This is a genomic window from Betaproteobacteria bacterium, assembly GCA_016713305.1.
Taxonomy (GTDB): domain Bacteria; phylum Pseudomonadota; class Gammaproteobacteria; order Burkholderiales.
This window is the reverse complement of sequence record JADJPK010000015.1, coordinates 1-88,337: the sequence shown is the minus strand read 5'-3', so window position 1 is coordinate 88,337 and position 88,337 is coordinate 1. Positions and strand designations below refer to the sequence as shown.

Annotated in this window: 81 protein-coding genes and 7 pseudogenes; 41 read left to right on the top strand and 47 right to left on the bottom strand. The window is 64.2% G+C overall.

Features of this window, described 5'->3' with window-relative positions; all coding sequences use genetic code 11:
• From IPK20_18320 to IPK20_18310, 3 genes are all read right to left on the bottom strand, one after another.
• A partial coding sequence (locus IPK20_18320; GenBank protein ID MBK8018483.1) for a CoA transferase occupies positions 1–469 on the bottom strand: 469 nt, incomplete at its 3' end.
• A gap of 16 nt (positions 470–485) precedes the next feature.
• The gene (locus tag IPK20_18315) at positions 486–824 is read right to left on the bottom strand and encodes a CoA transferase (GenBank protein MBK8018482.1); all 339 of its coding nucleotides are present in this window, start codon (positions 822–824) and stop codon (positions 486–488) included.
• Positions 821–1,105 (bottom strand): CoA transferase, encoded by a 285-nt coding sequence (locus IPK20_18310; GenBank protein ID MBK8018481.1) that lies wholly within the window; start codon positions 1,103–1,105, stop codon positions 821–823. Before IPK20_18310 ends, IPK20_18315 begins: the two co-directional genes overlap by 4 nt.
• A gap of 564 nt (positions 1,106–1,669) precedes the next feature.
• Between IPK20_18310 and IPK20_18305 the strand changes: the two are divergent.
• The 3 pseudogenes from IPK20_18305 to IPK20_18295 all read left to right on the top strand — a co-directional run bounded on the left by IPK20_18305 (position 1,670) and on the right by IPK20_18295 (position 3,880).
• Positions 1,670–2,206 (top strand): annotated as a pseudogene (locus IPK20_18305) (hypothetical protein).
• A gap of 21 nt (positions 2,207–2,227) precedes the next feature.
• Positions 2,228–2,971 (top strand): annotated as a pseudogene (locus IPK20_18300) (hypothetical protein).
• Between the two features lie 9 nt (positions 2,972–2,980).
• A pseudogene (locus tag IPK20_18295) lies at positions 2,981–3,880 on the top strand (PEP-CTERM sorting domain-containing protein).
• A gap of 29 nt (positions 3,881–3,909) precedes the next feature.
• Here IPK20_18295 and IPK20_18290 read toward each other — a convergent pair.
• Both IPK20_18290 and IPK20_18285 read right to left on the bottom strand, forming a co-directional pair.
• Positions 3,910–4,677 (bottom strand): annotated as a pseudogene (locus IPK20_18290) (enoyl-CoA hydratase).
• A gap of 25 nt (positions 4,678–4,702) precedes the next feature.
• Positions 4,703–6,331 carry a hypothetical protein gene (locus IPK20_18285; GenBank protein ID MBK8018480.1) on the bottom strand — a complete coding sequence of 543 codons (1,629 nt, stop codon included), beginning with the start codon at positions 6,329–6,331 and terminating at the stop codon, positions 4,703–4,705.
• A gap of 334 nt (positions 6,332–6,665) precedes the next feature.
• On the opposite strand from IPK20_18285, the gene IPK20_18280 reads away from it, so the two are divergent.
• Entirely contained in the window at positions 6,666–7,043 is a 378-nt protein-coding gene (locus IPK20_18280) for a hypothetical protein (GenBank protein MBK8018479.1), read from the top strand.
• Between the two features lie 73 nt (positions 7,044–7,116).
• Here the strand turns inward: IPK20_18280 and IPK20_18275 are convergent, their stop codons facing one another.
• Positions 7,117–8,361 (bottom strand): tetratricopeptide repeat protein, encoded by a 1,245-nt coding sequence (locus IPK20_18275; GenBank protein ID MBK8018478.1) that lies wholly within the window; start codon positions 8,359–8,361, stop codon positions 7,117–7,119.
• A 120-nt stretch (positions 8,362–8,481) separates the two neighbouring features.
• On the bottom strand, positions 8,482–9,540 hold the full coding sequence (locus IPK20_18270; GenBank protein MBK8018477.1) for a methyltransferase domain-containing protein: 1,059 nt from the start codon (positions 9,538–9,540) through the stop codon (positions 8,482–8,484).
• Positions 9,541–9,709: 169 nt separating this feature from the next.
• Between IPK20_18270 and IPK20_18265 the strand changes: the two genes are divergently transcribed.
• The 3 genes from IPK20_18265 (at position 9,710) to IPK20_18255 (ending at position 13,355) form a co-directional block, all read left to right on the top strand.
• The gene (locus tag IPK20_18265; protein MBK8018476.1) at positions 9,710–10,747 is read left to right on the top strand and encodes an AraC family transcriptional regulator; all 1,038 of its coding nucleotides are present in this window, start codon (positions 9,710–9,712) and stop codon (positions 10,745–10,747) included.
• 126 nt (positions 10,748–10,873) lie between these two features.
• On the top strand, positions 10,874–11,638 hold the full coding sequence (locus IPK20_18260) for an SDR family oxidoreductase (protein ID MBK8018475.1): 765 nt from the start codon (positions 10,874–10,876) through the stop codon (positions 11,636–11,638).
• Between the two features lie 319 nt (positions 11,639–11,957).
• The gene (locus IPK20_18255; protein MBK8018474.1) at positions 11,958–13,355 is read left to right on the top strand and encodes an esterase-like activity of phytase family protein; all 1,398 of its coding nucleotides are present in this window, start codon (positions 11,958–11,960) and stop codon (positions 13,353–13,355) included.
• An 81-nt stretch (positions 13,356–13,436) separates the two neighbouring features.
• Here the strand turns inward: IPK20_18255 and IPK20_18250 are convergent, their stop codons facing one another.
• The 3 genes from IPK20_18250 to IPK20_18240 form a co-directional block, all read right to left on the bottom strand.
• A complete protein-coding gene (locus tag IPK20_18250) occupies positions 13,437–13,820 on the bottom strand; it encodes a 1-pyrroline-5-carboxylate dehydrogenase (protein MBK8018473.1) in 384 nt (127 codons plus the stop codon).
• A gap of 172 nt (positions 13,821–13,992) precedes the next feature.
• Positions 13,993–14,811, bottom strand: coding sequence for an alpha/beta hydrolase (locus IPK20_18245; protein ID MBK8018472.1), 819 nt, complete (start codon positions 14,809–14,811; stop codon positions 13,993–13,995).
• 17 nt (positions 14,812–14,828) lie between these two features.
• Entirely contained in the window at positions 14,829–16,085 is a 1,257-nt protein-coding gene (locus IPK20_18240) for an MFS transporter (protein ID MBK8018471.1), read from the bottom strand.
• A 324-nt stretch (positions 16,086–16,409) separates the two neighbouring features.
• Between IPK20_18240 and IPK20_18235 the strand changes: the two genes are divergently transcribed.
• The gene (locus IPK20_18235) at positions 16,410–17,486 is read left to right on the top strand and encodes a hypothetical protein (protein ID MBK8018470.1); all 1,077 of its coding nucleotides are present in this window, start codon (positions 16,410–16,412) and stop codon (positions 17,484–17,486) included.
• A gap of 132 nt (positions 17,487–17,618) precedes the next feature.
• Here IPK20_18235 and IPK20_18230 read toward each other — a convergent pair whose 3' ends face one another.
• Positions 17,619–18,035 (bottom strand): YchJ family protein, encoded by a 417-nt coding sequence (locus IPK20_18230; GenBank protein ID MBK8018469.1) that lies wholly within the window; start codon positions 18,033–18,035, stop codon positions 17,619–17,621.
• 144 nt (positions 18,036–18,179) lie between these two features.
• On the opposite strand from IPK20_18230, the gene arfB reads away from it, so the two are divergent.
• Entirely contained in the window at positions 18,180–18,578 is a 399-nt protein-coding gene (gene arfB / locus IPK20_18225) for an aminoacyl-tRNA hydrolase (protein ID MBK8018468.1), read from the top strand.
• Between the two features lie 290 nt (positions 18,579–18,868).
• Here arfB and IPK20_18220 read toward each other — a convergent pair whose 3' ends face one another.
• Both IPK20_18220 and IPK20_18215 read right to left on the bottom strand, forming a co-directional pair.
• A complete protein-coding gene (locus tag IPK20_18220; GenBank protein MBK8018467.1) occupies positions 18,869–19,828 on the bottom strand; it encodes an IS481 family transposase in 960 nt (319 codons plus the stop codon).
• 887 nt (positions 19,829–20,715) lie between these two features.
• Positions 20,716–22,266 carry a hypothetical protein gene (locus IPK20_18215; protein ID MBK8018466.1) on the bottom strand — a complete coding sequence of 517 codons (1,551 nt, stop codon included), beginning with the start codon at positions 22,264–22,266 and terminating at the stop codon, positions 20,716–20,718.
• A 943-nt stretch (positions 22,267–23,209) separates the two neighbouring features.
• Here IPK20_18215 and IPK20_18210 point away from each other — a divergent pair.
• The gene (locus tag IPK20_18210) at positions 23,210–23,581 is read left to right on the top strand and encodes a hypothetical protein (protein MBK8018465.1); all 372 of its coding nucleotides are present in this window, start codon (positions 23,210–23,212) and stop codon (positions 23,579–23,581) included.
• A 10-nt stretch (positions 23,582–23,591) separates the two neighbouring features.
• On the opposite strand, the gene IPK20_18205 is transcribed toward IPK20_18210, so the two are convergent.
• Positions 23,592–23,984, bottom strand: a complete 393-nt coding sequence (locus IPK20_18205; protein MBK8018464.1) for a hypothetical protein — start codon at positions 23,982–23,984, stop codon at positions 23,592–23,594.
• 807 nt (positions 23,985–24,791) lie between these two features.
• Between IPK20_18205 and IPK20_18200 the strand changes: the two genes are divergently transcribed.
• Complete coding sequence (locus IPK20_18200; GenBank protein MBK8018463.1) at positions 24,792–25,250, top strand: SRPBCC family protein; 459 nt, start codon at positions 24,792–24,794, stop codon at positions 25,248–25,250.
• A gap of 240 nt (positions 25,251–25,490) precedes the next feature.
• Positions 25,491–26,282, top strand: coding sequence for a PEP-CTERM sorting domain-containing protein (locus IPK20_18195; protein ID MBK8018462.1), 792 nt, complete (start codon positions 25,491–25,493; stop codon positions 26,280–26,282).
• 180 nt (positions 26,283–26,462) lie between these two features.
• Here IPK20_18195 and IPK20_18190 read toward each other — a convergent pair whose 3' ends face one another.
• Together IPK20_18190 and IPK20_18185 are read right to left on the bottom strand one after the other, a co-directional pair.
• Positions 26,463–26,969 carry a hypothetical protein gene (locus tag IPK20_18190; GenBank protein ID MBK8018461.1) on the bottom strand — a complete coding sequence of 169 codons (507 nt, stop codon included), beginning with the start codon at positions 26,967–26,969 and terminating at the stop codon, positions 26,463–26,465.
• Positions 26,970–27,063: 94 nt separating this feature from the next.
• Positions 27,064–30,099: a hypothetical protein gene (locus IPK20_18185; protein MBK8018460.1), complete on the bottom strand. Its 3,036-nt coding sequence runs from the start codon at positions 30,097–30,099 to the stop codon at positions 27,064–27,066.
• A gap of 192 nt (positions 30,100–30,291) precedes the next feature.
• Between IPK20_18185 and ilvD the strand changes: the two genes are divergently transcribed.
• Both ilvD and IPK20_18175 read left to right on the top strand, forming a co-directional pair.
• Complete coding sequence (gene ilvD / locus IPK20_18180; protein ID MBK8018459.1) at positions 30,292–31,998, top strand: dihydroxy-acid dehydratase; 1,707 nt, start codon at positions 30,292–30,294, stop codon at positions 31,996–31,998.
• 229 nt (positions 31,999–32,227) lie between these two features.
• Positions 32,228–32,812, top strand: a complete 585-nt coding sequence (locus IPK20_18175) for a PEP-CTERM sorting domain-containing protein (GenBank protein MBK8018458.1) — start codon at positions 32,228–32,230, stop codon at positions 32,810–32,812.
• 43 nt (positions 32,813–32,855) lie between these two features.
• On the opposite strand, the gene IPK20_18170 is transcribed toward IPK20_18175, so the two are convergent.
• Positions 32,856–33,596 carry an EF-hand domain-containing protein gene (locus tag IPK20_18170; protein ID MBK8018457.1) on the bottom strand — a complete coding sequence of 247 codons (741 nt, stop codon included), beginning with the start codon at positions 33,594–33,596 and terminating at the stop codon, positions 32,856–32,858.
• Positions 33,597–34,426: 830 nt separating this feature from the next.
• Here IPK20_18170 and IPK20_18165 point away from each other — a divergent pair.
• Positions 34,427–35,035: a 2OG-Fe(II) oxygenase gene (locus IPK20_18165; GenBank protein ID MBK8018456.1), complete on the top strand. Its 609-nt coding sequence runs from the start codon at positions 34,427–34,429 to the stop codon at positions 35,033–35,035.
• A gap of 169 nt (positions 35,036–35,204) precedes the next feature.
• Here the strand turns inward: IPK20_18165 and IPK20_18160 are convergent, their stop codons facing one another.
• On the bottom strand, positions 35,205–36,146 hold the full coding sequence (locus IPK20_18160) for an AraC family transcriptional regulator (protein MBK8018455.1): 942 nt from the start codon (positions 36,144–36,146) through the stop codon (positions 35,205–35,207).
• A 103-nt stretch (positions 36,147–36,249) separates the two neighbouring features.
• On the opposite strand from IPK20_18160, the gene IPK20_18155 reads away from it, so the two are divergent.
• Positions 36,250–37,734, top strand: a complete 1,485-nt coding sequence (locus IPK20_18155) for a cytochrome P450 (protein ID MBK8018454.1) — start codon at positions 36,250–36,252, stop codon at positions 37,732–37,734.
• Here the strand turns inward: IPK20_18155 and IPK20_18150 are convergent.
• Positions 37,722–38,966: a ScyD/ScyE family protein gene (locus IPK20_18150; GenBank protein ID MBK8018453.1), complete on the bottom strand. Its 1,245-nt coding sequence runs from the start codon at positions 38,964–38,966 to the stop codon at positions 37,722–37,724. The genes IPK20_18155 and IPK20_18150 overlap by 13 nt on opposite strands.
• A 360-nt stretch (positions 38,967–39,326) precedes the next feature.
• On the opposite strand from IPK20_18150, the gene IPK20_18145 reads away from it, so the two are divergent.
• From IPK20_18145 to IPK20_18120, 6 genes are all read left to right on the top strand, one after another.
• Positions 39,327–40,118 (top strand): hypothetical protein, encoded by a 792-nt coding sequence (locus tag IPK20_18145; GenBank protein MBK8018452.1) that lies wholly within the window; start codon positions 39,327–39,329, stop codon positions 40,116–40,118.
• A 303-nt stretch (positions 40,119–40,421) separates the two neighbouring features.
• Positions 40,422–41,090, top strand: coding sequence for a PEP-CTERM sorting domain-containing protein (locus tag IPK20_18140; GenBank protein ID MBK8018451.1), 669 nt, complete (start codon positions 40,422–40,424; stop codon positions 41,088–41,090).
• A 56-nt stretch (positions 41,091–41,146) separates the two neighbouring features.
• The gene (locus tag IPK20_18135; protein ID MBK8018450.1) at positions 41,147–42,742 is read left to right on the top strand and encodes a gamma-glutamyltransferase; all 1,596 of its coding nucleotides are present in this window, start codon (positions 41,147–41,149) and stop codon (positions 42,740–42,742) included.
• Positions 42,743–42,974: 232 nt separating this feature from the next.
• Positions 42,975–44,114, top strand: coding sequence for an FIST C-terminal domain-containing protein (locus IPK20_18130; GenBank protein ID MBK8018449.1), 1,140 nt, complete (start codon positions 42,975–42,977; stop codon positions 44,112–44,114).
• Between the two features lie 10 nt (positions 44,115–44,124).
• Entirely contained in the window at positions 44,125–45,594 is a 1,470-nt protein-coding gene (locus tag IPK20_18125; protein MBK8018448.1) for a response regulator, read from the top strand.
• Positions 45,595–45,861: 267 nt separating this feature from the next.
• Positions 45,862–46,554: a hypothetical protein gene (locus IPK20_18120; GenBank protein MBK8018447.1), complete on the top strand. Its 693-nt coding sequence runs from the start codon at positions 45,862–45,864 to the stop codon at positions 46,552–46,554.
• Between the two features lie 120 nt (positions 46,555–46,674).
• On the opposite strand, the gene IPK20_18115 is transcribed toward IPK20_18120, so the two are convergent.
• Both IPK20_18115 and IPK20_18110 read right to left on the bottom strand, forming a co-directional pair.
• Complete coding sequence (locus IPK20_18115) at positions 46,675–47,091, bottom strand: tail fiber protein (protein ID MBK8018446.1); 417 nt, start codon at positions 47,089–47,091, stop codon at positions 46,675–46,677.
• A 585-nt stretch (positions 47,092–47,676) separates the two neighbouring features.
• Positions 47,677–47,856: pseudogene (locus tag IPK20_18110) on the bottom strand (tail fiber protein).
• 635 nt (positions 47,857–48,491) lie between these two features.
• Between IPK20_18110 and IPK20_18105 the strand changes: the two are divergent.
• Together IPK20_18105 and IPK20_18100 are read left to right on the top strand one after the other, a co-directional pair.
• Positions 48,492–48,656 carry a hypothetical protein gene (locus IPK20_18105; protein ID MBK8018445.1) on the top strand — a complete coding sequence of 55 codons (165 nt, stop codon included), beginning with the start codon at positions 48,492–48,494 and terminating at the stop codon, positions 48,654–48,656.
• Between the two features lie 70 nt (positions 48,657–48,726).
• On the top strand, positions 48,727–49,158 hold the full coding sequence (locus IPK20_18100; protein MBK8018444.1) for a PEP-CTERM sorting domain-containing protein: 432 nt from the start codon (positions 48,727–48,729) through the stop codon (positions 49,156–49,158).
• Between the two features lie 129 nt (positions 49,159–49,287).
• Here the strand turns inward: IPK20_18100 and IPK20_18095 are convergent, their stop codons facing one another.
• The 5 genes from IPK20_18095 to IPK20_18075 form a co-directional block, all read right to left on the bottom strand.
• Positions 49,288–49,656, bottom strand: coding sequence for a hypothetical protein (locus IPK20_18095; GenBank protein MBK8018443.1), 369 nt, complete (start codon positions 49,654–49,656; stop codon positions 49,288–49,290).
• Complete coding sequence (locus IPK20_18090; protein ID MBK8018442.1) at positions 49,647–49,979, bottom strand: hypothetical protein; 333 nt, start codon at positions 49,977–49,979, stop codon at positions 49,647–49,649. Before IPK20_18090 ends, IPK20_18095 begins: the two co-directional genes overlap by 10 nt.
• 187 nt (positions 49,980–50,166) lie before the next feature.
• Positions 50,167–51,033: a hypothetical protein gene (locus IPK20_18085; protein ID MBK8018441.1), complete on the bottom strand. Its 867-nt coding sequence runs from the start codon at positions 51,031–51,033 to the stop codon at positions 50,167–50,169.
• 716 nt (positions 51,034–51,749) lie between these two features.
• Complete coding sequence (locus tag IPK20_18080) at positions 51,750–52,583, bottom strand: class I SAM-dependent methyltransferase (GenBank protein ID MBK8018440.1); 834 nt, start codon at positions 52,581–52,583, stop codon at positions 51,750–51,752.
• Positions 52,584–52,858: 275 nt separating this feature from the next.
• Complete coding sequence (locus IPK20_18075; protein MBK8018439.1) at positions 52,859–53,353, bottom strand: DUF4124 domain-containing protein; 495 nt, start codon at positions 53,351–53,353, stop codon at positions 52,859–52,861.
• 498 nt (positions 53,354–53,851) lie between these two features.
• Here IPK20_18075 and IPK20_18070 point away from each other — a divergent pair, with 498 nt between their 5' ends.
• On the top strand, positions 53,852–55,462 hold the full coding sequence (locus IPK20_18070) for a methyl-accepting chemotaxis protein (GenBank protein MBK8018438.1): 1,611 nt from the start codon (positions 53,852–53,854) through the stop codon (positions 55,460–55,462).
• Positions 55,463–55,949: 487 nt separating this feature from the next.
• On the opposite strand, the gene IPK20_18065 is transcribed toward IPK20_18070, so the two are convergent.
• The 8 genes from IPK20_18065 to IPK20_18030 form a co-directional block, all read right to left on the bottom strand.
• Positions 55,950–56,183: a hypothetical protein gene (locus IPK20_18065; protein MBK8018437.1), complete on the bottom strand. Its 234-nt coding sequence runs from the start codon at positions 56,181–56,183 to the stop codon at positions 55,950–55,952.
• Positions 56,135–56,848 carry an SPFH domain-containing protein gene (locus tag IPK20_18060; protein MBK8018436.1) on the bottom strand — a complete coding sequence of 238 codons (714 nt, stop codon included), beginning with the start codon at positions 56,846–56,848 and terminating at the stop codon, positions 56,135–56,137. Before IPK20_18060 ends, IPK20_18065 begins: the two co-directional genes overlap by 49 nt.
• Positions 56,849–57,105: 257 nt before the next feature.
• On the bottom strand, positions 57,106–57,498 hold the full coding sequence (locus tag IPK20_18055; protein MBK8018435.1) for a hypothetical protein: 393 nt from the start codon (positions 57,496–57,498) through the stop codon (positions 57,106–57,108).
• Complete coding sequence (locus IPK20_18050; GenBank protein MBK8018434.1) at positions 57,411–57,974, bottom strand: PEP-CTERM sorting domain-containing protein; 564 nt, start codon at positions 57,972–57,974, stop codon at positions 57,411–57,413. Before IPK20_18050 ends, IPK20_18055 begins: the two co-directional genes overlap by 88 nt.
• Positions 57,959–58,588: a hypothetical protein gene (locus tag IPK20_18045; protein MBK8018433.1), complete on the bottom strand. Its 630-nt coding sequence runs from the start codon at positions 58,586–58,588 to the stop codon at positions 57,959–57,961. The genes IPK20_18050 and IPK20_18045 overlap by 16 nt, the downstream gene beginning before the upstream one ends.
• A 200-nt stretch (positions 58,589–58,788) precedes the next feature.
• Complete coding sequence (locus IPK20_18040) at positions 58,789–59,361, bottom strand: YfbM family protein (GenBank protein ID MBK8018432.1); 573 nt, start codon at positions 59,359–59,361, stop codon at positions 58,789–58,791.
• Positions 59,362–59,424: 63 nt separating this feature from the next.
• The gene (locus IPK20_18035) at positions 59,425–59,862 is read right to left on the bottom strand and encodes a hypothetical protein (protein MBK8018431.1); all 438 of its coding nucleotides are present in this window, start codon (positions 59,860–59,862) and stop codon (positions 59,425–59,427) included.
• Between the two features lie 407 nt (positions 59,863–60,269).
• Positions 60,270–60,614 (bottom strand): helix-turn-helix transcriptional regulator, encoded by a 345-nt coding sequence (locus IPK20_18030; GenBank protein MBK8018430.1) that lies wholly within the window; start codon positions 60,612–60,614, stop codon positions 60,270–60,272.
• Positions 60,615–60,736: 122 nt separating this feature from the next.
• On the opposite strand from IPK20_18030, the gene IPK20_18025 reads away from it, so the two are divergent.
• Complete coding sequence (locus tag IPK20_18025) at positions 60,737–61,138, top strand: MAPEG family protein (protein MBK8018429.1); 402 nt, start codon at positions 60,737–60,739, stop codon at positions 61,136–61,138.
• A gap of 344 nt (positions 61,139–61,482) precedes the next feature.
• Here IPK20_18025 and IPK20_18020 read toward each other — a convergent pair whose 3' ends face one another.
• The 4 genes from IPK20_18020 to IPK20_18005 form a co-directional block, all read right to left on the bottom strand.
• The gene (locus IPK20_18020; protein ID MBK8018428.1) at positions 61,483–61,701 is read right to left on the bottom strand and encodes a glycine zipper 2TM domain-containing protein; all 219 of its coding nucleotides are present in this window, start codon (positions 61,699–61,701) and stop codon (positions 61,483–61,485) included.
• A gap of 46 nt (positions 61,702–61,747) precedes the next feature.
• Positions 61,748–62,362, bottom strand: a complete 615-nt coding sequence (locus IPK20_18015; GenBank protein ID MBK8018427.1) for a hypothetical protein — start codon at positions 62,360–62,362, stop codon at positions 61,748–61,750.
• A 477-nt stretch (positions 62,363–62,839) separates the two neighbouring features.
• Positions 62,840–63,490 (bottom strand): response regulator transcription factor, encoded by a 651-nt coding sequence (locus IPK20_18010; GenBank protein ID MBK8018426.1) that lies wholly within the window; start codon positions 63,488–63,490, stop codon positions 62,840–62,842.
• 1 nt (position 63,491) lies between these two features.
• A complete protein-coding gene (locus tag IPK20_18005) occupies positions 63,492–65,033 on the bottom strand; it encodes a hypothetical protein (protein MBK8018425.1) in 1,542 nt (513 codons plus the stop codon).
• A 151-nt stretch (positions 65,034–65,184) separates the two neighbouring features.
• On the opposite strand from IPK20_18005, the gene IPK20_18000 reads away from it, so the two are divergent.
• The 13 genes from IPK20_18000 to IPK20_17940 all read left to right on the top strand — a co-directional run bounded on the left by IPK20_18000 (position 65,185) and on the right by IPK20_17940 (position 77,918).
• On the top strand, positions 65,185–66,078 hold the full coding sequence (locus IPK20_18000) for a hypothetical protein (GenBank protein ID MBK8018424.1): 894 nt from the start codon (positions 65,185–65,187) through the stop codon (positions 66,076–66,078).
• A 63-nt stretch (positions 66,079–66,141) separates the two neighbouring features.
• Positions 66,142–67,257 carry a hypothetical protein gene (locus tag IPK20_17995; GenBank protein MBK8018423.1) on the top strand — a complete coding sequence of 372 codons (1,116 nt, stop codon included), beginning with the start codon at positions 66,142–66,144 and terminating at the stop codon, positions 67,255–67,257.
• A 99-nt stretch (positions 67,258–67,356) separates the two neighbouring features.
• Positions 67,357–68,157 carry a glutathione S-transferase family protein gene (locus tag IPK20_17990; protein MBK8018422.1) on the top strand — a complete coding sequence of 267 codons (801 nt, stop codon included), beginning with the start codon at positions 67,357–67,359 and terminating at the stop codon, positions 68,155–68,157.
• Between the two features lie 679 nt (positions 68,158–68,836).
• The gene (locus IPK20_17985) at positions 68,837–69,307 is read left to right on the top strand and encodes a hypothetical protein (GenBank protein MBK8018421.1); all 471 of its coding nucleotides are present in this window, start codon (positions 68,837–68,839) and stop codon (positions 69,305–69,307) included.
• A gap of 79 nt (positions 69,308–69,386) precedes the next feature.
• Entirely contained in the window at positions 69,387–69,677 is a 291-nt protein-coding gene (locus tag IPK20_17980; protein ID MBK8018420.1) for a hypothetical protein, read from the top strand.
• Positions 69,678–69,774: 97 nt separating this feature from the next.
• Positions 69,775–70,563 carry a hypothetical protein gene (locus IPK20_17975; protein ID MBK8018419.1) on the top strand — a complete coding sequence of 263 codons (789 nt, stop codon included), beginning with the start codon at positions 69,775–69,777 and terminating at the stop codon, positions 70,561–70,563.
• Positions 70,547–71,080: a PEP-CTERM sorting domain-containing protein gene (locus tag IPK20_17970; GenBank protein ID MBK8018418.1), complete on the top strand. Its 534-nt coding sequence runs from the start codon at positions 70,547–70,549 to the stop codon at positions 71,078–71,080. Before IPK20_17975 ends, IPK20_17970 begins: the two co-directional genes overlap by 17 nt.
• 605 nt (positions 71,081–71,685) lie before the next feature.
• Positions 71,686–72,363 carry a DUF642 domain-containing protein gene (locus tag IPK20_17965; GenBank protein MBK8018417.1) on the top strand — a complete coding sequence of 226 codons (678 nt, stop codon included), beginning with the start codon at positions 71,686–71,688 and terminating at the stop codon, positions 72,361–72,363.
• A 72-nt stretch (positions 72,364–72,435) separates the two neighbouring features.
• Complete coding sequence (locus IPK20_17960) at positions 72,436–72,525, top strand: PEP-CTERM sorting domain-containing protein (GenBank protein MBK8018416.1); 90 nt, start codon at positions 72,436–72,438, stop codon at positions 72,523–72,525.
• 443 nt (positions 72,526–72,968) lie between these two features.
• Positions 72,969–74,036: a PEP-CTERM sorting domain-containing protein gene (locus IPK20_17955; GenBank protein MBK8018415.1), complete on the top strand. Its 1,068-nt coding sequence runs from the start codon at positions 72,969–72,971 to the stop codon at positions 74,034–74,036.
• Between the two features lie 356 nt (positions 74,037–74,392).
• The gene (locus IPK20_17950) at positions 74,393–75,277 is read left to right on the top strand and encodes a hypothetical protein (GenBank protein MBK8018414.1); all 885 of its coding nucleotides are present in this window, start codon (positions 74,393–74,395) and stop codon (positions 75,275–75,277) included.
• On the top strand, positions 75,274–75,555 hold the full coding sequence (locus IPK20_17945) for a hypothetical protein (protein MBK8018413.1): 282 nt from the start codon (positions 75,274–75,276) through the stop codon (positions 75,553–75,555). Before IPK20_17950 ends, IPK20_17945 begins: the two co-directional genes overlap by 4 nt.
• Positions 75,556–76,028: 473 nt before the next feature.
• A complete protein-coding gene (locus tag IPK20_17940) occupies positions 76,029–77,918 on the top strand; it encodes a sodium transporter (protein ID MBK8018412.1) in 1,890 nt (629 codons plus the stop codon).
• 81 nt (positions 77,919–77,999) lie between these two features.
• Here the strand turns inward: IPK20_17940 and IPK20_17935 are convergent, their stop codons facing one another.
• Positions 78,000–78,947 (bottom strand): sigma-70 family RNA polymerase sigma factor, encoded by a 948-nt coding sequence (locus IPK20_17935; protein MBK8018411.1) that lies wholly within the window; start codon positions 78,945–78,947, stop codon positions 78,000–78,002.
• A gap of 680 nt (positions 78,948–79,627) precedes the next feature.
• Here IPK20_17935 and IPK20_17930 point away from each other — a divergent pair.
• Positions 79,628–80,257, top strand: a complete 630-nt coding sequence (locus IPK20_17930; protein MBK8018410.1) for a hypothetical protein — start codon at positions 79,628–79,630, stop codon at positions 80,255–80,257.
• 457 nt (positions 80,258–80,714) lie between these two features.
• Here IPK20_17930 and IPK20_17925 read toward each other — a convergent pair.
• From IPK20_17925 to IPK20_17895, 7 genes and pseudogenes are all read right to left on the bottom strand, one after another.
• A pseudogene (locus IPK20_17925) lies at positions 80,715–81,568 on the bottom strand (transposase).
• Between the two features lie 806 nt (positions 81,569–82,374).
• A complete protein-coding gene (locus IPK20_17920; GenBank protein ID MBK8018409.1) occupies positions 82,375–82,875 on the bottom strand; it encodes a transposase in 501 nt (166 codons plus the stop codon).
• A gap of 19 nt (positions 82,876–82,894) precedes the next feature.
• Complete coding sequence (locus IPK20_17915) at positions 82,895–83,482, bottom strand: transposase (GenBank protein MBK8018408.1); 588 nt, start codon at positions 83,480–83,482, stop codon at positions 82,895–82,897.
• 189 nt (positions 83,483–83,671) lie between these two features.
• Entirely contained in the window at positions 83,672–84,205 is a 534-nt protein-coding gene (locus tag IPK20_17910; protein MBK8018407.1) for a hypothetical protein, read from the bottom strand.
• Between the two features lie 70 nt (positions 84,206–84,275).
• On the bottom strand, positions 84,276–84,608 hold the full coding sequence (locus IPK20_17905) for a hypothetical protein (protein MBK8018406.1): 333 nt from the start codon (positions 84,606–84,608) through the stop codon (positions 84,276–84,278).
• 357 nt (positions 84,609–84,965) lie between these two features.
• Positions 84,966–85,985 carry a cyclase family protein gene (locus IPK20_17900; protein MBK8018405.1) on the bottom strand — a complete coding sequence of 340 codons (1,020 nt, stop codon included), beginning with the start codon at positions 85,983–85,985 and terminating at the stop codon, positions 84,966–84,968.
• Between the two features lie 66 nt (positions 85,986–86,051).
• A pseudogene (locus tag IPK20_17895) lies at positions 86,052–87,224 on the bottom strand (TRAP transporter large permease).
• Between IPK20_17895 and IPK20_17890 the strand changes: the two are divergent.
• The gene (locus IPK20_17890; protein ID MBK8018404.1) at positions 87,160–87,549 is read left to right on the top strand and encodes a hypothetical protein; all 390 of its coding nucleotides are present in this window, start codon (positions 87,160–87,162) and stop codon (positions 87,547–87,549) included. The pseudogene IPK20_17895 and the gene IPK20_17890 sit on opposite strands and share 65 nt — an antisense overlap.
• 358 nt (positions 87,550–87,907) lie before the next feature.
• On the opposite strand, the gene IPK20_17885 is transcribed toward IPK20_17890, so the two are convergent.
• Positions 87,908–88,126, bottom strand: a complete 219-nt coding sequence (locus IPK20_17885; GenBank protein MBK8018403.1) for a hypothetical protein — start codon at positions 88,124–88,126, stop codon at positions 87,908–87,910.
• Positions 88,127–88,337: the final 211 nt, after the last annotated feature.

The window sequence follows — 88,337 nt, the reverse complement described above, 5'->3', positions numbered from 1 at the left end:
ACGGGCTGGCCATCGAGGTGAAATGGCGTGGCCGTGACCTTGACCTTGCGTGCACCGGATGATCCACCTCCGGAAACGCATGGCGCTGCGCAAGGAGATGCGGGTGGTTCACCACCTCTTCGGGCGACAGCATGGGCACGGCGGGAATGCGCGCACCGGTGAGCGCGCCTACGGCGGATTCGGCGCTGTCGAAGCCCTCGAGCCACGTCCGGATCTCCGCCATGAGTGCCGGCCAGTGCGCACGCCGAGCGGCAGCCGTGGCGAAGCGTTCGTCCGTCTCCAGATCGGCTCGCTCCATCGCGGCGGTGAGCCTGGACCACAGATGGGGAGCGCCGACTGTCTGCATGGCAATGTTCCTGTCCGGGAACTCGTGGACGATCATGCCGCGGCGCGGCACGCGTTCCACCGGACCACCGTTCAACAGGGCGCCGTAGGTGATGTCGTCCGCCGCGATCAGGCATTCGAGCATCGACACATCGATGAACTCACCCTTCGCCCGTGCGGGCCGCGCGGAACAGGGCGGCGCAGATCGCCCGAACGCATGCGCGCCGGCGAGCACCATCCGCGGCCTGCAGGTACGACACCCGCGGATGCGGATCGCCGCAGCGGTCGAGGTCCATCATTCCGGAAATGGCGTTGATGAGATGCGCGTAGGCCTGCATGGAACGCAGCGGGCCGGTCTGCCCGAATCCGGAGATCGAACAATAGATGAGCGATGGCTTGATCGCGTGCAGCGCCGCCGCGTCGATACCGTATCGCGCCATCACGCCCGGCGAGAAGTTCTCCACCACGACATCCGAACGCTGCACCAGATCGAGAATCACGGCGCGCGAGTCGGGACGAGCGAGGTCGAAGCGCGATGCTGCGCTGCCCGCGTTGGCCGAACGTAGTGGTGCTCTGACCCGTCCGTCCGTCCGGGATCCAAAGTTGCAGGACGGTGTGGCGGATCTCGTCCCCCTTCGCCGGGCCGCTCGATCTTGATGACGTCCGCGCCCAGATCGGCCAGCAACCGCGTGCAATAGGGACCGGACAGCACGCGCGTGAAGTCGAGAACGGTGACGCCCTCGAGCGGGCAGTCGTGGCGGGATGTGGAGGAGGGAGTCATGGAAGCGTCCGGTTCGGTAAGCCGCGATTAGACCGCATCCGTGAACGGATGCCAGCACCGGAGAATGAAGTTCTACCTCGGCGGATACTGCACTGCGTCAGTCATCAGCCGGACCCATGGGGCGGCAGCGCGTCTGCGACCTGTAGAACTCGTGACGACGATGGCGTTGTTGCACTGCCCTCGACCTCCGGCATCACGGCCGCGTCCAGTGTCGTTCCTTGACAACGCGCCGTTCCGGTTCTAGCGTTTCCCGTATCGCGCAGCCAGGTCACCGCACACTTTCGCCGCGGCCTTCTTCCCAAAATTCCAGGGGTCGACGGTGCAGAGGAGACGTGACCATGCGATCGCATTCTGCGATGGCGCGAGTCGTCCTGCTTGCGCTTTTCCCTCCACTGTCTTTCTGCCGACGCGGTAACGGTCCTGAGCGGCGACGCTGCCTTGCAGGACGGCAATCTGTTCATCGCCGGCTCGACGGCCGGTTCGGCGACCGTGACCGCCCCGGGGCCGGACAGCTTCGTCCATATCGCCATCGGCGGCGATCCGGCGCGCACCGGGGTCGGATCGATGACGGTGTCGGGCGCCGGAGCCGTCGTGGACGTGGCCAACATCGTGCAAGTGGGGGCCCAATCGTCGGGGTCGCTGACCGTCGGTGCGGGCGCCAAGGTGCACTCCCGCGGTGGCGAGAGTCCTTTCTGCACCGGATGCAACTCCACCGAGATCGCCAACGGCGGTGGCTCCAGCGGCGTGCTCACGGTGACAGGAGCGGGTTCGGAGTTCACGGCGGGCGACGAACTGGGCAATGCCGTCTTCTTCGTTGCAAACGGGGGCGTCTCGCCCGGGTTCGGCACGGCCGGGACCGCGACGTTCGGACACTTAAAGATCCTCGATGGCGCCACCGCGACCACCACCGGGACGGTCATCGCGGCCTCGCGGATGGCGGGCGACGACTCGTACACCGGGCAGTCGCAATCCACGGGAATCGTCGATGTCATCGGCACGGGGTCGCGCTGGACCGTGCAGCAGCCCGCGCGGGGGTTGGTGGCGTTCGTGGATGTGGGGGGGCGTGGCACCGGCACGGTCAACGTCAAGGAAGGGGGGCGTTTCGATGCGACCTTTCTGCACATGGGCGTCGACGCGGGGAGTCAGGGCAGCCTGGTCGTGGACGGGGCCGGTTCCTTCGTTTCGCTGGCGGGAGGCAATGCCGTGGATGGTGGCGCCGGGTTCATCGTCGGCTGGCGGGCGGGCTCGACCGGTTCGGTGGAGGTGACAGGAGGCGGTCACGTCCGGATCGACGCGCGGGGCGACGGAGCACCGGGAGGCTTCGTGCTGGGCGGGCTGCACACCGCGGCGGGAGGCAACGGAACCATGCTGGTATCCGGATCGGGGTCGCTCGTGGAGATCATGGGCAATGCACCGACGGTGTCGCCCGCCGGCTTCACCGTGGGATTGACGGGGCAGGGACAACTGTCGGTGTTGGGGGGGACGAATCGAGGTGACCGATTCGAGCCCCAAGGCGTTCGGCGCGTTCTCGATCGGCGGCAACGGAGCCCAGGCTCAGGCAGGCATTCCGGCGGGTCACGGAACGATGCTCGTCTCGGGGCCGGATCCGAGGTTGCGATTCTTTCCGCGCACGGCAATTTCGTGGTCGGGCACACACAAGGAAGCACCGGTCTGGTGACGGTGGAGGCCGGGGGACGCATTTCCGCGCCCAGTGGCTTCATCGGACGCGACGCGGGCAGCGTGGGGACCCTTAGCCTTCAGGGCGAGGGCAGCGCCCTGGCTCTGGGCGGCGACGCGTTCGGGTATGGCGCCTTCCTCGTGGTTGGATACGCCGGCACCGGAACGTTGATCGTGCAGGACAAGGCGCTGCTGGACATGAAGCCCACGGCCGACGTGCTCTACGGAGGCATGGCCATCGGCGGTTCAGATACACAGGACGCCGCCGAGCAGGGCGGGACCGGCGTGGTGACGGTGACAACCGGCGGGAAGATCGTTCTGGCGGGCGACAGTTCGACTCACATCATGGTAGGCCTGCACCCGGGAGGGCACGGGACGCTCAACGTGACGCAGGGAGGACGGGTGGACATCGCGCCTCCTCTGGATCCCGCTTCGCCCCAGGATATCAGCGGCCTGTACGTGGCGCCGGTCGCCGGCGCCACGGGCACGATGGTGGTGGACGGCGAGAACAGTGTGGCCGATGCCGGCATCTTCCTGGGCATCGGCATGGGACAGGACAAGACGGGGGCGGGGGGATCGGGGGTGGTATCTGTCCGCAACGGCGGCCGCGTGGTGGCGGATCTCCTGCGGATCGGCGAGGCCGGCATCCTGAGCGGCGACGGGATCATCGAAGCGGCCGTGGAATCGAACGGCGTGATCACTCCGGGGAACTCGCCCGGCGTGATGACCATCGTCGGATCGCTCGTTTCCACGGGGACCATCGTGATCGAGGTCGCGGGTCTCGGAGCGGGCGAACACGATGTTCTGGATGTCAGCGGTGATGTCGATCTGAACGGCGCGACGGTCCGGTTCGTCTTCCTGGAAGGATTTAGGCCACACGCAGGCGACCGTTTCGACTTTCTTGCGGCGCCGAACGCGGTCGCGCCGCTGTCCGGCACCTCTTTCACCTATCAGGGCGTGGGAGCCGGGTTCGAGTTCCAGGTCGATGCCGCTTCCGGAGAATTCACGGCACTCAACGACGCCGTGCCGGTACCGGAACCGTCCACCTGGGCGCTGCTGGGGGCAGGCGTCGCGGGTCTGGCGTGGCGTGTCCGGAAGGCGAAGGGGTCTGCGCCGCCCGAGGCTGATCAGAACTTCGAGAAGTCCGCCGGCCGCTTCTCCGAGGAAGGCGGAGAACGCTTCCTTCGCTTCGGGGACAGGAGGCGCTGGCGGAACTCCCGGCTTTCGTCGCTCATGCGCTCGGCGACGGCGGCAGACCACTTGCGTTTCATGAAGGCCTTCGTGAGACGCACCGACTCGGGCGGGAGGGCGGCCAGCGCTTTCGCGGCGTCCATGGCGTATTCCAGCAGGTCCGCTTCCGGGCACGATCTCGGTCACGATGCCCGCCGCGAGCGCCTTCTCGGCGTTGAACGGCTTCGCCAGCAACAGCAACTCGGCCGCGCGATGGTAACCCGCGGTGAGCGGCAGCAGCAGGCTGGATGCGGCCTCGGGCACGACGCCCAGCGACGTGAACGGAAGCTGGAACCGGGTGGACGCCGTGGCATAGACGAGATCGCAGTGGAGAAGCATGGTGGTGCCGATCCCCACGGCGGGACCTCCGACTGCGGCCACGATCGGTTTGGGGTGAGTCGAGATCGCCTGGAGGAACTGCCACACCGACGACGAATCGTCGTGCGGAGGGTTCGGAGGAAGTCGCTCAGATCGTTGCCCGCGGAGAAACATGTCGAAGTGCCGTGAACGAGCACGGCGCGCACCGCGGGGTCCTTCTCGACGGCGCGAAGGGCATCGGCCAGTGCCTGGTACATCTCGGCAGTGAGCGCGTTCTTCTTGTCCGTGCGGGCCATCTCGATGCGGCAGATGCGGTTCGCGGTTTCGGTGCGGATGAGGTCGGTCATGGCGTGGTCCTGTGGGTGAGACGATTCAGACTTTGTAGGGGGCGGGCATGAGGAACTCCCAGGGAGAGACCTCGGCGGTCCGGTCGACCGTGACCTCGATGAGCGAGGGCGTGCCGCGGCCCAGCGATCTTTCCAGTGCGGTGCGCAGGCCCGCGGGTGTCGATACTCTTTCACCTGGCACACCATAGCTCTCCGCGAGCTTCACGAAGTCGGGGTTGGTCAATTCCGAGGCGATCAGCCGGCCGTCGAACAGCCGCTTCTGGTCGCGCCACACATTGCCGTACGCAGCGTTGTTGAAGAGCACGATGGCGACGTCGAGGTGGTAGGTGGCGGCTGTCGCGAGATCCTGCAGTCCGAACTGGAAGCCGCCGTCGCCTGTGATCGAAACCACGGCCTTGTCCGGATGAGCGGCCTTCACCCCAAGCGCCGTCGGAAAACCGAAGCCCAGGGTGCCTTGCGGTCCGCACGTGACGAACGTGCGCGGCTCGTAGACGGGAAAGCCGTAATAGGAGGCAAAGCCGGCCTGGCAGATCTCCTCGACGAAGAAGCCGTCGCGAGGCAGCACGTCGCGAATGGCGGCGAGGTATTCGATGTGCGGCTGGATCTTCTGCGTGTCACGGGTGACGGCGGCCTTGAGGTCGACGAACTCGTCTGTGCGAGAGGGCCGCGAAACGCCTGCGCGGCGTAGTGCGGCGGCGACTTGTCCGGCGCCGTCCGCGGCGTCGCCGAGGATCGTCACGTCAGGGGAAAGCCGGGCCGTCTGGGTCGGATCGATGTCGATAAGGATGGTCTTGCGCGGCGTTGCCGCCTTCGGCCAGCGGAACCACGCGAGCTCCATGCGGGACCCGATCCCGATGACCACGTCGGTCTGCTCCCAGCGGCGATACCCGGCCGCGCAGTTGAGCATCAACGGATGCTCGTCGCTCACGACACCCTTGCCGCCGCGGAAGGACACCATCGGCGCCTGAAGAACCTCGGCGAGTTCCTTCACGGCGTTTCCGGCGTGCAGTGCGCCACCGCCCACCATGATCATCGGATGGGCGGCTCCGGCGAGCAATTCGCACGCGCGAGCGATGGCGTCGGGGTCGATCTCCGGCGGTTCGCACGAGTACGGCAGGACTGCTTCGACGGGGGCCTCGACTCCGAACATGTTCCACGGCATCTCCAGCGACGCCGGACGCGGCCGGCCCGTGCGCATCTGCCGGAAGGCTTCGGCCACGAGCGCCGGTGCTTCGGTGGGGTGCTCGATGCGGGCTGCCCACTTCGTGAGCAGCTTCATCGTGGCGAGCTGGTCGGGCAGTTCGTGCAGGTGCATCTTCCCCGAGCCGATGAATTCGCTGGGGACCTGGCCGGTGACACAGAGAATGGGCGTGCTGGCCCCGTAGGCGGAGCAGAGCGCGGCACCCGCATTCAGCACTCCGGGGCCAGGAACCACCGAGTAGACGCCCACCTTGCCCGTGGACTTGGCGTAGCCGAACGCCATGTAGGCCGTGGTCTGCTCGTGCCGCGGGCAGATGAGCCGCAGCCGTTCGCCGGCCCGCTGGATGGCATCGAAGAGATGGTAGGTCTGCACGCCGGGCAGGCCGAAGATCGTGTCGGTGCCGTGCGCGATCAGGGACTGCACGATGGCGTCGCCGCCGTTCATTCGGTTCATCGATCCTGGTCCTCGCTGCCTTTGAAAATGAGGAAAGGTGCCATGCGCTGTCCCGGCAGCCTGAGATGGCGAACGCCACGGCGCGCTTCACCATGGTGGCGCCATCGTAGCGCAGCGCCGAGCGTTCCATGAGCCGGAAAGCGCGGCACGCCTGTTCCGCTGGTGCGGCTGCGAACGGTGGAGCGGATCCCGACAGCCCGGGACAGAGTCCCGCGCCCGGAGCATGACGGCACAAAGGCGCAATCCACGGGCGAGACCCGATGCATTCCGGCCTGGCCCGCCGCGGCGGCTGGGGGTGTGTCTCAAGTAGACTGCGGCTTTTCACGGAGGTCCCATGAAACGTCTCCTTGCCCTGTCGTTGCTGCTGCTGGCCGGTCCCGCCAGCGCGGGATGGACTCCCGTCACGGAGGACGGCGCATCCACCACCTACGGCGATCCGGCGACGGTCGAGCGCAAGGGCGACACGGCGACCATGTGGACGCTCGTCGACTTCCGGGCGCCCCGCCGCCTCGTGGAAATGGCCTACCGCTCGCAAAAGCAGCAGATGGAGTTTCGCTGCAACGCAGACGAGTCGCGGGTCCTGCACGCGGCCCTTCTCGTCGATGCCATGGGAAGCGGAAAGGTCGCCTACGAAGACGATTCCCCCCAGGACTGGACCCGCATCGGCGCAGACAGCGCGATCGCCCAGCTCAAGGCGCTGGCCTGCCGCTGAGGCCGGGCCGGCAGGCAAAAGGCAAGACCTGACCCCAAAAAAACGTAATTCGGGGTCAGGTCTTGCCTTTTGCCTAGGCTGCCACTTTCATCGCCGGCCGCCGCAGGTGGTCCAGGGACTGCATCAGCGTGAGGTAGACGACATCCCGCTGCGCGTGGCTTCCGCCGATGCGCTGGACGCAGAACGGAAGCCGGCCGAGCAGATCGACGGCCTCGCGGTGGTCGCCGCGACCGTGCGCCATGATGCCGCGGCACGCTGCGAGGCCGACGAGACGGGTGGTCTCGCCATGGCGGGTCGGCAGTTCTCTGCGCCGGACAAGTTCCTTTTCCAGAGTCCGGGCCCGTGCTTCGTCGCGAGCGCCGACGAAGGCGAGCATGGCGTGAATGTCGTTGAAGCTGCAGAAGCCGTCTTCGATGTGGGGAGCCCAGGCAGCCGCCAGTTCCGTCCAGCGTCCGCCAATGTCGGCGCCTTCGAGTTCCAGGCGCCAGAGCAGCGCCGAGGCATCGATGAGATCCGCCACCTCCAGCGACCGACGCGCGCGGATGGATGCGTCGTAAATCGAAAGCGCCGTGAGGCGGTCGCCCAGTGCCAGGTGAAACAGTGCGAGGTGCCACCAGCAATGCGTCGCCGCAACGGTGCCGCGGGACCAGGAGTCGACGCTCTCCCGCAACGTGCCGATCCCTTCGCCGTGCCGGCCTGTCATCTCGTGTACGTGTGCCAGTGCGTGGCGAGCCCGGGCGTCGTCCGGATCCCGTGCCAGCGCGGACCGGGCCATGCGCTCCGCTGCCCGGTAGTCGCCGCTCTCGACGAGGCTGAATGCGTACATGGCGAGGACCGCGGAGTATCCCGGCGTGCTGTCGGACCAGGCCGGGAGCACCGAGGCCACCCGGTCGGCCATTCGTGCCTCGTCCCCCGTTGCGTAGTCGAATGCATGCCCGACCTGCAAGGCGAGCACGTCACGCGGAAACTCGTCCAGCAGTGCGTCGAGCCGCACCTTGGCGCCCTCGTAGTCGTCTTCCACTGCCGCCCGAATGGCTTCCGCGTGCAATCGCTCCCGGCGGTTCATCTCCAGGCCCACGAGTGCCGACCGTGCTGTTCGTGCCCGAGCCACCACCGTGGGATCCCGGCTTGTGAGGAAGCGGTAGGCGTCCAGTACGTGGGCCATCGCGAATCTGGGTGCGAGCGCAATGGCGCGCTCCAGTGGCACGTCGGCGCCACAGCGCCACCTCTGGAAGGCCGACAAGGCAGTCTCGTACGCCTCCAGTGCGGCCGCGGTGGCGCCCGTGACCTCGTCGTTCCGGTAATCCTTGAGTTTCATTCTTCTCTCCTCAGGTCCGCTGCTGGGGTGGCGAACCTCTTCAAGCCGGTGCGCGCGTGTCCCGGGTCGACTGCCCCTCCGCCCCGGCGGCGGGGAGCGATCGCACCCCCCTTCGCTCAATCAGGGACGCGCCTCGTAGATCAGATTGAACGGCGTCTGCGCCGTGCGCCGGAAACGGGAGAAGCCCGCCCCCTTGACGACCTTGCGCATGCGCGCCTCACCCGCCTGGGCACCCAGGGCAAGGCCGACTTCCTGGGACAGGGAGCAGGGGGTGCAGATCAGGGTCGAACCGGCGTAGTAGGCGCGGCCCACCGGATTCAGGTTCTCCTCCACCCGGTCACCGGCGTAGGGCTCGACGATCATCCACACGCCGTCCGGCGCCAGACTGGACAAGACGTGGCGGGACGCACCCGCCGGATCACCCATGTCGTGCAGCGCGTCGAAGATGGTGACGAAGTCGTAACCCTTGCCCGGGAAGTTCTTCGCGCTCGCCACCTCGAACCGGCAGTGTTCCGCCACGCCTGCCTCGCGCGCACGCTCGTTCGCTGCGGCGACCGACTCCGGGTGATAGTCGAAGCCGACGAAACGGGAGGCAGGAAACGCCTGCGCCATCAGGATCGTCGATGCACCGTGGCCGCACCCGATGTCGGCCACGCTTGCTCCTCGTCGAAGCGTGCCCTCGACGCCCTCCAGTGAGGGAATCCACGACTGCACGAGATTGCCGATGTAGGAGGTCCTGAAGAACCGTTCGATGCCGTGGAAGAGCGCGTGATCGTGTTCGTGCCAGCCGATCCCGTCTCCCGTGCGGAACGCCTCGGTCAAGCGATCGACGATGCGGCCGGCCGCCAGCGCGGTCTGGAATGCGCCCACGATGAACGCCGGTCCGCCCTCGTGTGCGAACATGAGCGCCTGTTCGGGCGTCAGTTCGTACAGCCCCGAATCCGCGATGTAGCGCACGTAGCCCGACGCCGCCTGGGCATTGAGCCATTCCCGCACGTAGCGCTCGTGCGTCCCTGTACGCGTTGCCAGTGCAGCGGATGTCATGGGGCCGCCTTCGGCAAGGCAGCGATACAATCCCAGCCGGTCTCCGATCAGGACCAGCGGTGCGAGCGACACGGCGCCGGAGTCCACCACGGCCCGGCCCAGCAGTTCATTGAGCTTGTCTTCGTCGATGTTCAGGTTCATGGCCTCACCTCTCTCGTTTCTGGAGAGGCCATTGTCGGCACCGGCGCCGCAGAAGAATTTGCCTGGACACCGGGATTCTTGCCCGGACTGCCGGAATGCAATCCGCATTTGATCCGGCGTCCGGATTCCTTGACCGATCGACCACCGTCCGAAGAGGAATTCCGTGGACGCACTCTCCGAACTCCTCCGCGTCGTCAAGCTTTCCGGCGCGCTGTTCTTCGACGCCCAGTGCGCTGCACCGTGGTGCGTCCGCTCGCCACCCTCGAACCGCTTCCGCCGCTACGTCGCCACCGAGTCGAGCCACGTGATCGAGTTTCATCTGATCGCGGACGGCCGCGGCTATATCCGGGTGGGTCAGGAGACTACGCCGCTCGCTGCCGGCGACATCGTGATGATTCCCCACGGTGACGAGCACTTCATGGGGAACGGTCTCGCCGACGAGCCCATCGACGGCGAAGAGGGGATGGAGGAATTCCTGAACGGCCCTCTGAAGCTGTCGCGCCTTGGCGGTGGCGGCGAGCAGACCCGCCTCATCTGCGGCTATCTTGCCTGCGAGGAGCGCCTGATCCGGCCTGTGCTGGCCGGACTTCCCCGGGTCGTGCGGGTGAACGTGCGGGACGATGCCTATGGCCAGCTCCTGGAGAACATGATCGGCCAGGCCGTGCTGCAACTCACGACTGCCGCGCCGGGAAGCGGCGTGATCGTTGCACGGCTGGCAGAAGTGCTCTTCGCCGAGGTGCTTCGGCGTTACGTTCTCCGTCTGCCCGCCGGCCGGACGGGCTGGCTTGCCGGCGCGGCTGATCCGGCCGTGGGCAAGGTGCTCGCCGCGATGCATCAGCAGCCGGCCCGGAACTGGTCGCTGGACGATCTCGCGGCCGAGGCGGGACTTTCGCGCTCTGCGCTGACGGACCGGTTCGCCCGGTGCATCGGCCAGGGCCCCATGGCCTACCTGACGGAGTGGCGGCTGGAGCTGGCGGCGGAAGCGTTGCGGACGACCAGCCGCAGCGTGCTGCAGGTAGCCGGCGACGTCGGCTACGAATCCGAAGCCGCGTTCAACCGCGCGTTCAAGCGCCGCTTCTCGGAACCGCCGGCGCGGTACCGCAAGCTGCATCGTTCTCCTGCCGAACGCATTGCGCGTCCGATCGGCTCGTGTCTGGCCGACGAGAGCTCGAGCCTTTCCGCATTCGTTGCAGGGAACTGACACGACCGATCTGCCGGCACCTCCGGCCGGAGTGCCAAGGACGAATTGGAGCGCAAGAACCGGAGCGTCTCCGGCTCGGTCTGCTCCTACGCTTTGCCCATGAACACTTCACACGGAGGAACACTCATGGGCATTCTGGAAGGAAAGGTCGCAATCATCACCGGTGCGAGTTCGGGAATCGGCAAGGCGGCCGCGATGCTGTTCGCGCGCGAAGGAGCGGGCATCGTGCTGGTAGCGCGGCGACGGCCCGAACTGGACGCGGTCGCATCGCTGATTTCGCAGGAAGGCGGGCGGGCCGTTGCGGTGGCTGGAGACGTCCAGGAAGAGGCCGTGGCACGCCGTGCTGCCGCGGCGGCGGTCTCGGAGTTCGGCGGTCTCGACATCGCCTTCAACAATGCGGGCACGCTCGGAGAACTCGGTCCGACGACGGACGTGTCGCCGCAGGGCTGGCGCGATACGCTGGAGATCAACCTCACCTCCGCGTTTCTCTGGGCGAAGCACCAGCTGCCCCGGATGCTGGAGCGCGGCGCCGGTTCGATCATCTTCACATCCACATTCGTGGGCCACACAGTGGGATTCCCCGGCGCCGCCGCCTATGCTGCGAGCAAGGCGGGACTCATCGGCCTGACGCAGGCCCTCGCGACGGAGTTCGGGCCGCAGGCCATCCGGGTCAATGCGCTTCTTCCGGGCGGAACCGACACGCCCATGGCGGCACAGATGAACGGAACGCCGGAGGCCATGGCTCAGGTGGCGCAACTGCACGCGCTGAAGCGGATCGCCGAGCCGGACGAGATCGCGAGAGCGGCGCTCTTTCTGGCCTCCGACGCGTCATCCTTCGTGACGGGCACGGCGATGCTGGTGGACGGAGGCGTGTCCGTCAACCGGACCTGACGATGCTCCCTCGCGGCCATGGCCGCGAGGTCTCCCCCGGCCGCTGTGGACGCCCTCGCGATGAGTGGCCGGCCACCTGCATGGCTCGTCGCTCCTTCTCCGTCTCCCGTCGATGCACCATGGTCCGTTGGGCCCATCCGAACGCGTCCTGAGCGGTTGGGCCTGTCATGTCGGATGGGTAACGTCCGCGCAGGGGTTCCGGGGTCGATCGATGAAGGAATCGAACGCCGATCGGCGTCAGATTGCGTTCTCCTGCGCGCGCGAGTCCAGGCCTTCCGGAGTCCCCGCTCATTCCAACCATCATGCAAGAGGGAAGACCATGAACCGCCAGATTCTCATCGGTGCGACGCTTGTGGCCGCCGCCTGGGCGCCCGTCGTGCCGGCGCAGTCGTTCCAGCTCACGGGCTGGGCAGAAATCGAACACACGTTCCGTCAGCCGGGTCCCGTTTCGGGGCAATTCACCTCGGGACCGGTCAATGGCGTGACGCCGCCCTATGCCGGCCAGCCGATTCCCGGCTTCTCCGGCATGATCCCGTCGGTCAACGCAGGCAACTTCTACGGCTTGCCGGACAACGGCTTCGGCGCGCAGGGCAATAGCGCCGATTTCGTCCTGGGCTTCTACGAAGTCACGCCCCACTTCAAGACCGTGGGCGACGGCACGACCAGCCGCGGCTCCGTCACCGTCAACAGCTTCACGCCGTTCAGCGATCCGAACGGCCTACTGCTCGCCGGCAACTACATCGCCAACGGGCCGGTCTACAACCGTACCAACTACTATCCCACCGGCGCACAGATTGCCGTCGACCCGTCCATCAAGAATGGCAAGTGGCTGACCGGCGCCGACTTCGACGTCGAGTCCTTCTCACGGATGAACGACGGTTCGATCTGGGTGGGTGAGGAGTTCGGACCCTACCTTCTGCACTTCAATGCCCAGGGCCAGCTGCTGAGCGCCCCGATCGCACATCCGGTCCTGCGCGCGCCGCAGAACCCGGCCGGCGGGACGAATCTGCCTTCCTCGCGCGGTTTCGAATCCATGACCCGCAATGGCGACGGCTCGAAGCTGTACCTGACCACCGAAGCATCCATCAACTCGCAGACGGACAAGCGAATGCTCGAGATCTACGAGTTCGACACGACGACCGAGCAGTACACCGGCACCAGCTTTGCGTATGCGAAAGACAGCTCGGACACCATCACCGGCGCCGTCAACAACGCGTCGAACATCTTCGTCACGGGCGACATGACCCACGTGGCGGACGACCGCTATCTGATCATCGAGCGTGACGACTTCCAGGGTCCCGTGGGCAGCGCCAGCTATCCCTACCAGAAGAAGATCTATCTCATCGATCTCAGCGAGACCGACGAGAACGGGGTGCTCGAGAAGAAGCTGCTCGTGGATCTGCTGGACGTGCCCGATCCCAAGGACATCGGCGGCCCCCTCGTCGGTCTTCCCGCGGACAAGTTCAACTTCCCGCTCCAGTCGGTGGAGTCCATCACGCTGATCGACGAACATACGATCCTCGTGGGCCTGGACAACAACTACCCCGGCGGAAACGGTCGGGTGCTGGGTACTCCGGACGGCACGGAGATGATCACCATCCGCTTCGACCAGTCGTTGCACACCATGCCAGTACCGGAGCCGGAGACCTACGCGCTCATGCTGGCCGGTCTTGGCATTCTGGCTGGCGTCGCAAGGAAGCGCAGTCGGCAGGGGTAGGCCTGCACCGACTCGAATCGGGAGCCCCGGGGGAAACTCCGGGGGCTTTGTCCTCGAGCCGGGTCACTGGGCGGGCCGGGCTCAGGCGGTGCCGGCGCGCTGACGTACCTCCGTGTCCGACAGCTCGCCGCCCACCCAAACGATCGCTTTCCGGGCTCCCGTGTCCATGGCCAATTCGACGAATGTCCTTTCCTCGATTTCCGACAGGCCACCCTCCGTGCGTTCCATGGGATGCATGACCATCACGGGCTGCGGAACGAAGAGTCTGCCAGCGCAGACTTGCCTGAGGGCCTCCTTCAGCGCGGCTTCGGCGATGCCTAGCTCACCTACCAGCAGGCGGCGCGTGGTGAATGGATTGACAGGCCGGACCGTCACCGGTTGCGGGTTCAAATCCAGCCCCTTCACCACGATCCGGTTCTCGTAGATCCTGACATAGACCGTGGTGGAGAAGAGCCTTTGCAGCATTGGTGATTCCTCTCGTGGGACCGTGAGGCGGTGCGCTCAAGCGTCGAGCCGCGGTCTCTCTGTCGCTGTCTTGACTGCTGCTCCACCCTGAGGGCGATGCGTGGGCCGGGGAAGTTCCCTGCCGTGCTGCGCACCGATGTTTCGCAGACGCGCTGGCGAGTTTTCCGGCATGTCAGCTGGGCGCATCCCCGGTCACCGAATCGAGAAAAGCCCGCAAGGCCGCGGAGCACACCCGCGCATGCGAGAACGGCAGACCGTGCTTTGCGTGGGCGAACACCTGAAGGCGGGAATCCGTCAGGGCTGCGTGCATCTCGGCCATCACACCGACCGGGATGAACGGGCTGCCGTCGCCGTGCATGAGCAGGACGGGACACCGGATTTCTGGCAGACGCGCTCTGAGATTGGTGTCGCGCAGGACCTGCAACGCATCCAGGATGGAATTCCTGTTCCAGGAGGCCTGTTGGCGGGCATACCAGTCCCGCCTCGCACCGTCGATCGCGTCCGGATGGAACCTGTCTGCCATCATGCCTTCCGACCATGCCTCGACCCCCCCTTCGTCCATCTGCCTTGCCCATTCCTGAACGCGGCGGATGGGTGACCCGACATCCGCGCCATTGCTGATGGTGAGGCTGGCCACTCTCGAGGCATGCTCGAGCGCCACATGCAGTGCGATGGTGCCTCCCATCGACTCGCCGACGACATGAAAGCGCTGCGTGTCCGTTGCGTCTGCGACCGTCAGAAGATCGTCCGCGAGAACGGACAGAGACCAGTCGAAGCCCGGCCCCGGAATCGTGGAACGTCCGGACCCTCGCATGTCGAAGCGAACGACGCGATAGCGGTCGACGAGCGCAGGCAGCCACTCCGACCAGATGCCGGGGTGTGCCCCGATGCCGTGCTGGAACAACACTGTCTCGGGCGAGGAGTACCACGGGGCGACGGCGTCGAAGACTTCGTAGTGAATCCGACCGGTGGGTGTGGAGACGAAGGCCATGGGTGTCGGAGATCCCTTCAGGTGCGGCCTGTCTCGACGCCGATGGCATCCAGCGATCTGCCGCGTGTCTCGGGCAGCATGATCAGACTCAGCATCATGAGCGCATAGGCGCCGAATGCGTACAAGCCCATGGCCGTTCCGAGCGGCATGCGCTCGGCGAGAAACCCGACGAGCGCGGGAAACACCGCTCCCACGGCGCGGCCCGCGTTGTAGCAGAAGCCCTGGCAGGTCGCGCGCACTTCCGTCGGATACAGCTCCGAAAGGAAGGGTCCCATGGGCGAGAACATCATCAGCGCGAAGAATCCAAGCGGAAAGCCGAGCAGGAACACCGTGCTGTTGTCGATGGGCGCGAACATGTAGACGAGAATCAGCACGATCGACCCGCACGCCGAAATGAGGAACGTCCGCTTGCGTCCCACGGCATCGGAGAGCAGGGCGCCGGCGATGAAGCCGCAGAACGCGCCGAGGATGTGCACCAGGAGATAGGCGCCGGTGCCGGTCGTCGTGAGCTGCTTGGCGACCTTGAGGTAGGTGGGCATCCAGGTGATGAGGCAATACACGCCGCCCTGGGCACCCGTGATCATCAGCGTGGCCTTGATCGTGGTGGGCAGGTACTGGGGCCGGAAGGCAACGAACAGGTGCGATAGGCCGACGGGCGCCCGGTTGGCGCGATGCGCGTGGAAGAGTTCCGGCTCCTCCACGTTACGTCGCACCCACACGACCAGCAGCGCTGGGGCGAGCCCGATCCAGAAGAGCATCCTCCAGGCGAGGGTCTCCGGCAGCAGAGCGAAGAGCGCGGTGTAGAGCAGGGCCGCGCCCCCCCATCCGATCGCATATCCGCTCTGGACGAACCCGACTGCGCGTCCGCGGTACTTGTCGCGGATCACTTCGCCCATCAGCACTGCGCCTGCCGCCCACTCGCCGCCGAAACCCAGGCCCTGCAGCGCACGAAAGAGGAAGAGCTGGCCGAAGTCCTGCGCGAATCCGCAAAGAAAGGTGAAGAAGGCGAACCAGAGGATCGTCCACTGCAGGACGCGGACGCGGCCGTAGCGATCGCTCAGCATGCCCGCCACCCAGCCGCCCGCCGCGGACATCAGCAGCGTAACGGTGCCCAGCGTGCCGGCCTGCCCCTTGGAGATGCCCCATACGGTCAGCAGCGTGGGGATGACGAAGCTGTAGACCTGCATGTCGAAGGCGTCGAGCGCCCAGCCGCCGAAGCATCCGGACATCGTCTTGCGCTCACGCGACGTGAGGTCCCGCATCCAGCCGAACATGAAGGCTCCTTGATCCGATGGGTCGTTCGAACGAGTGCGCCAGGTCGATCGGACGACTCGACCGTGTGAACCGCGGGTCGCCTTCGCCGGCGCCGCTACGCTGGAGGCGCAGGCACCGCCGGAGTATGCAGAGGCCGGAAACAGAATCTATGCGCAGCGCAGCATGCGTGCTCGCGGTGAGGCCGGGAGTGCAGGGTTTTGCCGTGAGAACCGTTGCAGGTGCCGGAAGACAGGCGTATACGTACACCGACGCTCAAGCCCCCGGGATTCCAGGGCATCACGGGCAGGCGGCGATTGCGCAGGTGTGACATGGAGGGCAGACCCATGTGGCCGTCGAAGTCCGTCGTCAATGCTTGCTGGATCCTTCTGTGCGGTACTCTCCTCGGTGGCTGTGCGACAGCTCCCATCGAGCCCGACGGCGCGCCCGGTCCCCTGACCATGTCGCTGCAGGAAAGCCCCCCTACGGTCACGATCCATCCCACACGTGTCACCGTGAAGAATGGTGCGGGGCAGGTTCTTCTGGACGGTGCCCCCGACAGCAACAACGCGATTGCTTCGAACAAGCTCGGCGGCAGATTCGACGGCACGCTCGAGGTCGCCACACAGTACGACAACGGCACCACGAAGACCCAGACGCTGACGCACGATCCTGCCAGGCAGGTATCGCTGGCCTGGGACGAGAGCCGGAAGCAGTACGTGGTCAAGCAGACCACTCCGCCCAGACCGTCCGACCGGTTCGCCGGCCAGCCGGGCTGGGCCATCCAGGTCTTCGCAGACTACAAATTCACGCCCTACGACGACACGACAATCAGCTCCAGCGGGTCTGCCGTCAGAGGCAGGCCAGACCTGAGCGACAGCATGCCGAGTTTCGGCTTCGGTCTCAGGCGCTACTTCGATGTGCTGCCGTCCGGAATCCAGCCGTTCGCCTATGCAGGCTTCTCCGAGTACTTCGGCAACGGCGGCAGGAAGGCCGATGTCATCTACCACTTCGGTGCAACGCCCGACACGGGGGGCGAGATCGAGGAACAGCGTTCCTTGCTGTTCGGCGCCGGGGGACAATACCTGCTCGCGAACAACGTCACGGCCCAACTCATGCTGGGTTTGCACGCAACCCGCCTGCGAATGTCCGTCTTCAGCGACGAGCGGTCGGGAGGCGGGCCCGAAAACGTGTTCAGCCAGAACCGCTGGATGTTTCGGCCCACCATCGGCGGAGGTCTCATGTTCCCGCTGATGTACATGACCGGCGGTTCACCCCTGATGGGATTCTTCCAGTACCACGCGATGATGATGGGCGACGTGTCCGGGAGCGTGGTCTCACCCTTCACGTCGAATACCTACAGCCTGCGCGCCGATGGTGGCATTCAACACAAGCTGATCTTCGGGGTCGAGCGGCGCTTCTAGAATCGAAAAACCAGTCGAAAAACCAGGGTCAGGTCTTGCCTTTTGCCTCAACCTCGTCATTCTTGAAAGAGAACGCCGATTGAGGGGGGAGGCAAAAGGCAAGATCCCGATCTTGCGATCTTGTGTTGGCTGTCAATCGGTGGGGTCGAGGTCGCCGTCGACGTAGTACCACCGCCCCTTTTCCCGCACGAAACGGCTGGTTTCGTGCAGGCGGTGCGCGCGCCCGGCGGACTTGCTACGCGCGACGAACTCCACCTCGGCCGTGTCTTCTCCCGTCACGGTATGCCGCTTCACCTGCAGGCCGAGCCAATGCAATCCGGCTTCGAACGTCAGTGCATGCGCCGGACGGGTGCTGGGATGCCAGCTGTCCAGGAGATAATCCGAAAGCTGCAGTGCAAAGGCCGAGTAGCGACTGCGCATGAGGGCTTCTGCGGTCGGAGCCTGCAGGTGCCGCGGACCCCGGTGCCAGTGTCCGCAGCAGTCCCCATAGAGAAGACCGCTTCCGCAGGGGCAACTGCCTTCGGCGGAGGAAGTAGGTCCTGCTTTCATGAACGGCTCCGGATCATCGCCCGGCAAGAGTGCCGCCAAGTCGGAGACGTTTGCAAGCGCCCGGAGCGTGACGGGCGGCGGAGAGTCCCCTATAGTCCGGTCCCGGCGCGCCGCGCCGTGCCTCGAAACGCCGATTCAGAAGCCATGCGCTGGTCCATTCCCGAAGACGAAATCGAGTTCACCGCCGCGCGTTCCCAGGGACCTGGCGGACAGAACGTGAACAAGGTATCGACCGCAATCCAACTGCGATTCGATGTGCGGTCTTCGTCCTTGCCCGAGCGAATCAAGGAACGCCTGCTCGCGCTGTCGGATCAGCGGATCACCAAGGACGGCGTGATCGTCATCAAGGCGCAGACCGAACGCAGCCAGGAACGCAATCGCGCCAATGCCCTGGAGCGCCTGCAGGCAATGGTCGAAAATGCAGCCCATGGCCCGGCGGTGCGACATGCAACCAAGCCCACGCGGGGTTCGCAAGTCAGACGATTGCAGGCGAAGTCGGTTCGTGCGCAGGTCAAGGCAAACCGGGCGAAGGTGGTGGAGTAAGAGCCGTACGCTCGGTCCGGACTGTATCTGCATGTGCGAACCAAGGTGGGCCTTGGACGCAAGCTTCATTGTTCCTTCGCGCCAGTGCTTCTCTGGCGATGGCTCTGCCCGTCCGGATCCGGCGGTCCGTGATCTCCCCTGGTATCGCTTGACGGTAATGTCGCCGGATGGGATTTGCATCCAGATACTGTCGAGGAATCTGACGCGGGATTCGCATTTCCTTGCTTCGCAGGGATGCCTCCGCATCTCTTGATTGTGCCCATACTCCCGACGGATCGTACGATTGCGGCCTAGGTGTGACCAGTCAAGACGTTGTTTGTGGGTTGGGTGAGGATAGGGAATCTGGACATGGGGGTCGCTCCGTTGATACCGGCGTGTGGCCGGTGCCAGTTGTAGTGGTGCTGCCAGCTGCTCAGTGCATCGGTGCGCTGTGCGGAGTTCTGGTAAGTCCAGGCGTAGGCCCACTCGCGTAAGGCCGACTGGATGAAACGTTCGGCCTTGCCGTTGGTCTGGGGGCGATAGGCTCGCGTGAACTTGTGCCGGATGCCCAATCGCTGGCAGGCCTGGGCAAAGGCCTCGGAACGGAAGGCTGACCCGTTGTCGGTCAGCAGGCGCTTGATGGGCACTCCCAGACACGCGTAGTGGGCCACCGCCTCGTCCAGGAATCGCACTGCGCTGGCGATTTTCTCGTCCTCGTGCATGGCGGTGAAGGCGACCCGGGCGTGGTCATCGATGGCCACAAACAACACCTCCCACCCCGCCCCATCGACCGAATCGCGCTGATTGCCCGTGACCCGATGGCCGGGGCGCAAGATGCGCCCGAGCTTCTTGGTGTCGATATGGAGCAACTCGCCAGGGGCCGAGTGCTCGTAGCGCTGCACGGGCTCGATGGGCTCCAGTTGCTCCAGCCGGGACAGACCGGCACGCGCCAGCACCCGGGCCACCGTGGACTCCGACACCCCGACGCTGCGGGCGATACGGCTTTGCACCAGACGGCGCCGGCGCAACTCGATGATCAGCAGCGCCTTGGCAGCATCGATGGCTCTCGGGCTGCGCCGAGGGCGCGAGGAGGCGTCGGCCAACCCCGCCTCGCCTGCCGCCAGATAGCGCCCGAACCACTTGCGCGCTGTCGGTGCAGTGACCCCATGGAGCGCGGCTGCCTCGGGGGCGGTCAATCCAGGGTCGATCATCTGTCGAACCATTTCGAGTCGACGCACGTAGGTCAATCGGGCACGCTTATGGGTGTTCATTCGGCTGAGCTCCTGGAAGGCCGGGTGTTTGGCGACTTCCAGTCTCCCAGACTTAGTCCGAATGAACACCAGATACAACGTATTGAGCCTTCACAACTAGGCGCATCGAACTGCGTTGCGGCGCGATCGATGTCGAAAACACATCGCCGTGCCGAAACTTTTCAGAGGTGAATGGACGGGTTCCTCGTGCGGAGGAGCTTCGCGAGCCGACGTTCGAGCATTCGCGACGTGAGAACCGGTGGCGCCTTGTTCGCAACCCGGTTCAGCCTGCAGTCCAGCGACCGGATGCACGTTCTCCGGGCCAATGGTCCGTCCATTGCATGGTGATCCGGCGCATTCGACTATGCGCTGGCGTCGTATCTGCCGAGCACGCTCACCAACACGACCACATTTGGGGGGGACGTATTCGCGGTCTGGTCACTGAGTGCCCCCGTGCCGGAACCGGTGCAGAGAGCGCTGCTGCTGGGCGGTCTCGTTGTGTTGGCTTGTGGTCTCAAGCGCCGGCGCTCGAATCGCTCGAATGCAAGATAGCGTTCGGCTCGATTCAATCGAAGAGGCCGGGATCGCCCGGCCCTTTGATTTTTTGTGGCGTGGGCGATGAGAACGTGGGATGGCCCGCCAGGGTTAGACCATGAGCGCCACCCTGGGTGCGGGCTCCTGGGCGACTGCGGGTCGCCGGGGTCCGTATCCGATCGCCAACGCAGGCGACGGGTCGATGCCGCTCGAGCCGGCTTGGAAGCGTAGGGGCCGCTGAGGTGCACTTCGATGGAGTTGGAGCCGAGGAGTTCTTCAACTCTGGTTCGGCAGTCAATGCGGAAGCGATCACGGACCGCAGTTCATGGGAAACGACGTTTCGTCAGCGATATCCCCGAGGATGGAAGACGTCCCTACGCTGGATGACGATCCGTGCCCAATATCGGGATCTTCTCTGAGAGGTGTCGCCTCGCTTTCGCGATCGAGGTTGCTTTGGCGGAGGCACAGATCATCTGCACGAAGCACTGCAAAGCAATGGGTGAAAGCCACGAACTCTCGTGCGGGGCGATGATTTCCCGAAGAAGTCCTCTTGCCAACGGTAGTGGCCGCAACATGCTCTTGCCCGCGCGCAGCGCGCAGTAGCCAAGAAGCTGCAAATGGAATCGGCGCCAATAGGACCTTGCATCCTGGCCCTCATCGTAGTGTTCATACTCGATGTGAGACCAGCGAGGATAAGCGGCCGAGATCGTCTCCGTATGGAACGTATGGTCGATGACGTGTTCTGCCGGAAGGGCGAGGAGGAATGGCACAAGATCGTCATCGAGGAATGGTGCGACAGGTTGGGCGATTCCCTCGAACATCGAGAAGGTATAGAGGGCGATCTCGCGGCGTGTCCGGTTCCAGAAATAGAAGGATGTGAGGGGGTTGTGGCAGTCAGCATGGGACGCCAGTTCTCGTATGATCCTCTCCCGCGCCACGCCGACGCCTACCCTGTGCCGGAGGTCCTCTTTGATCAGGTGGGTGATCATCGATTCGGATTTGTTCCATCGCTCCAGCAGATCCGTGGCCACGCCGACAAGATCGCCGTTCGTGTACTTTTTCAGGGTTTTCTCCACCAGAAAGAGACCGGCCGACAGGACGTCTCCGCCGATGCCGTCCCAGACTTCCGTTGCGCTGCCTCGGATGGCATTCACCAGAGGAAGTGCCCAAGTGTGCTCATCCGAACAGTAGCTGGTGAGAATGTTCTTCGCGATGTCATTCTGAAGCCGCCAGCGCGGTTGAGCGATCTCGACGTGTCGCAGTCCCAATGCCGCACACACGCATAGGGCGACCTCCAGATCGGAGTTGTTCTTCGGCGGAAAATGCTTCGCAGTGATGCAGTAGTCGGGCGCTGTCCCCTGCGCGCACAACTCCAGAACGACATGGCGAGAGTCCCGGCCACCCGAGAGCGGAACCACCTTGGTTCTGGAAGACTGGCGATTGCGAACGGCCGCTCGAAACAGCTTTGCGTATTCGCGCATCGCCTCTTCGCGTGTGACGTCGAGTCGAGCGGGTTTCGGGCGTTCTCCCGGCAGGGCCACGCCAGTGTCAGGCGTCCACCGCAGCCGACCCGCCCCGGAAAGGGCTTTGACTTCCTTGAAAGGCGTGTCGGAGTCGAGGAAAAAGCCCAGTCGCGTGAATACCGCAATTGCGGTCTCGTCGATCGTCGCGGAACCGAGCATCGCCAGAATTTCGTCGATACGCGTGGAGACCAGAATGCTCTTGCTTTGCTCGGCGTAGAAAACTGGCGCGAAGCCCCAGGGAACGCTCTCGATCTCGAGGGCTTTTCCATCCCAGGACCAACGCAGGTAATAGTGGAATGCCGCGTCTCCCTCCTGCGTGCCCGGCGGGCGCGAATCGTAGGAGACGGCACCGGATGCCAGGACAGTCGAATCCTTACCCGCGTCAAGTCTTAGCCACGTCACTTGCGTTCCCCCCCCGGAATACGCGTGCTGCGCGCTTGTCATGCGTCACCCGTTCAGAGCGCCGAAGGCGAGTTCGCGCGAGAGGGGGCGGCACATAGATGTGGGGTGCCTGCTCCCGTGCCCTGCCGGGTGAAAATATCTAGTTGTTCGTGAAGAACGGGCACGGTGCATTCGATTCGTGCCAACCGAAGGTTCTTCCGCCTGAAGTATGTCAGAGAGCGGGTTTGGTTGAATGTGAGAAATTCACGTCCCGCCGTACGAACCAGTGCTTCAGGCCCACTTCATTCGATTGCCGGGGCGCGTTGACCGGCCTGCCAATGATTGGTCGGGATGCACTGCGTGTTCGGCGAACTGCATTTTCGGTGGACTGCATGGCGGCACGACGAGATCGTGGCGTCCCGATCGCTGAGTCCGTCAATTCGTGCGGTGCAGCAGCCAGCGATGATGCCTCGCCTTGCCGTGAAGGGAGTTGCGCTGCAACCCAGGATCACCGCGCGAAGATTCCACTGATTCCGCGACACAAGAGCCGGTGGATGTTCTTGTCCCGCCGTGGAACGGTCGCTATGCCGCATGCGTTCCGTGCCACTGGCGAATCGCAGGAATGTCGTCTCTCCGATCCGGATCCAGGTCAGCGAACCTTCCCGGAGATATGCGGATCGCCGCGAGGAACGCGGAGATCTGTCCGTTTCAGCTGCCTCTTCGTTGGCGTCCAAGTATCCGGGATCTCAATTGCTTGGATGGAACGCCAGCGTGATGTTTTGCTCCCGTGGCGCTAGGATAAGCGGCGTCGTTCCCACGTCGAGGCGAGACTTTGCATCCGATCTGTTCTTGGCTCCCCTTCATTCTCCTCGTTCCGACCGCAGCGCTGGCGCAGTCACTGAAGGATTTCGTCCCCCTCAAGGAAACGCACTGTTCTGTGACCTCTCCGCCGGAAGCAGCCGGAGTGTCGGTCACCCCCGGCGGATTTCTCATGGTGTTTCCGCGCAATGCCGCGCTGCGCAAGGACTACACAGGCTGCAAGATTCTGTGGGTGGTGGACGGGGAACGTCCCTTGCGCATGGCGACTCTCCACTTCGAGAGGGGTGCGCTCCGGACTGCGGTCGCTCACGACATGCGCAGCCCCGCCGCTGCCCTCGACGCGGTGTGCTCGTTTCCTGCAGGAAAATCGCTGATGCCGAAGTCAGGCAGGAAGATCTCCGATGCGGGCTGCACCGGATTCACGGGAGAGGAACTCTACGGTCTGTTCACTCCCACCTGGCCGCGCGTGTGCATGAAGGCGCCCGAAGATCCAAGCTGCGCCAAGGACCCGGAGTAGTGGTGGTTCGTCAGCGTGTCTTCGGGATGCCCGCGAAGAGCCACCGGCCATCCGCCGCGGTGCGGAACTCGAACACCGTGCCTTCGCAGTCCAATCGTCCAACGCCTTCTCCGGCGCGGACGGGGACTCCACGGGCAAGGCAGGACTGCAGCGCTGGCATGCGCAACGCGGCCCACAACATGGGCGCTTCGTCTCGCTCGAGGGTGTGCGCACCGAAAGCGAAGGGAAACCGTGTGATCTCCACCAGGCCCGTCGGATTGTCCGAATTCAGTGCCGCTCCGAGCCTGGCCACGATCGCCACGAGCGGATCGGCCGGGTGCCCGCGTGCGTCTGCGAAATTCCCCATACGCAGGCGGACGATGCGCCGTTCGCCTTGCGTCGCCTCGTCGACGAACCACGTCACCTCTAGGGGCGTGCGGCTTCGGAAACTCCAGAGGCGGATCCTGCACATTGGAAAACGTGGCCGGCGAATAGCTGTCGCCGACGTTCCACTTGAAGCGAACGCCGGCCACATCGAAACCTTCGCTGACGGTCTTGCGATAAGAGAGGGATTTCTGGCTCCAGTCCCGCGTGCGGCTTTCGATATGCCAGGACTCCTCGACAAGGCCAGTGGTGACCCGCAGGGCTTCCGGCGCAAGGGCGTGTATGCGCCACTGATCCCATAGCCGGATTCCGTTGATCAGCGAAAAGAGAGCGATCGACACGACCGGCAACCACCACGGGGAACGCTTGCCGCGGACCAGGCGCTCGAAGCCCCACCACCCCAGCGGCAGAAGCACCAGCAGGCTCTCCGGTGTGATGCCGTAGGGTTGGGCGAGGCCGTCGAAAACGAGTTGCATGGAGAGGGTGCAGGGAAGGAACGGGAACGGCATTGTCACCCGGCTCGCATACGGGTCGATACATCCGTAGTCGTGGCAGGTCCCGCCTTGTCCGTCTTGCCCCCGAAACGGCCGCCGAGAGTCTTCTCGCGGGCTGTTCGGAAAGGCGTCTACGCCAGGACCTGCACGGCCGAGCCACCCGGCTCAAGGCGAGTACGCTATGTCGATGCCGGAGGGTCGTGCGCTACGGCATGCGGATGCGCCACCCACGTGTCGATCCGGAGCGTTTTCGTTCGACTACATCGCATGGAGGCGCCTGGCTTTCCCGATCAAGGTACCAGCCAAGATGCCCCGACACCCCCCTGAATCATCGACGACAGGAGTTCATCACCATGGAAAATCCTTCCGGCACCGTCCATCTTCACCGCGTCCTCCGGGCCCCCGCCGAGCGCATCTACCGTGCATTCCTGGAACCTGCAGCGATCGCCAAGTGGTTGCCCCCCCATGGCTTCACCTGCACCGTTCACGAAATCGATGGCCGCGTCGGTGGAGGTTTCCGGATGTCGTTCACCAATTTCGGCACCGGGGGCTCCCATTCCTTCGGCGGCAAATACCTCGAGCTCGAGCCGAGTCAGCGCATCCGTTACACGGATCGGTTCGACGATCCGGGCCTGCCAGGCGAGATGGTCACGACCGTTTCGTTGCGGCCGGTTTCGTGCGGCACGGATGTGGACATCGTGCAGGAGGGCATCCCGAGCGTCATTCCCCCGGAGATGTGCTACCTCGGGTGGCAGGAATCGCTCGCGATGCTGGCACATCTTGTCGAGCCGGAGATTCCGGACGGCGCGTAGATCTGACAGTGATGAACGCGCGGCCAGGCGCCGGGCCGCATCCATTCGCATGTCCGCGACCGGCCACTGGGGGTCGACGAAAACGCAACGCAGTTGCGCTAACGGTCCCTCGTCTTTACTCTTTGTCGAGAGGAGAGAGCGCAGCGGTCCGAGGCGCTTCGTGAATTTACATATACAAGCTGCAAGCGTCCCGTACCGCATTCCTGCGAGGAGATCGGTATGCGGTTGCGTAAATGTTTCATGGTGGTCCTGCTTGCGTCTGCGTCTGTGTCCGCTCAAGCCGAGTTGCGGCGTGAAGAAGGCATCGGCTTCTACATCGGGTTGGACACGCGCCTGGTCAACGTGGGCGGCACGTACAACGGCCTGGACAATCCGAATGGCAACAGGATCACCCTGCTGCTGGAGCACGTCGATCACTATCACGGTATCGGAGCGTATTCGCTGACCGGTCCCGCAAGCCTGCCCACGGTGGTCGATACGAACGCGAACAACCAGATTCCGGAGGTCTCTTCGGGCGAGGAACCGCTGCCGCTGTCGTCCGGTTCCGGGCTCTATGCGGAGACGCTCCGCAGCGCGGTGGGCGATTCGGAATACTCCTACCTCGGTATGGCGTCGACGGCGTCCCTGGACAGCTTTCCCGTCGCATCCCCCGAGTATGTCCTCTACAACAGCAGCGCCGGCCGCTGGGCAGGATCGCTTGCTGGCGTGGAAGTGGGTCTGCAACTCGTCTCGCTCACACCGGGCCTGAACGTCGGCACCGATACGGACACGAACATCTTCGACGGCAGCGACGTCTACTCCCTGGGAGACGGCGCAGGGATCGAGTTCAAGCCCGTGTTCTGGGTGGCGTCGGACGCACCCGGCGGGACATATACCGCAGGGTTCCGCCTGATCAACCTGACGGATAGTTCCGACGTCATGGACTCGGGTCGCTTCTATATCAACTTCGCCCCGGTCCCCGAACCGGAAACCTATGCGCTGTTCGGTCTCGGACTGCTGCTTCTGGGAGCAGTGCGCCGCAGATCGTCCTGAACGGCATCTGCCACAAACGGCTCACGAACTGCGAAGGGTGTAGCGGCCCTTGCCGGTGGGAACTGGCGTTCATGCGCCACAAATTCCCGCTGTCCATGGCTTCGGACGAAGTGAGGTCGTGCGGCTCGTTCCATGCCGCACGGCCTTTTTTCGCCGTTTGCCGCGAGCGCTGGCGAATGCTCAGTATTCGACGGTCTCCCGCCCTTCCTCGACAAACGGTTCGGCGGGCGTCGAGCGTCCGGTATAGGTGCCTTCTCCCCGGATGCCCTGGTAACGTCCGGATCCTCCCAGGTACTTGTAGGTACCCTCCCACTTGACGGCCCACGAGCCGTCCGGTTTCGTGGTCGTCGCGTGCCGCCCCTCGAACGATCCGTAGGTCCTGTCGCCACCGGGGTGGAACTGGATGAACTGGCCCCGGTGGGTTCCGGTTCCGTCCACCTCGTCGGTCAGGGACTGCACCCATTCGTCCGTGGGGTTGAAGCGCGTGTCCGAGAACTTCGAGACATGGCGGGACACCTCCTGAACGATGTTGTGGTTCGGGACATCGCCCACCTCGAACGTACTCCTGGAGACCGTCTGCACCTCGGTCTTCCTGTAGGTCATCGAGTGCTTCTCCGCCGCCTGCGCGACGGTGATGACCGGCAATACGGCGAGGCAGGCGGCAACGATCCGTGCATTCGAGTTCATGGCTGCTCCGTGCGGCTGACGTGGTTCGGACCTGCACACTGTCCCTCAGGAGAGGGTAGGGATTGGATACGAATAGGGAACGAAATGCACCCTGTCAGCCGGCCGGAGCGGCATGGTCGTCTTCCTTGAGCCGGTCCGGGAAGATGTCAGGGTCGATGGCCGCGACCCGCGCGCGCAACTCCTCCACGGTTCCGATCGGCGCTTCTCGTCCCGGGGACGATCGATACCCCTGGATTGCCCTGGCCATCCGCGTCCGCAGAAACCGGCGCCGCGCGATGGCGTATGACGCGTCCTCGCCGGGCATGAAGGGCCCGCGGTACAGGTCGATCGCCCGCTGGAGGCTGCCTTGTGCATCCAGCGCCGCTTCCAGTTCCCAGACATCCACGAAGCAGCGGGCCCCATTCAGGCTCAGCGTGCGTCCGGCCTGGAGAATCGAGTCGTTCCCGCCCAGCAGGCGCCGCAGCCGGTGAAGCGCAGCGGAGTACGACTCGTGCGCCGCATCGCCCTCCAGTTCTGGCCACAGAAGATCGCAGAGGCGGAACTCCGCCACCTGGCGTCCTCCCTCCGCGATGAGCGCGACGAGGAGCGCCAATGTCCGTCGAGGCACCTTCCGTCCGAACGCGAGCGGCTTCCCATCCACCGTCACTTGGAAGCCGCCGAGCGTGACGATGCGGATGGGCCAAGGCCATTGTTCGCATCGACGGGCGGGCGGTGCGATGCCGAATCGGTCGATCAGTCTGCGCACCGTCTCCACCTCGATGTCCTGCTCGAGCGCGAAGGGCAGGAGCGCGTCGAGTGGCGGCAGGAACCACAGAAGCCGCGTGCACTCTCGCGCATCCTGTGCGCGTTCGAGGGCTCGCCGCAATGACGTTCGTGCGCCGGTCATGTCGCCGTCCTTCAGCGAGATCCACGCACGCAACAGCCCGACACCAGCTTCCTGCCGCGCGTAAGCGATCGATTCCGCGGTCAGCACCGGGTCGTCCAAGGTGTCGTTCGCCTCAGATGCCCGGCCAGCCTCCAGCAGGCGCACCGCCAGCCGCGGAAGCCACAACACGCTCGAGATGGAGGATCCATTCTGCTGGTTCAGGGTCACTGCCCTGGATCCGAGCTCGATACTGCGCTCGAGGTTGCCCGCGCGATGCTCCACCACACCGCAAGACCAGAGGAACAGCGCTTCGACGAAGCCAGGCAGGGTGGGCGCATGCGGTTCGAGCGACTTGAGGGTTTCTCGTGCACCTCGCACATCCCCGGCCAGGGCCTGGCACTGGATGCGCCACGTGCCGGCCACGAGACGTCGGTTGCGCAGTGCGTTCTCCGAGATCACTGCGTCGGTGCGGTCGAAGCATTCCAGCGCCTGCCGGAAGCGGCCGAAGGTGTAGTGCGCGTGACCTTCCGCAAGCCAGTAGAGCGACAGCCGGTCCGCCGAAATGTCGTGCCGGCCAAATTGCGATCGGGCCGCAGCCGCGGCCGCGGCATGGGCGGATTCGTCCAGGCAATGCCCCGCGTAGTAGTGGACCATATTGGCCACAGACAGGACGAGATTCGGCTCGTGGGAATCTTCCAGCAGCGCGATCACCCGGCGCACGGCATTGTCGAGGCCGGCTCCCGGCCGGCACAGATGGCTCGACGACACCATCACGGCCGCGTGGATCTGCAAGTCCTCATCCACGGCCAGAGGAGGAAGGCCCGCTCCCGTCAGGGTGACCAAACGTTGCAGCCAGGGCGGGATGCGGTCAAAGGCCTTCACGTCGAAGTGCAGCGCATCGAGCACGCCGGCGACGGCGAGCGCCTCTCCGCGGAGGTCGCTGTCCGCCCGGAATCTCTCGCACGCACCGGAAAGCGATCGCATTGCCGCCGCCGGATCCTGCAACGTCAGGGCCCGGCCGCGCCAGTAGAGAACCCACGGGTCGCTTTCCAGATGCTCGGGCGCAAGACGCTCGCTCCAGTCCCGCAGCATCCGCCACCGGCCCTGTTTCAGGAGCGAGGGAGCGGCCCGGACAAATGCGACCAGAGCGGCGGGCCAGTCCTTGCCCTGTACCAGCAACGGGAACGCCTCTTCGGGTCGGCCCGAGGCAAGGAGGACGCCTCCCGCGTGGGCCGATTCTCTGGCCAGAGATTCGTCGTCGCGGTGACTGCGAAGGCGTTCCTGGAGAAAGGCGCGGAACAGATCGTGGTAGCGGTAGGTCCACGCACCTCCCGGGCTCCGCTCGATGAAGAGCTGGCGTCGATACAGGTCGTCGACGATCCGGCCGGCCTCTGCATTGCCGGAAAGCTGCTCGGCCTCCGCGGCAGTGAAGGAAGGAACCAGGCACGTGGCGAGAAGACAGTGGCGCAACGCGGGTTCCACGCCATCGAGCACTTCCGCAGCGAGGTATCGAAACAGGGGCTCAGGGCCGGGCGACGCCTTTCCCTGAGCGAAGGGTCTTGCCGAGTCCTTGCGATCCAGCCACAGACAGATCGCGGCAACCCAGCCATCAGCCCGCGCGTGCAGGTCTCTCGCGGCGGTGGCGCTGAGCGGATGTCCCCGGCTGGCTGCAACGCTCCGCGTTTCCTCGGCGGACAGCCGGAGGTCGGACCAGTTCACCTTCGCCAGTGCGCCTGCAAGCTCCCACCGGGCGAATTCGGCGGGCGGGGGCGTTCGGCTCGCGACGAGCAACCGATGGCCGTTGGGAATCTCGGCGATGGCCGCCGTCAGAACGCGGTGAACGTCGGAGTCGTCGGCAAGCTCGTGGTAGTCGTCCAGGACCGGCACGACATCGCGCGGAAGGTGGGTGAACAGTGCCCGGAAGTAACGGTGCGCGAAGACCACCGGGTCTGCCTGGAACTCCGGACCGAAGGACGGGAGCTTTCGTCGTGCTCGCGGCGCGGCCCATGCGGTGCTTTCGGTCAGGTGATGGAAGAACGCCGACGGGTCACCATCCATGCGGTCCAGCCGGTACCAGAGCGGTTCCAGGTGCCGGCTCTCGAGATACGACACCAGCGCGGTTGTCTTGCCCGACCCGGGCGGGCCCTCCAGCCAGGTCAATGGCGAACCGGCAGCGGTGTCCAGAACACTGAAAAGACGTTCGCGCGCCACCGTGCGATGAAGCCGAGGGCGCGTGAGCTTGGCGAGTCGGCGGGTCCGGGCCATCGGTGCGCGGAATCCTCGGGAGACCTGCAACGGGATGACGGTGCCAAGAGTAGACCAAAACGGGGCGGCCAAGGACACTGACTCCTCACGGCCGTGGCCACGGGCCGCGACGCCGGGCCCCTGTTTCACCGCACCTTGACTATCATTGCCATGCTTCAGATCCACGAACCCGATCTCACGGAACACGTCTCGATGACCTTCGATCCCCGACACAAGAGCCGTCCCCTCTTCGACGGCCCCGGCCGCGCAGTCGCGCGCGCCATGATGAAAGCCGCCGGCTTCACCGATGCCGACCTCGCCAAGCCGCAGATCGGCGTGGCCCACTGCTGGATCGGCACCATGCCCTGCAACCTCAATCACCGCGATCTTGCGCAGCGTGTCATGGACGGCATCCGTGCCGCGGGTGGCACTCCGCTGGAGATCAACACGGTCGCCATCAACGATGGCATCACCACCGGCACGGAGGGCATGAAGACGTCCCTGGTCAGCCGCGAACTGATCGCCGATTCGGTGGAGATGGTGGCGCGCGGGCACATGCTGGATGCCATCGTCACCATCTCCGGCTGCGACAAGACCATCCCGGCCATGGCGATGGTGCTCGGCCGGCTGGACATTCCCGGTCTCACTCTCTATGGCGGTTCCATCGCCAGCGGCCGTTGCCACAAGCCCAACCGGCTCTTCCACGACCGCAAGCTCACGATCCAGGACGCCTACGAGGCCATCGGCGCATTCAATGCCGGCAAGATCGACGCGGAAGAGTTCAAGGACGTCGAGGACCACTCCTGTCCCGCGGCAGGCGCTTGCGGCGGGCAGTTCACTGCGAACACGATGGCCACGGCCTACGAGATGCTCGGCATCTCGCCGATGGGCTTCAACGACGTGCCCGCGCTGCATCCCTCCAAAGTGGATGTCGCCTACGAAAGCGGCAAGCTGGTGATGGAACTGCTGAACAAGGGCGTGACGCCGCGGTCGCTGGTCACGCGCAGGAGCTTCGAGAATGCGATCACCGGTGTGATGTCGACCGGCGGGTCCACCAACGCCGTGCTGCATCTGCTGGCCACCGCACACGACTTCGGCGTCGAACTTTCCCTCGACGACTTCGACCGTATCTCGCGCAAGACGCCTGTCATTGCCGACATGCGTCCGTGGGGCACCTACACCGCGCCTGAAATGTTCGAAGCCGGCGGAATGCCGGTGGTGGGCAAGCGGCTGGTCGAGGCGGGCCTGCTGAGCTCGGACGAGAAGACCGTGACGGGCCGCACGCTCGGCGAAGAGATCGCACGTGCGCCCGAGCCTGCGGGGCAGGATGTCGTCAAGCCGCTGTCCCGGGCGCTCAAGCCCGAGGGCGGGCTCGCCATCCTGCGCGGCAATCTGGCGCCGGGCGGATGCGTGATCAAGATCTCCGGGCAGAAGAAGGCGGTCCACCGTGGTCCCGCCAAGGTGTTCGACAACGAGGAGGTCGCCTTCCAAGCCATCATGGACGGTCACATCAAGCCGAACGATGTGATGGTGCTTCGCTACGAGGGACCCATCGGCGGCCCTGGCATGCGTGAGATGCAACTGCTCACCGGGGCCATCCAGGGCGCGGGTCTCGGCGAGACCGTGGCGCTGATCACCGACGGCCGGTTCTCCGGGGCCACACGCGGTTTCGTGATCGGCCACATCGTGCCGGAGGCCGCGCAGCGAGGACCCATCGCAGCGGTGCAGGACGGCGATACGATCGTCATCGATGTCGAGAACCGCAAGCTGGATGTGGAACTCAGCGACGCGCAGATCGAGCAGCGCCTGAGTGGATGGAAGGCACCGGCGCCGCGCTACACGACGGGCGTGCTGGCCAAGTATGCGCGACTCGTGTCGGATGCGTCGGTCGGAGCGGTGACGGACCTGCCGCGAAGCTGAGACACCGCAGGACAGGGAGGGCCGACCTGCCGTCGGTCTTCCTCTGGAGCATGTCGTCGTGCCCTGCGCGGGAAGTGCCGGGACAGGGATTTTCACGTTCCTGTCGGTTCCAGAGAGAGCAGCGTCAGCACGACAAACACTTCTCCAGTGCCCCCGGACGCCACCAGCGCGTTTTCGTCGAAATATTTGACAATTCCTCCGGGTCTTTCAGAAAACACCACTTCCGTCAGTGGGTTATATCTCTGGTGTGGCATTTGCTCTCGAGCGCGCTACAAAAATTGCCAGGGAGATTCCGGTGTCCTTCGTTACCATCGTCCGTTCTGCAGCGACTGCGGTCGTGGCCGCCAGTGCCTTGATGGCAGTGTCCGAGCGTTCCATAGCTGCCCCCGTCCTGTACGACTACAGCTTCACGCAAACCTCGGGAGACACCGGAAGCTTCTCGGGGCAGTTCACGGTGGAAAACGGGAACGTCCTGGACGTCACCGCCATCGGCGCGGCCTTCGGGCCGACTGCGGGCATGTACTCCGGTCCGCTCCATAGCAGCGACAACCTTTTCTCTCCCGCATCGCCCTATGTCTCGTCGCTCGGCATCACGTTCTATGTGATGGGCGGACTCAGCATCGTGAACCTTTACTACTTCGGCCAGACCTGGATTGCGCAGGGAGCCGGGTTCGTTGGCTCAGGCGTTCTTTCCGCCAGCCGCTATGTAGAACCTGATCCGCAGACTGTTCCCGAACCCGGTGTTCTGGGAATGCTGGGTTTGGCAACGCTGGCGATGGCTGTCGGGCTGAAACGCAGAGAAGCCAACGTCTGACGTTCCGCAGGGCCGGCATTCGCCGGCCCTTTGCTTTCCTGTCTCAGGCGACATCCGTCACGTGTCTCGCCGCGCTGCCGTGTTCCTGACCACGGTCGCATCGGCCATACGCCTGCGTGAGCTGCGCAACCACTTGCAGGACCCGCGCTTCTCCACAATGGCCCGATGAAGTTCTGCTGGCCGTAGTCTCGTGCCCCTCGCGCCGGTGCGCGTGTTCCCTGTTCGTGTGGTTCGTTGATTCACCATGGTGGTCGACCTTCCCCTTTGCCTGGTTCACGTCGATCTCGACGCGGACGACCAGGTTCGACGGCTTGTTGTCGGGCAGATCCGCCTTTCGTGAAGGTTGGGCAGCGGGGTGGGGGGTGACGCCCACGTTGTCCGGTCGTTCGATGGTCTGTGGCGAAGGCCGGGGTGACGCGAGACTGTACGTGGTGCTCGTGTTTCCTCCCTGACTGTTCAGGCGAATCGCGTCGAACAGGGTCTGAAGCGCATCGGCGAGGCGCTGTACACCGCTCGCCATTTCTTCGCGGGTGATGTGCCCGTCGCGGTTGCTGTCGAATCGAGCAAAGAAGTCGTCGACGTCCGCATCCACTGCGTTGCGTTTGGAGTCCGCGATCCGGGCGAAGGCGGATTTCGCTTCGCTCCTGTCGACGAATCCCTGGCCATCTCTGTCCAGCTTGTTGAAAAGTCTTTCGGACAGATTCGACGCGAAACTGGACTGATGCGCGTCCGTCGAAGTCCTGTTGCATACGGCGCTGCTGTTGCTCCCGATGGTGCTGTTCACGGTCTGGCTCCTTTGACATTGCGGTGAACGGCTCGCCGGTCGCTGCACGATCGGCGAGGCCGGCCTTCCTCATTGCAAGCGAACGACCAGCAGTAGGGAGTGGAAGCGGTGCCGGGGCTGCGCTGCCAATCCGTGGAAAATTCACGATATTCCCGTTGCATGCCCGGCCATCTTCCAATGCCATTTCCGTGGTCCTAGGAAAGCCATCGATGCCGCCGGCAACCGTTGCCGGAAGCGACTTTCACATTGCCGGAAGGGACATTTCGACTTTCGCTGCGGCGATCCGCTTGCTGCAGCAGGCCGGCACTCGTGGCATCCCCACTCGACCATGCGAAGGAGTCTTCCGGTGCCGGGCAGAGGAGCCCGCGACGACGTGGACGTTCAGATCGATCCGGCGAATCCGCTGATGCGATGCCGAAAGGGCCGGAAGGCCGTAGTGAACAATGTTCAAAAAGAAAGCGTGAAACACGGTGCGTGTTTCGATGTTGCGCCGCACTCTGAAGCGGTGGGCCAGCTCTGCACAGAAGGACCGTATTGGAACCTCCCGGTTCGCCCCGCATTCGAGGTCTTCGGATGTTGCGTTGCAGACAAAGCCGCCGCCGATTTTGAGGTTTACGTCGTGTAAGGCCCCGGTAAGATCCAATGACCGTGCAGCGAATCGAGCGTTGCGCGGCGCCGGATCCTGCGTCCGGTCTGTCAGAAGAAGGGGGCGTTTCGCGTTCCTTTCTGCCTGGCGCATCGGTGGGACCCACGAGAGGCCGCGCCGACAAAACGACAGATCTCGCCCCGCACGAACGGGTGACGAGAATCAGGAGAGGGAGGATTCAAGCGTGCTCGCAAGAAAGGATGTGACGATCATCGATCAGGCGGTTCCCAAGAATGTGCAGGAGGCGATCAAGAGCATTGCGCTCGGCGAGAAGGTGAGCTGGTACAGGCAGAGCCGGGCGACTTACAAGGAAAACGATGCGCGCATCTTTCCGGTGACGCCGGATGCCATCGACGTGCAGCAGTTCACGCACGCGATCTACGAACTGACGCAGCCGGTTTCCCAGTTGTTCTCCTCGATGCTCCCGGTCATCACGGCCATCCCGCACACCATCAAGCAGCTCATCCGCATCAAGATGAATCTCGGTGTCTATGCCAAGCTGGACAACGAGAATTCGTACGGAATGCCGCACGTGGATTTCACCGAGATCAGCGAGCCCCTCGTCACGGCGATCTACTACGTCAATGACAGCAGCGGGGATACCGTCATCTTCAACCAGCGCTTCGGCGAGAAGGGGCCCCTGACCGAGAAGACGCGGGTGAGTCCCAAGCAGGGCCGCCTGGTGGTCTTCGACGGCTCGCTGCTGCACTCGGGCAATACGCCGCGGGACAATACGCCCAGGGTCAACGTGAACATCAACGCGTTCGTGTACGACGGTGGAAAGGTGAGCTGATCGCGGGGGAGAGCGCCTTCTCCCGCTGGACCGGGCGTCAGTTGCAGGGGCGGAGTGGGGCGGCAAGGTCAGCTGGAACCTGTGTGCTGCGGTACTCGGAGAACCGGACATTCGCGTCATCCGTCCGTCCGGCCTCCGTCGCGACCGCGGGCATCGATCCGGACGTTCCCTAGACCCAGAGCCGGTACACCCAGAACGATTCGTCCTCCACGAATCGCTGCGCGAATTCGCTGGGTGGAAAGCCGGTGATCCGGCGGACTGCACGCGAGAGGTGCGCCTGGTCCGCGAAACCTTCGTCTTGGGCGATTTCTGCCCAGTCGAGGCGAAGACCTGCCTCGAAACGATCGCGGGCCGCGAAGAACACGCCATCCGTTCTCACGAGCGACTGCCAGTCGCGCAGGGAACGTCCGCTGAAGGCCTTGATGCGGCGCTCCGCCTGACGTGCGCTGAGGCCGCGCTGCCAATCCCGGCTCTGAAGGGCAAGGCGCTGAACCCAGTGCCGGCCGAGTTCCCGTAACGTGGGCTGGGCGGACGTGCGGCCTTCGATCGTCCGCCAGCGAGCGCCGACGTGTTCCGCAATCGCGGCGAGCACGGCGGTGTCGTCGGTCGCCGATTCGAGCGCGTCGAGAAACGATCGCCAGTGGGCCCCCAGTGCATCGCGCGCCGGAACGAAACGATCGTGCACTGCCGCGGGATCCAGCTCGAACAACGTACGGGCAACGTCCGGAGTGAAACAGATCATGCCGCCGTATCCGTTCGTGGGAGACCACGTCACGGTCGGCGTGGATCGGCTGCCGGTGATGACGAGAGAGGTTCCGAAGGGACGCCAGCGCCAGCCGCCGCCCTCTGTCTCCACGGTTCCCACCGACTGGCTTGAGAACCAGGAAAGGCTCATCACCGGCGACGCGGGGAAGTGTGTGAGCCTCTGTTCGTCGCTCAGCTGACATTCCCTGGCGTCACGGCTGAGGATGACGGCGATGGCTCCCTGCAGCCCCGGCGGAGCGGGGTAGAGGCGCGCAGTCGGCCGCCTCCCGACGATCGCCGCCCTGGGGGCACGAACGAGGGGGTGCGGGCAGTCATTCCGGGAGGCAGAGAGTGCAGATTCATCCATCGGCGGAAAGTATAGACACGGCCCTGTCGTCGAGGCGACGGCCCGGCGGCCGATGTCGTTCCTGTTCAAGACAGGCTGGCTCGCCAGGAGGAAACTTCCCGCCATGAACGCCGTGCCTCCATTGCCTCACGAACCGTCCGAAGTGCCGGACCCGCACGTGGCCTCGTCCCATGCCTGGCCACCCGGACCGCCGTCCGGCATCACCGGGTGGAGTCTCATCGTCGAGATGTCCCGAGATCTGCCGGGAGTTCTGGCCAGATGGAAGCAGGCTTACGGCGATGTGGTGCACCTGCGGTTCTGGCCCGAGCACGAGATCGTCCTGAGCGATCCCCAATTGGCGCGGGAATTCCTCGTGAAGCATCGCGACGCGCACATTCGGTGGGAGCGCAGCACGCGCGTATTCCGGCACCTGCTGGGAAACAGCGTGTTCGTGGCAGAAGGCAGTCCATGGAAGTTGAAGCGCGATGCGCTCCACCCGAGCTTCTCCGCCAAGGCTGTTGAGGCCTTCGTCCGGACCATCGCGGCCACCACCGGGGCGACACTGGCCCGCTGGATGGACGAAGGAGCACTCGACGCTTCGGCTGTCAGGAACTGGCCCGTCGAAAGCGCCCTCACGTCCCTCACGATGGACGTGATCATGCGTCTGCTTTTCAGCAGCGCAGTGGGTGGCGATGCTCGGACCGCGGAGCGGGCGGTCCACACGTGTCTCGAGGCCGCCAACGCCGAGTTCTACTGGCCCGCCAGCTGGCCGGACTGGATGCCGTGGAAGTGGAAGAAGCGCCGTGCGGCTGCGATGCTGAACGCTTTGATCCGCCGTCACATCGCGGAACGTCTGGTGCAAGCCGAGGACTCGTGGCCCGAGGATCTGCTGACACGGCTGCTGCATTTGCACAGGAACGACCCCGAAGCATGGCCGCTGTCCGCCGTGCACAGCGAATGCCTGACGATATTCGTGGCGGGCCACGAGACCACGGCCGCGACATTGACCTGGTGGGCGTGGTGCATGGCGGCCAATCCAGCGGTGCAGAAGGCCGCGCGCGACGAAGTTGAGACCGTGCTGCAGGACAGGGCGCCCGAGCCGTCCGACCTGGGCTCGCTCCGCTATGTCCGGCAGACGGTGGAGGAAACGCTGAGACTCTACCCCGCCGCCCCCGTGCTGATCACGCGCCGCCTGGTGCGACCTATCCAGTTGGGTCCCTGGCACCTCCCCGCGAAGACGATGGTGGTGCTGCCCGTGCAGCTCATGCACCATGATCCGCGCTGGTTTCCGGAACCGCACTCGTTCCGTCCCGAACGATTCGGCCCCGAAGCGCCGGAGATACCCCGCGGCGCCTGGATGCCTTTCGGTGCCGGGCCGCGCGTATGTCTGGGGCAGCATCTGGCGATGACAGAAATGCTGGTCATCACCACGCAACTACTTCAGAGATTCGAGTTCTCGGTGCCTGCTGGCACCTTGCCACCCGATCCGGTTCTCGCGATCTCGCTGCGCCCGCGACACCCTCTGAAAATCGGGGTCAGATCTTGCCTTTTGCCCCCTGGCGTACTTGCAACGGACAGCGCCCACCAGCACTTCTCTCAAGCACGATGAAACGAACCTCGCCGCGCAGGGGTTGGTTGCGGATGTGCGTGTGAGGAACGCTGCCGCTTCTTTCTGCCTGCAGCCAATCCGACGAGTGTCAAGCCACCAAGCACCAACGCGTATGTTTCCGGTTCGGGCACTGGTGCGATCCGCAGTACTTTGCCTTGGCTCCCTGAGTTGCCGACGCTCGACACGTACAGAGCCCCATCCGGTCCAACGGCGAGTCCGGTGGGGTTCACCAATCCGTCGCTGAAGATGGTTTCCCGCTGGCCGTTCGGGTCGATGCGGATGAGCGCGCCAGAATCTCCCGGCACGAACAGGCCATTGGAGTCGTACTCGAGGACGAACAGACTGCCGTCGCCGCCGAAGGCCAGCGCGCTGATGTGCGTGAAGCCGGTGGCCGCCACCGTGGTCGTGCCGTCCGGCTGCACGGCGAAGATCTGTGCGGAGCCTGGCACGAAGGGAAAGCCGGTGAGCTGGCCCACGTAGAAGTTTCCGTCCGGGCCGACCGCCAGACCAGTGGGGACGGCATCGGAAGGGAAACCTCCCCCGGTGTCGCGCCCCGGGAAAGTCGTGATCGTGGAAACAGTCCCATCGGGAGCAACGTTCAACAGTGCGTTGGCACCGGCATCCGTGACGAGAAGACCGCCGGCGTGCGCAACGGTTCGCCATGGATTGCTGTCGACCGGACCGCCGGCCGGATTGTTGAGCGCTTCGTGATTCGCCACGTCGTAGGTGCCGCCAGAGAACCGGATGGTCCCCAGCCCGATTCCGTTCGGTGCGAGGTCGGTGCTCCTCACCGCAGGGTCGACCCCGGCGCCGATGGTGACGTGGAGATTGCCGTTCGCATCGAAGGTGACGTCGTTCGGGCCGGATGTCTCTCCCGTCTCCGTGGAGTACAGGGACGGCAGTCCGATTGTCACGCGGGTCTGAACTCCTCCGCTGACGCGGGTGACCGATCCCGACTCCGTGTAGACATTCTCGATCCCGCGGATGGGCGTCGACGGGCCAGGACCTCCGGGGATGCCCGCCTCCGCGATGTACAGCGCGCCATCGCTGGAGAATGCCAGTCCGCGCGGATTGTGAAGCTCGGATGCGAAGACCGAAGCGATGTATTCGGCAGCCTGGAGCGTGCCGCTGACCAGAACGGTGGACAAAGCCAGGGCCGAACTGATCAGAACAAGGTTCCTGTGGCGCGTATCGACGCAAGAGCGGAAGCGTGTGGCGGACGTGGTGAGCATGGGAATCCTCGCAAGTTTGACATTGGCGGACGACGGGGCCACGAGACGAGGCGCGATCGAGCCCGACACGAGATCTCCGCGCAGGATACGCCCGCCGTGCGACATCGGACGCTGGGGGCTGTTCACGGGCGGAGCGCAATCCACCGGGCACGACCGGCACAAGCGGGTCGTGGGCGGCAATCCGCATTCCGCCTCGTCCGGGGCTTGAGCTCGCGAGTGGTACCACGCTCCTGCCGAACCTCTCCTTGAGGACATTCCCGTTCGGCCTCCCCCTAGGATCGTTCCAACACACCTTCCGTCCGAATCCGATACAGTCCGGGCCCTGATCGCGGTATATCCCACCCCATCGTCTTCCGCTCAATGCTCGTCCTGAAGCTGCTGCTCGTCCCTGCCTTTCTGCTGTCCGTTTCCCTGGTGGAACGCCGCTTCGGGCCTGCCATCGGCGGATGGATCGCCGGCATGCCGATGGTTACCGGGCCCATCCTGTTTGTTCTTGCCCTGGAGCGGGGACCTGAATTCACTGCGGCCGCCGCGGCCGCTTCCACGTCTGCCGTATGCGCGGCGATACTGTTCGGGGCCGCCTACGCGTGGTCCAGCCGCCACCTGAACTGGCCGAACGCGCTGACCATCGGACTGTCGGTGTGGACCCTTGTCGTCTGGCTGCTCTCGCTCCTTCCCTCTCCGCAGTTGGGGTGGGTGGCGGCCGCGCTGACGCTCGGCGTGGGACCTAGGCTGTTCCCGGACAGCCGGCCACCTCTCGGCATCCGGCCCCTGGGAATCGGAAATCTCGTGGCGCGAATGGTCGGGGGCGCGATGCTGACGTGGGTCGTGGCGTGGGGTGCGGGGCATCTTGGCAGCGGCTGGACAGGCCTGATCGCTGTCTTCCCTCTCATCAGCACGGTGCTGGCAGTTTCTACCCATATGCGAGATGGCCCGGAGTACTCCGGCCTGTTGCTGCGGGGGATGGCCACGGGAATGTATGCGTTGGCGTCATTCTGCCTGGCCCTGACAGTCTTTCTGGATCGTGCGCCCATCGCCTTGGCCTTCGTCGCCGCCATCGCCGCTGGAGTCGGTACGCAACTGCTCACACGGCGTCTATTGCTGATGCCCAAGGCACGGTCCGACAGTACGCGGCGTGGTGCAGTGGACTGACATCCGGGCATTGCCCGACAAATCCCCCGGCAAGAGGCTGAACAGATGCGATGGCTCGGTTGCTCCTTCGCCGGTCAAGATGGATAGGGGAGGCAAAAGGCAAGACCTGACCCCGACGTCGCGACTTCGCTCCCACGCTCAGTGCGACCCCATGTCGCATGGAGTTGCATGGGGCGTGCGCATAGACTCGACGGCTGCGTTCTGGCCAGAGCGAGCATCGATACCTGCATGGTTGACATCGCGATTCCAAGATTTCGCCAGTCGGACGCAAACCTTCTCACAGACTGCCCAGGGAGACTTGTCATGAGACCGCTGCATCGGTTCGTCCGGACCGCGCTGTTCGCCGCCGTGCTGGCCACTTCCACCCACGCCATCGCGCACGAGACGACCGTGGTCGTCAACGGCACCATATTCGCCAACGCCGCCGGCACCAGCGTCGACTGGTGGGAAATCGAGATGGAACAGGCAGGGACCCTCACCGTCGATGTCCTCGCGTACGAGAGCACCGACAACACCCCCGCCAACGGCCAGGATCTCAATGGCGATGGCGAGATCACCTTTCTCGATCCTGACACGAGTCTCTATCGGATCGACGGCGTGCTGGATGCCGGTGATTATCTCCTTCGGTGCGACGACGTGGGCAACAGCAACGGCGTGTGCTCCGCGACCCTCGGCAGCGGAGACGGTTCGATTCACACCCGGGATCCGATCTTTTCCGTCGACCTCCTGCCTGGCCGATACTTGTACATCGTTGGCGACTATCGCACGACGATCGACGAAGGGATCGCGCGACTCAACGCTGGCGACTCCATCCGTAACGGTGGCGATCACGGCGACTACCGGATCACGTTCGAGTCCACCGGACACATGAGCGTAGCGGCAGTTCCGGAACCTGCGACGAATGCGCTTCTCGTCGCAGGTGTCCTGCTCCTTGGCAGCGTCGTCGGGCGACGGAAGTCCGCGTCGGCGTAAGAGGTCACTGCCAGCGATCTCCTCCCGCGGCCGATCCGTTCGGCCGTGGTCTCGGGATGTGCCATTCTTCCGGTTCACGGGAGGAGATCGTCATGGACAACTTTAGCGCTTCGCTGCGCGTTTCCAAGCCCGCGGTCACGGGGCAGAACGGCGTGGTCGCCGCGCAACATCGTCGAGCGGCAGAGGTGGGTGCGCGGGTGTTGGCGCAGGGTGGGGACGCGGTCGATGCCGCCATCGCCACGTCCTTCGCGCTGGGGGTGCTGGAACCCTGGATGAGCGGCATCGGCGGCGGCGGTGCCATGGTCCTCTACCGCGCGGCGGAAAAGCGCTACAGCGTCATCGATTTCGGCATGCGCGCCCCGGCTTCCCTCGACGTCGCGGACTATCCGGTAACCGGCGAAGGTGTCGCCTCCGATCTGTTTCCCTGGGCCCGCGTGCGGGACGACCGGAACATCCACGGTCCGTACTCCATCGCCGTACCGGGCGTGGTCGACGGCATGCGCCTGGCGCACGAACGCTACGCCACCCTGCCTTGGGGCGAACTCGTCGCCCCGGCCATCCAGCTTGCCGACGAAGGCCTGCTCGTCGACTGGATGACGACCCAGAACATCGCCTCGGCTGCAGCGGACCTTCAGCGCTATCCCGCTGCGCGGGAGCTGTACCTCGTCAACGGTCTGCCGCCCGTACCCACCTGGTCGGCGCGTGGAGAAGTCCGCCTGCCCCAGAAGACGCTCGCCGATACGCTGCGTCACCTTGCCGGCGCGGGGCCGCGCGACTTCTACGAAGGGCAGCTGGCAGCCCGGATTGTCGGAGAGATCCGGAGCCTCGGCGGCAAGCTTTCGGTCGACGATCTGCGCGGCTACCGCGCCCGGGAATCCGAGCCAAGGATGATCGACTACCGGGGCGCGAGGATCGCGGCGACACCCGAACTCACCGCAGGCCCGACGCTCGCCCACACGCTCAAGCTGCTTGGCAACCGGATGCAACCCGGCGCTGCGCCCGGGCCGGAGACGTACGAGGCTTACGCCAAGGCCCTCCAGGAAGCGTACGAGTTCCGCCTCACCCGCATGGGCGACGTGGATGGCGCACGCGCGCCCGACTGCACCACGCACTTCTGCATCGCGGATCGCCACGGAAACATCGCATCGGTGACGCAGACGCTGCTGTCCATCTTCGGATCCCGGGTGAGCTTGCGCGACACCGGGGTGTTGATGAACAACGGCATCATGTGGTTCGATCCCGAGCCCGGCCGCCCCAACTCCCTGGGTGCGGGAAAGCGCTGTCTCACGAATTACTGTCCGATCATTGCCGAACACGGTATCAGACGCTTCGCGATCGGCGCTTCCGGCGGCCGGCGGATCCTCCCCGCCGTTGCCCAATTGTTGTCGTTCATGGTGGACTTCGGTGATGACCCGGAGACCGCCATGCACCGCCCCCGCATCGATGCCAGCGAAGGCCCTCTGGTCATCGGGGACAGCGCCCTGGAGCCGGCGGTCCACGATGCGCTGGGCGCGAAGTTCGAATACGTCCGTCAGCACCGGATCACCATGCCCATGAAGTTCGCGTGTCCGAGCGTGGTCATGCACACGGGTGACGCATCCACCGGGGTCACGGAGATCGGCGTGGTCTGGGCCGACGCCGTGCGGGCCTGATCCCGCACCTCTGGCATTGTCCCGGGGGCCATCGGCTCCCTTCTCCGTCAGGAACCTACGGCTTCCTGCGGCGCCCGGGCGGGCGGAGAGCCCTTTCGGAGTCGTGCGGAAAGAGCGGCCGGGCCCGCTGCGCACACCCTCAAGCGTGCTCCGTCACCGCCGTTAACTCGCCATGGATACGCCTTTCCTGAAGGGCCCCAAAACCCCGTCCCACTCAGAGCCGAGTCCGACCATGAATTCCTTTTCGCTCCGGAAGGGTGTCTCGCAGTCGCGGGATCCCGCCGTCGCTGCCCGTGAACTGCACGCTGCGCTCGAGCAACCCGGTATCAAGCTGGCGGTGTTCTATTGCGCCCACGATCTGGACCTCGAGAGTCTTTCGGCCGAGCTGCGGCAACGCTTTGGAGACATCAACCTCATCGGTTGCACCACCGCGGGCGAGATCACTCCACAGGGATATCTCGCCGGTACGATCACCGGGTTCAGCCTCGCCGGCGACGAACTGGACGCGGAAACGCAGATCTTTTCGGTCCATCCGTTCGACACCCGCGCTTCGACGAAGAGCGTGGAAGACATCGTCGCCCGGCTTTCCACCAAGGGCGAGACACCCATCGGGCCCCAGAACAGCTTCGCGTTCCTGCTGATCGACGGATTGTCCATGCAGGAGGAGATGGTCGTGAGCTGCCTTCACCAGCAACTGCACGGCATCGACCTGATCGGCGGCTCGGCGGCGGACGACACGCGCTTCGGCTCGACGAGGCTCTATCACGGCGGGCGTTTCCACGACCAGGTGGCCTTGCTCACGCTGGTCCGGACCTCGCTGCCGTTCACCACCTTCCGCACCCAGCACTTCGTGCACTCCAGCAAGCGGATGGTCGTGACGCGTGCGGACCCGGCGCATCGCATCGTGTTCGAGATCAACGGCAAGCCCGCTGCCCGGGAGTTCGCTCGCCTCGTGGGGCTTCAGGTCACCGACCTCAGCCCGCTCATCTTCGCCACGCATCCGGTCGTGGTGCGCATCGGCGGTCAGTACTTCGTGCGGTCCATCGCCAAGGTCAATCCGGATGAGAGCCTCACGTTCTTCTGCGCGATCGACGAGGGAATCGTCCTGACCATCGCAACGGGCGTGGACATGGTGGAGAACCTGCGCGAAGCCTTCGACAACGTGCGTGAGGAGATCGGTCCGCCACAACTGGTCATCGGCTGCGACTGCATCCTCCGCCGGCTCGAATCCGAGCGGGAAGGCATCAAGGACGAGATCGGCAGGATCTTCGTGGACAACAACGTGATCGGATTCGCCACCTACGGCGAGCAATTCAATTCGATGCACGTCAATCAGACCTTCACGGGCATCGCCATAGGGGCGCACGCCTGATCCGTACCGCATGGAAGAGAACGGGCAACTGAAGGCGCGCATCCTCGAACTCGAGGAGGAGAACGCTCAGCTCGTGTCCATCAACGAAGCGTTGATGAATCGAGTGGAGCGGGACATGGACCGGCAGGGAAACTCGTTCTCGCTGTTCCAGGCCGCCATCGCGCTGGAGGAGAAGGTCAACGAACGCACTGCAGCCTTGTCCCAGGCGCTTGGCAAGCTGGAACAGAGCAATCGCGACCTGCTTGCCTCCAACGAGGCCGCCCAGGCGGCAAGCCGGGCGAAATCGGCATTCCTCGCGGCCATGAGCCACGAACTGCGCACGCCGATGAACGGGGTGATCGGGATGACCGAACTCATCCTCGGCAGCAGCCTCGACGAAGAGCAGCGCTCCCGCGCCGAGACGATCCGCCAGTCCGCGCTGTCGCTGCTCCGCATCCTGAACGACATCCTCGATTTTTCCAAGATCGAGGCCGGCAAGATGGATCTCGAGTCGGCGCCGTTCGATCTGCGCGCGATCACGGAGCAGACTCTTCTGCCGCTGCGTCCACAAATGGACGCAAAGCAGTTGAGCTTCAGGCTCGTATGGCCGGACTCCATACCCACTGCCGTCATCGGCGATTCGACCCGCTACGCACAAATCGTCACCAATCTTGTCGGCAATGCGATCAAGTTCACGGCGACAGGTTCGATCCGGCTGAGTGCCACGCTGGAATCGGCGGGAAAGGACGCGTTCACCTGCCGCTTCGAGGTCGAGGATACTGGCGTGGGGATTCCGGACGACGCCATGCCTCGCCTTTTCGCCTCGTTCACACAGGCGGACAGCTCGACGACACGGAAATTCGGAGGTACCGGCCTGGGGCTGGCCATCGTCCGCCGGCTGTGTCAGCTCATGGGGGGCGATTGCGGTGTCACGAGCCGGGTGGGGCGAGGCTCGTGCTTCTGGTTCACGCTCGCATTCCAGCACGACACATCCGAACGGGCGCCCGGGCCTCCCTTTGTCGGAAGGGACGAACTGCCCCTCTCCATTGCATCAGTTCGCGAGCGGTCGCGTGGACCGGCGCATGTTCTCATCGTGGAGGACAACCCGGTGAACCGTCTCGTCGCTCGCGGTCACCTCGAAGCGATGGGGTGCACTTGCGACGTTGCCGAGAACGGCCGGCAAGCTGTCGAGATGCTGTCCCTGGACCATCCGTACGATCTGGTTCTGATGGACTGCCAGATGCCGGAAATGGATGGCATGGAAGCGACACGGCGTATCCGGGCGGCCGAGGCGGTCAAAGGTTTGCGAACGCCGATCGTCGCCCTGACCGCCAACGCCATGGTCGGGGATCGCGAGACCTGCATCGCGGCAGGCATGGATGACTTCCTCAGCAAGCCATTCCGTCGAGACGATCTGACGCGGGTACTGGACATGTGGCGCGGAGCGGGGCGTCCGCTGAGCCGATCGGATGCCGAGGGTACGGTTTCGGCACCTCACTGAATCCGATCTGCTGCGGTGGTTCACCGGTGGATAATCGCCTCCGGATCGACGCTTGCCGGTCTCATCCGGGACAGGAGCGCCAGCCCGCCAGACGACCAGCAGCCATTCCCAGCAAACATGACAAGCCATTCTCGACAGGCCCGATCGGTGGCGGTCACGCTGACAGCGTGCGTCCTGTTCGCATCCGGACATGCCGGTGTTGCCCTTGCGAAGGACACGTTCCCGCAATTTGTCCAGGTGAAATGCGGAACCCGGGACTGCGGGCTGATGGTGATCTCGCGCTACCAGAGGTTCCGCGACGGAGATGTCCTGCCACGCTACGAGCGCAATGGCGCGCGGATCCGGGGCTGGTTCCGCTCGGCGATCGGCCCGGCCGTGGAGTTCCACTACCTCCAGGTACTCACAGAGTTCAAGGCCGACGACTTCCGCTGGCTGAAGGATCCCGGTGTCCCGCTACCCGTTCAGTACGTCGATCCGCCGCCCTTTGGCGCAAGGCAGATGGAATCGAATGCAAAGGGCGAGTTCCAGGAGACGGACCACACGTTCGATGCGCTACCCTGGTTCGATGAAGGGGACTTCCCCGTGTTCGTCGACCAGCCGCGTGCGTTCCTCGCAACGGCCAGGCGCTACGGCAGGGTGTCCATGAAATTCGAAACCTGGCTCATATGCGTGATCGACGCCCATGCCGGTCCCGACGAACACTCGGTGAGTGATGATCGTTACGAAGTGGCCGGCCTGGCAGGGTGGAAGTGGGGATACGACATTGCGCACGAGGACATCGGCCGCATGGGTGAAGACGAGCTCGAGGACTACAGCTATTCGCTCGCGCCGTTCGAGCTCGTCACCACGCCTTCGGAGGAATTCAAGACAGGGTTGGGCGCCACCGTCGGCAGCAAGGTGACCGACCGGTTCAACATTCAATTCGGCGACAGCGAACGCTGCCTCAACCGCGACCGGTAGTCTGTCCATTACTTCGGGGTCAGGTCTTGCCTTTTGCCCCCTAAATCGGCGTTCTCTTTCAAGAATGACGAGGTTGAGGCAAAAGGCAAGACCTGACCCCGACGTTGTAACGTTCGGCGGTCAGTGCACTCGCCGGGCCGCGACGGGCACCATGACCATAAGTCCGGCGAACAGCAGCCACCAGGTTCCGGGTTCAGGGACGGGAAGGGTGTGCGCATGCGCGGGCAGATTGGCCAAGAACAGTGACGCGTATTCAGTACCGAACTGCTCGCCAATCCGGATCCTTTCATCCGAGCCCACGAGGGTCCGTCCCCGCAGATCGGGGAGTGCGAACGTCACCCTGCCGTCGCCTCCAAAGGTCGTGCCGAGCAGTGCGAAGAGCGCCTGGTACTGAGAGATGAACAGCAATCGTCCGTCGGCCAGCATCCACCCTTCCGGCGCAGCTCCGCCTGCGAATGCCACGACTTCGCCAAGCGCGGTATCCGCAAGACCCGTACAGCACTCCTGAGAAGGGAAGCTGCCCTGAACGGAAATCATGTAGTTGACCGCGAGAGACGGCTGCATGGTGTCGACTAACGAAAAAGGACTGCCCGTGACGCCGACCCGAACGTCGTTATCGGCGGAATGCCCATGTATCGCCACCTGATCAGGAGCGAGCCGGTATTCCTCCGTTCCGGTGACCGACCCGAGCGCCCGGGGTGTCAACCCTGGGTACGAGCCTGCCCCGATCAGCGTGCGTCCGCGCAGATCGGGGAGTGCGAAGGTCGTTTGTCCATCGCCGCCGTAGGTGGTGCCGATCACCGAATAGAGGCTCACATGATCCTGTATGGACAGCAGCTGCCCCTCGGCGGCCGCGAACCCGCCCGGTATCCGCCATCCTGCGTAAGGAACCAGCATCCCCGCGAACGTCGGAGACGATGCCGCGGCAGGGGTTCCGGGTATGGGGGCGTCGACCGCGATCAGGTACTTCATGGCCAGGGACGGCTGCAGATTGTCGATGGAAGCACCCGCCCCGGCGACGCTCGTGGGCAACCCGAGACTGGTGGGGTGCGAATGTGCGGGCATCTGGTTGATCGTGAGCGTGGTCGCCGCGCTGCCCAGTACTTGACCTTCGGCATAGGGTCCGGCGCCGACGATGGTTCTTCCGCGCAGGTCCGGCAGAGCGAAGGTATTGATTCCGTTGCCGCCGAACGTCGTGCCCAGAAGAGAGAACAGCGCCGGGTTCTGGTTGATGAACATCTGTTGCCCGTTGGCAGAAGGCTGGTCGTAGGTCAGATGGGAGTAGGTGAACGTTCGCAGCATTCCCAGCGCCCTAGCGTTGGCGTCGCCTTCTTCCATGGGATAGTCGCCCACCGTCGGCATCAGGAAGTTGAGTGCCAACGAAGGCTGGGAGTTTTCGAAGGGAAAGCCCAAGCCTGTCACGCCCGTCTGAGCAGCCTCCGAGGAGGACAACGAGACCAAAGTCCAGACCAGGCAGGTACCCAGAAGTGCGTGGCGAACATCGGAACGGCACAGGCGCGGTACGGGCAGACTCATCGTTCTTCTCCTTTGGGCCAATGGGCTCTCGCCCCGGCGCTGGGTTCAGGTGTCCTCGGGAGGCATGCTAACAAGAGATTCACCCACTCGCTGCGGCGAAATGATCGAACCGGCCGCCCCCAATCCCGGTATCCACAGAGACGCTGTACCAACAATAGAAGCCAGGAGACCAGACAATGACGCAATGGAAATCACCGGGACCGGCCATGGCCGGTCGCCTTGCGATCGGGTTGTCTTAGCCTGCGGCGTCGGCAGATGTCGATCTGGGGGGAGTCACGTGGGCCGCCGTCGGGGCCGCGGGAATCATCTTCGGAGACAGCACGGTGCCCGAGTCGCCCGTGGGCAACGCTTGATTCGGATATGTCAGCACCACCGGCGGGGTATTCGATGTCTCGCCGCTCGTGCTCAAGACGGACGGCAAGGGCACCGAAACGTCCAACAACGGGTCCACCGTGCGGTCCAGCGCCTTTGCCGCATCGGCCGGCGACGTCCTGACCTTGCACTTCAACTACCTTTCCACCGGCGGTCGCGGCTACGACGACTACTCCTGGGCAAGGCATCATTGATGCGGGCACCAACGAGACGGCCGCCTGGCTGTTCACCGCGCGCAGCACCAACTCGGCTCGTGGCAATGTCGTGCCGGGCGATGTGCTCGAGCGGCAGGTGGACGGAAGTGCCCCCGACGAGCTGGATGCCGCGCTGAACGACGGCAATTCCGTTGGTTTCAATATCTCCAGCACCACGTGGGAGCCCCTGGGCGGCTGGAGCGGCTACTGCTGGGACGATGCCAACACCTGCGGCCCGACAGGCTGGATCGAATCGGTCTACACCGTGGCTGCCACCCGGACCAATGTGCTGGAATTCGGCGTCGTCAACTGGGGCGACACGCTGTTCGACTCCGCGATGGCGTTCGATTTCGGCGGTCTCGACTCCGCGCGCTTCGACAACGTCACGCTCATCGACAATGGTCCGACCCCGGCGGTGCCCGAGCCGTCGACCTGGGCGCTGTGGCTCGCAGGGCTCGGTTTGATGGGGTTGGGCATCCGGCGGAAGGTGCCCTGCAACTGATCCAGCCTGTCGGTCGGACGTCGATCGACCTGCCCGCGCGGACTCCCGCGTCACACATCGGACGAACTTTCCGCAACTGCCGCGGTGCCGGTCACCGCGGCAGTGTCGTGACGGAAACCCCGAAGCCGCCTACTTCTTCTCGGTAAGCGCCTTGACGATCTCGCCCAGTTGGCGCAGGGCTTCTGCATCTTCCGCGCTGACCTTGTCGGAACCCTCGCAACGGGGGTCCGTCCGCTGCAACGCGCCGAACATCGCCTTGGTGACCGGAATCGGATCGCAGCCCTGATCCGTTTCGCAAATGAAATCGAACTCGGGCCGCGCCTTGACGTGACAGGTGAAGCAGTTGAGGCCAAGACGGTTGTTCACCTCGGCAAAGCCGCGCGTGAAGATCTTGGAGCCGTTCTTGTCCACGTCGATCCAGAAGAACTCCCAGTCGCGCGTCGCAGGGCTGTACCCCTTCTGCTGCTTGATCATCACCTCGTTCGGCATCAGTTGCACGACCGAACCCTCGGGGTAGTCGCCGCGGCCTGCAGTCGCCACTGCCACGGTCTCGGCAGTTTCCCGGCAAGGTTGTCCACGTAGAAGTGCCGCACCTTGGTCATCTGGCTGATGCATTTGAACGACTCGTCGGTCACCTTGATACTGGGTTCGCCAGCGCTTCCGATCGTGGGTGGCAAAGCCAGCATCCCGGTGAGCGCAGTTCCGAGGAGCGCGGCCTTGCGCGTCCGGGAGCCGCGCCGTGGCGCTTTTTCCACGAAGCCATGGGTGGAAGTGGTCGATGTCGTCGCGTACGTGTTCTCGGGATGGAACTGATTCAACATGGGAGCCCCCTTTGGGTGAGGTCTGAATCGGACGGGTGGTGGGTCTTGCCCAGGGGCGAGGGAAAACGCTGCCGCATGGGCCACGACGATGCTAGGGGCGTCGACGGATGGGCAGATAGAACGGTCTTGCGGAATCGACCCTCAGGATTTTCATGAACTCCGGGGCCTGGCACCCGGGGCGGACACCTCAGAGGCAAAGCGAGCGAAGCGAGAGGCCGGAGGAGGTGTCCGAAGGTGTCGATGCCGACGTCAGCGCGCCATAGGCGATGGTCCAGTCGAACTGGATGGCTCTTTTCACCGGCCACTTCGACAGATGAGGTGTCACCCTCGCCACATCCAGATCGACTTGGCAGAGGAGCTCGAGGCCGGGCCCCTTCGCGTGGGCCGGCTTGGGGACGAACCGGCCGGCGTCACGGGTTTGAGGATGAAAGATGAGCCGTGCGTCCATCGCGGCGCCCAGCGTCGGCTTGGTGTCCGGCGGCACCATCAGCCCGGCCAGCGCCACCCATGGCAGCCAATCGAACGCCCGTCCGGTATCCAACACGGCCAGCGCGCCCCATCCGTCGGGTACGAAGCTGCCGTGCGCGGGAAGTCGGTACGGGTGCCACGCGTTGCCCTGCATGGTGGGAAATGCATGGACCTGTCCTGTTTCCAGTACCAGAGAAGGCGGCTTCGCTGCCTTCGGTCGGGCCTTGGCGGGACGCGGACTGCGCAGGCGTTCCGCCAGTTCGCTCAGCGATCTGGCGCGTTCACGCAGAAACTTCTCGTCCGCGCCCCGTGCGCGGCAGTGCGCGAGATCGCGTTCCGATTCGATGATCGCCAACGCGGTGTCGAAAGCTTCACGGCAGGGGATGCCCTTCTTTTCGAACTGATCGGCCACGACCAGCCAGAAAAGCGAGCCGTTCTCCTCCGCCGGGTCGACCTCTCCCTGGACGTCCTTGAGCATCTGAAGCAACCGGTCGCCGTCCTCCGGGACCTTGGTGACAAGCGCAATCGTGTTCTTCAGATCGCCGGCAGTGTCGTCGTCGTAAAGTCCTGCGCCCCACGCACCCATGGTGTCTCCCCTGAACCGGCCCCGCGGCCCCGTATGGGGTCGATCATCGGCCCTGTGCCGTGTCGAGGATCGCACACCATGAGGCAGGTGACACCCCACGCGCGCGTCTCTGCGGGGCCATCCCGCATCCCGTTCAATCCGGTAGGACTCGAACCATTCAGGGAAGACATTGCGACGAGCGCTCCGCCAAATCGTGAAATGGAAAAGTACCGGGAACGATGCGCGCCAGCGTCCGGGCACCATCGATTGCGCCCGCGTTGGAGTGGCATCCGGCCGCGTTGCGGGGCGAAACGGAATCTGCGAACGTTCGCGGTGAACGAAACTCGAGACGGAAGGAAACGAATGAACCACAAGCGAGGGAAACCGAAGAACGCGCGTGCTGGGTGTTTGCTGTGCAAGCCGAACAAGATGAGCGGCTGGAGCAAGGACAGGTACGGTCACACGGGCTTCGGAAAGCTTCGCAAGGTGGCGTACGCGAAGCAGGACCTAGCGGAGTTTCGTTGAGACGAACAACGCAATTCTTCCTGGCCCATCCGGGCTGTGGCGGACTTCAGCGGACCGCTCAACCCCGCGTGTGAGCCTCCGCAGCGTTGCCGCGCGCGACGCTGGCCCGATGTCTCGTGCTTTTCCTGACAGACACCCATAGACACAACGCACCCGGTTCGACCTTCGATTCGAGATCGTAGCCGGTGAGCAGCGCGCCGGCGGGCGCGTTGCTATGGCTTGAAGAAGTAGCGCACGCAACCGTCCGCGAAATGAACGTAGGGGTCGATGCCGATCTTCGCAAAGTAATCCTGGACCGCCTTTCTGCAACCCGACAGGCACCAATCGTCGATGACGACGAGGCCGCCGGGAACGACATGCGGATACAGGCCCTCGAGCGCCACCCAGGTGGATTCGTAGAAGTCGCCATCCAGCCTCAGGATGGCGATCGGGCCGATCTGCGGGGCGACGGCCGGAATGGTGTCCCGGAACCAGCCCACATGGATCCGGACATACTCCTGCGGATAGCCGACCTTCCGGAACAGGCAGTCCTCCACATCCGACTGTTTGGCCACGCACATGTCGATGGGCTCCATGCGGCCCCGGCAGTCTTCCTCCGCGATACGGAAATTGTCGGCAAAGCTCTGGCTGTAATCCTTAGCGCTCGGCTCGGGCAGGCCCTGAAACGAATCGAACAGATGAATCATTCGACGACGATCCGACCGTTGGAGATTCACCAGCGCTGCCATCCCCGCGGAGCCGCCCATCCAGCAGCCGGTCTCGACGTAGGCACCCTCCAGGCCCTTGCGCTCGACATAGGCGACCTGATGACCAAGCGAGATCAGCCCGTCGTACGTCACGCACGTGTTCCAACGGACGGTCTCGATGTTCTGCTTCAACTGGGCTTCGTCTTCGTACCCGCGGTTGAGCAGGTGGAAGTTGCGCATCATCCGCTCGTCCCACAGGTGCAGAAGGTCGGGAGGGAAGACGAAGTTGGCCGGCAGCGGGGCGGGTTGCGGGGCGGGATCGGCGGTCTGGCTCGTGGACAGGTCTTCTTCGGCGGGCACGACGTGGGCTCCTGGGCGGGGGTGTGAAGGAATGTCGAGCACAGTCGCGGACGAGGCGGCTCCCGACAAGACTGGCGCGATTATGCGCGAAGGATGACGGCGGCCTGTCAAGGGAGCGGGGATGAAGGCAAAGACTCGAATCGACCGTGAGTCGATGCGGGTGGCGGTCTGGACGTTCGGAGCGGCGTGCCATCCCGAGCCCCGAGGCCCAGGTGAGGGTGCAGCAGGCGGCGGATGAATGCGCGTACCAGCGCGAACTCGGCGCGGGGCCGGACTCAGGGCGGGCAGACGCTGCTCGGCTGCACGGCTTCCTTGCACTTCTGGTAGGCCTCCGCCTTGATGCCGCCGGTAGCAGTACGGTACGGGGCGAAGCATGCGGCCCGCTCGCGAAACTCGCGCCATTCCTTCTGGCACGGCGTCTCGTTTGGAGGGGTGGGGGCTATCGTGGCCGTTGCGGGCCTGTGCTTCGCGTTCTCGTCCGCATTCCTTCGAGAGTGCGTGAGATGGTCCAGCTTGCGACGCTCGGCCTCCGCGCGCTTCAGCGCCGCATCGCGTTCCCCTGGACTCTGCGCCGGTGTCTCGATCTTGACCGGCTTCTTCTTGCCTTGCGCGTGATCCGGCGGCGCATCGCCGTAGTGCACCTTGCCGTGTTCATCGACCCACTTGTAGACCTGGGCGAGCGCCGGTACGGGCAGTACGGACGAGAGCGACAAGGACGCAGAAGGCGCATACGCGCCGCCAGGGGCGGGAGACAACTTCACCATCGGCATGGCACGCGATCCATGGAGTGGAAGATATCACTTCGACCTATCGGCGGCAGCGGTGTTCCGGCCGATGATCGGTGGGCGATCGTCGTTCCGGCATCCGAGGTGGCCACTGCAATGGCACACCGCGATGCCGGCCGGAGATTGGGAGGAGGTGTTCCGGCGGACGGCCGGAGCCTTGTCTGAACCGGCAGCGTGCATGTCGACGATTGCCAGTGGTCCCGTTCACCTGTTGAGGCATGTGCCGAACGGCCATTGCGCCGCGTTACTTCCACAAGCGTCGATTCCGACGGGGAGGGCCGAGCGCAATGTGCCGGCAACGAAAGACCGGTGACCGCCATCACCACCTGGCCGGAAGCGCTCGCCTCCGGTACCCGTCGGAACTGACACATGCAAGGAATGACAGCGATAAAGTCCAGGAGAATCACTCCGTTATCCGGATCACTTCGGCTCGACACATTCGTCCTGAAAGCCTCGAGTTCTCCCCAATCCCCGGAGACCGCCATGAAGATCTCGTCACGCCTCGCGGCCTTGCTCGCCATCGCCTTGGGCACCCAACTGCTCATCGGTGCCATGGCCATACTCAATTTCATGAAGGCCGACTGGCGCTTCGAGCAGGTCCAGACAGACGTGCTTCCAAGCATCAAGGCGCTGGAAGACATCTCCAAGAATGCCCTCGCGCTTCGTGTCGTGGCCTACCAGATTTCCATCAGCCGGGACGAGGGTGATCGTCAGAAGTTGCTGCATGCACTGGCGGAAATTGACAGGCAGATCGACGAGAGGCTGGCTCACTACCGGGACCACCTGGTCACGGACGACACAGACAGGACGATGCTGTCGTCGGAGACGGAAGCGATGCAGGTCTATCGCGCTGCTCGGGACAAGGTTCTCGTCTCATCCCTGGATGCCCAGACAATCCAGACCAAGCTGCTCACGGAAGTGAAGCCGCTCGGCGAGGTGGTGCTCCGCAAGCTCGACGAACACGTCGCGTTCAACTTCGCGGTAAGCAACCGGTATGCGACGGACAATCGTGCCACCACGCGCTGGACGGTGACCTGGTTCATAGGACTGATGGCGGTCTCGGCGCTGGTCGTCATCGCCATCGGGGTCACGACCATGAGGCGGGTACGCCGAAGTCTGGCGGACTTTCAGTCGGCGATGACGCACATTGCCCAGTCGCTTGATTTCACGCGACGCGTGACGGTCCACGGAAAGGACGAGATCGCCCTGACGGGGACGACCTTCAACGATCTCCTTGATCGGCTCCAGATCAACCTCAGAGACATCCGTGATGGGGCCCGCGAAGTCTCGTCGGAGGCGAACCAGATGAATGCCCTGTCCGCACAGGTATCAGCAGCGGTGGGCAATCAGAGCGAGGCGGCGTCGCGGATTGCCAGCACGGTCGAGGAACTCACCGTGAGCGTCTCGGAGGTCGGCAATCGGGCCACCGAGATGCAGACGGTAGCCCGCGACTCGGGCAACAAGGCGAAGTCGGGGTCCGAAGTCATCGAGCACACCTTGCACGAGATCCACGCCTTCTCCGGGATCGTGAAGACCGCATCGGACACGCTGACGAATCTGCAGGAGCATGGTCAGGAGGTGGGGTCGGTCGTCAAAGTGATCAGCGATGTGGCGGATCAGACCAATCTGCTCGCGCTCAATGCCGCGATCGAGGCCGCGCGTGCCGGGGAGCAAGGCCGTGGCTTTGCCGTGGTCGCAGACGAAGTTCGAAAGCTGGCCGAGCGCACGACCGCATCCACGGCAGAGATCAACCGGACCATCATCCAGATGAGAACCCGATCGCAGGAGGCCGTCCAAGCCATGGATGCCGCGCTCCAAGTCGTGCAAACCAGTGCGGCCCATGCCGACAAGGCAGACGCGGCGATCACGGGCATCGGCATGTCGGTGGGGAGCACGGAACGCCTGGTGGGCGAGATCGCGCACTCCATCCGGGAACAGGGGATTGCCAGCCAGGACATCGCCCGTGAGATCGAACAGATCGCGCAGATGGCGGAGCAGGTGTCCTTTGCGGCGTCACAGTCCGCACAGAAGGCCAATGGACTGCGCGCCCGGGCCGAACGGCAGTTGGCGACGCTGAACGCATATTCGTTGTAACGCCACCATCTGGCTATCCCCAGGCCGGGACCTGGCCCAATGGGGAGCAACGGCCTATTGCACGGCCTATTGCGCCCGCGGGCTGGAACGGGCCACGCCGGCCGCTGAATGACGGCGCCACTCGAACGGGCGAGTTCGAGGAACTGCGTGCAGACGACGTTCAGTCGCCGCATCTCCCGATACAGGGGGCACTCCGCTGCATATGGCCGGGTATCCCGATGGCGCTGTTCGCGTCCATCGCGTCGATACATCCGAGAAGGTACGCACGCGCCACATCGTGCTCGACCCGCAAGGCACGTCGCGAATGGGCCCCGACCTCGTCAAGAAGGTTCAGCCGACGACAACATTGGAACCCTACGAGGAGATGTTCCCATGACCTTTCACCGCTTGGTCCGGGCGGCCGCGTTCGTTCTGCCCCTTGGCCTGAGGCCTGAGTACTGCAGCCTCCGCCATTCCTATCGATCCCACGAGTCACTGCTCCCTCGACCTATCTCGCTTGCGGGCCGACGTTCAGCATCGGCGCAATGCTGGTTCCCGCTGGGATGACCACCGTGTTGGTATTGCCCTTTTCCGCGAACTTCAACAATGCCTGATTGGCCTCGTGCTGGAGGTACTCCCGTGTCAGGCTGCCCGCAATGATGCGGTTGGAGCGTGCGATGCCATCGGCTTCCGTCACGCGGATTTCCGCTTCCTTCTTGGCGATCTCCGTCTGGACCGCCATGGCTTCGAGTTCTTCTGATTCGCGACCGCGGCGCGAATGGCTTCTTCGATGGACGGATCGGTCATCACCGACCGGATCACGACACGCGTTATGCCGAAAACGCCCTGGTCGGCTTTCCCAGTTCGATCTGCATGTTGGTCTTGATGGCGTCCGCCAGCTGGTCGCGGCGGGTGTGCATGACCAGAGAATCGACCCTGGGCGATCTCTTCATAGGCCACGTTTCGAGCCACGCGAAAGACAAGTTCGAACGCCGGCAGGTAGTAGCCGCCTTCCGGCGCCCGCATGGACTGCCCGGCGTACTTGGTCTGCAGTTCGGCGACCGCAGAGCCCTTGACGCGGTAATACACCGTCACGTCGAAATCGCGCAGGCTCAGATTGTCCTTGGCCTTTGGCGTGAGGTCGTTCAGGTCGATCGCGATCTCCTTGGCAGAAAACTCTTCCACGCTGGAGATGATCGGCCACTTCAGGTAGATGCCGGGCGCAATCTCGTTGGGGCTGATCACGCCCAGGGTCGTGCGCACGCCGACGTTGCCGCTGCCGATGGTTCCGGCAAGACCGAAGAACACGCCCAGCACCACGAACACCAGCAGTGCCGTGCCGATGAACCTTGGTCCCCGCCGTGCCATGTTCGCCGCGACATCGCCTCCACGATTGAAGATTGCCATTGTTCTTCTCCCATGCCCTGACCTGGCGGGAGGTTAGCAGGGATCGCGGGATCGGCGAAGGCATGGCGATCGGCCCAGGTTCACAGACCAGCAACTCCGAATCGACGGCCATCAGCAAGGAAGGAGCGTCGCCGGGACCTGTCCTGCCCCTCCGGCAAGCGGTACGAGACGACTATGAACGGCGCTGGCGATCCCTCTTGGCCACAATCTCGAGCCGAGTCCCGAACAGTTCAGTCCTCCCGCCGTCGGGACGTGGCTTACGTCTCATCCGCTACGCCTGCCTCGACGTGGCTCAATGCAATCCAGCGCCGATTGGACTCCCGCCAGGGCAGAAAAACGAGGATGGACGGGTGGATGAGCGACACCACCTGGGGCACGCACTCGAACAGAATGTCCGGCCGCAAGCGATTCACCATCTCCGCCTTCCACTCATGGGGAGACTCGTCTTCCTGACGTTCGTAACCAGGCGAGATCGAATCGATGATGCGATCGTAACGAAGTCCGATCGAATCCAGGTATGACTGCGTTTCAGATTCATCGATTCCGCTCGTGATCGCCGTGATCACAGCGTCGGGGAACCGCCTGCACAGCGCAACGAAGAAATCGGGCGCATAGTTGACCGTGCTGTCCACATCCAGGCACACGTGCATGCGCTCCGGCCTCTCATCCGACTGAAGGGATGCAACACCGGGGAAATGCCTGGACCGTGGGGTCCAGGAGATCGACCTGCGATGGTCTCGCGCAATTTGTCATTTCGTCCTGCGCCTCCGGAATGGTGGGAGTCACCCTTGCGTCCCGTAGAACGGCGGCGGCCGTTGAAGAAGGCGGCGGTACCGAGACCCGACAGCAGCATCCAGACAGTCGACGGTTCCGGGACCGGCCTCGTGATCTCCAGGAGCAAGTCGGGTCGGTCGGTAATGATTCCGTCTATGGGCTTTGCCAGGAAGGCTTGCATCGTTGCCTTGTCGTTGATCGTGTCGACGAGGATCGGGATGCCCAGGGTGTCATGCAGGAAAGCGAGAGCAATGTCCGTGACGAGTCCACTGGCAATGACGTCGACGGGGAGGTCCAGAATGTCGTCGACGAGCAGATCGGGGCTGAAGGTTCCGTTCAATAGACCCAGCACCAGCGCCGTGGCGCTTCCTCCGAGTACAAAGTGGGGATCTCGGGTGCGTAGCTGCGCATGATCGCCACCTGGTTCTCGTCGAAGGATGCGATGGCCACCTGGTCTTCCATGCCATGGGCCCGGATGAGATCGATCGTCGGTTTGACGGCAGCTGTTCCCGCCTCGACCTTGACTTCGATGAGCATGCGGCGGTTGGGAAACGCGCCGAGTACTTCGTCCAGCGTCGCAATCTGCAGTCCGGTACGACGGTAAGGGAAGGTGACTCCGCCATCCGTCGAGAAATCGTTGCCGGCGTCCAGTGCGCGCAGTTCGGCGAAGGTATGCGACGCGACTGCCCCGGTTCCGTTCGTGGTGCGGTCGACGGTGATGTCGTGCATCAGCACCAGCTGTCCGTCGGATGACATCCGAACGTCCATCTCGAGGATCAGATCGGGATCGAGTGATGCAGCGTGGCCGAACGCCAGCAGTGTTGCCTCGGGACGAAGATCGGATCCACCCCGGTGCGCGATGACCGTCAGGGGAGCATCGAAAAAGGTGGTGGCGTACGAACACGATGCGGCAACGGCGAGAGCGCTCGCCAGGGCCGATCTGAGAACGAGTGCGGGCAGTTTCATGGCGGGTTCGAGACGAGGATCGTTGAATGTGCCGTTACGCTAAGACCGCGACTTGACTGGCGTATGTCGCCAGAACGAGGACTGCGTAGGCCTAACGGCGAGCCATTCGAGACACTGGCGGCCACGATCCCGCCTCCGCCACTCCCCCGGGCCGACCGGCGGAAGGTCTCGTGGTGCTTCACCTGACCCCTGCACGGCGGCTAGAAGATCGAGATCAGGACGGCACCACCACGTCCGGACGTCTGTTCGAAGAACGTGCGGAGCCCTTCGACCACGCTCCACAACTCGTACACCTGCTGTTCCCGCAGCTCCGGCTGCGTCGATGCCTGCCAATAGATCCCTGCCGCATCGATCCGGTCCGGGACATAGGCATCTTCCAGCGACTGCAGCGATCGAGTGCCGAGGAACCGTGCGACTTCCCCTGCAAGGTCAGGCGCAAGCAGTCGCACAGGTCCGTAGCCGTGGTCGGGTCCGATGTGCTCACCGCCGCAGACGAGGAAGCTGGCGGGCCAATCCCCCTCGGCCGGCCCCCCGGAAAACAGGAAATGCAGGATGTGCCACGCCTGATCCAGTTCGAACGTGTCCGCGGAAGTGATCGGATCAACGCTTCTCTCCGGAGATTCGGTGGATCGAGTGCGTTCTCCGAAAATCTTCGTGAGAATTCCGGCCTTCGGTGTCGGCATCTTGTACCCCAGCAGATCATCCACCGTATCGGGCGACTCCCTCAATTTGGCGGCTTGTTCGACGCTGATTCGATAAACGGTGCACAGCATGCTCATAAGGCGGGTTTTCCTGGTTGGTGAAGTTGTCAGGAATCGGATGTCGAATGGAAGGATTCAACCGGAGACGAGCACCTTCTGCAGTTCGTCGCGGTTCCGGCGCAGCAGCGCGTGAAGCCAACGGTTGCAGGCGGATTCGTTAGCGCGCACCCAGCGGTCGTGGTTTCCCATCACCGATTCGTCCTGCCAATGCCAGATTCCTTCCTCGTAACGGCGAACCACGTCACCGGGCGCCATTTCCCTCAGGTCATCGAGCAAGGCGCTCTGCCGCTGAGTGGGGGTGGCCTCGAAATAGGTCCAGCCACCTGAGCGGATCGCCTGGGAGAACCAGCTCAGTGTTTCAGTGAAGGTGAACAGCGGGGGCGGCAGACCATACCTCGGATCGTCGACCGCCAACCCGGGCCAACCATGCAGCAACCCTTGCACGTGGGCCAGTGTGTCGCAATGCCCGTTCACGAGAAGTCGATCGATGTGCGAGTCAGAGCATTCGGTCATCCGGGGTTCTCTCCTGGGGCGGGATTCGTCGGTGGCGCAGGCGAGCAATGGTCAACATGCCCGGGTCGACGAGGCCGCCGCGGACGCCGGCGACCCGGGGTTCGTCGTGCGCGGCCTGAGCAGCCGCGGGAAGTGGGTCCGTTGGCCTGCGCCATGGTCGCGAGGCCGGAAAGGAGTGTCCAAGTGTCCAAGTGTCCAAGAGTGCCGTCACTTGTCGTGCGTGGATGAGCAAGGGCTGAACGAAGCCGCTAGAGCGAGCATGAGATCCCCGGCGGCGAACCGCTGGGGACGGCTCGGCACCATCAAACCTGCTTCTCTTGGAAGGCGAGTGTGCCGGGCAGTTGTTGCCCGAATGCTACGAAGTGTTCCCGTTCAGCAATGAAGCGGAGGATTCGCCGTGAAAGGCGTCAGCGTTCATCGGGTACGAGGGGCTGCATGTGCTGCTCCGCCCACGAACGTAGCTCGCGCAGCACGGGTTCGAGGGATTCCCCGAGGGGGGTGAGCCTGTACTCGACGCGAGGAGGTATCTCGGCGAACACGGTCCTGTGGACCAGGCCGTCCCGTTCCAGTTCGCGGAGCTGATTGGTGAGCGTCCGTTGAGTGACGGAAGGCAGGAGTCGCCGGAGCTCGTTGAACCTCCGCGTACCTTCCATCAATCGGAAGAGAATGATCGATTTCCATTTTCCGCCGATGACATCGAGAGCCGCCTCGACAGGACAATTCGTGTACGCAGTGTGACGCTGCTTTCTCATGACCGGTATCAAATAGGACACTACGTGTCCGATTTCTGCGTTCTTGTGGCGATGCACACAGGACAATAACCTCTGCCGCATCGAATCTCAAACGTCGCCGGACGTCCCATCGGGAGACCACTATGCGAGCCTTGCCCGCCGAAGCCTTCTATCTTGCCGTGACCGCAGCGATGACATCCATGTTCTGGGTGCCGTACATCGTCAACCGGATCATCGAACGCGGAGTGTTCAACGCCTTGTGGGATCCGTATGGAGACACAAGCACGGCTGTCGCATGGGCGGACCGCATGATGCGCGCCCACAGAAACGCGGTAGAGAATCTGTGCGTCTTCGCACCCCTGGTCCTGCTCGCAATCCTGTTCGAGAAGCTGTCGCCGACCACGGCCATGGCGACTCAGATCTATTTCCTGGCGAGACTCGCACACTTCGTGGCGTTCGCGGCGGGGCTGCCGATCGTGCGAGTACTTCTGTTCCTCGTCGGGTTCGGCTGCCAGGCGGTTCTGGCCTCGGCCCTGCTGGGGTAGGTTGCGCCAGTGTCGATTCGCTGCTTGTCGCCTGACACCGGGCGGGCGAACCCGCCCTGCGGTGTGCCGATCCCTCTCATAAGGGTCCTCTCGCCCGGCAGAGGCGATTCTCATCGCCGCCGCTCATGAGGAAAGCAGCGGACTCCGCATAACAACTCATTTTTCAAGACGCGATCGCGTCACTAATGAGCCTGTCTCCGTGTTGTGTCTGCGCTCCTGAAAAGCAGGCGGTCCCCTTCAGGAACACAAGCCAAGAGGCAACCCTGCACTTCCCGCGCTCCCACGAAATTCGGACGAAGCCCCGTGTAGACATCGACCGACTCTACACGGGGCGTCCCGGTTGACTACTTCTTTCCGACTTCGTGGCCGACCACTCCGCCGACGGCGGCGCCACCTACCGTCCCGACCGCGCTGCCTCCTGTCAGAACCGCACCGCCGACGGCGCCCACACCGGCACCGATCGCCGTGCTCTTGTCCTGCTTGGACATGCCCGCACAGCCGGCAAGCCCGAGGGCCACGCAGACTGCCGCGCAAACGGGGATCACCTTCTTGATCGTGTTCATGGTCTTCACTCCTTCAATGACGGACGCCTTTGGCGCGGACGCACGCTCAGGACCTGCCGTACTTGGCCTTCGCGCGTTCCAGACACAACTCCTTGGCGCTGCCCGCTGCCGTCTCGCATTTCTCCCTGGCCACGGCATAGTCGGCATCGCGTTTCTCCTCGGCGGCCTTTCTATGGGCTTCGGTGGCTTCCTTTTCGGCTTCCGTGCGAGCCTCGGCGGATTCTTCCCGTGCTTCGCCATTTGCTTCGGAGGTCTTCCACTGCGCCTTGGCGTCGGCCTTGGCAGCGGTCTCCGCGGCCTTGGCTTCCTTCATGCACACGTCCTTGGCGTTGCCGCCGAGGTCATCGCACTTTTCCTTGGCGACTTCGTAGTCGGCCTCGGCCTGGGCTGCACGGGCCTTGTACTGATTCTTCGCCGACGGCTCGTAGGCCGCCTCCAGCTCGGCACGCGCGACGTCCTCCTTGCCCTTCGCTTCGGCCACGCAAATGTCCTTGGCGTTGCCGGACAGCGAGTCGCACTTTTCCTTCGCCACCTTGTACTCGGCGGAGATCTTGTCCTTCGAGGCCTTGTAGTCACTCTTGCTCATACCTTCGGCAGATGCGCCGGCGCTGAAGGCCGTGCCGAGGACGAAGACAGCTGCGGTAAGGGAGTATTTGTTCATGGCAAGTCCTTTCCTATCGAGAGACCGATGGCGAACCCATGAAGGCACGAATCCGTGCAGACGCGGTACGCCATCCGTTTGCGAACGCGAGGACGATCGGGGCGAGGAAGAGGTGCGTACGCTGAACCCGGTCGCGGGTGGCGTAAGCATGCAAGCCTGCGTTCATCCGATTGCGACAGGAACGCGGCAAGCGGCGTGCCGTCCGGGTGTGTCAGGAAGCGAAGACGTGATCAGCGCGGTGCCTTCGAGCACCGCGAGGCATACCGGTGCCTGTTCAATCGTGACGTCGACGTCCAGGCAGATATGAGTGTCATCCCGCCCGCTGTCGTCCTCGTCGATCACACTGCAGCGAACGACGTGAAGAAGTCACGCGCGGCTGGCGGGTGAGAGGTTGCGCCTGTCAGCGCTTGGTCCGGTACCGGCCCCTGCTGCGAAGGAGCAGCGCCGCCAACCCGCAGATCAAGAGCGCAACTGACGTCACGTCGAGGAGTCGCTCTTCCCGTCGAGTATTCCCAATTGCCGCGCCACCAGAGCCGCCTGAGTCCGGTTCGCGACGCCCAAGGCGCGAAAGACCGACCCCAGGTGCGCACGGACGGTCGCCTCCGAGATGTCCAGCCGCCGCGCAATGACCTTGTTCGCCTCGCCCGCGCACACACCGGCGAGCACCTCGCGTTCGCGCTGAGTGAGGGGAGGGGTATGCGGTGTCCATGCCATGGTGGCCGGCGCAGAAGAGAGCTGCCGCAGCGCCGGCGGGAGATAGACGCCGCCGTCCGCCACGACCGTCAGCGCCGCCGCGAGGACCTCACGCCGGGCGGCTTTCGGGATGTAGCCGCTCGCGCCGGCATCGATGCAGGCGCGAATGGTCGCGGTGTCGTCCTCGGCAGAGACGATCACCACGGGTACGGCGGGATACAGCTGGCGCAGGTCCGGCAGCGCGGTGCGACCGTCGAGACCCGGCAGCTTCAGGTCGAGAAGTATCAGGTCGGTCCCTCCGCCTCGCGCAAGCACGTCGAGCGCGGTGTGCACGTCGCCCGCCTGCTCGACGCACGCATCCGGGAAGATCTGTTGCAGGAGGTTCGCCAGCCCTTCGCGATAGAGCGGGTGGTCGTCGACGATCAGTGTCTTCATTTCAAGTCGAAGGGTCTTCAGTCGTACAGGCGCGCGATGCGATGCCAGCGGGAGCGGCCGAGGATGCCTGCGCTTCCACTGACGGGGCGTCCGCCCCGGACGCAGGCTGCCCCGGCACGCATCGCGCCTTCACTTCCCCGGCAGCGACCATCGCATCCGGCGGCGCAGGATCGGCCAGGACGGGCACGGCGGGTGCGGGAACCCGGGGCAAGGCAATGCGGAAAACGCTGCCTCGGCCGGGGGAGGATCTGACCTCCACAGGGTGGTCCAGCAGCAGCGTGAGTCGACGCACGATGGCGAGGCCGAGGCCCAGCCCTCGCCCGGCATCGCGTCCGGTGTCCGCGACCTGATGGAACTCATCGAAGATCGCTGCATGATCGGCGGCGTCGATGCCGATGCCGCTGTCGCGCACTTCGACGGCCAGGAGGTCCCGTCGGGGCCGGCAGACGATGAGAACGCCACCGCGATCGGTGTAGCGCACGGCATTGGAGATCAGGTTCCTGAGAATGCGTTCGAGCAGCAGGGGATCGCTGTTGACCCACGCAGCCGTGGGGCGGCAGCGCAGCGCCAGGCCCTTCGCTCCGGCCAGCGGCTCGAATTCCTGAACCAGGCCGTCGAGCACCGGCTGCAGGGGGAACTCGATCCGGCGTGGCTCGATCGCACCGCTGTCGAGCCGGGAGATGTCCAGCAGCCCTGCGAAGAGCGACTCCAGGGATGCGAGCACCTGCGACATGCGATCCGCAGTGGCACGCGATGGGGGACTCAGGGGCTGCCCCTTCAGCACGTCCAGCAGGAGACCCAGCGCGTGTACCGGCTGGCGCAAGTCGTGGCTCGCCGCCGCGACGAAGCGTGACTTGTCGCGATTGGCCCGCTCCGCCTCCTGCGTACGGATCTCGAGGGCACGCGCGAGCCGGCGGTTCTCGTGGCTGATGCGCAAGGAGCTTCGCGTGGACGCGGCCAGGCGCGCAGCGAACACGGCGAGCACGATCATCATCACGACCGCGCCCGCGCACAAACCCAGGTTCGTCACGCCTCCCAGCGCGGCCCGATGAACGACCGTGGGCATCAGGGTGCCGGCCAGGAAGACGAGATAGTGCGGCAGGCTCGCTCCGATGTTGGCAAGCACGGCGGCGGACAGGCCCATGAGCAACGTGAGCAGGACCACCTCCGCTTGCCACGGTGCCGGAACGAAGAGCCACCCCGCGAGACCCCACGTCAGCCCCGAAGCTCCCACGACGCCATACATCGCCCGTTGCCACCGGGCCGCAGTCTCCTGCGACGCGGGATGCCTCCCGTAGGCGAACCCGAACGCAACCCCGAGCACGAGCACGAGCGCGACGATGGCAGCCCATGTGGCGAGGTGGGCGGGCGCGTGGATCGCGTGAAGCAGGCCGACGACGACGGCCAGTGGAACGAACCCGAATGCGAAGCCTTCGGGCAGTCCGCGCGCCACCATGTCGAGCACCGCCAGCTCGACCAGTTCGTCGAGCGAGGGTTCGGGGGCCTCGGGAACGTGCGGGCGGACCGTGTTCGCTTGGGACATGACGGAAGAAGGGTGCGCAGGCAGGAGCGTTCGGTGCGTTAGCGGTTTGTCTTACGACAAGTGGCGAATCGCCTCGCCTGGCAACTTTGCGCACAGTACCGCAATCGCGGCAATCCGGTGAGCCCGCCGCGGATAAAAGGAGACCTGAACAATGATTCGCCTCGCCCTGGCGATGGCAGGGGCCGGACTGGCTGCGATCGCCGCAGACAGCGCCCACGCTGCGATTCCCGCCAACATTCTTCCGCAAGCCGAATTCATCGAGGACATCATCGGCTTTCCGGGTGATCCCGACCCGCCGGGACGCCTCTACGAGGCGGAGAACCGGTCCTACGCCAACACCCACGTGAGCCCGAACCACTCCGCAACCCTCGAAGCCCACGCCGTGAATCGTTCCCAGATCGCCGGCAGCCCACTCCTGACGATCGACGGCCGCGCCGTGAATACCGGGGTCATCGAGCCCGGCTACGAGACGGTTCGAGCCATCGCCGAGGCCAACTACTACTTCGAGGTCGTCAGCCCCTTGGGAGATCGCACGGTTCCGATCATCCTGCCCATCGAGTGGTCTGTCGGCCTTTCACGGGAAGCCGAAGGGTCCGCGTTCGTCCAATGGGAAGTCTCTGTCACGCCGCAGCTCGACCGGTTCCGTGGAAGCGCCTCCACCAACGCCACGTACACGGTGAACGAGATCTTTCACACCACGACCGGCGGCGACAGAGGCATCACGCACCTGAAGCTCGATGCCTACACGGCGGCCTTCGATTACTACAAGGTCCACATCAAGGTGTCGGGGAGTGCAAGCCGGCTCGCCGACCCTTTCTACAATCCGCGCCCGGCGTCCGGCAGTGCGTCCTTCAGCGCCGTCATCGACCCTCTGCCGTACGTCGACCCGGCGTTCGCCAATGCGGCGAGCACGTCCTTCTTCTTCAGCGAGAACCTGTTCGCGTCATCCGTTCCCGAGCCGTCAGTTTTCTGGCTGCTCGCAGTCGGCATCGGGGCGATCGTATCGGCCACACCGCGCCGAGATGAATTGAAGCGGGCCGGGTGAAACCGAGGAGCGGTTTCTTCCGCGCCACCTTGACCGCAGATCGCTTCTTGCGATGGAGATCCCATGAGCAGCAAGATCCAGCTACGTCGTCTGTTCCTCGCGTATCTCGCGTGCACCGGCGTGTTCGGTCTCGCCGGGCCGGCGATGGCCGCCGTTGGCATTCAGTACGGAATCGAGGCCCTCATCAACGACTACACCCAGGCGCCCACGGTCACCCAGAGCCGCGACTGGAACAGCGGTCAGTTGCCCATCGGTGCCGCGCAGTCGGCCGCGGCATCCCGACTGGACGCGGACGGCTACTCGATCGGGAACATCAGCTTCGATGCACCGATGGGGCGCTTCGGTCTGCTCGCGAACACCCTCTCCGGGACGCCGAGCAAGGAATACGTGCTCCGCCTGGGCAGCAACTACGACGATGCCGTGAGTGTGGCGACCCTCGGAACTCAAGCGGCAACCACGCAGATCGTGCTGACGCTCGCCGTGGAGGGTGACTTCGCCGGGACGGCCACCCAGGGCGGGGTGACGATGACCTTCTACACGGCAACCGGGCAGTCCGCCTTCCTGCAGTTGTCGCGCCGCCCTGACCCCGTCAACCCCGGTTTCGACGAATTCATGGCGTGGAGCAACGTGGCTTTGCCGCCCTCCATCACACTCGTCCAAACGGGGGTCGCCCAGCACTTCAGCGAAACGCTGACACTCGCCGTGCCGGTGACGGCAGTGCCGGCCGCGTCGCAAACGCTGTACACAGGGCCGATCTCCTCGCTCCAGGAAACGAGAGATCCTGCATGTTCCGGCTTTCGAGGTTGTGGCCGCATGCTTTCCTCCCTCGACGATACGCCGGCACCCACCCTCGAATTCTCGATCGACATCACCGCGTCGAGCACCTCCGGCCGCGGCATGCCGCCCGGAGACAGTCTGGTCGATCTCACGCATACCGCGACCCTGGGCGTGGAGGTGCCGGACGACGCCTACTTTCTCCTTGCCTCGGGGGCACTCGCAGATGACCCGAAATCGGTCTACGCGATCTTGCCGGTGGTTGCGGTACCAGAACCGGCTGATGGGGTGCTGATCCTCGCCGGGCTGGGGCTGCTGTTTGCCCGGCATCTGGGCGGACGAATGCGCGCCAGCACGATCTCCCGTTGCACGAGCCGTCTTTCCGAAGACTCGGGTACCTCCTGACGGTAGCCGTTGCTGCCGGCCGCGTGGCCGTGGACATCGTCTTGCTTCTCGCGCGGCGGTGAGTATGCTTCCGCTCACTTCCCTGTCCTCGGACCTTCAATGGAAAAGCCGACGCCCGACGGCGAGGGCCAGCGAATCCTGTTCGGATTCTGGGCTTCGCCCTTCCTGTCCTTTGCCGCGCAATGCCTGATCGAATCGGATCTTCCCTTCGAATACGTGCGCGTCTCTCCCTTCATCGGTGAAGTGCACTCGCCAGCGCACAAGGCGCGTAACCCGCTTGGCAAGATTCCCACGCTGCGCGAGCCGGACGGCACGCTGGTTTCCGAAAGCCAGGCGATCTGCCGGTATCTGGCCCGGACTTACGCCGCGAGCAGAGCGCTCTATCCTTGCCACGACGCAAAGCTTTGCGCGCGCATCGATGCCTTGAACGACTTCTTCACCTTTACCGTGAGCGGGCCCTTCTTCAACTCGCTTGTGGTCGGGGGCTACTACCCCAATCCGCTTGGGCTCAAGTGCGAAATCGAATCGGAGACCTTCGCCAGGCTGTCCACGATGAGGATCAAGGATGGCCTGTTGCGAATACTCGGTTCCGCCGAACTGTCTCCGTACCTTTTCGGGTCGGAACCGTGCATGCCCGATTACCAGCTCTTTCAGTTGCTCGTGGCAGGAAAGACCTTTGCGAAGCTCCTGTCGATGCCCAGCCTGGATCTGACGGCCATGGACGATCGCCTGGTCCGTTACCACGACGCTGTCGCGCTGCGCGCGTCGAGCCAGCGCCTCGCCACGCTGCAGGAACGCGAACTCCCGACGACGGCGAGAGAGATATTCGAGGAATTTCCCAAGGTGAGATCCGCCGGACTTCGCCCTGTGCTGGAGAGGCTGCTCGGGCATGAAGTCTAGGTAGCGCAGCATCGTTCACCCGGGGGGCACTCCAGGCGCCATCCCGGCGGACGCCACTTTGTGCGGATGACGGGGGCGGCACTTGGGAGTCGAGTGGCCGGTCCGTGAGCCGCTACGACCCCCATGAGCCCCAACCCCGTCAGAGAGCGATCCCGCACCCCCAGATCAGCTCCGTCAGCCGCACAATTTCGACGGTGGACCCGTTCTAGACTTCTCAACGCCGGGGTCGGGTCTTGCAATCAGCATCTGCTCGGGCTGCTCCCTTCACCGCCCGGCGCAGGAGGTGCCTGCGTAACTGTCCGGGGCGCCGGCCTAGGCCGAGGCCGGGCCACTGAAGGTGCCGGGGGTGTGCCTCCCCCCCCCCGACCCCTGTTGCCGAGCCCCTGGCAGCGGCGATAAAGGACCCTCACGCCGCCATTCCACGGTTTGACCTTCCATAGCCGGCCGCGCCGCCACCGGCTGACGCGCACGGCGGTCGCCATGCTCGGATTGTTGGCGGGCCTGCCCGTCATGGCAGCCAGCAAGACGGTGGACTGCGCCACCACCGCCTGGACATCGGCCACCTGCTGGAATCCGGACGGCGTGCCCGTTGCCACCGACGCGGCGCATGTCACTCCCGTGGGCACCAGCACCACGTTGAGCATCCTGGCCGGCACCACCGCGGGCGGCATCGCTGGACGTGGACAGCACGACGGCCACCGTGGCGCAGGTGAACATGAGCGGCGGCACGCTCACGCTGTCGGGAAACTACGTGGTCGGCCTGTCCGGCAGCGGGACGGCCCTCCAGAGCGGTGGTGCGCTGACAGCCAGCAGCCTGCAGTTGGGGCCCTATGCGGGCACGTCCGGGTCGTTCACCTTCAGCGGCGCCAGCTCGACGATGGCCTTGAGCCAGTTGTACGTGGGCGTGCGGGGCAACGGCAGCTTCCTCATGGGCAACGGCACGGCTACCTTGTCGAGCCAGTTCATCCTGGGCTACTTCGATACGGCCACCAACGCGAGCTTCATCCAGAACGGGGAACGATCACCACCCCCACCACGTTCGTCGGCGTGGACGGCAGCGCGAGCTTCGAGCAAGCGGCGGGCGCTCACACGATCGCCGGGACCCTATACCTGGGCTACGGCCCAGGTGGCCAGGGTAGCTACACGCTGAGCAGCGGCACGCTGTCCAGCAACAACGCGTCGGACGGCGCGCGACCTGTGCGAAGGGCGGCACGCAACGGTGACAGACCATGCTGCTGGGTCAGTTGGGCAGTGCGGTCTCCAGCTACGCCTTCAGCGGAGGCACGCTGACCGTCGGCAATCTGCGGCGCGGCGACGGCACTGCCTCGTTCAACTGGACGGGGGGCACCTTGAACGTCCAGTCGAATCTGTCCATCGCACCGGGTGAAGTGTTCTCGAGCTTCCTCTCCGTGGGCGATGGCAAGGAACTGACCGCGCCCATGCTGACCGTTGGCGGCAGCGCACCTGCGTGGGCGGCGGGTGGGTGCCAACCGGGCACTGACCGAGGTGTGATCTCGTAGGCCCTCACAACCCGGACGCTGCGAGGCCGGCGGAAGGATCGATGGCAGCGGAGGCGTCAGCAATACCGGCAGCCTGATCGGCGCCGGCGATCTTTCGGTGGAGGGCTCGTTCGTCAATTCGGCGCTGCTGCGGCCCGAAGGAGGCACGCTGATGCTGCAGGCATCGGGCGGTGTGACCAACTCCGGTCTCATCGAACTGCAACCCGGCAGCCGGCTGCACGTGGTGGAGAACTGGAACAACCTGGGGCAGGTCCAGATGGCGGGGGGCGCCCTGTCGGGTGGGCAGGTGCAGAACGGCAGCACCGGCCTCATCAGCGGCTTCGGCCTTATCGACGGGCCCGTCACCAATGCGGGTCTGCTGAGCGTGAGTGGCGGTTCGCTGTCCGTCAGCGGCAGCCTGGCGAACAGCGGCATCACCCATCTGGGCGGTACCGGTAACCAGCTCACCGGCGCGGGTGTGCTCACCAACACTGGCACCGTGCAGGGCGCCGGCAACGTGGGGATGCGGGTGGCCAACTCGGGCACGCTGGAGGCCATCGTCGGCACGCTGTCCTTCAGCGCGCTGTCCAACACGAACACCGCCACGGGCACCCTGGTGGCCGGCACAGGTGGCAAGCTGCTGATGACCCAGGGGCTCGCGACCAATGCGGGCCTGATCCAACTGGGCGGCGGCACCTACGACAACGCGGGCGCGGCGATGGCCAACGGGCCGCATCGTGGGCGACGGCACACTGCGGTCGGGCACCATCACCAACACCAACCAGATCGCGTTCAGCTTCGGCGCGAGCAATATCGCCGCCGCCATCGCCAATCAGGCGGGGGCCAAGCTCATCGTGAGCAACGGTGCCCAGGCCACGTTCGCGTCAGCCGTGACCAACGCCGGTGAACTGCGCGTGTCCGCAGGGGGTGCCGCCAACTTCTTCGGCCTGGTGTCCGGCGCAGGAAGCTTCACCGGCACCGGCCAGGCGCGCTTCGAGGGCGGCTTCTCGCCTGGCGCCAGCCCGGCCCTGGTGACGATCAACTTCGACGTCTTCTACGGCAGCGACTCCCCCATCCTGATGGAACTGGGCGGCACGACGCCGGGCGCGCGCTGCGCGACAGATGTTCAGGCGCGGACGCTGGAGGGCGGCCCGCTGAATGTGGTGTGGTGGAACGACTACCACGGCCAGGCCGGCGACAGCTTCGACCTGTTCGACTTCAACGGCGGGCTGACCGGCCGCTTCGGCAGCGTGAACCTGCCGACTCTCGATGCAGGGCTGCTCTGGCAGACGGACGATCTGTACACCGACGGCGTGCTGCGCGTGGCCGCCGTGCCGGAGCCGGGGACGTGGGCCCTGCTGGCAGGTGGGCTGGGGCTCCTGGTGGGCAGGAGGAACTTCATTCGGGTCCGTTCCGCAGGATAGCCAGGGCCGGGTCAGCAAGACCTGAGAACTTCGCGAGGAAAGGCGGGGTCGGGTCTTGCGCAAGGAAAGGCGGGGTCGGGTCTTGCAATCAAGCATCCAAATGCGGGGTCGCATCCAAATGCGTCTACCGTCGTGCCCCTACCGGCGAGGACGATCAGACCCAACCCAGGATGACGCAAATTCTAGGTAGGGGCCTGCGGGTGCGATATGACCCAGTCGGATCATTTTTCGGTCCGCATCCGGACACGCACGGGGGGGCGTGGCGTTCATCCGCCGGATGACCTATGGCCAACGCAACTGCTGACACTGGAACGACATGAAGCTCCCATCGCCGGGCGCTGCCGAGCGGAGCGGTTGCATCCTGGCCGGTGCGGGAGGGAGACGCCACCGTTCGCCCATAGCACCGGGAGAAGCGTCGGAATGGCTTACATGTTGTCGTTCCGTTTTCGGGTGGCCCGGGCCAATCATCGATCTGCTTGGTCGGCAAGCTCTGGCCTGCCACTTGTGGTTCACAACTTGCTGGAAGATCTGACACGAGCGCGCGCCTGCGTTGAGAGCGTCCTGCTCAGAGTGCCGACCATCTTGTCTACCGGGAACGAAGCCAAATGAAATTGACCTCTCTTGTGGTCGCCCCCTACGCGTTCGCTGCGTTTGCCGGGCTCTGGGCAACGAATGCTGCAGCCGACAATCTGCTCGTCAACGGTGACTTCGAAAGTCCCTTGGACTGGACTTCGGGCGTGAGCTATAACGCCGGTTACTCCGCTTTCGTGGGATCGCAGATTCCTGGCTGGACGATCGAGTCTGGCCATGCCGTGACCATCCACAACACGAACGCCTATCCATACATTGCGGGCGCGTTCAGCGTCAACATGGATGGGGAAGGTTACAACGGTCACAACGCCAATCTCTATCAGGACTTCGCATCCACTTCCGGCTATCAATACCAGTTGAGCTTCGACTGGCAAGGCTGGTTCAACGACAGCAATCCCCAGTTGGACGTCAGCATCGTCGATCTGAGCGACGATAGCGTTCTTTATCACGGCAACTTCGGCTATTCGTCGAACCTAATGCAGGAGTCTGCTTCGTTCCATGGCACCGGCAACATGCTGCGGCTCCGTGTCATGGAAAGTCCGGAATCCGGCTACAACGACAATGCCTTCATCGTCGACAACTTTGCTGTGAGCGTAGTCGCCGTTCCAGAGCCAGAGACTTACGCCCTGTTCATCGCCGGTCTTGGTCTTCTTGGGGTTGTCTCGCGCCGACAGAGTCGGGCTGTGGTGTGAACCGGAAGTCTCTGAGAACGAACCCCGGACGCCAGCTTCCTCTGGCAGACTGACGATCTGTACACCGACGGCGTGCTGCGCGTGGCCGCCGTGCCGGAGCCGGGGACGTGGGCCCTGCTGGCAGGTGGACTGGGGCTCCTGGTCTGGCGCAAGAAGCGGTGACTTCATTCGGGTCTGTACCCGCACAGGATATCCAGGGGCCGGAAAGCCGGCCCCTGGCGCTTTTCGAGAGCTACCCCACGGCAAACCCCGGCCCATCGGCACTCGAACAGCTTGCGAACTTCCCTTGACCTGAAAACTTCGAGCGCCACCCTCAGCCCGACGTGCTGCACGAAGGTGTTCGGGAGGAATTGGGGACGGGCCTCTCCCGGACGTGAGAACACGCGGGCGACCTCCCGTATGCATAACTCCATATGCATGTCCCCCTGTCAATTGACGCACACTCCAGACGCAGGGCGAAGTGCGGCCCGACACAAGAAATACTCTGGAGACCATCGATGACTCGCACCGTTGATCCGGTTTGCTCTTCCGCACCACGTTCCATCCCAGGGGCACGTCCCGCCGAGCTGTTTCGACGGGCGTTGGCTCGGGCTGCAGCGCCACTGATGTTGTTGTCCAGCGGCCACGCACTCGCGGAGGTGCCCATTTCCACTGCCTCGGCGATATACGATCTGCACGCCGCGGCGTCGGATACCAGCGAGCCGAGACGCGTCTGCCAGGACTTCTTCTGCAGCGTCTTCGTCCTGGTCCCGCCCGAGAGCAACGTCGACGATCAATCGGACGTGATGCGGGTGCATTTCTCTCCGACGGTATCGGCGCCCGACGTAGAGAGGAATTCCGAATCCGCCAATGCCCAGTTGGGCGGCAGTTCGGGCACCGCCAGCGCAAAACTGGCGATCGACGGCACATCGGTGGATTTCGGGGTGGCGGCCTCCGCCAGCAAGTCCAGCGTTCTCGTCGGCGAGGCACGTGCTGCATTGCGGACCGAATACCGCGTCCTCGTCGAGTTGCGGTCCCGCGACCTGCTCGGATCCCTGACCGTGGGCGCTTGTGCGGGTGGTTGCTCGCTGGCCATGGACTTCCTGCACCAGACGACCGGACGGTTCGCCTATTCGTATCTTCCCGGCGCCGGCGCCCGGGCGAGTTTCGAAGAAGTCCTCCGCATCGACGGCATCGTGCAGGCCTCTGGCGAAGCCTTCATCCAGGCCGACCCGTCCGCTGGCAATCAAACTTCACCCGGTGCCACCGGTGACTGGACCGCGGGCGATTTTCTAGCGTCGCAGTCCAGTGCAGCCGGCACCGAGTGGACCTTCAATCACTTCGAGCAGATCACCGATCAGCGTGCGCTGTTCTTTCCCGCGGACCAGCTCGACGAGAACGGAGACGTGGTGTTCTCGGGCCAGTACATCATCACGGTCGAACAGGAGGCGCAGGCGGGATTCGGTGCCTTCGAATACATCGTCGGTACTGCCACCATGACGGCCGACTTCGACGACACGTCGTCGTTCACGCCCGTTCGCCTGTACGACCCGACCGGCGTGCTCGACCTGAGCGGAGCGCAAGTGCAGGTGAGCTTCGCCAGCATGCAGCCGGTGCCTGAGCCCGCCACCTGGGCGATGTTCGCAGCGGGCCTCGGTTGGACGGGATGGCGCTTGCGCAAGCGCGCGGCGTAACTGTGTCCTTGAACGAGCGCAGTCGCCGCAGGCGGCTCGCACAGATGCCCCTGCAGTGATGAGAGCGGGCAGGTCAGCGCTACGCAGGCCTTCCCGTTTCCCCCTACTTCACCCCTCCACTCCTCGCGCTTCCGTCTTCTGCGCCGTCACTCCGGCACGCCCTGTGTCCGGCGGTACCATGGCAGCCTGCCCAGCCACGTGACGACATGTCAGGCATCCCGTTGCTCCACAAACCGAACTTCTCGAGCGCAAGCCAAAGACTCTTCTTGACCTGCCGGCCGGCAGTCTTTTCGTGTCTCGGTGCGTACAGGCGTAGCGCGCCTCGACCCCATCTGTTTCAGGCGCTGGTGTGGCTCGTGACCTGGCTGGCCGTCTGCATGGGATCGATGGCGACCGCTGTTGCCCGGGCCAGCGACGTGATTCCCTTCGTCGAACCAGGCGGACTGCTGCGGGCAGGGTTGACGCGAAGCATGGTGGAGGCGCATCTCGGGCCGGCGCCGGTCACGCGTGAGCGTGCAGAAGCCGGCGATCCGGCGTTGACCGGTGCGCTGGTGTTCGAGTATCCGGACGTGGGCCTCGCCTTCGTCGTGCCGCCGGTGGAGCGCGCCGAGGCGGACCCGCGCATCGCCTTTCTCGTCGTCAAGCCACCCTGCGTGATGCGCACCCCCGAGGGCGTGGGTCTCCGCATGCATTGGAGCGAAGTGCGTACGCGCGCGAAAGAGGGGCGGTTCGAGGACAAGGGCGGCCGGATCGAGTGGAGCAGCAGTCCCGGAGCGGGGTCTCGCAAGGCCAGCTTTCTGGTTTCGACCGACAACGTCGTCGAGTACATGCTATTCGATGCGGGTATCCCCCACGAGCCCGCGTCCAAGCAGTGGATCGAACGGGCGCGCTGGATGTTTGCGGTGGTCACGTTTTTCGCGCTGGTCTTTGTCACCCCGCGGCTGTTCAAGGGCTACCCCGCCTTCGTCGCACGCAGGATCGAAGCGCTGGCGCCATTCCGGGCACTGCTTGGAAAGGGCATGCTGATTCTTTCTCCTGTGCTCCTGATCCTGAGTGTGCCGCTGGTTCGCGAGGGCGGATCGATCGCCCTTGTCGGCGTGATCATGATGGTCGGAGGAGTACTGCTGCTGCTACCTGCAGCCTTCAATCTGGCGCTCGGAGGCCGGCTGACGCCCGCACGGGCATTGGCTATCGGTCTGGTGGGGCTGGCCGTGCTGATCTTGGCGATTCTGCTTCGGTGAAGCGGGTCTATCGCGACCTCTCCGCCTCTTCCGTCTTCACTCCCCTGGCTCACCATCGAGTCGCGCACACGGAAGTGCTCCGCGATCTTCTTCATGGTGTAGTCGCCGGACTGGAAGGCGGCAGCGATCGCACCGTCTCGGTCGCTCTGGGCGGCCCTGTCGAAACGGGAAAGCAGCTTTGCCACAGCCCCGCGCTGGATCCGCGGGATCTCCCCCAGGTCGGTGTCCTTCGGTGCTTGCTTGCGCAGACGTTCGGCGAAGTCCGCGCTCCCCAATAGATCTGGCTGCCCACGTTGTCCCACACGCTTGGCAATCCCACGCCAGCGAGAACGAAGGCCACGTACTTCTCCCTGGCCCGATTGCGCCGGGAACCGAACTGCCCAGAACCCAGTCCGTCTGCAGCCATTCCGGCCTGTCCGCTTGGCCGATCATCGACCGGTACGAACTCCAGGCCCACTGTTCAGGACGCTTCACCATCTTTGCGCGGGCCGGCTCAATATGGAGAGGGCGGGCTATGATGGAAGTACGCTGGGCGGTCGTAGATGGAAAGACCTATCCCCGATTGCGTGGCCCCGATTGCGCTTTCGTGCGCAGGTGATCGTCCCGCACGCAGTCAACCGGATCGCAATCGCCGCAAACCAGATGTGGCAGCCGCTCTTGGCCGCGCCGACGTGCGGATCGTACGGAAGCGCAACACGATCGGCACCCACCCGCCCCTTTGCCTCGAGGAGAGGTCCGAGGTCCGCCGCGAATGATCGACTTGCTGATCGTCACCGCCTTCGTCATCTATGCGCTCAACTCGGGATTGCGCGCACGCCGCGATGCCTCTCGTGGCGCTGAGGAGTACTTCCTTGCCGGGCGAAGTCTGCGCGGGTGGGAGTCCGGCATGTCGATGGCGGCCACGCAGTTCTCGGCGGACACGCCGCTGCTCGTGGTCGGGCTCGTGGCGACGGCGGGGGTATTCGGACTGTGGCGGCTGTGGATCTACGCGCTTGCTTTCCTGCTGATGGCATTCCTGCTTGCGGGCCCTTGGCGGCGCAGCGGGGTGATCACCGATGCGGAGCTGGCCGAGATCCGCTACGGCGGCCAGGCGGCGCTCGCGCTCAGGGTGTTCAAGGCGCTCTACTACGGCACTCTTATCAACTGCGCGGCCCTGGCCATGGTCATGGTGGCCGCCGTACGGATCGCCGAGGTGTTTCTGCCCTGGCACGAATGGCTGCCGGTGGGTCTGCACACGGCGCTGGTCACTGCGGTCTCGTCCCTGGGGCTGTCGATCGGCACGTCGATTACCGGGCTGGCGCCCGATGTGGCGACGGCCAACGGTCTCCTTTCGACCGCGCTCATCCTCGGCTTCACCGCAGGCTATGCGCTGACCGGTGGGCTGCGCAGCGTGGTGGCCACGGACATCGTCCAGCTGGGCATCGCGCTGGCGGGCACTGCCATCTACGCGGTATTCGTAGTGACGGCCGCCGGCGGTCTCAGCGGTTTGTCGCTACGAGTGGCGGAGCTCTACGGGCAGGTGCGCGCCGATCGTCTGCTCTCGTTCTGGCCAGCGGACACCGGTGAACTGTTGTTGCCCTTTCTTGTGGTAATCGGGCTGCAGTGGCTGTTTCAGATGAACGCAGACGGCACCGGATATCTCGCACAGCGTTCGATGGCGTGCCGATCGGACCGCGACGCGCGGTGGGCCGGGCTGATCTTCACCTGGACGCAGATCCTCCTGCGCAGTCTGCTGTGGCTGGTGATCGCGGTTGGGCTGCTGGTGGTGTATCCGATCACGCCGGACGAGAGTGAAGTCGCCGGCTTCGCGGCGAAACGCGAGATTCTGTACGTCACCGGCATCGACGACCTGATGCCGGCCGGGCTGCGCGGACTGCTGCTCACGGGAATGCTGGCGGCGCTGGCCTCCACGGTAGACACACACCTCAACTGGGGTGCCTCCTACTGGAGCAATGACATCTACGGTCGACTGGTGTGCCGCACCTGGCTGAAACGGACCCCGGCGCAGCGCGAGCTGGTGACCGTGGCCCGACTCTCGGGGCTGGCAATCGTGACGATCTCCCTGGTCGTGATGTCGCAGCTCGATTCGATCCAGGCCGCCTGGTCGATATCGCTGCTGTTCGGCGCTGGAATGGGCTCGGTACTGGTGCTGCGCTGGCTGTGGGAGCGGGTGAACGCGCAGGCCGAGCTCGCGGCCATGGGGGTTTCCCTGGTTGCTGCACCGCTTCTTCTCCTGGCGTTCGGGACGGCCCCGAAACCGAGTGGCTTCGGCTGGGCGGTCATGGCGGTGGCGACGACGGCGGCCGCCGTGGCGGCGGTGTACATCGCGCCGCCCAGCGACCCGCAGGTGCTGCTGGCGTTCTATCGGCGTGTAAGGCCGCCCGGATTCTGGTTTCGAACCGCCCGACTGGCGGGCGAGTCCCCCTGGGTCCCGGTACGCGCCATGGCGCGCCGCCTCGTCGCTGTCGTCATCACGGCGGTTTCTCTGTTCCTGCTACTGGTGGGCATCGGACAACTGCTGATCGGCGGCACCGGGACGAGTCCGACCGTCAGCTGGGCGATCGCCGCCGCGGGCGCCACGCTTGTGCCTTTCTGGTGGCGCGAAGCCACGCGTGAGGATCCCGTCGCAGCGCGAGGCTAACCGGGGAGGAAGACTCGGGAAGACTCGGGGTCGGGTCTTGCAAGGTCGGGGTCGGGTCTTGCAATCCAGCATCCGACCGACCTATCCGAAGTTTCCTCCCTCTGCTTTCTTCACCACCCGGCTCACCGTCGAGTAGTGCACGCCGAAGTGCTCCGCGATCTGCTTCATGGTGTAGTCGCCGGACTGGAAGGCGGCAGCGATCGCGGCATCTCGATTACCCTGGGCGGCCTTAACGAAACTGGAAAGCGGCTTTGCCACAGCCCGGCGCTGGATCCGCGGGATCTCCCCCAGGTCGGTGTCCTTCGGTGCTTGCTTGCGCAGACGTTCGGCGAAGGCCTCGCTGCCCAGGTAGATCTGATCCAAGCGCTTTCGACGGTATGTATTGCCAGCGATTAGCACTGATCCTGCGAGAGTCGCCAGCCAAGTTGGAAGATCTGGAACTGCGGATACCGTTGAAAAGGACACAATGATGTTGTTGCCTTGGCTTGTTTCAAATTCAACACCGAAGCCCATTGGATAGCTACGGAACTGCTGAATTGATGGAAACCCAGTGTAGGCACCCTCGACTTCAGTCCCGAAGTGAATAGAACGTGGAGCGAGCGATTGCACTATCGGCCCCGACACATGTCCGGTCAGAATTCCCGTCCACCTGACCTTTCCCTCTTGCTCCGTAGCAGTGATGGTTCCAAAAGAGTCTCCATCAGTTTCAAGTTCATAAGAACTTGAACTGAAATGTATGGAGATTCTTCGCAAGTTGAAGAACTCGTACTGGATGGGCTGATCCTGATCGCTGACTCCGCCGGTGCTACCTCTTTCGTATTCGAAAGACGCGGAGATCGGTGTTTGACTAAAGAACGCATCGTTGAACCCAGGCGGCGGAGGATCAGCCAAGAGCCCCCCAATCCCCCAGAAGGAATGGTTCCAGATGTACGACAACCGCACGACGTCTGCGTATGCGGAACCCGGCAGCGACACGGTGAGAGACGCAAGAATCGTCAACGTAAAGGCAGGGGTCTTGAGGATTGTCATCGACTCCTCTCAGTTGTCTTGATCATCTCGTCACTGGGACTGCTGAGCGCTAGAACGAACAGGCAGTTGTGCGACGAGCAACCATACATCGCACAACTGTGCTTGGACTGAACCGCCGGATTGCGGGCACGGCGCTGTGGGTACGGAATGCTGGTGCGGCTCGGGCCGCCAGCGGACGACGGTGCCGTGACTGTTCGTGGGAACGCAGACATGGGCTCTGTCGGGGTCGCGAATGACGCGGGGTACTATGGCAGAGCGGTCTCAGAGGGTCAATTTCTTGTGATGGGCAGGGCCATTCCTCACCAGCGTCGGTGATGGGGTGCGGCGCGTAAGCGCGGGGTCGGGCCTTGCAATCCAGAATTCAGCTGAGCTATCCGAACATGCCTTCCTCCAACTTCTTCATCAGTCGACTTGCCGTCAAGTGTGGAGACGGCGGTACATGAGCGAACGTGAGGTGAGGCGTGCCCCCGATCTGTGCGGCAGGAAGCGCCATCGTCGCCACCAACACGGTCGGCGACGTCGTGTGGCGTGAAGACTATTGACCGTTCGGGGAACGTTGGCGCAACGAACCCGCGGCGGGCGGCAATCGCCAGTGGTTTCACGGAAAGCCCGAAGAAGCCCTTGGTATTCAGTACTTCGGAGCGCGCTACTACGATCCGACGCTGGGGCGGTTCTTGGGGATGGATCCGGTGTCGTTCTCGGATGGTGATCTCCATAGCTTCAATCGCTATGCCTACGGGAACAACAATCCGTATCGCTATCGCGACAACGACGGCCGACTGCCGGTCCTGTTGTTGGTGCCTCTAGCGCTCAAAGCAATCGACGTTACACTCACGGCTATAGATCTCATTGCCGCGTATCAGTCTGACGGCGCGGCCGGCGTAGCGAAGGAAGGGATAGTTGCGGCGGCTGGTGTTGTTGTTCCCGGCGGCCGAACTCTTGGTGCGATCGCGAAGCATGGAGACGAGGTTGTTACCTATGCCGCAAAGGGCGTACACAAGAACTCGCTCAGCTATGTTGGCGAAACGCACGTGTACCGGATCAAGGGGCCTGACGGCGCCACCCACAAGATCGGCGAGTCAGCGCGCGGCCTGAACGCTGAAGGGGCCTCAATCCGGGCGGAACAGCAAGCGCGCCGCCTGACACGCGAGACGGGGGACGTCTACACCACTGAGATCCGAAAGACGTTCCCCGACAAGGCGTCAGCTCGTGAATATGAGACGCGTGTCATTGAGCGCTTTCGCAGCATGTACGGAAGACAAGCAGCCGGAAACTTGAAACTCGATGAGCGCATGGCTACCACGCGATGAGGCGACTTGGGCTTAGTGGCGTTGCCCTACGAAGGCCCGCAACAACCGGTTCGACAATCAGGCTCTCACTGCCGTGCGCAATGAAGTCGAAGCGGTGCTGGATGAAAGCGGGATCTAGTCGGAGCGCCTTACTTGGTCACGATTGCTGTGCGGTACGGCCTCGCAGATGCCGATGCTCCCCTACCAGCGATAAGTAAAGTGGCGATCTCCCGCTCTCCATCGAGGTAGACACGAATCGATTAGTCGCTGCCGATCTTGCCTCTCTAACCGGCGTGTTCAAGAGAGCCGTGCTGCTGCCCCTTGTGCATGCAGGCAAAAGTACGATCGACCAACCGCAACGCCGAGGCGGAACTGCAGAACTGTTGATCAGCCGAAGATCGACCCGACGCCCGCCCTGTGCGGGCGTTGTTCTATGGAAAGCACGGGGTCGGGTCTTGCAATCCAGCATTCGACCGACCTATCCGAAGTTTCCTCCCTCTGCTTTCTTCACCGCCCGGCTCACTGTCGAGTAGTGCACGCCGAGGTGCTCTGCGATCTGCTTCATGGTGTAGTCGCCGGACTGAAAGGCCTCAGCGATCGCAGCATCTCGATTTCCTTGGGCGGCCTTGACGAAGCTGGAAAGCGGCTTTGCCACAGCCCGGCGCTGGATCCGCGGGATCTCCCCCAGGTCAGTGTCCTTCGGTGCTTGCTTGCGCAGACGTTCGGCGAAGGCCTCGCTGCCCAGGTAGATCTGACTGTGCACGTTGTCCCACACGCTCGGCAAGCCTACCCCAGCGAGAACAAAGTCCGCGTATTTCTCCCTGGCCCGGTTGCGCCGGGAACCGAACTGCCCCAGAACCCAGTCCGTCTGCAGCCATTCCGGCCTGTCCGCTTGGCCGATCATCGACCGGTACGAACTCCAGGCCCACTGTTCAGGACGCTTCACCATCTTCGCGCGTACTGGATTCAGGACCACGTACCGCGACAGTTCCAACAGATACGCATCCCGCTCCACCAGAATTGCTTTGTAGCGCCCTTGGAAGACGTGTCCCACCCGATCGTAAGTGCGGTTGACTTACTGCGTGTAGACCCCGTTCAGCTGCCGCATTCCCTGAGACAGATTCCCTCGGGTGTTTCCACGACTACGTGGTAGTGGTTGTCCATCTGGCACCACGCATGACAGGCCCAGTTGAACCGTTTGCAGACACCGCCGAGGATGTCCAGCCAAGCGAGGCGGTCTGCTTCGCCGAAGAAGATGTCCTCGCGGCGGTCACCCCGGGAGGTGACGTGATAGAGACCACCGGCGAGTTCGATGCGGAGAGGGCGGGACATGGGCGGATGCTTGGCGACAAGTGCGTGAATGAATGACTTGGCCCGGTTCGGACTCGCGTTCGGCTTCCAGGCGAAGAGGGCTGACGATGAGCCGCGGCTCAGCGATCACGGTTCTTCATAGACTCCCAGCCCACACTTGACGCACTTTCTGGCGGCGCTCGCACGCCATCCCTGCTGCCCCCACCAAGCCGTGTTGCAGCGGGGGCATGGCCAATACAAGAGTCTGAACAACGTCCACATCAATGCACCACTCCAAAGACTGACGACAGTCCACAGCACGAACTCTGAAATCGATCGAGGAAGTAGTTCCGCGGTCGCGATCATCACGAATGGGAACAAGGCGCCGGCTAGAAAAAGGACCATGGCCCACCGGGCCAGTTGTCGGAATGACGTCCAGGAAGAAGCGGATCCTTGCATGATCTTCTGCTCTCCAAGTAAGCCTTAGAAGGCCCACGTTCCGGTCGAAATCATGTCGCCGACCCTTAAGATCGACCATCCATCATCCCTTGTGCGCCGCCCCACTTGTTCCTGTAGCTCACGGCATCCTAGGCATCAGAATGGCGCCAGAACGCATACTGCGTCGAGTATCTCAACGGTCGACAATCGGAGCGAGTCTGAGGCTACGGCACATCCGATGGGGAGAGCGGCACAGGGGCAATGCTAGGCGACAGGGTGCATCATTGCAAGACCTGACCCCGTTCCCACGCCGTCCTGTGTCCCCTTGAATCCGATCGATCGCAGCCCACTGCGGTTGCAGTTGTTCCCGCTCCGGTAGAGGCGCTTCCCAGCGGGACAGATGCAGGTACTCAGGTCATCGGCAAACTTGAAGGCAGAGGGCGGAACTGCTTCGGCCTCTGGTCCTTCGGACTCTTGTCCCAGAGCGCATCTTCCTTCGCCTTGTGCCTCTCCTGTCCGGCGTAGCGCTCGTCCCGGTCCCCGTAACCACGGTCGGCAATGTAGGCCTCGACCTTCTCGGACTCCAGGTGGGCGAGGTTGGCTTCGCTGTGGTAGCCCGCATCGGCCACGATCACGCTCTCGGGCGTCAGAACAGGCTTCAGGTCTTCCACCATTCCCGGCAGCAGTGCCTGCTCCGAGCCTGTCCCGTGCGCCTGGGCGGCGACGATGATCTGGTGCTTCTCGTCTACCGCCGCCAAGCCGCAGTAGCCCTGCACGACGCCCTTGTCCGTGGACATCTTCGCCGACTCGTTGTCGGTGCGGTTGCTCAGCACCGGCTTGCCGCTCGCGCCGAGGCGGTCCCTGGGGTGCTTCTCCAGCCACGCCCAGATCTGCCTGGCGTGCTCCCTCATCCGCTCGATCTTCTGCCTCTCACGCGTCCGCTGTTCCTGCTCCGGTGGGATCTTCGCAGCGTCCTGCCTCCGATGCTCCGCGAGCATCTTCTCCACGGACTGTCCGACCTTCTGCGCTTCCCGTTCGAAGTCCTCCCGAAGACCGCTGCCCGGACTTGGCCGCATTGCTCGGGAGCTTGACCCCGTCGATGGCGAACATCTCGTGGCCGATGAGGCCTTCGCGGTTGCAGATGACCAGCACCTGGGTGAAGAGCGACTGGATCGCCTCAGTGTGACGGCTGACGAAGCCTGCGAGGGTGGAGAAGTCCGGCTGGCTGTCTGCGCTCAGGGCGATGAACTGCACGTGCTGGCGGCAGGCCGCGGCGATGGCGCGGGAGCTGATCAGGCCTCGGCTGTAGCCGAACAGGATGACTTTGAGGAGAATCGAAGGGTGGTACGCGGGCGCGCCGGTGTCGTCGTTGCGGTAGGTCTCGATGAACGGCGTGAGGTCGAGTTCCTGGTCTACCAGCACACTGACGGCGTCCTGGAACGTGCCGGGGAGGATCTGCGCGTCGAAGTCGACGGCGATGAACTTGAGGTTCCTGTCGACGGATCGGAAGTTCGGCATCGGCGACTTCTCCGCAGCAACGCTGTTGCGACGATGATGCCGAGGCCCAGATCGGCGATCAAGGGGAGAACGGGGGTTTTTCTACAGCCTCAACGTTCGACGTGACCGGCGACCGGAGCGCGAAGCGCGGAGGGTACCGGCAAGCGCCGCTTGCCGGGCGCCCGGTTGACGGAGAGGTTGGGCACCATGCTAAACGATGGACAGCTGTCTAATCTCATAAACGAACTCTTGCTCGTCGACATACTGCATTGCCTTATCCCACAGAGGATTAGTCCGGTCGCTAAGGTTCTTTGCAAGGGCCTTTATCTCGGGTGGTGCGTCTTCTCGAAAGTAGTTGTCCGCGCCACGAACCTTGGGATAACTCACACCAGTTATCTTGAACTGGACTGGGGCAATGTTCTTGGACTTTTGCTGCTCAATGTCTTTGTGTGCGGTCTCCCACGTAATGGCGCGCGTCATCAAGTAGTAGTCTCTCTCTTTGAATTCGCCATTGAAGGTGTAGTCGGACTTGGGCGGATACTGCGGTTGAATCCTTCTCTTGAACAGACCGCCATCGACGAATCGGAAATGCAGATTGTCGGAAGACATCTCGTAGCGTTCGCAGTCGACAATGTCGACCCAATGCCCCTTGGCCCGAGAGATATGCTTCTTTACGAAGAGAACTGCAAATGCCTCCTCGGTACTGGCGTACCCAAGGTACCTCTTAAGTAGCTTTTCGTTCATGGGTGAGAGTGGGTAGCGACCTCGTGCATGGTGCCCAACGGTCCGGCTGCAACCGGACCGTTGGGCGGCGCTACTGCTTCCTGACATAAATCGCCTCCGCCACGATGGCCGGAGCAAGTCTGCGTTCACCGACTGAGGTTATTAGGAGACCGTTTGCGCCAATGGCGGCAGCCTGCTTCTTAAGCTCTTCTGCAGCGTAGTCCATGGACCCTTGTTCGGTCAGCCCCGCGTCTGAGGAGGCTTCGACGATACCAACGACGTCGTACTCAGCCGGTGGTTTCGAATAAAGCTGAACGGCAGAAGGCGCGATCGCTGGCCGCTTCGTGCCGGTGACCACGGCTGAGCCCGTCGCGCAAGCGGAAACCAGGAGAACAGCGATGAGCGCGGCTATTGCTTTGAACACTTATCCCTCCACTCGTCTGAGCTTGACCTGCGCTTTCAGCGATTACTGCGTGTGCGCGTCCCTCAGGCCGCCCAACGACAAGTCTCACCCATTCGACAAAATTCTTTCCGTCGAATGACATGTAAGAACGCATCGAAGCCCTTCCGAATCAATCCCTCGTCCACGCATCCCAAGCCCCCGCCCGTTCGGATGTCGCTAACCCGCACTCCCCTCAACCACAGTATGCCCCCGCCCCACCACCGCCGAATGTGAACTATTCACATCCGGCGCTCCCCCACCGCCCTTACTGCCCCGGCACCCCAATCGCCACCGGCCTTACCGCCGAACCCGCGCCGCCCTTTTCCCTCAGCGGCAGGATCATCGTGCAGGACGTCCACACCTTGTCGTTGGCGATGGCCGCGAGGTTGGCGTGTTCGATGTGGTGGATGCCCATCTGGGTGAGCATGTGGTGGTGGACGGCGAAGGGGCAGGCCGGGCGGGTGCCTTTGGCGGGCGGGGCCTTGCTTGCATCATGCCTTCGGGCACCGGGTCGATGAAGGGCGTGTCGAGGCCGATGGCGACGATGCGCTTGTCGCCCAGGTACTTCGCGGCGTCGTAGGCGAGGCCGGGCGCCTTGGAGTAGTAGACCTTGTCGACGTCCGGATCCTGCCAGTTGTCGCCCCAGCCGGTGCGGATGTAGACGACGTCGCCGGGCAGGATGCCGCGGCCGCTCAGGCCTTGCACGGCCAGCATGTCTTCGATGTCCTTGGCCGTCACGCCGCGGCCGGCCTCTAGCGGTTTGCCGCCGCCGACGTGGGTCTTGGCGTCGAGCAGGATGGCGGAGGTGATGAGTGGCGGGGCCTTCTCGATGCCCAGCTTGAGCAGCGGCGAGTCGGGCGTGGGCTTTACTTCGGACTGCTTGAAGCCGCCGTAGTAGGTGGCGGTGTCTGAGGGGAAGGGTGGCTGCATCTTCCACGGTTCGGGCAGGAAGGCGAAGTGGCCGATGGCGTCCATCTGCGTGGCCTGGGCGGCCGGCTCCGCGCCGGCTTCGAGTTCTTCGCCGTTGAACGCGTGGGCGCTGAACGGGATGCCGCCGGTGGGCTTGTACTTCTGGTTGTACGGGCCGCTGAAGGGCGACTTGGGCATGGTGTTGGAGCGCAGGTACGAAAAGCTCGTACGAGCGCGCCTTGGGTTGCGAATGCAAAGCGCAGCGCATCCAGGTGCCAGCGCCGATCTGGTTGGCCATGCCCTGCTCGTCGCCTGCGGACCACGGCGGCGAGGGATGCGCTTGGCGGCGCGGCTCGGGACCTGTTCCGGTTCCACGGCGGCAGCCCATCCGCTCGTGAGGATCATCGCGACGGCCGCGGCCACCGGTGCCAGCACTCGATTGCTTTTCATCTGCTCTCTCCGTTCGAGGTTCGAAGAATCACAGTCCCAGCGTGCGCGGCAGCCAGACGCTGATGGCGGGATAGCCACCAGCAGCGTGAGCCGCACGACATCCGCCGCGACAAAGGCAGCGCGCCGCGCCAGACGGCGTGCGTAAAACGTCCGGCACCACGCTGCGCACACGAAGATGTTCATGCCCACCGGCGGCGTGATCATGCCGATCTCGACCACGCACACCACCAGAATGCCGAACCGATGGGTTCCGAAGCCCATGCTCTGCACGAGCGGGAAGAAGATGGGCACGGTGAGCAGGATCATGGACAGCGACTCCATGGCCGTGCCCAGCACGATGTGAGACGAAGCAGATGGCCAGGATCACCAGCGTGGGGCTCACGGCGAACTTCTTCACGATATCGAGATCCGACCGCAGCGTCGTGAAGTTGATGAAGTTCGCGAACAGCGATGCGCCGATCACGATGGTGAAGAGCATGGCGGTGGTGCGCGCGGAATCCACCAGCAAGTAGTTCCATCACCGCGAAGCTCAGCCGTCCGCGCAGCAGCGCAATGACGAATCCGCCGGCCGCTCCCACGCCCGCCGCCTCGGTGGGCGTGAACCAGCCGCCGTACAGACCGCCCAGCACGATGGCAAAGAGCACGGCCACCGCCCAGATGTCGCGCAGGCCCTCCAGCCGTTCGCCCCAGGTCGACTTCTCTCCGGGCGGGCCGAGTTCGGGTTGCGGGCCGTGACGATCATGGGAGGCCGTGATGTACAGACCAGTGGCGAGAGCAGGCCCGGAACGATGCCGGCCCGCAACAGCGCGCCGATGCTCTGCTCCGTCCTGATCCCGGTAGATCACCATGATCACCGACGGCGGGATCAGGATGCCCAGCGTGCCGCCCGCCGCAATGGCGCCGGCGGCGAAGGATTCGCGGTAGTTGAACCGCCGCATCTCCGGCATGGCCACCTTGGCCATGGTCGCCGTGTGGCTTTGGACGATCCGCGATCGCGCCGAAACCGGCGCAGGCGAGGATGGTGGAGATGGCCAGTCCGCCGCGCCGATGGCCGACGAAGCGGTACGCCGTGCGGTAGCTCCTGCGGCATGCCGGCGCGCGTGACGAAGTTGCCCATCGCACGAAACAGCGGCAGCACGGACGTGTACTTGGCGATGTCGAGGTCTCGGTGGCGGTGAGCGAGAACGCCGCCGGCCAGGAGCGCATCAGCCCGATGCCCACCACGCCCACGATCGCCATGCTGAAGGCGATGGGCACACGCAACAGCGCCGAGGGCGAACATCATGGCGAAACCCGGCCGACTCAAACATCCTCGCCTCCCACGGGCGGCAGGTGGAAGGTGTCCGGACGAAGGCGTCGCGCGGATCATCAGGTAGAGGTGCATCACCGCCGCCAGCAGCAGCATCGCGGCCGTGGCGTACTGGAAGCCATAGAGCGGCAGCCCGAGCTGGGCGGTGGAATCGCCATACTCGGCGGCGCGTCCGGCGCGGCCGTAGACCAGCCACGACGAGCCGACGAGCACGGCGACGCAGAGGCGTTCGCGATGCGGGCTGCCGGGTCTTGATCCGTGCGGACATGATCCGGTCCAGCAGGTCGAAGATGATGCTCGCCCTTGAGGCGACGCGGAGTGGCATGCCGACGAAGATCACGGCGAGCATGAGCAGCTCGGTGATCTCCACGCCCCGGGCACGGACGACGAGACACCATGGGGCGATCACGTCGGCCCGCCGTGCGCCATCATCGCGAACAGCGCGAGGGCCGCGACGACGCCGAGGATGCGCTCGAACGTCTTCACGTGGTCGGCTGGTGTGCCGGAGGTGGGGTTCGTGGGAGAGCCGGGGCCTCAGGGTTTGGCGACTTGGTGCGGAATTCCTTCAGCACCTGCTCGGCGATGGCGAGGCCCTTCGCCTTGGCGTCGGCGATCACTTCTGCTCCAGAGGAGCGGTCTTGGCGCGGATCTCGTCCATGAACGCTTTGGGCGCGGGCATCATCTTCACACCGGTGGTCTGCATGAGCGCGTGCGCGGACTTATCCCGTGCGGTCCCACGCCCGCCGAACGCGCGCGCGAGCGGCTCGCCGGTCAGCTTCGCGATGATGTCCTGGTCTGCCTTGGGAATGCGCCGCCGGCGCTCCTCGTTCATCACGAAGGCGACTCGTGTTGTACAGGCCGCCAGGAAAGGTCGTGGCGTTTGACGATCTTCTCCAGCTTGAACGACTCGATGGATTCGGCCGGAAAGGCACGCCGTCCATCCCGCCGGTGGAGAGCAGTTCGTACGACTCCGGCGCGGGCTTCAGATCACCGTGGTTCCCAGCGCCTTGCCGATCGTTACGATACCGCCGCCGACGCGGAAC

Excerpts from the sequence above, each read along its gene's own strand:
- IPK20_18195 (MBK8018462.1), top strand. The coding sequence starts at position 25,491 with ATGGTGGTCCTGCTTGCGTCTGCGTCTGTGTCCGCTCAAGCCGAGTTG.
- IPK20_18120 (MBK8018447.1), top strand. The coding sequence starts at position 45,862 with ATGGTGATCTCGCGCTACCAGAGGTTCCGCGACGGAGATGTCCTGCCA.
- IPK20_17995 (MBK8018423.1), top strand. The coding sequence starts at position 66,142 with ATGAGCAGCAAGATCCAGCTACGTCGTCTGTTCCTCGCGTATCTCGCG.
- IPK20_18150 (MBK8018453.1), bottom strand. The coding sequence starts at position 38,966 with ATGCTCACCACGTCCGCCACACGCTTCCGCTCTTGCGTCGATACGCGC.
- IPK20_18190 (MBK8018461.1), bottom strand. The coding sequence starts at position 26,969 with ATGAACTCGAATGCACGGATCGTTGCCGCCTGCCTCGCCGTATTGCCG.
- IPK20_18310 (MBK8018481.1), bottom strand. The coding sequence starts at position 1,105 with ATGACTCCCTCCTCCACATCCCGCCACGACTGCCCGCTCGAGGGCGTC.
- IPK20_18235 (MBK8018470.1), top strand. The coding sequence starts at position 16,410 with ATGTGGCCGTCGAAGTCCGTCGTCAATGCTTGCTGGATCCTTCTGTGC.
- IPK20_18115 (MBK8018446.1), bottom strand. The coding sequence starts at position 47,091 with ATGATTTCCGTTCAGGGCAGCTTCCCTTCTCAGGAGTGCTGTACGGGT.
- IPK20_18055 (MBK8018435.1), bottom strand. The coding sequence starts at position 57,498 with ATGCACGTGTGCCTGGATGTGGACAGCACGGTCAACTATGCGCCCGAT.
- IPK20_18015 (MBK8018427.1), bottom strand. The coding sequence starts at position 62,362 with ATGAACAAATACTCCCTTACCGCAGCTGTCTTCGTCCTCGGCACGGCC.
- IPK20_18200 (MBK8018463.1), top strand. The coding sequence starts at position 24,792 with ATGGAAAATCCTTCCGGCACCGTCCATCTTCACCGCGTCCTCCGGGCC.
- IPK20_17915 (MBK8018408.1), bottom strand. The coding sequence starts at position 83,482 with ATGCCGAACTTCCGATCCGTCGACAGGAACCTCAAGTTCATCGCCGTC.
- IPK20_17935 (MBK8018411.1), bottom strand. The coding sequence starts at position 78,947 with ATGACAATCCTCAAGACCCCTGCCTTTACGTTGACGATTCTTGCGTCT.
- IPK20_18255 (MBK8018474.1), top strand. The coding sequence starts at position 11,958 with ATGAACCGCCAGATTCTCATCGGTGCGACGCTTGTGGCCGCCGCCTGG.
- IPK20_17955 (MBK8018415.1), top strand. The coding sequence starts at position 72,969 with ATGTTGTTGTCCAGCGGCCACGCACTCGCGGAGGTGCCCATTTCCACT.
- IPK20_18040 (MBK8018432.1), bottom strand. The coding sequence starts at position 59,361 with ATGCTGTGCACCGTTTATCGAATCAGCGTCGAACAAGCCGCCAAATTG.
- IPK20_18020 (MBK8018428.1), bottom strand. The coding sequence starts at position 61,701 with ATGAACACGATCAAGAAGGTGATCCCCGTTTGCGCGGCAGTCTGCGTG.
- IPK20_17980 (MBK8018420.1), top strand. The coding sequence starts at position 69,387 with ATGCTGCTGGGTCAGTTGGGCAGTGCGGTCTCCAGCTACGCCTTCAGC.
- IPK20_18220 (MBK8018467.1), bottom strand. The coding sequence starts at position 19,828 with ATGAACACCCATAAGCGTGCCCGATTGACCTACGTGCGTCGACTCGAA.
- IPK20_18140 (MBK8018451.1), top strand. The coding sequence starts at position 40,422 with ATGAGACCGCTGCATCGGTTCGTCCGGACCGCGCTGTTCGCCGCCGTG.
- ilvD (MBK8018459.1), top strand. The coding sequence starts at position 30,292 with ATGACCTTCGATCCCCGACACAAGAGCCGTCCCCTCTTCGACGGCCCC.
- IPK20_18230 (MBK8018469.1), bottom strand. The coding sequence starts at position 18,035 with ATGAAAGCAGGACCTACTTCCTCCGCCGAAGGCAGTTGCCCCTGCGGA.
- IPK20_17940 (MBK8018412.1), top strand. The coding sequence starts at position 76,029 with ATGATCGACTTGCTGATCGTCACCGCCTTCGTCATCTATGCGCTCAAC.
- IPK20_18030 (MBK8018430.1), bottom strand. The coding sequence starts at position 60,614 with ATGAGAAAGCAGCGTCACACTGCGTACACGAATTGTCCTGTCGAGGCG.
- IPK20_17900 (MBK8018405.1), bottom strand. The coding sequence starts at position 85,985 with ATGAAAAGCAATCGAGTGCTGGCACCGGTGGCCGCGGCCGTCGCGATG.
- IPK20_18185 (MBK8018460.1), bottom strand. The coding sequence starts at position 30,099 with ATGGCCCGGACCCGCCGACTCGCCAAGCTCACGCGCCCTCGGCTTCAT.
- IPK20_18025 (MBK8018429.1), top strand. The coding sequence starts at position 60,737 with ATGCGAGCCTTGCCCGCCGAAGCCTTCTATCTTGCCGTGACCGCAGCG.
- IPK20_18285 (MBK8018480.1), bottom strand. The coding sequence starts at position 6,331 with ATGAACCGAATGAACGGCGGCGACGCCATCGTGCAGTCCCTGATCGCG.
- IPK20_18160 (MBK8018455.1), bottom strand. The coding sequence starts at position 36,146 with ATGGATGAATCTGCACTCTCTGCCTCCCGGAATGACTGCCCGCACCCC.
- IPK20_17920 (MBK8018409.1), bottom strand. The coding sequence starts at position 82,875 with ATGAGGGAGCACGCCAGGCAGATCTGGGCGTGGCTGGAGAAGCACCCC.
- IPK20_18070 (MBK8018438.1), top strand. The coding sequence starts at position 53,852 with ATGAAGATCTCGTCACGCCTCGCGGCCTTGCTCGCCATCGCCTTGGGC.
- IPK20_18010 (MBK8018426.1), bottom strand. The coding sequence starts at position 63,490 with ATGAAGACACTGATCGTCGACGACCACCCGCTCTATCGCGAAGGGCTG.
- IPK20_18005 (MBK8018425.1), bottom strand. The coding sequence starts at position 65,033 with ATGTCCCAAGCGAACACGGTCCGCCCGCACGTTCCCGAGGCCCCCGAA.
- IPK20_17910 (MBK8018407.1), bottom strand. The coding sequence starts at position 84,205 with ATGAACGAAAAGCTACTTAAGAGGTACCTTGGGTACGCCAGTACCGAG.
- IPK20_17965 (MBK8018417.1), top strand. The coding sequence starts at position 71,686 with ATGAAATTGACCTCTCTTGTGGTCGCCCCCTACGCGTTCGCTGCGTTT.
- IPK20_18250 (MBK8018473.1), bottom strand. The coding sequence starts at position 13,820 with ATGCTGCAAAGGCTCTTCTCCACCACGGTCTATGTCAGGATCTACGAG.
- IPK20_18260 (MBK8018475.1), top strand. The coding sequence starts at position 10,874 with ATGGGCATTCTGGAAGGAAAGGTCGCAATCATCACCGGTGCGAGTTCG.
- IPK20_18045 (MBK8018433.1), bottom strand. The coding sequence starts at position 58,588 with ATGAAACTGCCCGCACTCGTTCTCAGATCGGCCCTGGCGAGCGCTCTC.
- IPK20_18085 (MBK8018441.1), bottom strand. The coding sequence starts at position 51,033 with ATGGGTGCGTGGGGCGCAGGACTTTACGACGACGACACTGCCGGCGAT.
- IPK20_18135 (MBK8018450.1), top strand. The coding sequence starts at position 41,147 with ATGTGCCATTCTTCCGGTTCACGGGAGGAGATCGTCATGGACAACTTT.
- IPK20_18155 (MBK8018454.1), top strand. The coding sequence starts at position 36,250 with ATGAACGCCGTGCCTCCATTGCCTCACGAACCGTCCGAAGTGCCGGAC.
- IPK20_18145 (MBK8018452.1), top strand. The coding sequence starts at position 39,327 with ATGCTCGTCCTGAAGCTGCTGCTCGTCCCTGCCTTTCTGCTGTCCGTT.
- IPK20_18275 (MBK8018478.1), bottom strand. The coding sequence starts at position 8,361 with ATGAAACTCAAGGATTACCGGAACGACGAGGTCACGGGCGCCACCGCG.
- IPK20_18065 (MBK8018437.1), bottom strand. The coding sequence starts at position 56,183 with ATGGCGGTCCAGACGGAGATCGCCAAGAAGGAAGCGGAAATCCGCGTG.
- IPK20_17885 (MBK8018403.1), bottom strand. The coding sequence starts at position 88,126 with ATGAACGAGGAGCGCCGGCGGCGCATTCCCAAGGCAGACCAGGACATC.
- IPK20_18125 (MBK8018448.1), top strand. The coding sequence starts at position 44,125 with ATGGAAGAGAACGGGCAACTGAAGGCGCGCATCCTCGAACTCGAGGAG.
- IPK20_17930 (MBK8018410.1), top strand. The coding sequence starts at position 79,628 with ATGGATCCGGTGTCGTTCTCGGATGGTGATCTCCATAGCTTCAATCGC.
- IPK20_18240 (MBK8018471.1), bottom strand. The coding sequence starts at position 16,085 with ATGTTCGGCTGGATGCGGGACCTCACGTCGCGTGAGCGCAAGACGATG.
- IPK20_18000 (MBK8018424.1), top strand. The coding sequence starts at position 65,185 with ATGATTCGCCTCGCCCTGGCGATGGCAGGGGCCGGACTGGCTGCGATC.
- IPK20_18245 (MBK8018472.1), bottom strand. The coding sequence starts at position 14,811 with ATGGCCTTCGTCTCCACACCCACCGGTCGGATTCACTACGAAGTCTTC.
- IPK20_18130 (MBK8018449.1), top strand. The coding sequence starts at position 42,975 with ATGAATTCCTTTTCGCTCCGGAAGGGTGTCTCGCAGTCGCGGGATCCC.
- IPK20_18075 (MBK8018439.1), bottom strand. The coding sequence starts at position 53,353 with ATGCCGATGGTGAAGTTGTCTCCCGCCCCTGGCGGCGCGTATGCGCCT.
- IPK20_18060 (MBK8018436.1), bottom strand. The coding sequence starts at position 56,848 with ATGGCAATCTTCAATCGTGGAGGCGATGTCGCGGCGAACATGGCACGG.
- IPK20_18280 (MBK8018479.1), top strand. The coding sequence starts at position 6,666 with ATGAAACGTCTCCTTGCCCTGTCGTTGCTGCTGCTGGCCGGTCCCGCC.
- arfB (MBK8018468.1), top strand. The coding sequence starts at position 18,180 with ATGCGCTGGTCCATTCCCGAAGACGAAATCGAGTTCACCGCCGCGCGT.
- IPK20_18035 (MBK8018431.1), bottom strand. The coding sequence starts at position 59,862 with ATGACCGAATGCTCTGACTCGCACATCGATCGACTTCTCGTGAACGGG.
- IPK20_17990 (MBK8018422.1), top strand. The coding sequence starts at position 67,357 with ATGGAAAAGCCGACGCCCGACGGCGAGGGCCAGCGAATCCTGTTCGGA.
- IPK20_18090 (MBK8018442.1), bottom strand. The coding sequence starts at position 49,979 with ATGTTGAATCAGTTCCATCCCGAGAACACGTACGCGACGACATCGACC.